Annotated in this window: 94 protein-coding genes, 1 tRNA gene, 1 rRNA gene, 1 pseudogene and 1 riboswitch; of the genes and pseudogenes, 84 read left to right on the top strand and 13 right to left on the bottom strand. The window is 32.1% G+C overall.

What is annotated here, in order from left to right:
- Nucleotides 1-168: 168 nt before the first annotated feature.
- Nucleotides 169-1,620, top strand: a complete 1,452-nt coding sequence (locus B9N53_RS05075) for a hypothetical protein (protein ID WP_242432405.1) — start codon at nucleotides 169-171, stop codon at nucleotides 1,618-1,620.
- Nucleotides 1,621-1,740: 120 nt separating this feature from the next.
- Here the strand turns inward: B9N53_RS05075 and B9N53_RS05070 are convergent, their stop codons facing one another.
- Nucleotides 1,741-2,274: a 5-formyltetrahydrofolate cyclo-ligase gene (locus B9N53_RS05070; protein ID WP_094203963.1), complete on the bottom strand. Its 534-nt coding sequence runs from the start codon at nucleotides 2,272-2,274 to the stop codon at nucleotides 1,741-1,743.
- 100 nt (nucleotides 2,275-2,374) lie between these two features.
- Here B9N53_RS05070 and ftsE point away from each other — a divergent pair, with 100 nt between their 5' ends.
- From ftsE to nrdG, 10 genes are all read left to right on the top strand, one after another.
- Complete coding sequence (gene ftsE, locus B9N53_RS05065) at nucleotides 2,375-3,058, top strand: cell division ATP-binding protein FtsE (RefSeq protein ID WP_002837266.1); 684 nt, start codon at nucleotides 2,375-2,377, stop codon at nucleotides 3,056-3,058.
- Nucleotides 3,045-3,938: a permease-like cell division protein FtsX gene (gene ftsX / locus B9N53_RS05060; RefSeq protein ID WP_094203962.1), complete on the top strand. Its 894-nt coding sequence runs from the start codon at nucleotides 3,045-3,047 to the stop codon at nucleotides 3,936-3,938. The genes ftsE and ftsX overlap by 14 nt, the downstream gene beginning before the upstream one ends.
- A 10-nt stretch (nucleotides 3,939-3,948) precedes the next feature.
- Nucleotides 3,949-5,172, top strand: coding sequence for a murein hydrolase activator EnvC family protein (locus B9N53_RS05055; protein ID WP_094203961.1), 1,224 nt, complete (start codon nucleotides 3,949-3,951; stop codon nucleotides 5,170-5,172).
- A gap of 155 nt (nucleotides 5,173-5,327) precedes the next feature.
- The gene (locus B9N53_RS05050) at nucleotides 5,328-6,782 is read left to right on the top strand and encodes a peptidase S41 (RefSeq protein WP_094203960.1); all 1,455 of its coding nucleotides are present in this window, start codon (nucleotides 5,328-5,330) and stop codon (nucleotides 6,780-6,782) included.
- Between the two features lie 22 nt (nucleotides 6,783-6,804).
- Nucleotides 6,805-8,265, top strand: coding sequence for a peptidase S41 (locus B9N53_RS05045; protein ID WP_094203959.1), 1,461 nt, complete (start codon nucleotides 6,805-6,807; stop codon nucleotides 8,263-8,265).
- A 33-nt stretch (nucleotides 8,266-8,298) separates the two neighbouring features.
- Complete coding sequence (locus tag B9N53_RS05040) at nucleotides 8,299-9,756, top strand: S41 family peptidase (protein ID WP_094203958.1); 1,458 nt, start codon at nucleotides 8,299-8,301, stop codon at nucleotides 9,754-9,756.
- Between the two features lie 163 nt (nucleotides 9,757-9,919).
- The gene (locus B9N53_RS05035) at nucleotides 9,920-11,095 is read left to right on the top strand and encodes a S41 family peptidase (protein WP_094203957.1); all 1,176 of its coding nucleotides are present in this window, start codon (nucleotides 9,920-9,922) and stop codon (nucleotides 11,093-11,095) included.
- Between the two features lie 8 nt (nucleotides 11,096-11,103).
- Complete coding sequence (locus tag B9N53_RS05030; RefSeq protein ID WP_094203956.1) at nucleotides 11,104-12,063, top strand: polysaccharide deacetylase family protein; 960 nt, start codon at nucleotides 11,104-11,106, stop codon at nucleotides 12,061-12,063.
- A 214-nt stretch (nucleotides 12,064-12,277) separates the two neighbouring features.
- Entirely contained in the window at nucleotides 12,278-14,401 is a 2,124-nt protein-coding gene (nrdD, locus tag B9N53_RS05025; protein ID WP_094203955.1) for an anaerobic ribonucleoside-triphosphate reductase, read from the top strand.
- Entirely contained in the window at nucleotides 14,401-14,901 is a 501-nt protein-coding gene (gene nrdG / locus B9N53_RS05020) for an anaerobic ribonucleoside-triphosphate reductase activating protein (RefSeq protein ID WP_094203954.1), read from the top strand. The genes nrdD and nrdG overlap by 1 nt, the downstream gene beginning before the upstream one ends.
- 48 nt (nucleotides 14,902-14,949) lie before the next feature.
- Here the strand turns inward: nrdG and B9N53_RS05015 are convergent, their stop codons facing one another.
- Together B9N53_RS05015 and B9N53_RS05010 are read right to left on the bottom strand one after the other, a co-directional pair.
- Nucleotides 14,950-16,635, bottom strand: coding sequence for a hypothetical protein (locus B9N53_RS05015; RefSeq protein ID WP_094203953.1), 1,686 nt, complete (start codon nucleotides 16,633-16,635; stop codon nucleotides 14,950-14,952).
- Nucleotides 16,635-17,543: an AAA family ATPase gene (locus B9N53_RS05010; protein ID WP_094203952.1), complete on the bottom strand. Its 909-nt coding sequence runs from the start codon at nucleotides 17,541-17,543 to the stop codon at nucleotides 16,635-16,637. The genes B9N53_RS05015 and B9N53_RS05010 overlap by 1 nt, the downstream gene beginning before the upstream one ends.
- An 80-nt stretch (nucleotides 17,544-17,623) precedes the next feature.
- Between B9N53_RS05010 and B9N53_RS05005 the strand changes: the two genes are divergently transcribed.
- The 16 genes from B9N53_RS05005 to metK all read left to right on the top strand — a co-directional run bounded on the left by B9N53_RS05005 (nucleotide 17,624) and on the right by metK (nucleotide 33,254).
- A complete protein-coding gene (locus B9N53_RS05005) occupies nucleotides 17,624-18,436 on the top strand; it encodes a J domain-containing protein (protein WP_094203951.1) in 813 nt (270 codons plus the stop codon).
- Nucleotides 18,437-18,713: 277 nt separating this feature from the next.
- Nucleotides 18,714-19,022, top strand: coding sequence for a hypothetical protein (locus B9N53_RS05000; RefSeq protein ID WP_094203950.1), 309 nt, complete (start codon nucleotides 18,714-18,716; stop codon nucleotides 19,020-19,022).
- 2 nt (nucleotides 19,023-19,024) lie between these two features.
- Entirely contained in the window at nucleotides 19,025-20,041 is a 1,017-nt protein-coding gene (locus B9N53_RS04995; protein WP_094203949.1) for a V-type ATPase subunit, read from the top strand.
- A gap of 12 nt (nucleotides 20,042-20,053) precedes the next feature.
- A complete protein-coding gene (locus tag B9N53_RS04990) occupies nucleotides 20,054-21,985 on the top strand; it encodes a V-type ATP synthase subunit I (RefSeq protein WP_094203948.1) in 1,932 nt (643 codons plus the stop codon).
- Between the two features lie 13 nt (nucleotides 21,986-21,998).
- The gene (locus B9N53_RS04985; protein WP_002835084.1) at nucleotides 21,999-22,418 is read left to right on the top strand and encodes an ATP synthase subunit C; all 420 of its coding nucleotides are present in this window, start codon (nucleotides 21,999-22,001) and stop codon (nucleotides 22,416-22,418) included.
- A gap of 2 nt (nucleotides 22,419-22,420) precedes the next feature.
- The gene (locus tag B9N53_RS04980; RefSeq protein WP_094203947.1) at nucleotides 22,421-22,729 is read left to right on the top strand and encodes a V-type ATP synthase subunit F; all 309 of its coding nucleotides are present in this window, start codon (nucleotides 22,421-22,423) and stop codon (nucleotides 22,727-22,729) included.
- 8 nt (nucleotides 22,730-22,737) lie between these two features.
- Nucleotides 22,738-23,346 (top strand): V-type ATP synthase subunit E, encoded by a 609-nt coding sequence (locus B9N53_RS04975; RefSeq protein ID WP_094203946.1) that lies wholly within the window; start codon nucleotides 22,738-22,740, stop codon nucleotides 23,344-23,346.
- Nucleotides 23,339-25,105: a V-type ATP synthase subunit A gene (locus B9N53_RS04970; protein ID WP_094203945.1), complete on the top strand. Its 1,767-nt coding sequence runs from the start codon at nucleotides 23,339-23,341 to the stop codon at nucleotides 25,103-25,105. Before B9N53_RS04975 ends, B9N53_RS04970 begins: the two co-directional genes overlap by 8 nt.
- Before the next feature lie 8 nt (nucleotides 25,106-25,113).
- A complete protein-coding gene (locus tag B9N53_RS04965) occupies nucleotides 25,114-26,490 on the top strand; it encodes a V-type ATP synthase subunit B (RefSeq protein WP_002839961.1) in 1,377 nt (458 codons plus the stop codon).
- Nucleotides 26,491-26,494: 4 nt separating this feature from the next.
- On the top strand, nucleotides 26,495-27,112 hold the full coding sequence (locus B9N53_RS04960) for a V-type ATP synthase subunit D (protein ID WP_094203944.1): 618 nt from the start codon (nucleotides 26,495-26,497) through the stop codon (nucleotides 27,110-27,112).
- A gap of 85 nt (nucleotides 27,113-27,197) precedes the next feature.
- Entirely contained in the window at nucleotides 27,198-27,551 is a 354-nt protein-coding gene (locus B9N53_RS04955; RefSeq protein WP_094203943.1) for a hypothetical protein, read from the top strand.
- A gap of 81 nt (nucleotides 27,552-27,632) precedes the next feature.
- Nucleotides 27,633-29,369: an oligoendopeptidase F gene (pepF, locus tag B9N53_RS04950; protein WP_094203942.1), complete on the top strand. Its 1,737-nt coding sequence runs from the start codon at nucleotides 27,633-27,635 to the stop codon at nucleotides 29,367-29,369.
- An 11-nt stretch (nucleotides 29,370-29,380) separates the two neighbouring features.
- Entirely contained in the window at nucleotides 29,381-29,752 is a 372-nt protein-coding gene (locus B9N53_RS04945; RefSeq protein ID WP_094203941.1) for a VOC family protein, read from the top strand.
- A 1-nt stretch (nucleotide 29,753) separates the two neighbouring features.
- Nucleotides 29,754-30,668 (top strand): ABC transporter ATP-binding protein, encoded by a 915-nt coding sequence (locus tag B9N53_RS04940; RefSeq protein ID WP_094203940.1) that lies wholly within the window; start codon nucleotides 29,754-29,756, stop codon nucleotides 30,666-30,668.
- Nucleotides 30,668-31,876, top strand: coding sequence for an ABC transporter permease (locus tag B9N53_RS04935; RefSeq protein WP_094203939.1), 1,209 nt, complete (start codon nucleotides 30,668-30,670; stop codon nucleotides 31,874-31,876). The genes B9N53_RS04940 and B9N53_RS04935 overlap by 1 nt, the downstream gene beginning before the upstream one ends.
- Before the next feature lie 57 nt (nucleotides 31,877-31,933).
- A riboswitch (SAM riboswitch) is annotated at nucleotides 31,934-32,029 on the top strand.
- Nucleotides 32,030-32,075: 46 nt separating this feature from the next.
- A complete protein-coding gene (gene metK, locus B9N53_RS04930) occupies nucleotides 32,076-33,254 on the top strand; it encodes a methionine adenosyltransferase (RefSeq protein ID WP_094203938.1) in 1,179 nt (392 codons plus the stop codon).
- A 111-nt stretch (nucleotides 33,255-33,365) separates the two neighbouring features.
- On the opposite strand, the gene B9N53_RS09170 is transcribed toward metK, so the two are convergent.
- Together B9N53_RS09170 and selB are read right to left on the bottom strand one after the other, a co-directional pair.
- Nucleotides 33,366-33,462: transfer RNA gene (locus tag B9N53_RS09170), tRNA-Sec, on the bottom strand.
- 117 nt (nucleotides 33,463-33,579) lie between these two features.
- Nucleotides 33,580-35,457 carry a selenocysteine-specific translation elongation factor gene (selB, locus tag B9N53_RS04925; RefSeq protein ID WP_094203937.1) on the bottom strand — a complete coding sequence of 626 codons (1,878 nt, stop codon included), beginning with the start codon at nucleotides 35,455-35,457 and terminating at the stop codon, nucleotides 33,580-33,582.
- A 367-nt stretch (nucleotides 35,458-35,824) separates the two neighbouring features.
- Between selB and B9N53_RS04920 the strand changes: the two genes are divergently transcribed.
- From B9N53_RS04920 to fdhF, 5 genes and pseudogenes are all read left to right on the top strand, one after another.
- Nucleotides 35,825-36,310: a complex I 24 kDa subunit family protein gene (locus B9N53_RS04920; protein WP_094203936.1), complete on the top strand. Its 486-nt coding sequence runs from the start codon at nucleotides 35,825-35,827 to the stop codon at nucleotides 36,308-36,310.
- Between the two features lie 17 nt (nucleotides 36,311-36,327).
- Nucleotides 36,328-38,208, top strand: a complete 1,881-nt coding sequence (locus B9N53_RS04915; RefSeq protein WP_094203935.1) for an NADH-quinone oxidoreductase subunit NuoF — start codon at nucleotides 36,328-36,330, stop codon at nucleotides 38,206-38,208.
- A gap of 5 nt (nucleotides 38,209-38,213) precedes the next feature.
- A complete protein-coding gene (locus B9N53_RS04910; RefSeq protein WP_094203934.1) occupies nucleotides 38,214-39,137 on the top strand; it encodes a 2Fe-2S iron-sulfur cluster-binding protein in 924 nt (307 codons plus the stop codon).
- 32 nt (nucleotides 39,138-39,169) lie between these two features.
- Entirely contained in the window at nucleotides 39,170-39,625 is a 456-nt protein-coding gene (locus B9N53_RS04905) for a ferritin-like domain-containing protein (RefSeq protein WP_094203933.1), read from the top strand.
- Between the two features lie 7 nt (nucleotides 39,626-39,632).
- A pseudogene (gene fdhF, locus B9N53_RS04900) lies at nucleotides 39,633-42,323 on the top strand (formate dehydrogenase subunit alpha); the annotation flags it as partial.
- 147 nt (nucleotides 42,324-42,470) lie between these two features.
- Here the strand turns inward: fdhF and B9N53_RS04895 are convergent.
- Nucleotides 42,471-43,547 carry a pyridoxal phosphate-dependent aminotransferase gene (locus B9N53_RS04895; RefSeq protein ID WP_094203931.1) on the bottom strand — a complete coding sequence of 359 codons (1,077 nt, stop codon included), beginning with the start codon at nucleotides 43,545-43,547 and terminating at the stop codon, nucleotides 42,471-42,473.
- Nucleotides 43,548-43,557: 10 nt separating this feature from the next.
- Nucleotides 43,558-44,664 (bottom strand): ribose-phosphate pyrophosphokinase, encoded by a 1,107-nt coding sequence (locus tag B9N53_RS04890; RefSeq protein WP_094203930.1) that lies wholly within the window; start codon nucleotides 44,662-44,664, stop codon nucleotides 43,558-43,560.
- A 116-nt stretch (nucleotides 44,665-44,780) separates the two neighbouring features.
- Here B9N53_RS04890 and tadA point away from each other — a divergent pair, with 116 nt between their 5' ends.
- The 6 genes from tadA to fni all read left to right on the top strand — a co-directional run bounded on the left by tadA (nucleotide 44,781) and on the right by fni (nucleotide 52,499).
- Nucleotides 44,781-45,248, top strand: a complete 468-nt coding sequence (gene tadA, locus B9N53_RS04885) for a tRNA adenosine(34) deaminase TadA (RefSeq protein ID WP_094203929.1) — start codon at nucleotides 44,781-44,783, stop codon at nucleotides 45,246-45,248.
- Nucleotides 45,226-45,747 (top strand): radical SAM protein, encoded by a 522-nt coding sequence (locus tag B9N53_RS09315; RefSeq protein WP_242432404.1) that lies wholly within the window; start codon nucleotides 45,226-45,228, stop codon nucleotides 45,745-45,747. Before tadA ends, B9N53_RS09315 begins: the two co-directional genes overlap by 23 nt.
- Nucleotides 45,719-46,108 carry a hypothetical protein gene (locus tag B9N53_RS09310; RefSeq protein WP_242432403.1) on the top strand — a complete coding sequence of 130 codons (390 nt, stop codon included), beginning with the start codon at nucleotides 45,719-45,721 and terminating at the stop codon, nucleotides 46,106-46,108. The genes B9N53_RS09315 and B9N53_RS09310 overlap by 29 nt, the downstream gene beginning before the upstream one ends.
- Nucleotides 46,109-46,179: 71 nt before the next feature.
- Nucleotides 46,180-50,385: an acyl-CoA dehydratase activase-related protein gene (locus B9N53_RS04875; protein WP_094203928.1), complete on the top strand. Its 4,206-nt coding sequence runs from the start codon at nucleotides 46,180-46,182 to the stop codon at nucleotides 50,383-50,385.
- Between the two features lie 123 nt (nucleotides 50,386-50,508).
- The gene (locus tag B9N53_RS04870; RefSeq protein WP_094203927.1) at nucleotides 50,509-51,462 is read left to right on the top strand and encodes an LCP family protein; all 954 of its coding nucleotides are present in this window, start codon (nucleotides 50,509-50,511) and stop codon (nucleotides 51,460-51,462) included.
- A 26-nt stretch (nucleotides 51,463-51,488) separates the two neighbouring features.
- Nucleotides 51,489-52,499, top strand: coding sequence for a type 2 isopentenyl-diphosphate Delta-isomerase (fni, locus tag B9N53_RS04865; RefSeq protein WP_094203926.1), 1,011 nt, complete (start codon nucleotides 51,489-51,491; stop codon nucleotides 52,497-52,499).
- A 136-nt stretch (nucleotides 52,500-52,635) separates the two neighbouring features.
- Here fni and B9N53_RS04860 read toward each other — a convergent pair whose 3' ends face one another.
- Both B9N53_RS04860 and B9N53_RS04855 read right to left on the bottom strand, forming a co-directional pair.
- Nucleotides 52,636-53,169: a biotin transporter BioY gene (locus B9N53_RS04860; RefSeq protein ID WP_094203925.1), complete on the bottom strand. Its 534-nt coding sequence runs from the start codon at nucleotides 53,167-53,169 to the stop codon at nucleotides 52,636-52,638.
- On the bottom strand, nucleotides 53,162-53,851 hold the full coding sequence (locus B9N53_RS04855; RefSeq protein ID WP_094203924.1) for a hydrolase: 690 nt from the start codon (nucleotides 53,849-53,851) through the stop codon (nucleotides 53,162-53,164). The genes B9N53_RS04860 and B9N53_RS04855 overlap by 8 nt, the downstream gene beginning before the upstream one ends.
- A 179-nt stretch (nucleotides 53,852-54,030) precedes the next feature.
- On the opposite strand from B9N53_RS04855, the gene rpsF reads away from it, so the two are divergent.
- From rpsF to trxA, 7 genes are all read left to right on the top strand, one after another.
- Nucleotides 54,031-54,318 carry a 30S ribosomal protein S6 gene (gene rpsF, locus B9N53_RS04850; protein ID WP_002835043.1) on the top strand — a complete coding sequence of 96 codons (288 nt, stop codon included), beginning with the start codon at nucleotides 54,031-54,033 and terminating at the stop codon, nucleotides 54,316-54,318.
- A 20-nt stretch (nucleotides 54,319-54,338) separates the two neighbouring features.
- Nucleotides 54,339-54,854 carry a single-stranded DNA-binding protein gene (locus B9N53_RS04845; protein ID WP_094203923.1) on the top strand — a complete coding sequence of 172 codons (516 nt, stop codon included), beginning with the start codon at nucleotides 54,339-54,341 and terminating at the stop codon, nucleotides 54,852-54,854.
- 20 nt (nucleotides 54,855-54,874) lie between these two features.
- Nucleotides 54,875-55,099, top strand: coding sequence for a 30S ribosomal protein S18 (rpsR, locus tag B9N53_RS04840; RefSeq protein WP_002835041.1), 225 nt, complete (start codon nucleotides 54,875-54,877; stop codon nucleotides 55,097-55,099).
- A 53-nt stretch (nucleotides 55,100-55,152) separates the two neighbouring features.
- Nucleotides 55,153-56,214, top strand: a complete 1,062-nt coding sequence (locus B9N53_RS04835; protein ID WP_094203922.1) for a branched-chain amino acid aminotransferase — start codon at nucleotides 55,153-55,155, stop codon at nucleotides 56,212-56,214.
- A gap of 86 nt (nucleotides 56,215-56,300) precedes the next feature.
- Nucleotides 56,301-58,136, top strand: a complete 1,836-nt coding sequence (locus tag B9N53_RS04830; protein ID WP_094203921.1) for a polysaccharide biosynthesis protein — start codon at nucleotides 56,301-56,303, stop codon at nucleotides 58,134-58,136.
- Nucleotides 58,137-58,148: 12 nt separating this feature from the next.
- Entirely contained in the window at nucleotides 58,149-59,510 is a 1,362-nt protein-coding gene (locus B9N53_RS04825) for a D-alanyl-D-alanine carboxypeptidase family protein (protein WP_094203920.1), read from the top strand.
- 9 nt (nucleotides 59,511-59,519) lie between these two features.
- Complete coding sequence (trxA, locus tag B9N53_RS04820; protein WP_094203919.1) at nucleotides 59,520-59,828, top strand: thioredoxin; 309 nt, start codon at nucleotides 59,520-59,522, stop codon at nucleotides 59,826-59,828.
- A 158-nt stretch (nucleotides 59,829-59,986) separates the two neighbouring features.
- Here the strand turns inward: trxA and tpx are convergent, their stop codons facing one another.
- Entirely contained in the window at nucleotides 59,987-60,493 is a 507-nt protein-coding gene (gene tpx / locus B9N53_RS04815; protein ID WP_002835034.1) for a thiol peroxidase, read from the bottom strand.
- An 85-nt stretch (nucleotides 60,494-60,578) separates the two neighbouring features.
- On the opposite strand from tpx, the gene B9N53_RS04810 reads away from it, so the two are divergent.
- From B9N53_RS04810 to B9N53_RS04710, 21 genes are all read left to right on the top strand, one after another.
- On the top strand, nucleotides 60,579-60,818 hold the full coding sequence (locus tag B9N53_RS04810) for a pro-sigmaK processing inhibitor BofA family protein (RefSeq protein WP_094203918.1): 240 nt from the start codon (nucleotides 60,579-60,581) through the stop codon (nucleotides 60,816-60,818).
- Between the two features lie 86 nt (nucleotides 60,819-60,904).
- Complete coding sequence (locus B9N53_RS04805) at nucleotides 60,905-61,543, top strand: 50S ribosomal protein L25 (RefSeq protein ID WP_094203917.1); 639 nt, start codon at nucleotides 60,905-60,907, stop codon at nucleotides 61,541-61,543.
- Nucleotides 61,544-61,594: 51 nt separating this feature from the next.
- A complete protein-coding gene (tmk, locus tag B9N53_RS04800; protein ID WP_094203916.1) occupies nucleotides 61,595-62,206 on the top strand; it encodes a dTMP kinase in 612 nt (203 codons plus the stop codon).
- The gene (locus B9N53_RS04795; protein ID WP_002837271.1) at nucleotides 62,203-62,529 is read left to right on the top strand and encodes a cyclic-di-AMP receptor; all 327 of its coding nucleotides are present in this window, start codon (nucleotides 62,203-62,205) and stop codon (nucleotides 62,527-62,529) included. The genes tmk and B9N53_RS04795 overlap by 4 nt, the downstream gene beginning before the upstream one ends.
- Before the next feature lie 8 nt (nucleotides 62,530-62,537).
- Nucleotides 62,538-62,810, top strand: coding sequence for a cyclic-di-AMP receptor (locus tag B9N53_RS04790; RefSeq protein ID WP_002835026.1), 273 nt, complete (start codon nucleotides 62,538-62,540; stop codon nucleotides 62,808-62,810).
- Nucleotides 62,810-63,628, top strand: a complete 819-nt coding sequence (locus tag B9N53_RS04785) for a DNA polymerase III subunit delta (RefSeq protein WP_094203915.1) — start codon at nucleotides 62,810-62,812, stop codon at nucleotides 63,626-63,628. Before B9N53_RS04790 ends, B9N53_RS04785 begins: the two co-directional genes overlap by 1 nt.
- On the top strand, nucleotides 63,621-64,463 hold the full coding sequence (locus B9N53_RS04780) for a PSP1 domain-containing protein (protein ID WP_002835023.1): 843 nt from the start codon (nucleotides 63,621-63,623) through the stop codon (nucleotides 64,461-64,463). Before B9N53_RS04785 ends, B9N53_RS04780 begins: the two co-directional genes overlap by 8 nt.
- 89 nt (nucleotides 64,464-64,552) lie before the next feature.
- Nucleotides 64,553-64,723 (top strand): DUF362 domain-containing protein, encoded by a 171-nt coding sequence (locus B9N53_RS04775; RefSeq protein WP_002835022.1) that lies wholly within the window; start codon nucleotides 64,553-64,555, stop codon nucleotides 64,721-64,723.
- 50 nt (nucleotides 64,724-64,773) lie between these two features.
- Nucleotides 64,774-65,487 (top strand): tRNA1(Val) (adenine(37)-N6)-methyltransferase, encoded by a 714-nt coding sequence (locus B9N53_RS04770; RefSeq protein ID WP_094203973.1) that lies wholly within the window; start codon nucleotides 64,774-64,776, stop codon nucleotides 65,485-65,487.
- Nucleotides 65,468-66,295 (top strand): 16S rRNA (cytidine(1402)-2'-O)-methyltransferase, encoded by an 828-nt coding sequence (rsmI, locus tag B9N53_RS04765; protein ID WP_094203914.1) that lies wholly within the window; start codon nucleotides 65,468-65,470, stop codon nucleotides 66,293-66,295. The genes B9N53_RS04770 and rsmI overlap by 20 nt, the downstream gene beginning before the upstream one ends.
- Nucleotides 66,292-67,245 carry a DNA double-strand break repair nuclease NurA gene (locus tag B9N53_RS04760; protein WP_094203913.1) on the top strand — a complete coding sequence of 318 codons (954 nt, stop codon included), beginning with the start codon at nucleotides 66,292-66,294 and terminating at the stop codon, nucleotides 67,243-67,245. Before rsmI ends, B9N53_RS04760 begins: the two co-directional genes overlap by 4 nt.
- Nucleotides 67,245-69,065 carry an ATP-binding protein gene (locus B9N53_RS04755; protein WP_094203912.1) on the top strand — a complete coding sequence of 607 codons (1,821 nt, stop codon included), beginning with the start codon at nucleotides 67,245-67,247 and terminating at the stop codon, nucleotides 69,063-69,065. Before B9N53_RS04760 ends, B9N53_RS04755 begins: the two co-directional genes overlap by 1 nt.
- A 1-nt stretch (nucleotide 69,066) precedes the next feature.
- Nucleotides 69,067-69,753, top strand: a complete 687-nt coding sequence (locus B9N53_RS04750; protein ID WP_094203911.1) for an acyl-[acyl-carrier-protein] thioesterase — start codon at nucleotides 69,067-69,069, stop codon at nucleotides 69,751-69,753.
- Between the two features lie 194 nt (nucleotides 69,754-69,947).
- Nucleotides 69,948-73,502 carry a DNA-directed RNA polymerase subunit beta gene (locus B9N53_RS04745; protein WP_094203910.1) on the top strand — a complete coding sequence of 1,185 codons (3,555 nt, stop codon included), beginning with the start codon at nucleotides 69,948-69,950 and terminating at the stop codon, nucleotides 73,500-73,502.
- A gap of 16 nt (nucleotides 73,503-73,518) precedes the next feature.
- Entirely contained in the window at nucleotides 73,519-77,127 is a 3,609-nt protein-coding gene (gene rpoC / locus B9N53_RS04740; RefSeq protein ID WP_094203909.1) for a DNA-directed RNA polymerase subunit beta', read from the top strand.
- A 60-nt stretch (nucleotides 77,128-77,187) separates the two neighbouring features.
- The gene (locus B9N53_RS04735; RefSeq protein ID WP_094203908.1) at nucleotides 77,188-78,021 is read left to right on the top strand and encodes an energy-coupling factor transporter ATPase; all 834 of its coding nucleotides are present in this window, start codon (nucleotides 77,188-77,190) and stop codon (nucleotides 78,019-78,021) included.
- A 9-nt stretch (nucleotides 78,022-78,030) separates the two neighbouring features.
- Nucleotides 78,031-78,882: an energy-coupling factor transporter ATPase gene (locus B9N53_RS04730; RefSeq protein ID WP_094203907.1), complete on the top strand. Its 852-nt coding sequence runs from the start codon at nucleotides 78,031-78,033 to the stop codon at nucleotides 78,880-78,882.
- The gene (locus B9N53_RS04725; RefSeq protein ID WP_094203906.1) at nucleotides 78,879-79,676 is read left to right on the top strand and encodes an energy-coupling factor transporter transmembrane component T family protein; all 798 of its coding nucleotides are present in this window, start codon (nucleotides 78,879-78,881) and stop codon (nucleotides 79,674-79,676) included. Before B9N53_RS04730 ends, B9N53_RS04725 begins: the two co-directional genes overlap by 4 nt.
- Nucleotides 79,673-80,407, top strand: a complete 735-nt coding sequence (truA, locus tag B9N53_RS04720) for a tRNA pseudouridine(38-40) synthase TruA (RefSeq protein ID WP_094203905.1) — start codon at nucleotides 79,673-79,675, stop codon at nucleotides 80,405-80,407. The genes B9N53_RS04725 and truA overlap by 4 nt, the downstream gene beginning before the upstream one ends.
- 12 nt (nucleotides 80,408-80,419) lie before the next feature.
- Nucleotides 80,420-82,000 (top strand): ABC transporter permease subunit, encoded by a 1,581-nt coding sequence (locus tag B9N53_RS04715; RefSeq protein WP_094203904.1) that lies wholly within the window; start codon nucleotides 80,420-80,422, stop codon nucleotides 81,998-82,000.
- Nucleotides 81,990-82,730 (top strand): amino acid ABC transporter ATP-binding protein, encoded by a 741-nt coding sequence (locus B9N53_RS04710; protein ID WP_094203903.1) that lies wholly within the window; start codon nucleotides 81,990-81,992, stop codon nucleotides 82,728-82,730. Before B9N53_RS04715 ends, B9N53_RS04710 begins: the two co-directional genes overlap by 11 nt.
- A gap of 40 nt (nucleotides 82,731-82,770) precedes the next feature.
- Here the strand turns inward: B9N53_RS04710 and B9N53_RS04705 are convergent, their stop codons facing one another.
- Nucleotides 82,771-85,902, bottom strand: a complete 3,132-nt coding sequence (locus tag B9N53_RS04705; RefSeq protein ID WP_094203902.1) for a lectin like domain-containing protein — start codon at nucleotides 85,900-85,902, stop codon at nucleotides 82,771-82,773.
- A gap of 382 nt (nucleotides 85,903-86,284) precedes the next feature.
- Between B9N53_RS04705 and B9N53_RS04700 the strand changes: the two genes are divergently transcribed.
- The 8 genes from B9N53_RS04700 (at nucleotide 86,285) to pglZ (ending at nucleotide 102,468) form a co-directional block, all read left to right on the top strand.
- Nucleotides 86,285-88,651 (top strand): lectin like domain-containing protein, encoded by a 2,367-nt coding sequence (locus B9N53_RS04700; RefSeq protein ID WP_094203901.1) that lies wholly within the window; start codon nucleotides 86,285-86,287, stop codon nucleotides 88,649-88,651.
- A 56-nt stretch (nucleotides 88,652-88,707) separates the two neighbouring features.
- Nucleotides 88,708-90,423, top strand: a complete 1,716-nt coding sequence (locus tag B9N53_RS04695) for a CAMP factor family pore-forming toxin (protein WP_094203900.1) — start codon at nucleotides 88,708-88,710, stop codon at nucleotides 90,421-90,423.
- A gap of 12 nt (nucleotides 90,424-90,435) precedes the next feature.
- On the top strand, nucleotides 90,436-91,413 hold the full coding sequence (locus tag B9N53_RS04690; RefSeq protein WP_035109068.1) for a CAMP factor family pore-forming toxin: 978 nt from the start codon (nucleotides 90,436-90,438) through the stop codon (nucleotides 91,411-91,413).
- A gap of 186 nt (nucleotides 91,414-91,599) precedes the next feature.
- Nucleotides 91,600-92,229 carry a DUF1819 family protein gene (locus B9N53_RS04685; RefSeq protein WP_094203899.1) on the top strand — a complete coding sequence of 210 codons (630 nt, stop codon included), beginning with the start codon at nucleotides 91,600-91,602 and terminating at the stop codon, nucleotides 92,227-92,229.
- 8 nt (nucleotides 92,230-92,237) lie between these two features.
- Nucleotides 92,238-92,801 carry a DUF1788 domain-containing protein gene (locus B9N53_RS04680; RefSeq protein ID WP_094203898.1) on the top strand — a complete coding sequence of 188 codons (564 nt, stop codon included), beginning with the start codon at nucleotides 92,238-92,240 and terminating at the stop codon, nucleotides 92,799-92,801.
- Between the two features lie 9 nt (nucleotides 92,802-92,810).
- Nucleotides 92,811-96,362 carry a BREX system P-loop protein BrxC gene (gene brxC, locus B9N53_RS04675; protein ID WP_094203897.1) on the top strand — a complete coding sequence of 1,184 codons (3,552 nt, stop codon included), beginning with the start codon at nucleotides 92,811-92,813 and terminating at the stop codon, nucleotides 96,360-96,362.
- Nucleotides 96,363-96,372: 10 nt separating this feature from the next.
- A complete protein-coding gene (pglX, locus tag B9N53_RS04670) occupies nucleotides 96,373-99,858 on the top strand; it encodes a BREX-1 system adenine-specific DNA-methyltransferase PglX (RefSeq protein WP_094203896.1) in 3,486 nt (1,161 codons plus the stop codon).
- 12 nt (nucleotides 99,859-99,870) lie between these two features.
- Nucleotides 99,871-102,468 (top strand): BREX-1 system phosphatase PglZ type A, encoded by a 2,598-nt coding sequence (gene pglZ, locus B9N53_RS04665; protein WP_094203895.1) that lies wholly within the window; start codon nucleotides 99,871-99,873, stop codon nucleotides 102,466-102,468.
- Between the two features lie 47 nt (nucleotides 102,469-102,515).
- Here pglZ and B9N53_RS04660 read toward each other — a convergent pair whose 3' ends face one another.
- Nucleotides 102,516-104,063, bottom strand: a complete 1,548-nt coding sequence (locus B9N53_RS04660) for a cell wall-binding repeat-containing protein (protein WP_094203894.1) — start codon at nucleotides 104,061-104,063, stop codon at nucleotides 102,516-102,518.
- Between the two features lie 408 nt (nucleotides 104,064-104,471).
- On the opposite strand from B9N53_RS04660, the gene ileS reads away from it, so the two are divergent.
- The 7 genes from ileS (at nucleotide 104,472) to B9N53_RS04625 (ending at nucleotide 112,951) form a co-directional block, all read left to right on the top strand.
- Nucleotides 104,472-107,579 carry an isoleucine--tRNA ligase gene (gene ileS / locus B9N53_RS04655; RefSeq protein ID WP_094203893.1) on the top strand — a complete coding sequence of 1,036 codons (3,108 nt, stop codon included), beginning with the start codon at nucleotides 104,472-104,474 and terminating at the stop codon, nucleotides 107,577-107,579.
- 129 nt (nucleotides 107,580-107,708) lie between these two features.
- Nucleotides 107,709-108,761: a lysylphosphatidylglycerol synthase transmembrane domain-containing protein gene (locus B9N53_RS04650; protein ID WP_094203892.1), complete on the top strand. Its 1,053-nt coding sequence runs from the start codon at nucleotides 107,709-107,711 to the stop codon at nucleotides 108,759-108,761.
- 273 nt (nucleotides 108,762-109,034) lie between these two features.
- Nucleotides 109,035-110,030 (top strand): RnfABCDGE type electron transport complex subunit D, encoded by a 996-nt coding sequence (locus tag B9N53_RS04645; protein ID WP_242432402.1) that lies wholly within the window; start codon nucleotides 109,035-109,037, stop codon nucleotides 110,028-110,030.
- Nucleotides 110,023-110,628: an FMN-binding protein gene (locus B9N53_RS04640; protein WP_002834996.1), complete on the top strand. Its 606-nt coding sequence runs from the start codon at nucleotides 110,023-110,025 to the stop codon at nucleotides 110,626-110,628. Before B9N53_RS04645 ends, B9N53_RS04640 begins: the two co-directional genes overlap by 8 nt.
- Nucleotides 110,628-111,242: an NADH:ubiquinone reductase (Na(+)-transporting) subunit D gene (nqrD, locus tag B9N53_RS04635; protein WP_002834995.1), complete on the top strand. Its 615-nt coding sequence runs from the start codon at nucleotides 110,628-110,630 to the stop codon at nucleotides 111,240-111,242. Before B9N53_RS04640 ends, nqrD begins: the two co-directional genes overlap by 1 nt.
- Complete coding sequence (locus tag B9N53_RS04630) at nucleotides 111,242-111,826, top strand: NADH:ubiquinone reductase (Na(+)-transporting) subunit E (RefSeq protein WP_002834994.1); 585 nt, start codon at nucleotides 111,242-111,244, stop codon at nucleotides 111,824-111,826. The genes nqrD and B9N53_RS04630 overlap by 1 nt, the downstream gene beginning before the upstream one ends.
- 9 nt (nucleotides 111,827-111,835) lie before the next feature.
- Nucleotides 111,836-112,951: an NADH:ubiquinone reductase (Na(+)-transporting) subunit F gene (locus B9N53_RS04625; RefSeq protein WP_094203890.1), complete on the top strand. Its 1,116-nt coding sequence runs from the start codon at nucleotides 111,836-111,838 to the stop codon at nucleotides 112,949-112,951.
- A 53-nt stretch (nucleotides 112,952-113,004) separates the two neighbouring features.
- Here B9N53_RS04625 and B9N53_RS04620 read toward each other — a convergent pair whose 3' ends face one another.
- On the bottom strand, nucleotides 113,005-113,508 hold the full coding sequence (locus tag B9N53_RS04620; protein ID WP_094203889.1) for a nitroreductase family protein: 504 nt from the start codon (nucleotides 113,506-113,508) through the stop codon (nucleotides 113,005-113,007).
- A gap of 44 nt (nucleotides 113,509-113,552) precedes the next feature.
- Between B9N53_RS04620 and B9N53_RS04615 the strand changes: the two genes are divergently transcribed.
- The 3 genes from B9N53_RS04615 to B9N53_RS04605 form a co-directional block, all read left to right on the top strand.
- Entirely contained in the window at nucleotides 113,553-114,347 is a 795-nt protein-coding gene (locus B9N53_RS04615) for a threonine/serine ThrE exporter family protein (protein WP_094203888.1), read from the top strand.
- Nucleotides 114,347-114,841: a threonine/serine exporter family protein gene (locus tag B9N53_RS04610; RefSeq protein ID WP_002834990.1), complete on the top strand. Its 495-nt coding sequence runs from the start codon at nucleotides 114,347-114,349 to the stop codon at nucleotides 114,839-114,841. Before B9N53_RS04615 ends, B9N53_RS04610 begins: the two co-directional genes overlap by 1 nt.
- Before the next feature lie 396 nt (nucleotides 114,842-115,237).
- Nucleotides 115,238-115,343, top strand: a 16S ribosomal RNA gene (locus tag B9N53_RS04605); the annotation flags it as partial.

Genomic DNA, 115,343 nt, shown 5'->3' with positions numbered 1-115,343 from the left:
TTCGAGGATAAAGTATATGAAAATTTTAATGGACGCTAGAAATCACTGAGTAGTAACAAATAGTAGTAGTCCTTGTACAACAGTTAATGGCATATCTTGTCCAGTAAAAAATATTATCCTTGTGGAAACATAATACTTAATTGCGTTTGACTGGAGAAAATATTTATTATGGAATTGAAGGAATCAAAAATAAATACAAATAAAAAAATGTATTTAAAGCTTGTAGTAAGTATAATTTTTATTATACTTACCTCAGGATTTAATTATGACAATAGTGTGCAAAAAGTTCCATCTTATATGCTAGATAAAATGTATTCAATAGATGGAAAATATGGTGAAACTGAGGATATCAATCTTAAAGATGAAATATCCCAAGAAGAATATGAAAATACCATAGAAGGAATCGAAAAATTTGTGTTGGAAAATCACGTATTATTTGATAGCATTTCGAGACAGGATTTTTCGAAAGAGTGTAAAAAAGCAATCCAAAACGAGAAAGCTCATACAATTATTGATACTCAGATGGAATGTAAAAGACTGATATCTAGTCTGAGACAAGGACATTTTGGAATAAGTAATGATTATTATACAGGAATTTTGCCAATAAGATTTATGAAATTCAAAGATGGATATTACATATACTATTCTGATAATAAAGATGTAGCAGCCGCTAAAATTTTAGATATTAATGGAGTACCTATAAAAAAAGTAATAGAAAAAGTTTCAAAGTATTTTTATGGGGAAAATAAAATCTTCACTGAAACAAACTCAATGCGAGGGATAATGTATTATGATTTTCTAAAAAAAGAAAACATAGTAAATGGTGAAAAAGTCCAATTTAAATTAGAAAAAAATGGTAAAACATATTATAAAGAAATTACACCAATAAAAACTGGAAAGTGGAAGTTAAAAAAAATAAAATCAGATTTTAACGAAATATATAAGGATATAGGATTTGAAAATATTCATGAAGTTAAAAAAATAAGTAATATTAGTATTAATCCATTAGATAAGATATACATCAGAGAAAAACTATTTTATCTTCAAAATAAAAATGATAGTTTGATAATACATTTTAACTCATGCACTGAAAATGATCAGTACAGTATAAATAAATTTGAAAAAGAGTTGAATCAGAATTTAAAAACTAATAAACCTTTGAAAATCATTATAGATGTTAGATTTAATACTGGAGGACAATCTTATGTTTATAGTCCGATATTAAAAGAAATTGCGTTATATAAATTACAAAACCCAGAAATAAAAATCAAATTGTTGATTGGAAATTTGACATATTCTGCAGGAGGAGAGGCTTGTATCAATACAATGAGAAATATTGATAATATAGAAATCATCGGCACCGAGTCAAGCAGTTCTATAAATAATACATTCGGAATAAATAATGTGTTTTATATAAGCAGTATTAAAAGTATTTGCAGTTATGGTGATACTTTAATCAGATCTGATTATACCATTCAAGATTTATACAATCACAATTACAGAAACTATGACTTCGATGAAAACATGCTTACACCAGACTTCCACGCTGAGCAATCTTTTGCAGATTACATGATAGGAAATGACCCTGCTATGAATTATGCACTGAGAGATGAAAAATAATTAAGATTTTTTTTTAGTGATCAAGTTGTCAATTTAACTAAATACTAACTATCAACAAAAAAGATAGTACAAAAGACCACAGAATTCGAAATGATTTGTGGTCTTTTAGCTTGTGGATATTTATTTTTGGATTATTAATTTATCAACAGGTCTGTCAAACTCTTCTGGATTTAAATCATCTACTAATTGAAAATCGTACACTATGGAAACTTTGTAGGAATCTTCGCCGATTTTGTCGATGAATCTGTCGTAGAATCCTCCACCGTAGCCAATTCTGTATTTGTTTTTGTCAAAGCATAGTCCAGGTACTAGCATGAAATCAAATTTAACATCTGATTCAACTGGATTTTTGGGTTCTAGGATTCCGTAAGCTCCAGGAGCCAAATCGTCCATGCTTTTGATTTCTACTGCAATCATGTGTCCTTTTGATTTTACATAGGGAACGTACACTTTTTTTCCTTGTTCCAACAAATCTTTTATAAGCTTATGAGTGTTAAACTCAGATCCAAAGCTTACATACACAAAAAAGTTTTCGGAGTTTTTGAATTCTTCTAAGTTTTTCAATTCTGTTAAAAGTTCATCGTCGATTTTTTGTTTGTCAGAGATGGAGTCTCTTTGTTTTAACATTTGTTTTCTAATTTCTTTTTTGTTCATTTTCATCACCTAAAAATATATATACCCTAAAAAGATTTAAATATCCAGTTGTTTAAAAATTTAAAAAGTCTGTGATATAATTAGGTTTACGAGGTGAAAAATGTTAGAATTCGTTCATGTCGATAAGACATATAAAAATAAAGTGTGCGCACTAAACGATTGCAATTTTAAAATTGAACAAGGTGAATTTGTTTTTTTGATTGGACCAAGTGGTGCGGGTAAATCAACTATTACTAAACTTATACTTAAAGAAATAAATCCAGATAGAGGTAAGATTTACCTTTACGGTGAAGACATAACCAGATTAAAAGCGAGGAAGGTTCCTAAATTAAGACAAAGTATAGGGATGGTGTTCCAAGATTTTAAATTATTGGAGAATAAGACTGTGTACCAAAACATAAAATACGTTATGCAAATTTTGGGGAAGAGTTCTTCAGAGATAAAATCTACGATTGATACTGTGCTTGATTTGGTAAATTTGAAGGACAAAAAGAATGCGTATCCACACGAATTATCAGGTGGGGAAATGCAAAGAGTGTGCATTGCACGTTCAATGGTTAATAAACCAAAACTACTTATTGCAGACGAACCTACGGGAAATTTGGACCCTGTTACTAGCATGGATATTGCAAATGCGTTGGTTAGAATTAACGAACGTGGTACGACTGTGATGATGATAACTCACGAGAAGGATATCGTGAACAAATTACAAAAAAGAGTAATTCAATTGGACAAGGGTATTATTGTTAGAGATGAAGAAGGTGGAATGTATGAGAAGAATTAGAGTTGTGATATCCACTTTGAAAGAAGGATTTGTAGGGATTTGGAAAAACAGATCGATGGGACTTGCATCTTTGACGACGATTTCTCTGGCACTTTTGATTTTGGGATCTGTAATTATATCTATGTTGACTATGAATCAAGCTGTAAAAGACATCGAAGGAAAAGTTAATCTTGTCAATGTTTACTTGGAAAATGGAATACAAGAGGACAAAACGAAAAAGATTGAACAGTTTATCAAACAAAAAGATGGCGTTAAGGATTTGAAGTATGTGTCTAACAAACAAGCTATGGAGAATTTCTCCAAATCTTTGGATGATAAAACTTTGATTGAAGGAATGGAATCAGCTTTTCCTGCATCATTTGAAGTTACACTGAAGGATGTAAATGACGCTGAAGGATACGTCAGAGAATTTCAAAAAATAGATGGTGTTGAAAAGGTAAGCTTCTACAAAGATTTGATAGCAAAAATCTCAAACGCATCTAGAATTGTAAAATACGCTGGATCAATTGTAGTGGCAATATTAGTGATGATTTCAATTATAAATATTTCAAACACAATCAGATTGACAGTGTATGCTAGAAGAAAAGAAATTGCTATTAAGAAAAATATTGGTGCATCTAATTTGGTAATTTCTGCACCGCTTGTTGTAGAGGGGATATTTTTCGGAATTATCGGTGCTGTGGTTGCGTTTTTGGCTTGTTATTACCTGTACAGATATGGATATTTGAGGTATAATAAGACTGTGTATGGATTGATATCAACTTATTTAGTTCCACCGGTAATGATTAGGTGGGATTTGTTGAAGATTTTTATCAGTCTAGGTATCGGAATTGGGGCATTCGGTTCCGTATTAAGTAGCAAAAAATATCTCAAAATATAAGGAAGGAATTATGAAGAAGAAAATTGTCGCATTAGCTTTGTGCATGATGCTTATGACTAATGCAGTGTATGCAGACAAATTAACCGAATTAAATAACGAAAAAAAAGCAAAAACTTCGGATTTAAACGAATCTAAATCCAACCTAAATAAATTAAAAGATGACAAAAACGCTGAGATGGAAAAGTTGAAAAACATCAACTTAAAACTAACTCAAACTCAATCAGAACTTGCTATTCAACAACAAGAATTGGCGAAAATCAACAAATCAATAGATGATACTAAAAAAGAAATCGAAAATTACAAATCTAGTATCAATCAAAAAACAAAAGAATTTCAAAAAAGATTAAAGGGAATGTACATATCAAAAGACGGTGCAAAAGTCGATGTGCTTTTCGGATCTGGAAATTTGAATGATTTATTGAACAATGTAAGTTTGATGAATTATATTGCTAGATTTGACAAAAATCTATTGAACGATTTGAAACACGAAAAAATTTCATTAGATTATAAAGAAGACGAACTAAAATCCAAAATGCAAACAATGGAAATTGTGAAAAAGAATTTGGAATTAAAAGTCGTAGCGTTAAACGATACATTAGCAGAACAACAAAAATTAATCGATGATATTTCTAAAAATGTAACCATGACTGAATCAGAAATATCTTCATTAATAAAAGAGCTTGAAAAAATCGACGGCAAAATCGATGAAGAAAAAAAGGCTATACTACAAGCAAAATTACTAGCAGCACAAAGGGCTCAAGCTGAAAAAAGAAGACGTGAAATGGCGCAAAGAAATAAAGCCATCAACACAAACATTTCAGCGCCAGTAATCAATAACGACGGAGCGTACTTACAATGGCCTGTACCATCATCTCACAGAATGACTTCTTTTTATGGATGGAGAAGCGATCCATTCGGAAGAGGATCGGGATTCCACACAGGACTTGATATTGCAGCACCAATGGGAACACAAATCGTATCTGCAGAAGATGGAGTTGTAGTTCACGTTGGATGGAGTGGTGGCTACGGAAATCTTGTAAAAGTTCAACACGATAATGGAGCATTGACTTATTATGGACACTTGAGTGGATTCAATTGTAGCGTAGGTCAAAGAGTAAAACGTGGACAACTAATTGCATATATGGGATCAACTGGATATTCAACAGGACCTCATCTTCATTTTGAAGTTAGATTCAATGGTCAACACACTGATCCATTAAACTATTTAAGATAATTATGAAACTAAGTTAGCAATAACTTAGTTTTTTTAATGCAATAAATCACCAGAAAATATTTGGAGAAATATATAACCAAATGTTTGACAATTAAGTGTTTTATTTGTAAGATGGAGTTATAGAAAACGATTGACAATATTTAAGAGGAAATAAAATGAAAAAAACTAAGAAAAGTCAAATAATATTTTTATTCTTACTAACGTGCATTCTTGCATTAAATATGCAATCACGAGGATTTGCAAAGAATGAATTGGATAATGAAATTCTTACATTTCCAATAGAAGATAATTTGAAATTAGAAAATTACAATCCCGATGATTTAAGAGTTAAACAATTGGGAAAAATTGAATTAAATAGAGTACTTACGAAATCTGAGTATGAGAAAGATATGAAGAATTTTATAAGTTATTATTTGGAATGGCAAGCTTATTTAGGAAATTCTACAAGAGAAGAATTAGAAAAACTTGCGGAAGAACTATTGAAAACTTCGGACAATAAAACGGTTTCTGATTTAAACTTGGATTTTGCAGAATTAATTGCAAACACTAATGATGGACATACCTCAGCTATGTATGGAATAGGGAAAAGCTGTATGCCAATTAAGATTAGAATTATTAATGGAGATTATTACATAATTAATACAACACCTGAATACGAAGATTTATTATACTCTAAGATAATAAAATTTGCCGATATTGATACCAAGGACATAACAGAAAGATTATACAAATACACTTCAGCAGAAAATAAATATTTTAAAAACACAATAATAAAAGATTTTTATTTATATTATGGAGATGCACTAGAAAAAGAAAATATAATTAAAAATGGAGAATTAAAATTACAGATAGAAACTGATGGCAAAAAGCTTAATAAAACAATCAAAATGATTGAGCTTCCAGATGTTAAAATAAATAAATATAGTTATGCAAATACAGATTTTTCTCAAATCTTATACGATATGACAGACATCACAAAAAATAAATTCACAAAAAATGACAAGATGAGATACATGCAAATGAAACCATTTTATTATTATATAAATGATAATAACTTAATAATCCAATACAACAATTGTTATAATACTGATAAAGATAACATCTTGGAAAATATGATAGAAAAAATGGATAAAGATGTTTCACAAAATAATGTAGAAAAAATAATTGTAGATGTCAGATACAACTCAGGTGGCTGGGCAGCACATGCAAGAGAACTTGAATTGGCGCTGAAAAGATATCAACTATTGAATCCAAAATTGGAAATAAAATTATTAACTGGATCAGAAAATTACTCTGCTGGATCCTTGTTCGTAGATGGAATCAAGAGAAATTTTGATAATCTTCAGATAATTGGGGAAAATACTGGAGGACCTTCTGGGTGGACGACAGAATCGTCAAGTATTATGTATTTAGGAAATAGTAAATTATTTGTCAAAAAATCTAGTGGAGTTAGAAGATACGATTATACATTAGAAGACGTAGTACACTGTTCCAATCTTAATAAAAGAGATGGATTGACGTGGTATCCTGATATGTTTATCGAAAATCAAATCCAAGATTACGCCATTGGAAATGACAGGGTTATGAATTACGCATTAAGAAATCAATAAAATTAAATATAGGAGGAGATTTATGAAAAAAATTAAAACAATAACTTTGGTATCTGTGTTGATAATAAGTCTGTTATGTACAAGTACAAACATCTTTGCAGATAGTGAGTTAGATGATGTTGAAGTATTAACAATAGACGTAAATTCTATGTTTCAAGATGAAAATGTAGACTACAGTAAGCTTAAGACGGCTGTTGTACAAAACATAGATTTTAATAAGTCTTTAACTGATAAGGAATATAATACAGATTTATCTAATTTTCTTCATTATTTTAATCAATCACAATCTTATCTTGGATATTCAACAGAAGATGAAATGAAAAATGAATTAAATAAAATTATACAAAACAAAACAGGGCGAACGGTTGCTGATTTGAAGTTTGATATGGATAAAATTATCGCTATTACCAATGATGGTCATGCTCTTGGCATGATTAATGTAGGTAGTGCTTATTTACCGATAAGAATGAAAATTATTGATGACGATATTTACATAATTAATACTACAGAAAATTACAAGAATTTACTGTATAGTAAAATTATTAGCATCAATGGAGAGTCTGCAAAAAGTTTGCTTGATAAGTTTTATAAATATGTTTCAGGAGAAAACGAATATTTTAAGAAAGCTAAACTTGAATCATATTACTTGAGTTATATTGATATATATAATAAAGAAAATATAAGTAAGAATAACAGGTTATCACTAGAACTTGAAAATGATGGCAAGATTCAAAATATCGATATAGAAGCTATAAAAATGGAACCTACTAAAATCTTCAAACAATATTTTGAAGGTAGTGAATCAAAGAGATTTGTTTATGATATTAATGATAAAATAGGTAAAAAATTCGTGCAAAATAATAAGGAAAGATTTACCGATGACGAAGCATTTTATTGTTACGAAAGAGAAGGAAGCCTCATTGTAAAATATAATCAGGCAGCTGATAAAAGTGATGAGATTAGTTTAAAAAATCTAGAAAAAAATATGGATAGTATTATCAAGAAAAATAATACGAACAAGATCATATTAGACCTTAGATACAATAATGGAGGAGAAACGACACATTTTAGAGAGCTATCTAGAAAACTACAAACATATCAAATATCAAATCCACAACTTGAATTCAGAGTTTTGACAGATTACAATTCTTATTCAGCAGCGACATTTTTAATTGATGATATTAAGAAGGCGTTAAATAATGTTACTATAGTGGGTAATTTTACAGGAGGACCATCTGGTTGGACAACATCCTCATCTGGTTCTATGTTGTATTTTGGAAATAGTCACCTATTTACTTCATCTGTATCAAATTATTTATTTAGATTTGACTATAACTTTAATGATATAATGCATTGTTCCAATCTTAATAAAAGAGATGGATCAACGTGGCATCCTGATATGTTTATCGAAAATCAAATCGAAGATTACGCTATTGGAAATGATAAGGTTATGAATTACGCATTAAGAAATAATGGATATTAGTTTATCTGATTATAACGAGAGGAGATATTGTGTATGAAAAGCAAATTAAAGTTAGTAGTACTTACTATTTTTCTAATAATGACAACTAGTTTTGATAAACAGGATGAAATAATAAGGATTAATGAACAAGATTTGATTGATTCACTGAACACTAATAATATTGAAGAATATGATTCTCATGTAATTTTTGGTGATATACCAATTAGTTCAGAAAAATATAAGAAGCAGGTTAGAGATATAAGAGATTTTATGATGGATAATCATGTTTTTTATGAAGCACAAAACATGGATGAAATTACAAATTCTTATAATAAATTGTTGAATGATTCAGACAATAAAACAGTGAAGGACTTAAACCTTGATTTAATGAAAGTATTTTCAAAGTATAGGCAAGGACACGTTTCATTAAATACAGTATATAATGGAGAACCATCAGTTGTTATCGACGAAATTAATGAGAAATATTACATAGTCGCAACAACTGATAAATACAAGAACTTACTTGGAGCAGAACTCATAAGCATAAATAATATTAAAATGAAAGATATTATAGACAGGTTTGAATCTTACGCTATTGGGGAAAATGAAAGTTTTAGAAATCTTACTAAGGAATCATTCTTAAATTATTATGAAATATTGAAAAAAGAAAATGTGTTAACAGAAGAACAAAATATTTACGAATTGAAAAAAGGAGATACAGTAATAAAATTAGATTTACCATTTGAAAAATCAAAAGAGTTTATAGTTAGTAAATTAAAAATTAACGGAAGAAAAACTGAACGAATAAAAGTTAAACAGAAAAATGGCAATAAGGAAAAGTATAATATCATCAAACCTCTAAAATTATCAGTAGACAAAAATAAGCTACACTATCTTGAAACAAAGGATGACAATTTAATTATTAGGTATAATTCGTGTACGGAAAATGAGAATTACAAGATTGAAAAATTTACCAAGGATGTTTGCGACCAATTAGATAAGAATAAATTTTCAAATATAATTATCGATTTACGATATAACCTTGGAGGAAGTTCATTTCATATCTACAATATATTTGGTAAAATGATGGCATATCAGGGAGCAAATCCTGATACAAAAATAAAAGTTCTGATAAGCGATCAAACATACTCAGCTGCAGGAGATTGCGCTTTGTTATTTGTGAAGAACTTTCATAATGTCGAAGTGATTGGAAAAAATAGTGGGTTTCCAATATCAACGTCTGCAGGAGATGTAAATGGGGCATATACAAAAGATACGTATATTGGAATAAGTTACTGCACAACTGTTTTTAGGCAACACTATGAAAATGTAGATTCATTTTTGTTTAATTACAAGAATTTTGATTTTGTAAAAAACACAATGAAACCTGATTTTTACGCATCGCAATCATTCGCGGATTACATGATAGGAAACGACCCTGCGATGAATTATGCGTTGCGAAGTGAGGGGAATACTTCGTTGGCTGAGAAAATAAAAGGCGTTTTAAAATAATTTAAGGTTACAATTTAAAATTTGAGTAAATTAATATCTTCTTTTATTCATTAAAAGAGGATATTTTTTAATTAAAAGCACAATAATCTTAGACAAATTGTAACTCAATTTTAATACAAAAAATCGTTAATCTGTTATACTATATATTAGTTAGAGGTGATTTATGAAGACATTTAAAAAAGTTTTTATTGGATTGGGGCTTTGCTTATTGGTGTATCTAAGTTTTTCTGTAGGAAATGCTACGGGAAAAAGAACTGCGATTGCCAATGAAAATGGTATTCCATTAGCGAAGATCAATAAAATAGAAAACTTGATTGACCAATATTATCTTTTTGATATAGACAAAAACAAGCAACAAGAAGGAGCTGTTGAAGGTTATGTAAAAGCTTTGGGAGATCCTTATTCTGAGTTTTTGACTAAGGAAGAGATGGATAGTTTGAACCAACAAACTGAGGGAGAATATGCAGGTGTTGGAATTGTGGTTACTCCTTCTGAAACTGGTGCTATAACTGTTGTTAGTGCAATCAAAGGCAGTCCAGCTTTTGAAAAAGGCATAAAGAAAGATGATATTATACTTAAAATTAACGGCAAGGATTACAATGCATCCCAAATGAATGATGCTGTAAAGGTTATGAAAGGTAAGCCTAATACAGATGTTAAGCTTACTATTGCCAGAATGGAGAACAAAACAAGCAAGATTTTTGATGTAAATATTACTCGTCGTATGATTAGTTTGACTACTGTTAATTCTCAAAAAATAGGAGACATTGGTTATATCAATATAACTCAATTTGATAGGAAAACTGATAAGGAATTTATCGAACAATACGAAAATTTGAAAAAGCAAAATGTGAAATCAATTGTTTTGGATTTGCGTAACAATCCTGGTGGGTTGTTGGATTCTACGGTTAAAATAGCAGATTATCTGCTCCCACAAGGAGTAATAGTTAAGACTGTAGATAAGAATAAAAAAGAAGATATTCAAAAAAGTGATGCTTCAGAACAAAATTTACCAATGGTTGTTCTTGTGAATGGTTCAAGTGCATCTGCATCTGAAATTTTGACAGGAGCTTTGAAGGATTACAAGAAAGCCACGATTGTCGGTGAGAAAACTTTCGGAAAAGGTATCGTTCAAACGATTATTCCGATTGATAAGGGCGAAGGATTGAAGCTTACTATTAGTGAGTATTTTTCACCAAATGGCAACAAAATCCACAAACAAGGTGTTAAACCAGATGTTGAAATCAAATTAGATGAAAAAGCTAAGGGTATCGGAGTTGAGTTTATGAAAGAAGATAATCAACTTCAAAAAGCTTTAGAGATTTTAAATAAGAAATAGGAGAAATTATGAGAGAAGAAAGAGAAGCGAGAAGAAAACGCAAGAGAAGAAAAAAAATAATCAACTCAATAGTTCTTTTGGTTTTTGTATTGGCTGTAGGAAGTTTTGTTGCAGTAAAAGTAGCCAACAGCGAACAAAGTCTTAATCCAAAAGTAGCTGAGAGTTCTTCTAAGAAATCGAACAAAAAAAACGCTGAGAAAAAAGAAGAACAAAAACCAGATCCTAATAAATTAATAAAGGGTTCAAATCATATTTTAAAAGCAGATTCGTATGCTTATGATGCTAAAACCATCAGTCAATTCATTAGACCAACAAAATCTGAAGGATATGTCAAAAACACAGACAACAAAAAAATCTGTTTCTTGACTTTTGATGACGGTCCAAATCACAGCATAACTCCACAAGTTTTGGATGTATTAAAGAAAGAAAATGTTCCTGCTACATTTTTTGTGGTTGGTAAGCATGTCACTCAAGATACAAAAGATATTTTGGAACGCCAATTAAATGAAGGTCATGCTATTGCTCTTCACTCTTTTGAACACGATTATTCAAAATTATATCCAGGTAGAGTTGCGAACGCTGATAGAATTAAAAAAGAAGCAGAAATGGCACAAAAAGCATTGCAAGATGTTCTTGGCCCTGATTTTAAAACGAGCGTGTGGAGATATCCAGGTGGACACATGAGTTGGCAACAATTAAAGCCTGGCGATGACGCATTGGATTCTTTGGGAATTCATTGGATAGATTGGAACAGTTTAGTTGGAGATGCAGAACCAAAAAGCAGAAGACCAACGACAGTGGAAGGCATGGTTGAATTTGCAAATACTTCATTAACTTATCAAGCTGAGCAAGATTTAGTTGTAGTTTTGTGTCACGATGCACCAGGAAAACAACTAACTGTTGATTCACTTTCAGCAATTATTAAAAATTTTAAAGATAAGGGATATGAATTTGGAATTTTAAAATAATTTTACAATTATAAATATTAGCTTAAATTTGCCACAATTAAATTATTATGCAGAGCACCTTTTTGATAAGGTGCTTTTTTAATGTTTTAAATCCTACTAACTATATATAGTATGAATAAAAATCAAAAACCCACATATTGATACTATCTGTAGTATTTGATATAATAAAGCATATTAGGAAATAGTAAAAAAGGAAAGAGAAGAGGGATTGCAAATGCTAACTGTAGAAAAAAGAGACGGACGACAAGTTGAATTTGACGCAAAAAAAATTGTCGTTGCGATAGAAAAAGCTATGAATAGTAGTACAGGAATTTACGAACCGAATTTGGCTGAAAAAATCGCCAACGAAATCGAAGGATACGCCAAGACGATTGGAAAAGTTTTGAGTATTACTGATATTGAAGACCAAGTTTATTATAAGTTAATTCAGTACAACAATCCCGCTACGGCAAGAGCGTACGAAAATTACAAAGCCGTACAAAAATATAAGAGAGAAACTAACACTACTGATGAAAGTATAATCGGTTTGTTGGAAGAAAGTAACAAGGACTTGTTAGAAGAGAACTCCAACAAAAACGCTGTGATAGCTTCTACTCAAAGAGATTTAATCGCTGGTGAAGTTAGCAAGGATATTGCTAGAAGAAAGCTTATTCCACAAGATTTGCTTCAAGCTCACGATGAAGGAGCAATTCACCTTCACGATATGGATTACATAATTCAACCTATGTTTAACTGTTGTCTTGTAAATATGAAAGATATGCTTGACAAGGGAACCGTTGTAAATGGCAAATTAATCGAATCACCAAAATCATTCCAAGTTGCTTGTAATGTAATGACTCAGATAATCGCTCAAATAGCAAGTAATCAATATGGTGGTCAAAGTATAGACATTAGATGTTTGTCGAAGTATTTGAGAAAATCTTATGAAAAGAATTTGAATTTGTGTATCGAAACTCTTGGAGACATCGACATGGCTGAAAAAATGGCAGATAAGATGACTCAAAAAGATTTGGAATCAGGAATTCAAACAATCCAATATCAAATCAATACATTGATGACTTCCAATGGACAAGCTCCATTTGTGACTTTGTTTATGTTTATTGAAGATCACGATGAATACAAGGAAGAAACTGCGAAGATAATCGAAGAGATTTTGAAGCAAAGAATTCAAGGAATTAAAAATGAAGCAGGAGTGTATGTTACACCAGCATTCCCTAAACTAATTTACGTTTTGGATGAAAACAACATTCACAAGGACAGCGAATTTTATCATTTGACTTCACTTGCAATTCGTTGCACTGCTAAGAGAATGTATCCAGATTACATTTCAGCTAAGAAAATGAGAGAAAACTACGAAGGAAATGTGTTCAGTCCGATGGGATGCAGAGCGTTCTTGTCTCCATGGAAGGATGAACGTGGAAACTATCAATTTGAAGGTAGATTTAATATCGGAGTTGTTACGATAAATTTACCACAAATCGGAATTTTGGCTGATGGAGATGAAGACAAATTCTTCGAAATATTAGACAAAAGACTAGAAATGTGCAAACGTGCAGGAGTGTTGCGTTACGATTTACTAAAAGATGTAACTAGTGATTCTTCTCCAATTCATTGGCAACACGGAGCTATTGCGAGACTTAAACCACATACACCAATCAAAGATTTGTTAATAGGTGGATATGCGACTGTGACTTTGGGTTATATCGGAATTTACGAAGCAACGTTGTTGACTATCGGTGAAAGCCACACAACTCCAAAAGGCAAAGAATTTGCAATGAAAATAATGGATATCATGAATGAAAAAATAAAACAATGGAAGAAGGAAACTAATCTAGGATTTGCATTGTACGGAACTCCAGCAGAAAGTTTAACTCACAGATTTAATAGCATTGACAGGGAAAGATTCGGAGTAATCGAAAACATCACAGACAAAGGTTACTACACAAACTCATTCCACGTCGATGTAAGAGAAGAAATATCAGCCTTTGAAAAGTTCTCTTTTGAATCGAAATTCCAAGACAAATCATCAGGTGGATGCATTTCTTATGTAGAAATTCCAAACATGAGCAAGAATTTGAAAGCTTTGGAAACTCTTGTAAAATACATTTACGATAATATTCAATATGCAGAATTCAACACAAAAAGCGACTATTGTCAAAACTGCGGTTTCGATGGGGAAATTACAATCAACGAAGATGGTGATTGGCAATGTCCGCAATGTGGAAACAAAGACCATGCTACGATGAATGTTGTCAGAAGAACTTGTGGATATCTTGGAGAAAACTTCTGGAACGAAGGAAGAACAAAAGAAATCAAAGATAGGGTATTACACATTTAATGAATTACGCACAAATCAGACAATACGATGTGGCAAACGGTCCTGGAATTAGGTGCACGTTTTTTGTAACAGGATGTAGCCTCAACTGCAAGAATTGTTTTAACGAAGAATACCAAGACCCAAATTTTGGAGACAAATGGACCGATACACAGACAAATCAAGTAATAGATTATTTAAACCAAGAAGAAATTGATGGACTTACAATTTTAGGTGGAGAACCATTTGAATCATGCGATGATTTGATAGAAATTGTGGGAAAAATCAGAGAAAACACGAACAAAAGTATCTGGATATTTTCAGGATACACTTATGAAACACTTTCTCAAAAACAAAACTGCATAAATTTATTGGACATGTGCGATGTACTTGTTGATGGAAGATTTGTTGAAGAATTAAAAGATTTGAGATTGAAGTTTCGCGGATCTTCAAATCAAAGATTGATTGATTTGAACAAAACCACAATAGACAACATCATATTAGTTGATGAAAATAAATTATAAATAAACCGTTAGAATCATCTGGTTCTAACGGTTTCGTTTTGAAATTAATTACATATTAGATATTATATTTTTGATGAATGAGCCTACTGTTTTGCTGAACATTTCAGGTGATTTAATGTAGCAGAAATCATTCGTGAAGATTTCCTTCTCAAAAGTCAAATCATCTTGTGCTCCAGTGAACACTCCTAGTAATTTTATTTTTTGCATTCTAGTCAAGAAGACTTCTTTTCCAGTGTCTTTGACTGCCAATACTCCGACGTAATCTTCCGCTTTGAATCTGGTTTTACCGACAAAATTGAGATTTACAATATTGTTGGGCTTACCATCTGTTAACATTATCAGAAGTTTGGACTCCATTTGTTCTGTCATAATATTTCTCATAAATTTGAGTGCTAATCCGTCTCTGTTGGAGCCTTCTGGATGATAATGAAAAATATTTTTGCAGTTTTGTTCATCGTAGTCTTTGAATTTTGTAATTATCAAATAATCGTACATATTTTGAAAACCAAGTACACGAACTTTAATCGACAAATCACTCAGTGCTTTGGCGATTACATAAGCTTGTGCCGCTATAATTTCCTTCTTCACACTTTGACTTGCAGACATATCCAATAACAAATCAACAGACATTGGACTGTTTTCGTTTTTGTATATTTTTTTAAAAATTTTGTTGTCGTTTAGTTTTGTGTGACGCCATGCTCTTTTAATATCGATAGTTCCGAACGTCGATCTTCTAACATCGTCATCTTCATTTTTGAAAAGAGCAAGTTTCAGCATTTCACTTAAAACATTGACTTGACGATTGTATATGAGGATATTTTTCTCAAAATGTTTAACATTCTCATTGTAAGATTCCACCAAAAGATTTGTTCTGTAATTTTCAATTCTAGTAGAATTGGCATTCACTATGTGGAAATTCACGTCAGAATGAATATCTGTGGATAGTTTGCTTTTCAAAGAATTCAAGATAGATTGATCCACGATGCTTTTTCCGTACAATCTTTCGATATTTTGATGAACATCCTTAGTTCGGGAAGTTTTTTGAGTGGAGGAGTCGCTGTCGACATCCTCATCTTCCAATAATTTGTACAAATCCTCAGTAAACTCCTGTGATCCTATGGAATATTTTTCAAGTTGAGATACATTTTCTTGTTTTGTTATAATTTTCTGACTTGTTTTCTCGATAACTGGTTTAACCTCTTTTTTTATCTTTTCAAAATTATCATTATCAGAAATTGTCTTGTATGAGTAGAAATATTTATTTACAATCTTAATCATCAAATCTATCAAAGATATGCTATCGTCGCACTTTGTTTTAGTCAACATCAAGATTTCTCGTATAGACTTGGTAGTTGTCCAAGGTTTATCAGTGTAGTGATATTTCTCTAATTCTTCAGAAATATTTTGCGGATTGGACTTATAATATTTGTCAGAATAGTATAATTTTTGTAATCTATCAAAATCTTCAAGTCCATTTCTTTCTTTCAACATTTTATCTTTTAGGTTGTTGTCTAAAATTAGCATCAAAATCGTGAATATATCAGTTTTGTTTGACACATTATCAATTATTTTCATAACGGAATTCATATCGTAAAATCTGTGAGCAAATCCAAAAAGCGCAGTCTGAAAAATCTCGGCATAGATATTATCTTTAGTAATAAAATATAAATTTGGGTTGATGTTGTAATCTTCACTCAACAACCAAAATAGATTTTTGGACCTTGAATCTTCCATTATTCAAATATCTCTTCCGGTTTCAAATCGTCCTTGAATATAGTGTCGATAATATCTTGCACGATTGTTTTTTCAAATTCATCGAATGTTTTATTCACAATTCCAAGTTTTAAGCTGGATTTAACGCTCAAACCTCTTTTCATAGCGTGGATTGAAGATAACAAACCACGCAAGTCGATACATCTTCCAGAAATTTCAGAATTCAAACTTTTTTCTTGTAAATCCATGAAAAATCTGACGAACATTTTTTGAGCAGTGTCTGTCAATGAAAATTCTTCTGATAGAATCTTGTTCAAAGTTTTTTCGTCTGTTTTTGGCATATCTATTACGAAAAATCTGGACAACAACGCCTCATTGATTTCACGCGTTCCAGCGTAACCGTAATTCATTGTAGCCAAGAATCTTGTTTTATCGTGGATGTCTACTTTTTCAAAACCAGGTATATCTATAATTCGACGATAATCCAAGACGGAGTGCATAATCGCTACAGAATCGTTCTTCGCCATATTAATCTCATCAAACACGCAAAAACCACCGTTTAGTGAAGATTCCAACACAGGACCTGCTCTGAAAATAACCTCATCGTTTTTCAAAGTATCCATCCCAATCAAACTTTCAGAATCCGTATTTACATGAAAAGAAATATTCCATTGTGGTCTTTGGAAAATATACGCCAAATTATCGCACAATATATTCTTGCCGGTAGCTTTGGGACCAACCAATAACAAATTGTTCGCTTCCAAAATGCTTGTTATAGCCATCTCCAAAACTTCTTTTCCATAATAATTAAATCGTGGTTTTGGAATTCTGGATTTGAATTTGTCATCTACTTCATTGTTCTTCAAAAATTTTTCTACATCTTTTATTAAATTTTTATTTATATTTTGTGATTCAAGTAAATTAATCATATTACCTCTTTCATAAATTATCTAATTTGTGACATTAGTATGATATAATAAATTAAAAGAAATTGGAAGTAGGTGAATAAATGAAGAAAGCATGGGGAGGTTTCGTAAAAGGATTTGCGAAATTTTTGGATGGATTTTTCGGATTTTTAATAGCATTTATAGAAACATTGGTTAATTTAACTGTGGGATTTAGGTATGTACTAGGATCCATATTATCCTTCGGTTGTATATTTATATTGTTCTTTCCTTATATATTTTTCAAATACAAATGGGTTACATTTACGGTTTTGTTCATAACGATATTTCCTATTTTAGGTAAAGGATTTGTAAATTATATAAAATATGTAAAATATTCTATGGTTGAATTCTTACTTGGATACGGGGATTATTATCTCAATAATTCACAAACAAAATACACTTCTTATTCTGATTACAAGAAAAAATACATCTTCAACAAACAAGAAGAAGAAAGAAAAGCGCGTGAAGAACGACAAAGACGTGAACAAGAAGAATGGACTAGAAGATTTGAGGAATGGTTCAATCAAAACGGATTTGGATTCGATGATTTCGGATATTACCAACAACAAGGTCAATACGGTGGATATAACCAAGGTTATGGTCAACAAGGATACGGATATCAAAACCAATACCAAAATCCAGTGGACGATTTCGTTAGAACTTATGAACAACATTGCGACACGTTGGGAGTTGGATACAACGCAGACAAGTATGAAATCAAATTGAATTACAGAAAACTTGCCAAGAAATATCACCCTGATATAAACAAAGCAGCTGATGCAACTGCGAAGTTCCAAGAAGTTAACAACGCATACGACTTTTTGTCCAATGAACAAAATATAGAAAGATACAATAGAATCAAAAACAAAAAATAGTTTACGGCTGGGAGAATATCTCCCAGTTTTTTATTGAAAAATTAGAAAACTTTAATCACAAAAATTAAAACTTTGTCTAAATTTCTAAAAATTTATTTTTCATTTAAAAGAATGTAAATTAAAAATATCAAAGTTACAGCAATCAAAAAATTATAATAAAAATGTTTTCATTTATACATATAGCAATTTTTATAAAAAATTCAACAATATATCTAAATTCTATTTCGATTTAAAAATTTATATGGGTTATAATAGGTAGATGTGAGGAAGTGAGTTTATGAAAGATATAATCAATAAAATAATTGAGATTGATAAAAAAGCACAGGATTTGGATAAATCTTTTCAAAATGATCTTGTGACTGAACAAAAAAAACAAAAAGAAGCTATCAGAGAGCTTGAAGACAAATATCAATCAGAATCTGTAACTAAACTTAATTCTGTCCATGACGATATTATTAATAGTCAAAACAATAATATCGAAAATCAAAAGAAGAGTATTGAAGAAAAGAAAAATCACTTGAAGGAAATCTTCGATAAGAATGAAGATAGATTAGTGGACAAATTCTTCAATATTATTACGGAGTAATTATGGGATCTGCAAGATTATATAGTGCGCTTAATACTAAAATTTCTAAGATTAGTTCAGAGCTTTTGTCTGATGAAGATTTTAAGAAATTATTAGAAGCTGATACTAATAAGGATCAATATGATTACCTTTTGAAATTAGGAAAGATTGAGGGTGAATACGCAAACGAGGGCGTGAGTCAGTTTGAAAACAGTCTTAATGATAAGATGATTAAAACTGAAGAAAAGTTGAAATACTATATGAACGGCAGGTACAAGGATTTTTATAATTCTTTGTTGGAATATTATGTCGTTGAAGATATTAAAACTTTGGCGCGTGTTATCGTTAGAAGGGAATACACCGATAGGTTGAATGATAATCTTATAGTTCTCAAGGATACAAAATTTTCTCGAATTTCTTCGTCGACTACGATTCAAGATTTTGTGGATATGTTAGATGAGCCATACAAATCTATTGTCGATAGGTACAAGGAAGAAAATCGTCACAGAATTTTGTTTTTTATTGAAATGAACTTGGATAGAAATTATTATTCAAATATTATCAAGATGAGTCAAGGTTTATCGAAAGAAGATTCTAAGATTGTCCAAGATTATTATGGTGAAAAAATCGACTTATTGAATTTGGAATGGATTTATCGTGCTAACAAATATTATGAAATCAATAGCGAGATTATTTTCAACTTTACGATTTTGGGCGGAAAATTGTTCCAATTGGACGATTTGAAGAGGATTTCGTATATGGATTTTGATGATTTGATGAAGTTTATTTCCGAAAGCAAGTATTCTTTCTTGGTTAATACCGAAAATGATATTGATTTGTATATGGATAGGAGAGTTTACAGATATCTTTATTTCAAGGCTATGGATTTGCTACATACGAATAAGTACAATATTTCGAAACTTATTGCGATTGGCGAATTACTTGAATTTGAAAAGTTTGATATTGAAAAAAGTGTGGAATCTAAGAGGTTTAGTTTGGATTTTGAAAAGTCCAAGTCTTATCTGATTAGAAGAGTTTAAGGAAGTGGTAAATTGAGAGCAGAAAAAATGTACATGATGAATGTAGTTGGAAATCTGAAGTATCTTGAATCCACTATAAAAGATTTGTTGGATATTGGCAGTGTTGAACTTACTGATAGTTTGAGCCAAATCGAAAACAATACTTTTATCGTTAATATTAATAGCGAAAATATCGAAAAAACTATGGAGTTTAATAATGTTACTGGTTTTGAAAACAGGGATGTTAAGGATTTGAACTCTATTGCTGATAATTTAAAGGATATTTTCAAGATTGATTTGAGAGATGAGAGATTAAAAAGAGAGTACAACGAAGATGAAATCAAAGACTTCTACGGTTCTATTAAATCTAAGGTGGACAAGATCTATGACCTTGAAAACCAAATTGATGAAAATAAAAAAGAGTTAGAAGATTTGTATTTGATTGATAATTTGGATGTATCTATTGAAAGCTTGTGTGATATGAAGTATTTCGATTATCGCTTTGGCTATTTGTCTAAGGAAAATAGACTAAAGTTGAAGAAAAACTACGATAATATCATGGCAAGTGTACTTCATTTGGCAAGTAAGAACAAAAAGGAAGTTTATGTAGCTATTTATCCAAAAGATGTGTCCATTGAAACAGACAGAATTTTGAGATCGTTGAACTGGACTGATATCAATATTAATAAAAATAGAAAAGAAGTTCCAAAAGAAATAATTTCCAAAATTGAATTGGAAAATGAAAACTTGGGAGCTCAAATCTCAGAATTAAATCAAAGTTTGAATGAAATTTACAGAGATAACAAGAGCAAAATCATTGATATGGTGATTTCTGCTAATTTGTTGATTCAATTGGAAGATGTGAAGAGTTTACTTGGAAGAAGTGAAAACTACTTTTATTTGGCAGGATGGGTTCCTGAATCAGCTAAAAGTGTTGTTCAAGAAAAATTATCTGCATACGATGATATGTTCATTAATTTCTTGGATGCAGATGACAGTGGACTAACTCCTCCCACCAAGCTCAAAAACAACAAATTTTTTAAGCCGTTTGAGCTTTTAGTTAATATGTATGGCACTCCAAATTACAAGGAAATCGACCCTACTGTATTTTTTGGGTTGACTTATATGTTGTTGTTCGGTGCTATGTTTGGTGATTTGGGACAAGGCGCTGTGATGTTTGTAGCAGGTGTCTTATTAGCGAAATTCAAAGACAAGATGATGGGCGGACTTCTTGAAAGAATTGGTGCAAGTTCCATGGTGTTTGGAATTCTTTACGGTTCTTTCTTTGGACTAGAAGGAATTATTCCGGCATTGTTTTTGAAACCATTTGAAAATATCAACAAAGTTTTGATTATAGCTATTGGACTTGGTGTCGTACTTTTACTGATAGCTTACATTTTGGGATTATGTAACAATTACATTTTCAAAGATGTGCAAGAAGGGCTTTTCGGACAAGAAGGTTTGGCAGGATTTTTGCTATTCTTGTTATTCTTATTATTAGCTGCAACAGTTGCATTAGAATTGCACATTGTTTCTGTTAGAGTGATTGCGGCGTGTATGTTGATTGTGATTTTTGTCATGGTTTTCAAAGTTCCATTGACACAGCTTTTGTACAAGAGAAGACCTCTTCACAATGGTTTGGATGTTACAGGTTATTATGTTGAAAGTTCATTTTCGATTATTGAAACTTTGATTTCAATGTTTTCTTCAACTGTATCATTCATAAGAGTAGGGGCATTTGCTATAAACCACGTTGGTTTATTCTTGGCATTTACATCTATTGGTAAAATGATCGGAACCAATGCAGGTAACATAGCTATGATAATCGTAGGAAATATCGTGATTTTGGGTCTTGAAGGTTTGATTGTGTTCATTCAATCATTGAGACTTGAATATTATGAATTGTTTAGTAAATATTTTAAGGGTGATGGAATTTTGTTCCAACCAACTATAAAGAGAATTTAAAGGAGATAAATTTATGTATTTTATTTTAATTTCAACAGCAATAATAGTTTTATTGACTATAGGTTCAGGTGTTTATTTGTTATACAACAACACTGATTCATCAAAAACAAAATTAAAGAAAGCATTAAGAACTAATCTTTTTGCAATTATTCCATGTCTTGTAATGGCATTTGTATTCTTAATGCCTAACTCTGCATTTGCAGAATCTGCTGCTGGTGCATCTAATGGTCTTGGACTTTTGGCAGCTGCTTTGTCAACAGGTCTTGCAACAATTGGTACTGGTTATGCAGTAGGTGTTGTAGGTTCATCAGCATTGGGAGCTGTTAGTGAAGATCCATCATTATTAGGTAAATCATTAATTTATGTAGGATTAGCAGAAGGTATTGCAATTTACGGATTGGTTATTTCAATTCTTATTTTGCAACAATTATAATTATGAAATCCGTAATTATAAGTGCGGATAATGTTACAAATCTTGGTATGCGCCTTGCTGGAATCACAGGTTTAGTAGCGAAGAATGAAGCAGAAATGAAGAGAGCTTTCAAGGCTGCAACTATTGATGATACTTTGGGTGTTGTCATTATCACTGAGGAAGTATTCAATACTATAAAAGATGAAGTGACAAAACACAAAGACAAGGGGAAGAAACCATTGGTTGTAACAATACCCGGAAGAAATGGACTTGAAGACAAAGATTTCTTGATGAAATACATTAAGGGGTCTATAGGAATTAAGGTAGATTAGAGGTAGAAATGATTTTATTAGAAAAGAAATTAGATATTTTTAACAAAATAATCTATGCGAATAAGAAAAAAGATTATGAAAAGAAACTTCTTGAAGTAAAAAACTCTAATCAAAATGAGCTAAAAGAATACGAACAAAAATTAATTGATGAATACAATTTGAATTTGAAAAAAAGAACCAGAAAAGCTGAACAAAAATCTATCGAAAAATTGAGAACTGCTGAACAAGAAAGCAGAAGAGAGCTTTTGGTTTTAAAAGAAAATGTATTGCAAAAATTGTTTGATAATGTTACTAAAAAAATATTGGATTTTGTGAAGACCGATGAGTACAAGGAAAAATTAATCAAGAATATTGAAGAAAACTTGGCTGATTTGGATTACAAGGTAGTGTTGTTGGTTTTACAAAACGATTATGATTATGTAACTAAGAATTTCAGTTCAGAAAAAGTCGAAGAAATCAAATCCATTCCGAACAATTACTTGGGAGGATTTATGATTCAAGATGTAGAAGAAACAGTGAATTTTGATTACACTTATTTGTCAAAAATGCAAGATTGCAAACATGAAATGGGTGAAGATATTCATAATCTAATGACAGGCGGTGATATCAATGAATAATGGTAAGATTTTTTCTATTAATGGTCCTGTAATAAAAGGAAGAAATATGACCGATTTTACAGCCAAGGAAATGGTGTTAATCGGTGAAAAGAAATTAATCGGAGAAGTTATCAGTCTTGAAGATGATATCGCGGTTATCCAAGTTTATGAAGAAACTGAAGGATTGAAAAAAGACGATGAGATTTATCATACTAACAAACCACTTTCATTAAAATTGGGACCTGGTTTGTTGAAGAATATGTTTGATGGTATTGAAAGACCATTAAAAGAAATCAGAGATAAATTTTCAACTTTTATCCCAGAAGGTATTGGACTTATTTCAATTGATGAAGAAAAATTATGGGATGTCACTATAAAAGTTAAAAATGGAGACACAGTTACTCAAGGACAAATCATAGCAGAAGTTCCAGAAACAGAAGCTATCGTTCACAAAATTATGATTCCAGTTGGAGTTAATGGTACTGTTAAAAACGTGCTTGAAAATGGCAAGTACAATATTGAGACTACTATTATGCAAGTGGAAGATGATTTTGGGAATGTAACAGATATAAAATTGTACCAAGACTGGCCAATCAGAATTCCAAGACCTTCCAAAGAAAGATTGGATGTCGATCGTTTATTGGAAACTGGTCAAAGAATTTTAGATGTGTTCTTTCCTCTTGCAAAAGGTGGTACTGTAGCAATTCCTGGTGGATTTGGTACCGGAAAAACAATGACACAACACCAATTGGCAAAATACGCCGACGCAGATATCATTATTTACATTGGTTGTGGTGAACGTGGTAACGAAATGACAGAAGTATTGGAAGATTTTCCGAAACTTATCGACCCAAACAACGGAAAGCCACTTATGGAAAGAACTGTATTGATAGCCAATACATCCAACATGCCAGTAGCAGCCAGAGAAGCAAGTATCTACACTGGAATTACAATGGCAGAATATTTTAGAGATATGGGATATGATGTCGCAATAATGGCAGACTCCACTTCTCGTTGGGCAGAAGCTCTTCGTGAAATTTCAGGAAGACTTGAAGAAATGCCTGCAGAAGAAGGATATCCTGCATATCTTCCATCAAGAATTGCACAATTCTACGAAAGAGCAGGAATTGTGAAAACTTTGAATGACAACGAAGGATCAGTTACAATTATCGGAGCGGTTTCACCAGCTGGTGGAGATTTCAGTGAACCAGTTACAGAAAACACTAAGAGATTTGTAAATGTGTTCTTGGGTTTGGATAAGGATTTGGCATATTCAAGACATTATCCAGCAATTAACTGGATGAGCAGTTATTCTTCTTATGTAGAAAAATTAAGAGATTATTACGAATCCAAACTTGGCGAAGATGTTGTAGATTTGAGAAATCAAATGCTTAAATTGTTATACGAAGAAGACAAATTAAAAGAAATAGTAATGCTTGTAGGTGAAGATGTTCTTCCAGACGATCAAAGATTGATTTTGGATATTTCAAATGTAATGAAGCTAGGATTTTTGCAACAAAATGCTTTCAGTAAAGTGGACACTTATGTTCCTCTTAAAAAGCAAGTTGAAATGCTTAAAACTATTAAATTATTATACGAAGAAGGATACAAAGCAATCAAAGAACAAATTCCTATTTCTCAAGTTAAAAATGCAGATTTGTATTCAAAAGTTATCGCCATGAAAAACACAATTTCTAACGAAGATTTAAGTGGAATCAAAGATTTAAATGATGAAATCAAAGAATTTTATAGCGATTTGATTAGCAAATACGAAAAGTAGGTGATTTTATGATAAAAGAATACATTAAACTAAAAAAAGTTGAAAGTTCAATTATAGAAGTTGAAAATGTAAATGAAGCATCTTTTGGTGAAGTTGTCGAAGTAAAATCATCTGCATCAGATAAATCAATGGTCGGTAAAGTTGTAAATATAAACGACGATACTGTTACTATTCAAGTATTTGGTGACAGTACAGGAATGAGTACACAAAATACTAAAGTTAGATTTACACAAAGACCATTCGAAATAGCTTTGTCAGAAGATATTTTGGGAAGAAAATTCAACGGAATTGGTCAACCAATAGATGATGGAGGAGATATTTACGCAGCAAAACGCTACAACGTAAATGGACGTGCCATCAACCCAGTTTCCAGAGTTTATCCAAGGGATTTTATACAAACAGGAATTAGTTCAATAGATTGTTTGATGACTTTGATCAGGGGACAAAAACTTCCAGTATTTTCTGGATCTGGAATGAGCCACAATAGATTGGCTGCACAAATCGTTCGTCAAGCCAAAATCAAAGGTGCAAATGAAGATAACTTTGCAATTGTATTCGGAGCTATTGGTGTAAAACACGACGAAGCAAGATTTTTCGAAGATACTTTCAGACAATCCGGTGTATTGAATAATGTGTGTATGTTTGTAAATTACGCTGACGATTCAATAATGGAAAGAATTATAACTCCAAGAGCAGCTTTGACTGCAGCAGAATACTTGGCTTTCGAAAAAAATTATCACGTTTTGGTTATCATAACTGATTTGACAAGTTATGCAGAAGCTCTTCGTGAAGTTTCATCAAAAAGAGAAGAAGTTCCTTCCAGAAAGGGCTATCCAGGATATTTGTATTCTGATTTGGCGTCATTGTATGAAAGAGCTGGTATGATTAAAGATGCAGAAGGTTCTGTGACTTTGATTCCGATTTTGACAATGCCAAACGACGACATCACGCATCCTATTCCAGACTTAACAGGATATATCACCGAAGGACAAATAGTTTTGGAAAGAAGTTTGATGCAAAAAGACATTTATCCACCAATCAATGTTCTTCCATCATTATCCAGACTTATGAAAGATGGTATCGGTGAAGGATATACAAGAGAAGATCATCCGGATGTAAGTAGCCAATTATTTTCAAGTTATTCTCACGTTCAAGAAGTCAGAGATTTGGCACAAATTATCGGTGCTGATGATTTGAGTGAAGCAGATCAAAAATATTTGAAATTTGGAGACGAATTTGAAAATAGATTTGTAAAACAAGATTATTATGAAAACAGAGAAATCGAAGAAACATTGGATCTTGCGTGGGATTTATTGAAGATATTACCAGAAAACGAATTGGACAGATTATCACCAGAAATGATAAAACAACACATGAACAGGTGATTATATGGCAGTTTATAAGATGACTCCTACAAAGGGGAATTTAATAAAAGCTAAAAAGACTTTGGATTTTTCCAAAAAAGGTTACAATCTTTTGGATAAAAAAAGAACTGTTCTCATCAAAGAAATGATGGGGCTAATGAAAAAAGCACAAACGCTTCAAGATTCCATCGAAAAAGAGTTCGAAGAAGCTTACGCTCTTTTAACAGAAGCATCCATAACAGTTGGAACTGATAGACTTGAAGAAATTTCCCATTCGATTAGTCACGAAAAAGAATTCGATATAATTTACAAATCAGTAATGGGAGTTGAAGTTCCAAACATTGTATATCCAAAATCAAAAGCCGAAGCACAATATGGTTTCTTCAGAACAAATGCTTCATTCGATAGGGCTGTTCTCGCATTCAACAAAATTAGAGAAACTATCTACGAATTAGCTGAAATGGAAAATGCAGTGTACAAATTGGGTAAGGAAATCAAAAAAACTCAAAAACGTGCCAATGCGTTGGATAAAATACAAATTCCAAAATACGAACAATCCATCAAAGATACTGAAGATATCTTAGCTGAAAAAGAAAGAGAAGAATTCTTCAGATTGAAGATGGTCAAAAAGAAAAAGAAATAAATTTCGGTTGGGCAGATGGTTTGCCTGACCGATTTTTTTGTTATAGTATAGATATAACAAATCAATTTAAAGGAGAGATGAGAACTTGATAAAATTTTTAGCACAATGTATTTGGTGGCAAGATATTAGAAAACCTGAGAAAATTTCTGAAAATATTATAAGAATATTGTATATGGCATTGGAATTATTTATCAGCTGGTTGTTGATAATGTATTTGACAAATTTCAGCTTAAATAAAGTTGTTTATGTAATCTTATCTGCTTATGTAGTGTTATCTTTGTTGACATTCGGTGCTATTAAATCGTATGAGTTGGAAATATCTGAAGACAAACCTCTTTTATCTTGGGGATTTTGGATTTTGGGATGGCCACTATCTATAGTCGGGTTATTCTTTTTAGCTTTTAATAAAGAAAATATTTTGAAAAAAACTGAAAAATAATTTTAGGGAATTATAAAACGAATTCCTTTTTTGTTTGTGATTGATGTGTGTTTGGGGTATTATATAAAGAGAGGTGATTTTATGTGTAATTGGGATTTGTCCAAGATGTATAAGGACAAAAATGCAATCGAAAAAGATATTAAATTAGTTAACGAAAATATTAATAAAATTGATGAATTGAAGAAAAATGAAAAGGATAATTTCGTAGAAATATTGGATTTACTTTTCGAAACTGATAGAGTTATGGACAATTTGTACACTTACGCTTCAATGAAAAAAGATGAAAACAGCAAGGTTTCTGAAAGTGTCAAATTGGAATTGGAATTGTCATCATTATACAACAAGCTACAATCCAGATTTTCTTTTGTTGAGCCATTTGTTTTATCATTAAATTCTGATGAACAAGACAAACTTATCGAAGAAAATCCAAGTTATGAAATTTTCTTCAAGAAGATTTTGAGATTTAAGGAACACACTTTATCTGCAGAAGAAGAAAACATTATTTCTCTTATGAGTGAAGCTATGTCAAGTCCTCACAATGATTTCTACAGTTTGCAAAATACAGATATGGAATTTCCTTATGTAGAATCAATCGATGAAAAACTTACAAATGCTAATTTTGTTCCACTATTATCTAAGCTTCCACGTGAACAAAGAAAAGAAGTTTTCGAAAAATATTATGATGAATTAGCGAAGTACAACAATACTTTTGGATCCACTTTGTATGCAAATATCAAAAACTTGGTTATATTATCTAAAATCAAAAAATACGACAGTGCAAGACAAATGGAATTGTTCAACGATGATGTTGAAGAAGTTGTATACGATAATTTAATCGACATTGTGCACGAATATTTGCCATATTTGTACAAATACTACGATGCTAGAAAAAAATTGCTAGGATTAGATGAAAACCACATGTACGATGTTTATGTTCCATCTACAAAAGGTTTTGACCGTGAAATTCCATTTGAAGAAGCGAAAAAAATGGTTATAGAAGCTGTAAAACCAATGGGAGAAGAATATCAATCTATCATGAAGAAGGCTTTTGAAGAAAATTGGATTGATGTATATCCAAAAGATGGCAAGAAACCAGGCGCTTACAGTTGGGGATCTTACGATTCTTATCCATACATTTTATTAAACTACACAAATGATGTGGATTCTGTGTTCACTTTGATTCACGAATTGGGTCATTCAATTCACTCATATTATTCAAGAGCTAATAATGAGTTCAAATATGCAGGTTATACTATATTTGTTGCAGAAGTTGCAAGTACTTGTAACGAAATGTTGTTGTTGGATTATATGATTAAAAACGCTAAAAATGATGATGAAAAATTATACTTGTTAGATCATCATATCAACTCATTCAAATCAACAATTTTCAGACAAACTATGTTTGCAGAATTTGAAAGAGAAACTCACAAATTAGTTGAAGAGGAAAAGGCATTAACTGGAGAAGATTTCAATGAAATCTACCTTAACTTAAACAAAAAATACTTCGGAGATAGCGTTGTATCAGATGATTTGATTAAGTACGAATGGTCAAGAATTCCACATTTCTACACTAATTTCTATGTGTACAAGTATGCTACAGGTCTTAGTTCATCATCAATCTTGTCACAAAAGATTTTATCGGGAAATGAACAAGATTTGGAAAACTACAAGAATTTCTTAAAAGATGGTAATAAAAACTATCCTCTAGTACAACTTAAAAACGCTGGAGCAAACATCAAAGATAAAGAAGTTTTGAGAACTGCATTTGAAGTTTTTAAAGAAAAAGTATTAGAATTTGAAGAAATTGTCAATAAATAAAGGAGAAATTCATGAAATATAAATCATTACACACATGTATCAGAGTAACTAATTTGGAAAAATCAATCGAGTTTTATGAAAAAGCTTTAGGTATGGAAGTTACTAGCAAGAAAGATTTTCCGGAAGATGAATTCACACTTGTGTATATGACAAGTGATCACGATTACGAAATCGAATTGACTTACAACTATGGAAAAACAGATTATACTCATGGAGATTTCTACGGCCACATGGCTTTTGAAGTTGAAGATTTGAAAAAATCACATGAATATCACAAATCTTTAGGTTATGAAGTTGATGAACTAGGTGGACTTGAAGGTGTTGCAAAGTTTTATTTCATGAAAGATCCTGATGGATTTAACATCGAAATAATCGGTAAATAGTATGAATCTTGAGTTAAAACATGTGAACAAATCCTTTGGAGATAACAAAGTTTTAACCGATATTTCATTTAAAATTGAAAGCGGACGTGCTTTTGGGTTTTTGGGAAGAAATGGGGCCGGAAAAACTACAACTATGAGAATCATTACAGATGTTTTGAGTGCTGATAGTGGGCAAGTTTTGTTTAACGGCTCTCCCATTAACCACAATGAAGTTAATATCGGATATCTTCCAGAAGAAAGAGGGTTGTATTCTAACGAAAAAGTGTTCACGCAGTTGTATTATTTCGCCAGACTCAAAGGCACCGATAGGAGAAGTGCGCTTCAAAATGTCAGATATTGGCTTGACAGATTTGACCTTGCAAAATACAAGAATAGAAAATTGTCTACTTTATCAAAAGGTTTGAGACAAAAAGTTCAAATCATTTCCGCTCTTTTAAATGATCCAGATATTTTGGTTCTTGATGAGCCTTTTTCTGGACTTGACCCAATCAATGCTCACGAACTTAAATTAGCAGTGGGGGAATTCATACAAAACCAAAAAATTGTTATATTTTCAAGCCATTTGATGAGTTATGTAGAAGAATTCTGCAGGGATGTTTGCGTCATTGAAGAGGGAAGAATTATTTTGAATGGCGATTTGAATGAAATCAAAACTTCTATGGCTGAGAAGAAGATGCTACTTAATGCAAACAACATGGGAATTTGGGAATTGAAAGAATTGTTGGAAGCAGAAAACTTGATTTATCCAGATGCAGTTGTCAGAGAGTTCAAACTTTTGGTTAGACTTACTGAGAATGTAACGAAAGAGGATATATTGGAATTTATGATGCTTAATCAAATCGACATCAATTGTTTCAGCCAATATGAACCAAGTCTTCAAGATGTTTTCGTGTCAAAGGTTGGTGTTAGAGAATAATGAAAAAATTCAGTAGAGTATTTAATTTTGAATTTAACTCCATAATCAGACACAATTCGTATTTGATTGCTACATTGGTGATTACGGTATTGGTGTTTGCTTTGTCTTTCATGCCAAGATTTATGCCATCTATTTTCAACAACGCCAATGCAGGTGCAAACAAAAACGCAACCGTTGATATTAATGCGCTCACATTCAAAAACACTTGCATTTATTCGTCAAATAAGGATATTGACGTTGAATATTTAAAGACTATCATGGGACTTGAAAGTAAAGATGTGCTTACTTCTGAGGCTGATGTAAAAAAAGCTGTAGAAAATGGTGAATACAATATAGGATTTGTAGTAGAAAATCCGACTAAGTTCAATTCTTATATCAAAAACAAAGAATTTATGGACGATCATTCCGAAAGATTCACGAGAGCTTTGGAAAAATATAATTACGATAAAAGCTTGATAAATAATGGGGTAGATCCTGGAATAATTGAAAAAAATTCTAAGGCAAAGATAGATTTTACGGAAAAAGTTTTGAATAAAGACAGGTCACATTCATTTGTATTTTCCATAGTTTTTGTCATTCTTTTTGATTTGATGATACTGTTTTACGGAAGCGTTATGAGTAACAATATTTCAAGGGAAAAAAAGGATAAGACAATTGAGGTGCTTTTATCATCTGCAAAACCAAGTGTGTTTGTGTTTGGCAAACTATTAAGTTCAGCAGTTTTGGGAATAATCCAATACTTTATATTTATTATTGCGGGAATAGTCGGAATATTTTTCAATAAAAACTATTATCCAGAAGGCATATGGACGTTTTTCACAAATACTTTGAGTCTAAAATTCTTGTTGACTATACTTTTGTTTGTAGTATTTGGATTTGTTTTGTATTTGATATTGTTCCAAATTCTTGGACTTGCTGTAAAAAGAGCGGAAGAAGTTAACTTCCTAATAGTTCCAATATTTTTGGTATTGGTAGGATTGTTCTTCGTGATAATCAATTCGTTAGGAAAAGACAGCGATATTTTGATTAAAATATTATCGTTTGTGCCTTTTTCATCTGCAACTTTGATGCCAGTTAGATTTTTATTGAATGATGTGAAGCTATTGGAAATAGGAATATCATTTGGATTGATGCTTGTAGTGATAGTTTTATTGTTAATAAAAGCAATAAAAATGTATCGCAAAAGCGCAATGGAAAATATCGATTAAAACACTTGACAGAATATGCAAATAGTGTTAGTGTTATATTGTAACAATTAGATAATTATCTTATTAAGAGCAGTGGAGGGAATGGGCCCTATGAAACTCAGCAACCTATTAAATTAGGTGCTAAATCCCACAGGAAATCCTGAAAGATAAGTTTACACATCCTTACCTTTTCAGGTGAGGATTTTTTTATGGAGGTATTATGAAAAACATATTTTTAACATCTGAATCAGTTACTGAAGGTCACCCAGACAAAGTTTGTGACCAAATTTCTGATGCAATATTAGATGCAATAATTAAAGAAGACAAGGATGCAAGGGTTGCTTGTGAAACTTGTTCAACAACAGGACTTGTTATGGTAATGGGAGAAATTACTACAACAAGTTACGTGGACATCAGATCGATCGTCAGAAAAACTTTGGCTGAAATCGGCTATGATAATGCAGATTATGGTATTGATGCAAGAACTTGCGCAATCATTACTTCATTGGAAGAACAATCTTCAGACATCGCACAAGGTGTTGATGAATCGGAAGAATACAAGGGTAATAAATCTGATGAATACGATAGATACGGTGCAGGAGACCAAGGAATGGTATTCGGTTATGCAACTAATGAAACAGAATCAGGATTGCCATTACCATTGGAATTATCACACAAGTTAGCAAGAAGACTAGCAACTGTAAGAAAAGAAAAAATCTTAAATTATTTGAGACCAGATGGCAAGACACAAGTAACTGTTGAATACGAAAACGACGCTCCAAAAAGAATTGAAGCTATCGTTGTTTCAACACAACACGATCCAGATGTTGATTACGAACAATTAAAAGAAGACATCAAAAGAGAAGTTATCTTGAAAATCGTAGATGAATCTATGATTGACGAAAACACAAAATTCTTTATCAACCCAACAGGAAAATTCGTAATCGGTGGACCAATGGGAGATGCTGGACTTACAGGAAGAAAAATAATAGTAGATACTTATGGTGGATTCTGTAATCACGGTGGTGGAGCATTCAGTGGCAAAGACCCTACAAAAACTGATAGATCAGCAGCATATTTTGCAAGATATATCGCAAAAAATGTCGTAGCAGCTGGACTTTGCGACAAATGTGAAGTAGGTTTCTCTTATGCAATCGGAGTTGCAAAACCAATCAGTATGTTCATCAATACATTTGGAACAAATAAAATCGAAGAAGAAAAAATTATTCAAGCAATAAATGAAAACTTTGATGCAAGACCAAAAGCAATCATCGACAAATTGGATTTACAAAGACCTATTTACAGAGATGTTGCAAGCTACGGACATTTCGGACGTAATGATTTGGATTTATCATGGGAAAAATGTGATAAAGCAGAAGCCTTGAAGAAATATCTATAAAACAAAAAATCAGTGAATGTTAAAATATTTCAACACTCACTGATTTTTTTTAGTACTTTTTTAGTACTCCAAAAAAAATAGATAGCTAAATTTAGCTATCTAGAATATGTATGGCGGGAAATGGTAGGAATCGAACCTACCCGGGCAGCTCCTAACTACCTGAGACGGTTTTGAAGACCGCAGGGCACACCAGCACCCATCAATTCCCAAATACCTTAATATTATACCAAAAACAAAGTTAATTTACAAATTATTTTACAATCAATTCACAAAACTTTAATAAATATAATAGATTAGGGCAATGCATAAGCAAAGCCCAATTCTATTATTTAAAATCTTTTACTTTAACCCTGTCATTTTCAATTCTCTTAGTATAGCCTTTAATGTCCAATGTTTCTAGAAGAGTGATGGCACTTTTTCTTGACATATTGAGCATATCTTTGAGTTCTTTTACATTCAAAGTTTTGTTGTTATTGAAATGATCATCGACAGTTTTGATAAATTTGTCGTAACATTTTTTAGAAATCAAAAAGTTATCTCTTAAAATTACGACGTCCTTTTGCAATAAAATGCCTAAAATAGTCTTGTCTTTTTGGTTGTGAACAACATTGTCTATTTTCAATAATTTGTCGAATTGGTTTTGACAAATATCTTGAAGCATTTTCTTTCTGATTTTTTCATCTTCATCACTTAACTGAACTTTGTGACATTTAGATGATATTATACCACTTTCTTCCATCAAAACTTCTTGGTCGATTAAATCTTTAATCATGTAATTGAAGAATGGTCTATCGTCATCAAGTTGCAATTTTTTGAGAAGCTCTTCTTTGTTAACTCCAGGTAACAAAGGATTTGTTTTGTGGAATGATATCACAAACATTTTTAATTTACCTAATAATTTTAAATAAGCTTCTTTTTCTAATACTTTATCATTTCTAATTACAACTGTATCTTCTTGTTTTAGTTCATCCAACTCTTTTAAAACTTTGTCCTTAGATTCAGAAGAATAGAATACCAAGTCATCTATTTTAGTAGGGAAAGTTTCATCTTGTAAATAATTTAGAATGATATCTTTGATTTTGCCTTCTTCTTTGATTTTAAGATTTTCAATGATTTCTTCATCAAATAACTTATGTTTTCTTACAGAACCATCTATTATAATACCGCCACCGATTGTAACTTGTGGTGAGAATTGTCTTAAAATAAATGGATCAGATGTTTTTGCATAAATTTTTTCTTCAAGTCTTATTTGAACCAAAGCTTGAGTTCCCGGTTGGATTACTTGTTTATCAAGAGGAACAACCCTTCCGAAAATCTCTTTTGTTCCGTGGAATAATCTAACTCTGTCCCAGTGGTTAAGAGGAGAGGCACTTTCAAGTAGCGTAAGTCTAACATCGATCATATTGAAAGCCTTCAATGAGTTTTTCTTAGCTATTACGTAACCTCTGTCTATTTCATCTAAATTAAGATTTATATTCAAAGCAACCCTTTGTGATGGGTGAGCGACGTTTACGTTTTTATTGTGAACTTGAATATTTTTAATGTTGATATCTTTTTCTATTGGATAAATAAAAGATTCTCCCTTGTGAATATCACCGTCCAATAAAGTTCCTGTTACAACTGTTCCAATTCCTTTTACATTGAATTTTCTGTCGATATTCATTCTGTAATCTCTTTCGGCGTGTTTTTGCTTTAAGTTCTTAGATTCAGAATCTATCATTTGAATTAAATTATCTATTCCTCTTCTCGAAATAGAATCTACTTCGCAAATAGGACAATTTTCAAGGAAAGTTCCTTTTACTAATTCTTTAACTTGCTCGATTGTTTTTTCAGTTTCTTCATCAGTTGCCAAGTCTCTTTTGGTTAAAACGACGATGCCTTCGGTTTTATTTAAAAATCTAAGTATATCCAAATGTTCAACAGTTTGTGGCATTACACCTTCCTTACTGTCTATACATAGAAGAATCATATCCATTCCAAAAGTACCAGTCATCATATTTTTTACAAATTTTTCGTGACCTGGCACGTCAATTATTCCAGCTCGTTGACCACTTGGAAGATCAAAATAGCTAAAACCTAAATCGATAGAAATTCCTCTCTTTTTTTCTTCCGGTAGTCTATCAGTGCTATTTCCGGTTAAAGCTTTTATTAATGTAGTTTTTCCATGATCAATATGGCCAGATGTACCTATAATAAAATCCATATAACCTCCAATTAATTTACTAATGTATATTATACCATATTTCGTTATTTTTTATAAAACATAAGGAAATTATTTTCATAAATTTTTGTTAAAACAGTTTAATTTAACTAAATGAAGTAAAATAAACACAAACATATCAATTACTTTATCAATATAACAAAGTTAATTATCCGTATAATACATTATAAGGAATATATATTCAATAAAAGTGAGGGAATATGATACTATTTAAAATGATAATGAATATTAATGTGATTTTTCAACATAATACTAATTTACTTTAGGCAATATAAGTGGTATAATTAAAAATATAAAAGAAAAAATAATTTTGATAACACAAGGAAAACAATTTTATAGGAGGATTTTAATGAGTTTTACATTTGACTTAAAAGAACATGCTTCTCAAGTCGAAGAATTTCGAGAATTTGTAAGAAGTAAAAAGGATATTAAAGGTCCTTTGATGCCCGTTCTACAACGTGCACAAGATGAATTTGGTTATTTGCCTAAGGAAATTATTACAATGATTTCTAAAATATTAGACATTCCTTTGTCAGAAATTTACGGTGTTATAACTTTTTATGCACAATTTTCTTTGATTCCAAAAGGAAAATATGATATTCAAGTTTGCGAAGGAACTGCTTGTTATGTAAAAGGAGCTCAAAGAGTTTCTGAAAAACTACAAGAGATTTTGAAGATTCCTGCAGGTAGTACTACCGAAGATCAAAAATTTTCCATCACACCATGTAGATGTGTTGGTTTGTGCGCATTAGCTCCAGTTATTGTTATTAATGGAGATGTGTATGGTAAGGTAGATGTTAATAAGCTAGAATCTATAGTTAGTAAATATAATTAATTATTAGGGGATTTGTTATGAATATTGAAAAACTTAATGAGATAAGAGATGAGTTTGCAAAGAATATCAAAATGCGTGAACTCGTAAAGGATAAAATTTATGTTGAACATACTAATCCAAAAGAAAAACAAATAGTTGTGTGTGGTGGAGCTGGTTGTGAAGCTACAGGCGCTAAATCTTTGATTGATGAGTTTAACAAATATATAGAAGAAGAAAAAATTGAAAACGTAGTGGTTGTTCCAGTAGGATGTATCGGACTTTGCGAAACTGGTCCTAACGTTGTTGTATATCCTGAAGGAATTTTCTACACAAGAGTTAAATTATCAGATGTTAAGAGCATTGTCGACAAATCAATAGTAAATGATGAAGTTGATGAAGATGTCGTTTACGAAAATGCAAAACAAGATGATAAAATTTTGAAATACAATTCAGTTGATTTCTACGATAAACAATTTAAGATAGCTTTAAGAAATGTAGAAAAAATTCAATTAGAATCTTTGAACGAATATATTGGTGCAGATGGTTATCAAGCTTTACATAAAGCCATTTTTGATTTAGACCAAAAAGAAATAATTGAAGAAATGAAGAAATCAGGATTGAGAGGTCGTGGAGGAGCAGGTTTCCCTACAGGAAGAAAATGGGAATCAGCTTATAAAGTAGAAAATAATCAAAAATATGTTATCTGTAACGCAGACGAAGGAGACCCTGGTGCTTTCATGGACAGAGCAATCCTTGAAGGAGATCCTCATTCAGTATTAGAAGGTATGGCTATTTGTGGTAGAGCTATAGGTGCTAATCAAGGTTTTATATACGTAAGAGCAGAATATCCAATTGCAGTTAAGAGATTGAGAATTGCAATTCAACAAGCAAAAGAAATGAATCTTTTAGGAAACAACATTTTTGGTTCTGATTTCTCATTTGATATCGAATTGAGATTGGGTTCTGGAGCTTTCGTATGTGGTGAAGGTACTGCATTGATGGAATCTATCGAAGGTAGACGTGGAATGCCTCGTACTAAAATATTCAGAACTGCTGAAAGAGGATTGTGGGATAAGCCAACTATTATCAACAACGTTGAAACATTTGCTAATGTTCCAGCAATTATGTACAAAGGCGCAGATTGGTTTACAAGTTATGGTACAGAAGGTTCTCCAGGAACTAAAGTATTCGCTTTAGGTGGTAAAGTTGTAAACACTGGTTTGGTAGAAGTTCCAATGGGATCTACTTTAAGAGAAATCATTTTTGACATCGGCGGTGGAATTAAAGACGGCAAGAAGTTCAAAGCTGTTCAAACAGGTGGACCATCTGGTGGATGTATTCCGGAAGAATTCTTGGATACTCCGGTTGATTTTGAATCATTGGCAAAAATCGGTTCAATTATGGGATCAGGCGGAATGATTGTCATGGATGAAGACGACTGTATGGTTGATATAGCTAGATTCTTCCTTGAATTCACTGTAGATGAATCTTGCGGTAAGTGTGTTCCATGTCGTGAAGGTACTAAGAGAATGCTAGAAATCTTAGAAAAAATCACTTCAGGAAAAGGTGAAGATGGAGATATTGAAGCATTAGAAGATTTGTGTGACACTATTACTTCTGCATCACTTTGTGGTCTTGGACAAACAGCTCCAAATCCAGTTATCTCAACATTAAAATACTTCAGAAATGAATATGAAGCTCACATTTACGATAAGAAATGTCCTGCTCATGCATGTAAGGCACTTTTATCATACGAAATAACAGACAAGTGTATAGGTTGTACAAAATGTGCTAAAAATTGCCCTGTAAGTTGTATAGAAGGAGAAGTTAAGAAACAACACGTTATCGACAAATCTCAATGTATCAAATGTGGTAATTGCGAAACTGTATGTCCTGTTCACGCAGTAGTTAGGAGATAGATAGTATGATTACTGTAACTATTGATGGAAAAGTAATTCAAACTGATAAGCCTAAATTTATAATCGATCTAGCAAGAGAAAATGGAATTGATATTCCAAACTTATGTTACGATAAAAATTTGGATGTAGTGAGCGCTTGTAGGCTTTGTTTGGTTGAAGTTGAAGGAAGCAAGAAATTAATGACAGCTTGTTCAACTTTGGCAAAAGATAACATGGTCGTTCACACAAAAACTGATAGATTAATTAAACACAGACAAAGAATTCTTCAAATGTTGTTGGATTCTCATCCAAATGATTGCTTGACTTGTCAAAAATCCGGTGAATGTCAATTACAAAAATATTCTTATGAATACGGAGTAAAATTCAGAGAACATGACGGAGCAAGAAGAGAAAAATTAGTTGATGATTCTTCTCCATACATCATTAGAGATGATAGCAAGTGTATACTTTGCGGCAAGTGCGTAAGAACTTGTAATGTTATGGATGATAGAAAAATTCTTAATTTCTCAAATAGAGGTTACGAAACAAGAATTAACTTAGATATTAACGATACATTTGAATCTTCTTATTGTATATCTTGCAATAGATGCGTAGTAGCTTGTCCAGTAGGTGCATTGATGGATAAGAGAGCTATGAATTTAGGTAGAAAATGGGAGTTAGAAACTAAGAAAGTTCAATGCAAAGTTTGCGAATACGGATGTGAATTCGAAGTTTTGAGAAAAAATGGAAAGAATCTTGCATTGAGAGCATTAAGTCCAGAAAATGGCAGACCACTTTGTTTAAAGGGTAGATTAACTACAGAATTATTAAATGTGGATAATCCAAAACAACCTTACAAAAAGATTGATGGAGAATTTGTAGAAGCTAGTTGGAATAATGTGTTAGGTTTGGACAAGATTTTAGAAAAAATCGAAAAAATAGATAATTAAAATATAAATATAGAGAATGAATAGGTGAAATAATGAATAGAGAACAATTAATATCAATTATTGATGATGCTGTAAATAGAGAAGACGATTCATATACATTTTACAAAGATGCAGCTGAAAAAGCCGAAGATCCACAAACTAAAAGTCTTTTCGAAAGACTTAGCAAAGAAGAATTGAAACACAAAGATTACTTACAAAAATTCTTAGAAACTAAGGCTGAAACTATCAAAATTGATGATAGCGAAGATTATAATTTATCACAAGACATTGATAGACCAAGAATGACTACAGAAATGGACTTTAGAGATGCTATCAAATTAGCTATCAAAAGAGAAGAAGAGGCTATGCAATTGTATGCTGATATTGCAAATTCTTGCTTAGATAAAGCTGAACAAGATATTTTTGCTGGATTATCTAAAATGGAAAAATTGCATAAAACTGAACTAGAAGAAATATTTTTGAATGTAGGATTTAACGAAGTTTGGTAGGTGTAATATGTTAAATATAAATATTGATGGTATTGATGTTCAAGTTGAAGAAAATACCACTGTATTAGAAGCTGCGCATAAAGTTGGGATTGATATTCCGACATTGTGCCACGATAAATACCTGAGCGAATTTGGTGGTTGTAGAATGTGCTTAGTTGAGATAGAAGGATCCAGAAAACTTCAAACATCATGTTCTACTATGGTCAAAGACGGAATGGTTGTTAAGACAGAAACTGATCGTTTAGTAAAAACTAGACAAAATATACTTAAACTTTTGATGATGAATCACCCTAAAGATTGCTTAACTTGTTCGAAAGTTGGTAATTGTAGATTACAAGATTTGTGCTATAGATATGGTGTTAAAAATCCAGAAGTTTTAGGCAAATACGGCAATTACGACATAGAAGTTCAAAATCACGAAGTCGATGATACGAATCCATTGATTTTTAGAGATCAAAACAAATGTATTTTGTGTGGAAAATGCGTCAGAGTTTGTGAAGAAGTTCAATGTACACATACAGTAGATTTTAAAAATAGAGGATTTGATTCTTATATTTCTACAGCTTTTGATTTTCCTTTATCTAAGGAAAACTGTCGTATGTGTGGACAATGCATAAGCGTGTGTCCAACAGGTGCATTAATCAATAAACAATTAAAAGATACAAGACCTTGGGAAGTTGAAAAAGTTAAGACAACTTGTCCTTTCTGTGGAACAGGATGTCAATTCAACTTAATAGTAAAAAATGGAAAAGTTCAAGGTGTTGAACCATGTGATGGTTATGTAAATCAAAACGCACTTTGTATCAAAGGTCGTTTCCATACAGATATGATTCACTCAGATGAAAGATTGACTACTCCATTGATTAGAAAAAATGGAGAATTGGTTGAATGTAGCTGGGATGAAGCTATAGGTTATGTTGGAAATAAGTTAAGAGATATCAAGATGGAATTTGGTCCAGATTCAATAGCTGGTCTAAGTTCTGCTAGATGTACTAACGAAGATAACTTTGTATTCCAAAAAATGATGAGAGCAGCGATCGGAACAAACAACGTCGATCACTGCGCGAGAACCTGACACGCTCCAACAGTTGCAGGTCTTGCAGCTACATTAGGAAGTGGAGCTATGACAAACTCTATAGAAGAAATTCTGGGTGCAGAATTGTTGTTTGTTATAGGTTCTAATGCTACAGAAGCTCATCCTATTATTGGTAATAAGATGAAACAAGCTGTTAAAAAAGGAACTAAACTTATCGTTGTAGATCCAAGAAAAACTGGCTTGGCAGAAGAAGCGGATATTTGGTTGAGATTAAATCCAGGTACGGATGTATTCTTATTAAATGCTATGATGAAAGTTATCATAGAAGAAGGATTAGAAGCCAAAGATTATATTGAATCACGTGTTGAAAACTTTGAAGGCTTGAAGAAAACAGTTATGAAATACGATTTGGAAGAAGCTGAAAAAGTTACAGGTGTGGACAAAGAATTAATCAGACAAGCAGCTTTGTTGTATGCAAAGACTGAAAAGGCTGGTATATTCTACACACTTGGTATCACAGAACACACACATGGAACAGAAAATGTAATGAGCTTGGCAAATCTAGGAATGTTAACTGGACACGTTGGAATTGAATCTGGAGGAATCAACCCTATTAGAGGTCAAAACAACGTACAAGGAGCTTGTGATTTGGGTGCTTTGCCTAACACATATCCTGCTTATGCAAAAGTTACAGATCCAAAAGCTCGTGAATTTTTCGAAAGCGTATGGAAGACTCCATTGAGTCCAAATCTTGGATACCAAATTCCTGAAATGTTTAATCAAGCAGTTAAGGGAAATCTTAAAGCAATGTATATAATGGGAGAAGATCCTGTTTTATCAGATCCAGATGCAAATCACGTTAAGAGAGCTTTGAACAATTTAGATTTGTTAGTAGTTCAAGATATATTTATGTCTGACACAGCAAAACTTGCGGATGTTGTATTCCCAGCAACTTGCTATGCAGAAAAAGATGGAACATTTACAAATACTGAAAGAAGAGTTCAAAGAGTTAGAAAAGCTGTTGCTCCTCCGGGACAAGCTAGAAATGACTGGTCAATTTTGTGTGATGTAAGTAAAATCATAAACCCAAATGTATTCTTTGGTTATGAAACAAGTGAAGATGTATTTGAAGAAATGAGAGTAACTATGCCAAGTTACAGAGGAATGACTTATGAAAGAATCGACAATGTTGGTTTACAATGGCCATGTCCTACAACATCTCATCCTGGTACAAAATACTTGCACAAAGGAATATTTGCAAGAGGTCAAGGTCAAATGATGGAAATAGAATACAGACCATCAGAAGAATTGCCAGATGATGATTATCCAATGATTTTAAGTACAGGAAGAATGTTGTATCATTACAATATAACTACGAGATACTCAAAAGATTTGGATGGAGTAAGTCCTTACGAACTTGCAGAAATCAATCCAGTGGATGCAGAAAGATTAGGAGTGAAAGATTTGGATACTATCAGAGTTACATCCAGAAGAGGAAGTATCGTAACTCGTGTTGTAGTAACTGACAGAGTATTACCTAACATGATATTCATGACATTCCACTACAGAGAATCTCCAGTAAACGAAGTGACATCAAATCACTACGATCCAATCACGGGAACTGGTGAGTATAAAGTGTGTGCAATTCATGTTGAAAAAGTTGATTTGCATCCAGATCATGAGGATACAATTCAAAGATTTGTTAACATGGCAACTTTATTATCAGACGAACACAAAAAAGATAAAAAAGTAATATAAACAAACAAAAAAGATCTCAGATTTTAAAATCTGGGATCTTTTAAATTGCGATTATTTTAAAATATCTTCAATTAATTTTAACAATTTGTCGTTTGATTGTTCATCCAAAATACAAAATCTAAAAAAGTATTCATTCAAATTATTAAATGATGCACAGTCTCTTATGATAAGAGCATGAGGAATTAATTTTTCTCTTAATTCATGTGCAGTTATTTTTTTGTCCAAAATTTCGCATAAAACGAAATTCGATTTTGAAGGATAAACTTTCAAGCAATCAATTTTTTCTAAAGTAGATATCATTTTTTCTTTTTCACGATTGATAAATTCGAACACTTTTGTGTGGTAGTCGATATCTGTGAACATCTCGCCTCCAAGAATGTCGGCAAATATATTTATGTTCCACAAATTGGTGTGTTTATTTATATCATCGTAAAGTTTTTTATTTCCAGTTATTCCGTAACCCAATCTTATTCCAGCAGCTGCGAAAAACTTCGATGTAGAACGTATAACAAGTAGGTTATCACATGTTTCAGTTAAATTAACTGCAGAATACATGTCTACATCTGAAAACTCAACATACGTTTCATCTATCATAAAATAGCAATTGCTTGATTTGATAAGCTCTTCAAGTTTTCCGTTTTCGATAGCATATCCTGTTGGATTATTAGGATTGGTTAATATTACAAGACTTACGTCGTTTTCTTTTATCATTCTCGATAATTTCTCACAATCTATCGCAAAATCATTTGATTTGTCCAAATCGTAAGAAATTATATTGGAGTTAATTTTGTTGAGTTCTCTTTCATACTCCGAATAACTAGGGTTGAATATTATTGCATTTTTTGGATTGATTAGAGATATAAATGATGAAATCAAATTAGTGCTACCAGATGTAAGCAAGATTTTGTCTCTTGATACATTGGTGTATTTTTCAATAGATGATAGTAATTGATCGTAATTTGGGTCAGGGTACACTCCGACTTTATTAAGATTTTTTTCAAGCTTAGTCATCGCTTTGGGACTTGGACCCAAAGGATTGACGTTTGAACTGAAATCCTTGATTTCATCTATATTAAATCCGTATTCTTTTTGAATTTCAAAAAGATTTGCTCCATGAGATGATTTCATTATTTTCTCCTTATAAAATATTAATACCTCTTGTTTTATCTAACAAAATTGAGATGGATTCTTCTCTGTTGATGTGGTGAATAAATTCGCTCATCAATTCGCTCATATCTACAGCGTGGAACCATTCTTTGTTTTTGATTGATTCTGGTACGTATGTTAAATTTGTAGAATAAACTCCGTCGATGTAGCCTTCTTTATTCATTTGGTCGAATTTGTCAGGACCTTCAGTAAACAAAGCGAAACTTACTGCACAGAATATTCTGTTTGCGTTTTGTTTTTTCAATTGTTTTGCAATATCGATAACAGATCCGCCTGAAGCAATCATATCGTCTACGATTAATATGTCTTTGCCTTCTACTTCGCGTCCGATGTATTTGTGCTCAATAATAGGATTCTTACCGTCGACTACTTTAGTGTAATCACGTCTTTTGTAGAATAATCCTATGTCTTGTTTTAAAATATTTGAGTAGTAAATTGCTCTATCCATTGCGCCAGTATCCGGTGAAATAATAATCATGTTTTTCTTGTCTAATTCATCAGTTGTTATATTTTCTTTTTCTAAGAAGTGAGTAACTATTTCTGCTGTAGGATAGATGTTTTCAAATGTCATCAATGGGATTGCGTTTTGTACGTTTGGATCGTGCACATCAAATGTGTAAATTCCATCTACTCCCATGTCTTCTAATTCTTGAAGTGCCATTGCACAATCAAGTGATTCTCTGGATTTACGTCTGTGTTGACGTGATGAATATAAAAGAGGCATCATTACATTGATACGTGAAGCTTTTCCATTAATTGCGGAGATAACTCTTTTGATATCTTGGAAGTGTTCATCTGGACCAATTATAGTTTGTTCGCCAAACATATTGTACTTTAATCCATAGTTTCCAACGTCTGATATGATTAAAATATCACGACCTCTAACTGATTCATCGATTGTAACTTTTCCTTCACCGTTACTAAATCTGGATTCTGTTATCTTTAACAAATAACTTTCTGTTGCACCGTTTTTTTTCATTAAAAGTTCGTCAACTTCTTTTGCCAAACCTTCAATGTTTTTCATTGCTATGATTCCAAGTTCTCCGTATGGAAACTCTTCAAATTTTGATTCTGACATAAGTCCTCCTTAAATACTACATTATATATAAAGAATATCACAAACAATTTACGTATTCAAATTTAAATAACACAAACTATTTGATATAATCGGATAGGAAAGGTGTTTTATAATTTATGGAAAATAATGATGAAAAATTCATGATGAAAGCTATAGAACAAGCTAAGATTGCTTATGATATGGATGAGGTTCCTGTAGGCTGTGTTATTGTAAAAGATGGCGAAATAATTGCTCAGGCTTATAACAGTGTGGAAAAAGACAATAATGCGACAATGCATGCAGAACTAAAAGCTATCAATCAAGCTACAGAAGTTATCGGTAATTTTAGGCTTGACGATTGCACTATGTATGTGACATTGGAGCCTTGCGTGATGTGCACAGGCGCTTTGGTGTATTCAAGAATACCAAAAGTTGTGTTCGGAGCTTTTGACAAAAAAAGAGGAGCTTGTGGGTCTTTGATTTCATTAAATGATTACGAAGGACTCAATCATAAAATAGAAGTAAAAAGTATTATGGAAAAAGAGTGTGTCGAATTGATGCAGAGTTTTTTCAGGAGGATTCGTGAAAAAAATAGAAATAAATAGATTAAGTGATTATTTGAAAAAAACATACGGTACGAAAGTTTACAAATTACCGTTAGATGGTGGATTCAGTTGTCCTAATAGAAAAAATTCTAACGGTTGTATTTTCTGTTCTGAAAGTGGTTCTGGTGAATTTACTTTTAATGAGTATTCAATCAAAGATCAGGTCGAATTGCAAATTAAAAGATTATCTGAAAAGAAAAAAGCTGACAAATTTATTGCGTATTTTCAATCGTTTACCAATACTTATAAGCCTGTAAATGAACTTAGGAAAATTTACTCAGATGCTATAGATAACGAAAATATACTTGTGCTTGATATCGCAACAAGAGGAGACTGTTTGGATGATGAGAAGATAAAATTATTGAGCGAAATCAACAAAAAGGTTGATATTTGGGTTGAAATGGGACTTCAATCTACAAAAAAGTCTACAATAGAATTAATCAATCGAGCTTACAGCAATGAAGTTTATTTTGATATGGCAAAAAAAACTAATGGATAATGGAATAAAAGTAATATCACATGTAATTGCTGGACTTCCTCATGAAAGTGAAGATGATTTCTTGGAAAGTGTGTACCAAACACAAAAACACGATATTTGGGGAATCAAAATTCATTCGTTATATATACAAACAGATTCAAGATTGTACGATTATTATCTACAAAACAAATTCAAAATTTTGATGATGAATGAGTACACTGATTGGGTCGTAGATAGTTTCAAAATTTTAAACGAGGATACAGTTGTGCATAGAATGACTGGAGATGCTTACAAGCCGAAACTTTATCTGCCTAAATGGTCTTGTGATAAACTGAAAGTAATTTCTGAGATAAATAGTAAAATTAAAACATACAATACATAAAAAAATTTATTGAAGTTTTTGTGCTTTTGAAATATACTTACTTAGTATAGGAATATGGAGGGATTAACACAATGAAAATCCACATGGGATTAGATGTAGGTTCAACAACTGTCAAACTTGTCATTATAAATGAAAACTACGAAATTTTATTTCAAGAATACACTAGACATCGTTCTGACATAGAAGAAACTACCAAAAATGTTCTTAAACAAGCATACGATTCACATCCAGAGTTCAAAAACAGCGATTGTACAATCATGGTCACTGGAAGTGGCGGAATGTATGTTGAAGATAATTTGAGTATCGAATTTATACAAGAAGTTGTGGCTGGGACTACAGCTATAAAAAAATATATCCCTAATGCCGATGTATGCATTGAGCTTGGGGGAGAAGACAGTAAGATAACTTATTTAAAAGGAAACGTAGAACAAAGAATGAACTCCATCTGCGCAGGTGGAACTGGAGCATTCATCGACCAAATGGCAGCTTTGTTAAAGACAGATGCTTCTGGTCTTAACGAATTAGCAAAAGATTACAAAAAAATATTTTCGATTGCAAGTAGATGCGGAGTGTACGCAAAAACTGATATTCAAGCCTTGATCAACCAAGGTGCAACAAAAGAAGACATGGCAGTGAGTGTATTCCAATCTGTTGTCAATCAAACAATATCAAATCTTGCTTGTGGAAGACCTATTGAAGGGAACATCGTATTTTTGGGTGGACCACTTTATTTCTTATCAGAATTAAGAAATAGATTCATCACGACATTAGATGACGGTGTGAATACATTCTACAGCCCTGAAAATGCGCAAGTATTTGTAGCATTGGGAGCGGCTATTGCATCAATGGATGAAGAAGTTGTGAAGTATGAAGATTTGTTAAACAGATCTTATGACAAAAAGCAAGAAATTGATGATGAATTAATACTCGAGCCACTATTTAAAAATGAGAATGAAAAAGAAGAATTTTACGAAAATCACAAAAAATCTAACGTAAAATTCAAAAATCTTGACGAAGTACAAGGAAACTTGTATTTGGGAATTGATGCGGGTTCAACTACTAGTAAAATTGTAGTAATTGATGAAGATTGCAACATTGTTTACGATTTTTATGCAAATAACCAAGGTAATCCACTTGATTTAGTCAAGGAACAATTATCTGTAATTTATTCTAAACTAAATGATAATCAAAAAATTGCAAGTAGTGGTATAACAGGTTATGGTGAAGATTTTATAAAACAAGCTTTGTCGGTAGATTTTGGCGAAGTAGAGACAATAGCGCATTTGACTGCTGCTAGATACTTTGATCCAGATGTTGATTTTGTTTTGGATATTGGCGGTCAAGACATGAAAGCTATGCATGTAAATGATGGAATAATTGATTCTATTCAATTAAACGAAGCATGTTCTTCTGGATGTGGATCATTTATTGAAACATTTGCTCATAGTTTGAATTTATCTGTACAAGAATTTCAACAAAAAGCACTTGAATCAGAAAATCCTGTAGATTTAGGTTCAAGATGTACAGTTTTTATGAATTCAAAAGTAAAACAAGCACAAAAAGAAGGCGCCAGTGTAAGCGATATTGCAGCAGGTTTGTGTTATTCAGTAATCAAAAACGCAATCCAAAAAGTTATTAAACTTAGAGATCCATCAAAATTAGGAGAACACATTGTAGTTCAAGGTGGTACATTCTACGGTGATGCGATTTTAAGAGCTTTCGAAAAAATCACAGGTAAGGTTCCTACAAGACCAAATATTTCAGGGCTTATGGGAGCTATGGGAATGGCGTTGATTGCAAAAGAAAAATCAACAGGGTATTCTACGATTTTATCTGAAGACGAACTTGAAAAATTTGAATACACTCAAGAACAAGCAGAATGTAAATACTGTTCTAACCATTGCAAATTAACTATAAACAAATTTGCAAATGGCAAAAAGTTTGTAACTGGAAATAGATGCGAAAGAGGAGCTGGAATTAGTCTAGATAAAAAGGACAAGCTTCCAAATATGTACGACTATAAAAACAAAAGATTATTTGGATATAAGAGCATTTCAGAAGATAAAGCAAGAGCAACTGTAGGACTTCCTAGAGTTTTGAATATGTATGAAAATTATCCTTTCTGGCATACATTCTTCACGAATTTAGGATACAGAGTTGTATTGTCCTCAAAATCATCAAGAGAAATTTATGAAAAAGGAATTTCTTCGATTACAAGTGAAACATGTTGTTATCCTGCAAAATTAGTTCACGGTCACATTGAAGATTTATTAGAAAAAAATGTCGATATGATATTCTATCCTTCGGTATTTTTTGAAAAACAAGAATACGATAAGGCGAATAATCACATTAACTGTCCAGTAGTTACTGGATATCCGGAAGTTATAAAAAATAATGTAGATGGATTGAAAAACACGAAGTATTTTAACCCATTTATATCATTCCAAGATAAAAATAAATTAAAGACAAGACTTATCGACGAATTAAAAGAGCTAGGACTTTCTGATAAGGACATTTCTAACAGCGTTGATAGAGCATGGGATGAACTTGAAAAATACAGAAAAGATGTAAAGGTTGAAGGAAAGAAAGCTTTGTCCAAAATTCGTGAAATGGGCAAAAAAGCAATTGTGTTAGCTGGTAGACCATATCATATCGATTCAGAAATCAATCACGGAATCCCTGAGCTTATCACTTCATTAGGTCTAGGAGTTTTGTCAGAAGATTCTATAATTGATTACGATGACGATGTAGATAGCGATTTGAGAGTATTGGATCAATGGGTTTATCACTCAAGACTTTACAGAGCAGCAGAAATTGTTGGAAACAGCGAAGATTTGGAAATGGTTCAACTAAATTCATTTGGTTGCGGAATTGATGCTGTAACTACAGACCAAGTTAATGAAATTTTGTCTGCAAAAGGAAAAATATATACTGTTTTAAAAATTGACGAAATAAGCAATTTGGGAGCTGTTAAAATTAGAATAAGATCATTGATACAAGCGCTTGAAAAGAAAAACTTCGTTCCAAATGTGAAAAAATCATATCACGTCGAAAAAGTTGAATTCACTAAAAAAATGAAAGAAGAATACACGATTCTAGCACCACAAATGGCGCCAGATCACTTTGAGATAATGGAATCATTATTTAAAGATAATGGCTACAAGGTGGAATTTTTGAAAGATGTTAATTCAAAAGTAATCGATGAAGGATTAAAATATGTAAACAACGACGCTTGTTATCCATCTATAACTGTTGTTGGACAAATGATGGAAGCTATAAATTCTGGTAGATATGACACTGACAAACTAGCTTTATTAATGAGTCAAACTGGTGGAGCGTGCAGAGCAAGTAACTATGTTGGATTCATAAGAAAAGCGTTAAAAGAAGCAGGATACGAAAATATTCCTGTAATTGCTATTTCTTGGCAAAATATCGAAACAAACGAAGGATTTAATCTTTCACCATTAGTATTACAAAAAATGATTGTTGCAGTATTATATGGGGACTTGATAATGAGATTATCAAACTTCACAAGAGCCTATGAAAAGGAAAAAGAAACTGATACTTTAAAACAAAAATGGATTGAAGAATGTCAAAAGCGAGTTTTGAAATCAAGTTCAAAACTATTTAGACAAACTGTCGATGAAATTATTGAAGATTTCTCAAAAATAGAATTATTGGATATACAAAAACCAAAAGTTGGTATTGTCGGAGAAATTCTCGTAAAATATCTTCCTCAAGCTAATAATAATTTGCAAGATTTATTGGAAAAAGAAGGCTGTGAAGTTGTAATGCCTGATTTGACTGATTTTGTACTTTATTGTTTGAGAAATGAATACCATAAAGGAAACTTCTTATCCAAATCCAAATTCACAGGATTTATGTGTAACATGGGAGTAAATTTGATTGAACATTATAGAAAATACATCAGAAATCAATTAATCAAATCGAAGTTTACTCATCTACTTAAGATACAAGAATTAGAAGATTATGCACAAGAAGTTGTATCGCTTGGAAATCAATACGGTGAAGGTTGGTTGTTGACTGCGGAAATGATAGAATTAATTCATATCAATGCTAACAACATTGTATGTATTCAACCATTTGGTTGTCTTCCTAACCATATCACAGGAAAAGGCGTTATTAAGAGAATTAGACAATTGTATCCACAAGCAAACATAATTCCAATTGACTACGATCCTGGTGCAAGTGAAGTAAATCAAATTAACAGAATCAAGCTTATGCTTTCACAAGCAAAAGAGAAAATTAATAATTAAAACTTACAAAAAATCAAAATTAGTGTAAATTTTCATTGTTTTTGATATAATTAAATAAGTGTTATGACAAAGCACCGGTAAATCCGAGTGCTTTGTTCATTAAGAAAGTAATTGGAGGAAAGAATGAAAAAAAGAGCTGTTATTGTCTTTTTTATTTCGCTAGCACTATTTTTGGGAGTGTATTTCGGTGCTGGTAAATTTTTGGGAAGCTTAAAAACAACTGGCTCTGATATTAAAGGCGATGAATTAGGAAAAAACAATGTAATTGAACAAAACATACCGGATGAATTTTTGTTTGTACTTTTAGGAATTGACAAGGAAGTAAGCACAACAGATCATCAAAGATCTGATACTATAATGGTTTGTAAAGTTAACTTTAATTCTGGTAATGTGGACATACTGTCTGTGCCAAGAGATACTCAAATTAGATTGAATGGAAACATTCACAAAGTAAATGCGGCACACGCTTATGAAGGTGCGAAGGGATCTTTAAAAGCGTTGAGAGATTTATTGGGAATAGATTTGGATTATTACGTTGAGGTTGATTTTGATAGTGTTGAACACATAGTAGATGCTATGGGTGGAGTTGAAGTTGATTCACCAGCTGAAATAGTTGTCGAATCAAGACATATCCGTATTCCAAAAGGGAAATCAAAACTTAACGGAGATGAAGCGTTACAATATGTAAGGGCACGTCATCCATTAGGTGGATCTGATGAAGCTAGAATTGAAAATCAACATTATTTTATAAAAACATTGATGGATCAATTATTAAGTCCTGCAAATATTACAAAAATGCCAAAGATGATTGAAATATTCAAAAGAGATGTTAAGACAAATATCCCACTAGGGGATATGACTGCTTATCTTACAAAACTTCCTAACTTTTCATCTAGCAAAATACATAGCTATATACTGCCAGGAGAATACAAAGATGATGGAATTAGTTGGTATATGGCGGATGAAGAACAATTACCAGAAATTGTAGACAGATTATTTGCTGAATACAAACTGGATGATCAAACCACTAATGATAATGACAGAAAAGAAGATGAGGAAGAATCTCAAAATAATTAGCGGTTTTGTTTTTGGGAGGTATTTTTGTGGAAAGAAAGCAAGAACACATTGAAAATTATTTAAAATCAGAATACAGGGGCAATAACTTATTTGATTGTGTTTATTTGGAGCACACATCACTACCTGAAATAGATTTGAATGATGTCGATTTGTCGATGGAATTTAACGGCAAGAAAATTGACTATCCTTTCATGATAAACGCCATGACTGGTGGCGGAGATTCCTGCTGTGACATCAATGAGGATTTGGCGAGATTATGTAAGACATTCAATATTCCAATGGCTGTTGGTAGTCAAAAAATAGCTCTTGTTGAACCAGAAGCGATTGAAAGTTTCGAACTTGTACGAGAAAATTTGACAAAAAATGAAAACATCGTAATAGGAAATCTTTCTGCAAGAGAAAGCTTGGAATCAGTTAAAAAAGCAATTGAAATGATAGATGCTGATATGTTTGGCCTTCACTTAAATCCAATTCAAGAATTGATCATGGAAGAAGGAGACAGAGAATTTTCTGGAATTAAAGATAACATCAAAAATATCGTAGATAATGTAGATGTTCCGATAATCGTAAAAGAAGTAGGTTACGGAATGAGTAAGAAAACAATCTATGATTTATACGATTTGGGAGTTAGATACATTGATATTGCAGGATTTGGCGGAACGAATTTTTCTGAAATAGAAGATAATAGAAGGTTTGATATGGAATTTTCTGAATTTTATTGTTGGGGAATTCCTACGGCGAAAATCTTATTGGAGATGCAAGACAAGCCTGATGATTTGTTTTTAATCGCAAGTGGTGGCATAAAAACAGCAATTGATATTGTAAAAGCACTAGTCCTTGGGGCAGATATGACAGCAATGAGTGGCGAAGTGTTATCTTATTTAATGCATGGTGGTTATGAATTTGCTAAGGAATTTTTGGATAGCTTGATTTATAAATTAAAAATGCTTATGGTAATGCTTGGGGCAAGAAATATCAGTGAATTGAAAAATGTAGACTACAAAATATTTGGAAAATTAAAAGAAATTACAGAATAAAAAAAAGTCATACAAATTTGATTTTTTCATCAAACTTGTATGACTTTTTTAAATGTATTTTTCTACTTTTTTAAATGTATTTTTCTACTTTTTTAAATGTATTTTTCTACTTTTTTAAATGTATTTTTCTACTTTTTTAAATGTATTTTTCTACTCTTTTTGTAACAAAACTAAACACTAATGCTTTTAAAATATCTCCAGGTAAGAAGACTATCATACCAGTGAATAACAATTTCCATAGGTCGAATTGTTTATTAGATAATTTGAAAAATATTCCCATGTATATCACACCAAAAGCGTAAATTATAAGTGATGACACCATGAACATGATAAAAAGTTTGAGTCTTGAAAGGTTACGGTCTTTGAATTTTACATAAAAAGTTTGTGCCAAAAATCCAATTACATAACCAAAGCTTGGTGAAAATATTGCCTGCATTCCACCTTTTCCTCCAGCAAAAACTGGAAGACCAATAAGACCTAATATAATGTACAATAAAACTGACATATTTGCGTATTTTTTACTCAAATAATATCCCGATGCTATCGCAAACAAACTTTGTAAAGATATAGGAACTGGGAATAATGGGATTATAATATAAGATCCAATTATTATTAGTGCACTGAATAAAGCAATTTTGATGAGTTCTTTTGTATCGATACTTTTACTCATCTTGCTTTTCTCTCATATCTTGTCTGTAATTTGCCATTACTTTGTGGAAAATTTCTCCCGATGTTGGCGGAGTATAACTTAAAGCATTTGCTCCAGCATTTATCGTATCGATAACATTTTGTTCATTGTCACCGCCTGTTGCAATTATTGGGAATTCATAACCAACTTTTTTTCTGATTTCTTCAACTAAAAATGCAGTTTTCTTTCCACCGGATACATTTAAAATATCTGCACCAGAGTTTATTTTACCTTCGATATCATCGTATGCCGATACGATTGTAGCGACGATAGGAATGTCTAGAACTTTTTTCATCTGAGCGATAGTTTCGTTTTTCATTGGTGCATTTACGATTACTCCGTATGCTCCCAACATTTCTACTTGTAATGCCATATTTACACTTCTAATTCCAGATGTAATTCCACCGCCGACTCCAGCAAAAACTGGAAGACTTGAAGACATTATAATAGCATTTGTGATTGCCAATGTTGGTGTGAAAGGATACACTGCCATTATTGCGTGACCATTCGTATTATTTATTATTGCAATGTCTGTTGTGAAGACAAGAGTTTTTATTCTTTTTCCTAAAACTGTTATGCCAGATGCTTTGTACATTGCTTCTGGAATATGTACCATTCTGTGTCTCAAATTAGATTTTACTTCTGGTATAAATTTCTTTTCCATAAGATGCCTCCTTAAAATGAATTTCATATTTATATTATAATAGATAAAACCATTCTGGCAAATCAAAAAAACTAAAAAATATTTTGGAAATTTGTTGTAAATGTTAAAAGATTATGGTAATATATATAGGTAAATCCTTGCTCCGGATAGGGGCCAAATAGACCACAAGGAGGTGTCATATGAATAAATATGAATTAGTGCTAATCTTTAAGCCAGAATTATCAGAAGAAGACAGAAACACTGTATTCTCAAGAATTCAACAAGTAATTGACGAAAATGGTAAACTTGAAGAAGTTCACGATTGGGGAAAAAGAAAATTAGCTTATGAAATTAACTACATCAAAGAAGGTTATTATTATATTGTAAACTTCGATTTAGATCCACAATTTGTTAAGGAAATCGAAAGAAGATGTAGATTATTCGACCAAATCATTAGATACATGGTTGTTAGAGTTGACGAACAATAATCGTAAGAGGAGGAAATGTTTTGAATAATGTTAGTTTGATGGGTAGATTGACAAGAGACCCTGAAGTTAGATATTCAGCCAATACTCAATTAGCTAACGCTAGATTTAGTGTTGCTGTAGATAGAAGATTATCTAAAGAAAAAAGAATGGAAGCTGAAAACAACAATCAACCAACTGCGGATTTTATCAATTGCGTTGCTTTTGGAAGAACTGCAGAAGTTATTGGACAATATTTCCACAAAGGAAATAGAATTGCGATTACAGGTCACATTCAAACGGGATCTTATGAAAACCAACAAGGACAAAGAATTTATACAACTGATGTGATTGTCGATCAATTTGATTTTGTTGAATCGGGTAATTCACAACCAAATTCAGGTAACTATCAAGGTTACAGCAACAATAACCAATCATTCAACAATAATTCTTTCCAAAACAACAATTTCCAAAATTCAAACGATATTCATAAGAGTAATGACGATTTCGGAATGGGAGACAATGCAGTTCCGACTGATATTGACGAACTTCCATTCTAATAGTAGGAGGTTTTAAAGATATGCAAAGAAGATTTAGACCTAGAAAAAAGATAGATCCATTCCAAAAGGATAAAACAAAAGTTATTGATTACAAAGATGTAAATATGCTTAAAAATTATATCAGCGAAAGAGGTAAAATTTTACCAAGAAGAGTAACTGGATTAAACGCAAAACATCAAAGACAAATAACTGATGCTATCAAAAAAGCTAGACAAGTTGCACTATTACCATACAGTGCTGAATAAGACAAAATTAAGCTACCTTGATGGTAGCTTTTTTTACATATAAGGAGATATAAATGAGTTTAAAAATCGAAAAAACAACAACACCAAAACAAAAATACTCAAATAGTGAAGAATTGGGATTTGGTAAATTATTTACAGATCACATGTTAATAATAGATTATGACAAAGAAAATGGTTGGCACGATGAAAGAATCGTCCCTTACCAAGATATTTGTCTTGATCCTTCTTCTATGGTCTTTCATTACGGACAAACTGTTTTTGAAGGAATGAAAGCTTATAAAAACAATGGAAAAGTATATTTGTTTAGACCATTAGAAAATTTAAAAAGATTAAATAAAAGTAATGACAGATTGTGCATTCCACAAATCGATGAAAAAAAAGTATTAGAATATTTGTACAAATTTGTCGATTTGGAAAGAGATTGGATACCTGAAGACGAAGGTTGCTCATTGTATATCAGGCCTTTTATAATAGCAACTGATGCACAATTGGGAGTAAAAGTTAGTAATGAATACAAACTTATCATAATAGCTTCTCCAAGTGGATCTTATTACAAAAATGGTTTGAGTCCTGTTAGCATTTATGTTGAAAAAGATTATGTAAGAGCTGTAAGAGGCGGAATGGGAATGGCGAAAACTGGTGGAAATTATGCTGCTAGTATGAAAAGTCAAGATATTGCTCACGACAGAGGTTATTCACAAGTTTTATGGTTAGACGGTGTAGAAAGAAAATACATCGAAGAAGTTGGTGCGATGAATATATTCTTTGTACTAAAGGATAAAGTTATAACTCCGATGATTAACGGAAGTATTTTGGAAGGAATAACTAGAAAATCTGTTATTGAATTACTTGGACACGAAGGAATGGAAGTTTCCGAAGAAAGAATTTCCATTGACGATATCGTGGATTATTACAAAAATGGAGAGCTTCTGGAAATATTCGGTACAGGAACTGCAGCTGTTATAAGCCCAGTTGGAAAGTTATTGTATGATGAATATGAAATGGTTGTTAACGACGGTCAAATCGGAAAAATTAGCCTTCATGTTTATGAAACGTTGACTGATTTACAATTTGGAAAGATTAAAGATGATTTTAATTGGAGAGTTGAGATTTAAACGTTAAAAGTGATTTTTGTGAATATTTTTATCTTGTATTTATGGTATAATGAATACGATAAGTAATATTTGTAAAAGGAGTTAAAATGAATAAATACAGAAATATAGTATTGGGAATTTTGGATGCTGTAATCATTAATATATCGTATGTTGTAGGCTTGCTTTTAAGATTTGACGGACAAGTACCGTCAAGATACATGAGTTACTATCTTAAATACGCAGCTGTAGTTACAATAATACAAATTTTGATACTTTTTATTTTCAAAATGTACAAGGTAATGTGGAGATATGCAACTTTTGAAGATTACCTAAAAGCTGGTGTGTACACTGCTATTGCAAGTGTTGGCTCTTCGTTGTTTTTAATTTTAGTAAAATCAACTCTTCCAAGATCAAGTTTTTTGATTGCTCTTGTTTTTGAAGTTGTATTAATTTTAATAGTTCGTATGATTGCAAGAACTCAAACAGATAAAAAATCAGCTGTCGAACAAACTATCGAAGGGCAAGTTAATTCAATGATAATTGGAGCTGGTGCTGCTGGAGTTTTGGTTGTACGTGAAATGCTAAATCACCCTGAAATGAAATCAAAACCTGTGTGTATAATCGACGATGATAATACGAAAATAAACAAAAGTATTTCGTCGGTTCCTGTTGTTGGTGACACAAGTGATATTGTCAAAAAGGCACATGAGTACAACGTTGAAGAAATTATACTTGCAATACCAACAATAGATTCAGATCGTAAGAAACAAATTCTTAATGAATGCGAAAAGCTTAATGCAAAAGTGAAAATAATGCCTGGCTATTATGAATTTATAGATTCCAAGGTTGATTTGAAAGATTTAAGAGATGTTCAAATCGAAGATTTACTTGGACGTGACCAAGTAGTATTGGATAAAGAAATCCTTAATGAGTTTTTGAACGATAAAGTCGTAATGGTAACCGGTGCTGGTGGATCAATTGGTAGTGAACTTTGTAGACAAATATTAAAGTATAAACCAAGAAAATTGGTGATGATTGATATCTATGAAAACACTACTTATGATATACAAAATGAAATATTGAGAAATGATCCTAACGCACCAATCGATGTTATTATCGAATCGATAAGAAACTTCGATAGAATGAATGCGATATTTGGAATTCACAAACCAGATGTTGTATTCCACGCAGCAGCTCACAAACACGTTCCTTTGATGGAACATTCACCACAAGCAGCAGTTCTTAACAACGTATTTGGTACAAAGAATATAATCGATTGTTGCGATATTCATAACGTCAAGAAATTCGTATTAATTTCTACAGATAAGGCGGTCAATCCGACATCTGTAATGGGTTGCACCAAGAGAATTTGTGAGCTATTAGTACAATCTAAAAATCAAAATTCTAAAACAGAGTATGTGGCAGTTAGATTTGGAAACGTGCTTGGATCAAATGGTTCAGTAATTCCTCTATTCAAAAAACAAATTCAAGAAGGAGGACCAGTTACTGTTACTCACAAAGATATTATCAGATATTTCATGACAATCCCTGAAGCTTGTCAACTTGTTATGCAAGCAGGAGCAATGGCAGAAGGTGGAGAAATATTTGTATTAGATATGGGAGATCCTGTAAAAATCGTAGATTTGGCTAAAAAATTGATAAAATTATCAGGCTTGGAATTGGACAAAGACATCAAGATAGAATTTACGGGACTTAGACCTGGAGAAAAACTTTACGAAGAAACTTTGATTGAAGCTAATAATATAAGTAAGACAAAATATGATATGATATTTGTAGAAGAACCGGTGGTTCACGATATAGAAAAATTATCTAACGACTTAGTAGATTTGAAGAAAACTACAGAACAAAACTCAAAGTTAGTAATTGTTGAACAATTGCAAAAAATCGTACCAAATTATACTCCGGATGTAGAACATCAATAAAAGAGGTGGAATATGGCTGACAATAAAAGAAAATCAAGTTACAGTGATATTAATAAAAAATACGATTTTTCAAGCGGAAGAGTTTCAGAAAGCGAAATGAGACGCAGAAAGAAAAACGCCGAAAAAAATCGTAGAGAAATGAGAAAACAAAGAAATAGTTACAATCATGAACAAGATATGGGCAAAACAATAGTTTTGACTCCAGAAATGGTTGAAATGGAAAGAAAGAGAATAGCTAGACAAAAAAGAATAGCTAGAAAGAAAAAACTGAGAAGAAGAAGAATTATTTCCGCAATCGTGGCAATAGTTTTGATACTTTTAATAATTTTTGCTGTTAAAAAGGTTACAAATAAAAATAACGCAAAACCAAAACAACAAACAACAATCACTAACCAAACACCAGTAAAACCACAACCAGTTGTTCAATCATTAGTTAAGTTCTCAAAGACAAATAAAATGACTAATTTGTATGAAAAGAGCGAAAAAATATCCACTGTTCTTGAACAAATTCCTAACAATGCTTATGTAAAGTATTATTCAGATCAAGGAGATTTTTCATACGTTGTGTATAACGGCAAAAAAGGATACATTTTAAAATCTGATTTGTCAGATATAGAAAACAAAAATCAATTCAAAGTAATAAAAGGCGTTTTGATTGTAAACAGTGACTACACATTGCCATCAGATTACGATCCAGGAATTGATGAAGATGCTCGTAAATCATTTACTTTAATGGTTAATGATGCAAACAAAGACGGTGTAATATTAAGAAGCGTGAGTGATTATAGATCATTCGAACAACAATCTAAGTTAGAAGATGTAGAAGATGTAAAATTCGTAAAAGCTGGTACTTCTGAACATCAAACAGGTCTAGCATATGATTTGATAGGAGAAGATTACACACTTAAATACAAATTAGATTTCTCAAAATCAAAAGAATACAAGTGGTTGATGGACAATGCTTATAAATACGGTTTCGTATTGAGATATCCTGAAGGAAAGAAAGATACTACAGGATTAAGCTTTGCTCCATGGCACTTCAGATATGTTGGAATTGATTTAGCGAAAATCCTTCACGACCAAAATTTGACATTGGAAGAATACCTTAAAGTTGCTGATGAAAATGTAACAAACACAGACAACAACAAAGAAGATAGCGACAAACAAAACAACGAAGAAAAAGAACCATCAAACTCTGAAGAAAACTCTGAGAGAAAATCGGATAGTGAAAACTCAAATAATAACAGAGATAATTCTGATAACGAAAACTCAGAAAATTCTGACAAAAAGAGAAACAATCAAAATTCTGAAGATGATGGACAAGATAATAATAAAAACGACAGAAATAACGACAACAATGATAACAATAATTAGAGGTGAAATATGATTTATTTAAACAATGAAAACTTTGATGAAGAAGTAATCCAAGCAAAAGGCAAAATTTTAGTAGATTTCTATGCAGATTGGTGTGGACCATGCCAAGGACTTGCTCCAATAATTGAAGAAATTGATGAAGAAAACAAAGACGAAAACATCAAAATCTGTAAATTAAATGTAGATGGAGCACAAGAAATCTCTAGAAAATACAAAGTAATGAGTATTCCTACAATTTTGGTATTTGAAGATGGAGAAATCATAAAATCTACAGTTGGTTTAGTGGAAAAAGAATATATTTTGGATATGCTTAAATAATTCAAAAATCAAATAACTTGTAATAAGTCTAATCTCAAATGGGGTTAGACTTATTTTTATGAAGAAAATAAGCCCCACTTATGTGAGGCTTTGTTTAAAATGTAATCATATTGTATACATTTCGAAAATTTTCGGTTATTTTTGTGTGATATAATTTATTAAAGTGATTTTAAGGCTTCTATAGCTTTATCGTAATCAGGGTGATTTGTATTTTCTTGTACGTATTCAACGTATTTAACTTCGTTGTTTTCGTCTAGGATTACAATACCTCTGTTAAGAAGACGGAATTCTTCCATTACGAAACCATATTTCAAACCAAAATCCAAATCTTTGTGATCGCTTAGGACTATAAGGTTGTCGATTCCTTCAGCTGCACAGAATCTTGATTGTGCAAATGGTAAATCACAGCTAATTGTAAATATAATTGTGTTGTCAAATTCACTAGCTTTTTTGTTGAATTCTTTTGTTTGGAATTCACATACGCCAGTATCGATTGATGGTACTACAGAAATTAATTTTTTCTTTCCATCGTAATCAGATAATTTTACTGGTTTTAATTCTGCATTTAAGCAAGTGAAATCTTGAGCTTTATCACCTACGTTTACTTTAGTTCCTAATAATGTTACAGGGTTGTTTGCAAATGTTGTTTCTTGTCTTTTGTCCATGTTATAGACCTCCTTATAATTTCATTTTCATTCAAATGGTTTATACCCAAAAAATTATTTAAATAAACAAGAGGAGTTGATTTTAATGAGCGCAGCTACAATTATTATTGTTTTAATTAGCGTTGCAATTTTGGCGTTATTTTTTAAAATTTCTTTTAAATTGGGAATGCATGCACTTTCTGGTTTTGTGGGAATTTTTATTTTAAATATTTTCTTAAGCTTTTTCAATCTTCATATTCCGTATAATTTGGTTGATATGTTAATCGCTGGTATTTTAGGTATTCCAGGATTGGTAATTCTATTTTTATATTATTTTGTCATTTAATCTAACTAAAATATTAAATTTGTTGCGAAGAAATCACTTATTTGGTATAATTAATAGAGATTTTAGATTACTTAGGAGGAAAATAAATGACTAACTATAAATTAGATATGCAAAAAAGAGACGAAGTTGGCTCAAATGCAGTTAGAAAATTAAGAGTAAAAGAAATGGTTCCAGGAGTTATTTACGGAAAAGACTTAGAACCAATTAATGTATGTGTTGATGAAAAAGAATTAAGAAAAGTTCACTTAATGGCGGGAACTTCAAGCTTAATCGATGTTAAAGTTGATGGAGAAGATCACACTGTAATTATCAGAGAAGTTCAAAAACACCCATTCAAAAATCAATATGTTCACGTTGATTTCAAAGCGATTAAAATGGGAGAAGTTGCAAACTTCACTATTCCTGTTGTATTAGAAGGAAGAGATGAAATCAGAGTTCAACCATCAGTATTGATGCAATTACTAGACGAAATCGAAATCGAATGTTTACCAAAGAACTTACCAAACGAAGCTGTTGTATCAGTTGTAGATATGCAAATTGGTGATACTTTCGAAGTAAAAGACTTGGATGTATTCAAAAATGCTGATATAAAAGTTCTTAACGAAGAAACAGAAGCAGTATGTTCATTATCTGAACCAAAAGAAGAAGTAATTGAAGATGATGATGCTGAAGTATCTGCAGATGTTCCAACAGTTGGCGAAACTGAAGAAGAAGACGCAGAATAATAAAATAGAAAAAATAAAGCGAGTTAACTCGCTTTTTTTATAGGATAAAATATGTTTATTACTTTTGAAGGTCCAGATGGCAGTGGGAAATCAACCATAATTCAAAAAGTTTACGATTATTTAATCGAAAATAATTACGATGTAATTAAAACTAGAGAACCTGGGGGAAGTCCCATTGCTGAAAAGATCAGAAATTTGATACTTGATACTGAAAACACCAAAATGGGTTACAGGACAGAAGCTTTGTTATATGCAGCTTCTAGGGCGCAACATGTTGAAGAAACAATTCTTCCCGCGTTAAACGAAAATAAAATTGTTTTGTGTGATAGATTTCTCATATCTTCTCTTGCATATCAAGGTGTAGGAAGAGATTTGGGAATTGAAAATGTTAGAAAGATTAACGAATTTGCTATAAATGGAGTGTTTCCTGATTTCGTTTTGTTTTTCGATGTTGATCCTATTACTACTTTGAAGAGAAAATCTTCTTTGGATACAGCAGATAGACTTGAAAAAGAGGGTAATAATTTCCATGAAAGGGTATATAATGGATATAAAGAGATTCTAAATTCTGAAAAGAATGTAGAAATTATTGATGCAACTCAATCTGTAGAAGACGTATTTAGTCAATGTATAAAAGTTTTAAAAAGGAGAAATGTTTTATGAAACTAGTTGTTGCAATTGTTCAAGATCAAGATGTATATAATTTAAATGCAGACCTTACTGAAGCTGGTTTTAGAATTACAAAGTTGGCTTCAACTGGCGGATTTTTGAAGACAGGAAATAGTACTTTATTAATAGGTACTGAAGATGAAAATGTAGATAAATGTTTGGAAATCATTGAAAATGATTGCAAATCAAGAGAAACTACAACTTCAATGCTTTCTGTTAGTATGCCAGGAACTAACTACATATCATATCCTGTAGAGGTTATGGTAGGTGGAGCTACTGTATTTTTACTAGAAGTAGATAAGTATTTGAGATTTTAGGTGATTTTATGAAACTTATAGTTGTAATTATGGAAGATGACTTGAGTCATATTCTTTCAAAAGAATTGTTGGAGAATAAAATATCTTCTACAAAATTATCATCAACAGGTGGATTTTTGAAAAAAGGAAACACTACGATGTTGATTGGTACTGATGTAGAAAAAGAACAATCTATTTTAGATTTGATTAAAAAAGTATGTGACGAAAATGATATTGAATCTGATAATGAATCAAAGGCTAATATTTTCGTTATGGATTTAGAGGATTTTAAAAAGTTTTAATGTTACCGAAAAACAAAACTTTGATAAATCAAGTCAATAATAATAAAGTTTCTAACCAATATTTACTATATGGTGAGAATTTAAATGAAATAAATTATGATGCTGAGGCTTTGATATACAATTTGCTTGTTAGTAACTCAAATTTGAAGTTGAAGTTTGATAGGGATAAGTTATCCGATTTGTTGGTAATAGAACCTGAGAAAAATTCTATAACCATAGACAAAATTAGAGATATTGCAAAATTTGTATCCACAAAGCCTTTTGAATCTAATAACAAGGTCGTGTTGATAAAACAGGCTGATTTGATGAGAACAGAGGCTTCAAATGCTCTTTTAAAAAATTTGGAAGAGCCAAAGCCTTTTGTGTATTTTATATTACTTACAGACAATAAGAATAAACTTCTAAAAACTATTATTTCCAGATGCCAAGTAATTAATTATCTAAGTGAAAGAGAAAATGAAGAATTTGATTACTCTCAAATTTTGGATATCTTGGATAAATCTATGGGACAAAATCTTATGACGATGCTGGATTCGAAAGAATATTTGTCCAATTTTCAAAAAGAAACTGATGTGTTATTTGATTTTTTGATGGAGTTTTATTCGTCGTTTTTGAAATTTGTGAAGACTAGGGACGGGTCTTTTTTGAACAAAGATTTCGTGAAATTGTACAGGAAATATCCAAAGGCTAATGAGAGAATCATAGTAGATACTTTGGACAAGATTGAGTCTGTAAGGGGATATTTTAAAGTTAATGCGAATTTTGAGCTTTCTATGGAAGAGCTTTTATTGTATATAATGGAGGAAAACTATGCTTGATGTAACTGGTGTTAGTTTTAGACAAGCTGGTAAAGTGTATTACTTCGATTCCAATAATCTTAAATACAAACTAGGTGATCACGTAATTGTGGAGACTGCTCGTGGTATTGAGTATGGAGTTGTTGTAAAAGAAAATTTTGAAATAAACGAAAAAGAATTATCGTCTGATTTGAAACCTATCATAAGATTGGCTGATAGTGCAGATGATTATATTTATATGGAAAATAAGAAGAAAGCTAAGGAATCCATCGAAGTCTGCAAAGAAAAAGTAAAAGAATTCGGTTTGGATATGAAATTAGTGGACTGTGAATATACATTTGATAACAATAAGGTTATTTTTTATTTTACTTCAGATGAAAGAGTTGATTTTAGAGAATTAGTAAAAGAATTAGCCAGAATTTTTAGAATCAGAATAGAATTGAGACAAATTGGAGTGAGAGATCAAGCAAAGATTGCAGGAGGAATTGGCCCTTGTGGTCAAAGATGTTGTTGTAACAGATATATGAGAAATTTCAATCCAGTTAGTATCAAAATGGCAAAAGACCAATCGCTATCGCTTAATCCTTCAAAAATCAGTGGGCTTTGTGGAAGACTTATGTGTTGCTTGAATTATGAGCAAGAAGGTTATGAGTGCAAATTAAAGAAAATGCCACACGTTGGTCAAAAAGTTACTACTGAGATGGGAGAAGGAGTTGTGACTGAAACTAATACTCTTTTGGAATCTGTGAAAGTAAAAGTGATGACAGAGGATGAAACAGAAGAATTAATCCAAGTAAATGTAGACGAATTAATTGATTTTAATAAGTGCGGTGGATGTAATCATAAATGTCATTAAACCACTTGCATTTATTCTAATAGTGTGTAATAATGATTGTAGAGCATAAATACATAATACGCTCTAAAATTACAAGGGGGTAAAGCAATATGGCTTATAAAATTTCTGACGATTGTATCGCTTGCGGACAATGTAAACCTGAATGTCCAGTAGATTGTATTTCTGAAGGGGACATTTATACAATTGATCAAGACGCATGTATCGATTGTGGTTCTTGTGCTGACGTATGTCCAGTAGATGCTCCACATCAAGACTGCTAATTTTAGGGGAGAATTAGACTACTCATTTTTGAGTGGTCTATTTTTTTAATATGAAAAGAGAACATTTTATACCAAAAACCGATTTAAAAATAATTGCTGATGATGAAAAATTTTCTTTTACGATTGACTCCATCCTCCTTACAGATTTTGCGAAAATGAAAAAGAACACCAATCTTATAGATATTGGTTGCGGGACAGGGATATTGATGTTGAGATGTATGGCTTTGTACAATTTATCAAAATGCATTGGAATTGAAATTCAAAAAGATGTTGCAGATATGCTGGAAGAAACTATTGAGATTAATAATTTACATAACGCCTATGTTATTAATGACGATTTCAAAAATGTCGACATCAAAAACGATTCAATAGACAACATAATAGTTAACCCACCTTATCAAAAAAATGGTCACGGTATTTCTAATAAGAATACTAATTTTCACACATCGAGATACGATAATGAGATGAAATTGGAAGATTTATTTGAATTTGCAAAGTTGAAACTCAAATCTAATAGATCTTTATTTATGATAAATAGATGCGAGAGATTGGTCGATTTATTAAGTATTAGTAGAAAACATAATATGGAAGCAAAGAGAATTAGGTTTGTGCAATCGAGAATTGACGATAAGCCCAATCTCGTGATGATACAATTTGTGAAAAATCAGAAACCATTCTTAACTTTTGAGAAAAATCTGATTATTTATAATGATGAAGACTACACGGAAGAAGTGATGAATATATATGGAATTACAGAAGTCTAAAATTTACGTTGTGCCAACTCCAATTGGAAACTTGGCAGATATGACTTTGAGGTCGTTGGACGTTTTGAAAAATGTGGATGTAATTTATTGTGAAGATACCAGAAATACATCGAAATTACTGAATTATTACGACATTAAAACACCTCTTGTGAGTTATCACAAGCACAACGAACAAAGCAGATCAGAAGAAATTATTGACAAAATTTTGTTGGAAAATATAAATTGCGCAGTAGTAAGTGATGCGGGAATGCCTTCTATTAGTGATCCAGGACAAATTTTACTAGAAAAGGCGATTGATCGAGATATCGATATTGAAGTATTACCGGGGGCAAGTGCTGCAATAACTGCTTTGGTTAGAAGTGGATTCGATAGTTTGCAATTTGCATTCTTGGGATTCGTGCCAAGAAAAAATGCTGAGAAAAATAAGTTTTACGACCAAATCAAAAATGCAACGATGACTACAATAATATACGAATCGGTTCACAGAGTTGAAGCGACAGTTGAAGAACTCAGCGAGTTTTTGGGAGATAGAAAAATTTGTGTTTTAAGAGAGCTTACCAAAATTCACGAGTCCGTTATGAAAGGGACATGTGCTGAAGTTATCGAAATGTTAAAAAATGAAACTGTAAAAGGTGAATTTGTAATTGTAATCGACAAGCTCATCGAAGAAAATGAAGATATAGATGTAAAAGAAAAACTCACAGAACTTATCAACGATGGAATGTCAAAAAAACAAGCAGTGAAAATCGTCAGCGATGTTTACGGTTTGAAGAAAAATGATGTTTACAAAGAGAGCTTAGAATTATGATTTCAAAAGATTTAATAGATGAAGTCTCTCATTTAAATGAGAGACTTAAAAATCGAAAAAATGTCTCTAAATTAAGTAGGAAAGATGTAAGGGATTTAATTAATAATAAAATTGGCAAAATCAAATTTTATGAAAGATTTAGTGTTGACAAGCTAAAAGAAATTAAGCAAGATGGATGTATTTGCGTTGTAGATGGCTCAGTTAATAGAATCGGTGCAAATTATCCGAACTATGTGGAGTTTTTTCAGTCGATGGCTCTTCTAAGCTCTGATCAAGAACCGTTGGTTAAGGCGGATATTTTGTGTCCGTTGGTGGATGAATTTTCAGAACGCGATCAATTCCAAATCTCAAAGGAAAAATTGTGTGCTACAGAACTTGCTGTAGCGATCGAAGCTGTAAAAAATCATGATATAAAAATACTTATGATGGATGGAACTTTAATGAGATATTGCCTTGAAGCGGAAGATTTATACAATGATTTGGTCGAACTTTGTGATGAGAAAGGTGTTATTTTAGTTGGAGTTGTCGAAGAAATCAACACGAAAATTATCATGAACACATTTAACGAAAATGGAGTTAATGTGGGTATGCTTTTCGATAGAGAAGCTTTGTTCAATGTATTAGATATGAATGAAGGTTTTGTAGTAAATGAGCATAAATCTAGAAAAAAAGAGTACGATATAGAACAAGCTTTTATAAGAACATCTAAGGATCCTTGCGTAATAGCTATCGACATTCCATCGCAAAACATGGATGATTTTGATGAAATAATTTCTTTCGTGCTTACACTGTCCGATGAAAATACAAGAGGAGTGCCGTTTTTGTTGGATTTGGTCGACAAGAAAACAAGGATTGACAACAAACAAGCTGAAATTTTGGCGAAGAAATACTTGGATACTGAAATGTATCAATCGATATTTAGATCTCAAAGGAGTAAAAGAGTTATATAATGAATGATTTAGATTTTAGAGTAGTCGGCATGACCGACCAAATCGAATGTTACGTGGCTAGTAAATACGATAGACTTAGAATCAATGAGTATATGATTGTGGAAGATATCAAACAAGGGGATATTTTGTGTCAAGTCACGGAAACTCACAGTGTTAATGAATTTATGGAGTCAAACACCGCCGATTCTTATATAACCAAAGAACAAATTCTAAAACTTCAAGCAGTAGGATACAATATTTCTGAAGGAATCAAATACATTTACAAATTAAGAGTGATGGACGATCCGGCATTTGCGATTGAAGCGGGATCTACAGTCAGAAAACCGAAATTTGATGAGATTAAACATTTATTTTACTCTGGTACAATTGACAAATCGCTCGAAATAGGAATTATAAAAAACACAGAAGAAATTTATAAAACATGTCCTGAAGAATACAAAAATTTGCTTAAAATCATGGATTCTAATCAAAAAGTCCACGATCAAGAAGAATTGGTGTATTTATTTAACTACTACAACATGATTGAATATCCGCATATTGGTATTTTTGGTGGATCAGGATCTGGTAAATCATACGGGTTAAGAGTAGTAATTGAAGAATTGATGAAGAAATCTGTTCCAACAATTGTGTTTGATCCACACAACCAAATGGTGTTTAAAGACAGGACACTTGAAAATTATGGCATTGATTTTTCTGACAAATTTGAAGTTTTAAAAGTTGGTGAAGATTTGGGAATTAATTTTCCTGACTTGAGCAGATATGAGCTTATCAGTTTGATAGAAACACAAGGAGAACTCACAGAATCCATGAAATCTGCTTATGAAGCTATTCTTGACAAAGACTCCATCACCCAATCCAGTGCGAATGCGTTTTTGGATTACTTGACAACAATATCCAAAGCATTATCAGATAAGGAGGATGACGCGACAGGATACTATGAAAGATTTTCACAACTTGTGAATGTCGATTCACTTCAAGCTGTTATCAGGAGATTTAATAGATTACTGAACACAGATATATTCTTGAACACTTCGCAAAAACTTTTCGAAGCACTAAAAGACGGCAAAACAGTTATAATTCAAGGTACGCAAAAGATGCTAAATTTGTACGCATCGTACGCAGTGAATTCTTGTTATAGAAAAAGAAGAAGATACGTAGATGCAATGACAAGTGAATATTTTCCGATTATTTGTATGGTTTTTGATGAAGCTCACAACTTCTGTGGTAGTGACCAGATATCTGTAACACGAAGAATTATCAAGGAAATCGCACAAGAAGGTAGAAAATACGGAGTTTTTCTCATACTAGCTTCCCAAAGAATGGCAGCTATCGAACAGACTACAATTGCACAGTTGTCCACAAAATTTATTTTCAGAATATCAACCGAAAAGGACCTTGAAGCCATCAGAAAAGAAACTGATTTGTCATCTGAAGAAATACGAAGACTTCCATATCTATCAAATGGTGATGTATTCATTTCCCAAGCTCAAATCGGAAAAACGTTGTTTGCAAGGATAAGACTAGCATACACTACACAACCGAAATTCAAAAATCCTTTTGATGAAATGTATCGAATGCTGGAAATAAATGTTCAAAAGAAAAATGAATCGGATATGGAATTATTTAAAATGTTAAAAGAAGACAATGTATTTCCAATAACTCTTGATTTATTTAGGATTTGTAAGATAATCGAAGAAAGACACAATATAAAACTGAGTGTCAGTGATTTGGAAAACAAATTAAATAAGCTTAGCAATGATGGATATATTACCAAGAAAAAATCTATCATGGGAGAAAGCTATTATTTAAGAGAGGAGTAATATGAAAGTTAGTTTAAATACGAAAGTTATGAACGTGTTTTGTGGGATAAATTCAAAAATCAGATTGAACAAGTTATTCGATTATATGCTTGAATGTTCTATTAAACAAGAAGAAATACTCAAAGAACAACTAAAAGATTTGAATGGAAGTTGGATTATATATCAATGGGATGTTGATATACATAACATGCCTGAAAGATTTGACGATTTGACAATTCAAACTTACCATACTTATACTAGAAAATTCTACGCTTTTCGTAACTACGATGTTTTTAGAAATGGTGAATTAATTGTAAGAGCTAAAACAAAATGGCTGCTTGTTAATCCTGAAAAGAAGCTTCCTATGAGAATAAGTGATGAACTTGGAGTGATTTACGGAAGAGAAGATGGTTATGACATTGTAGAAAAGGATTTGGAACTAATAGACGGCGATTATAAAAAGTGTGGCGAATACACTGTAAGAAAAACGGATATAGACTACAATTATCACGCAAACAACGCTAGATATATCGAATGGATTGAAAATTATCTGGACGATGATACAATCAAGAAAGTGGAAGTTGTATATAAAAAAGAACTTAAATTAGATGAAAGTGTAGAGATTTATAAATTAGAAAAAGATTGCCTCATTTATTTCAAATTAATTTCTAATGGAGTATTGAAAACAATAATAAAAATTACGAAATAAATTTAACTCACAAAATGATTTTTTGTTTTGTGAGTTTTTTTAATTTTAAATATGAAAAATAGCCGAAATTTAATAAAAAATAATTGACAAAATAAAACTGTTGTTATATAATTCTAAGATACAGTATAAAAATGGATAATTATGCTATAAAGTAGATTATTTAGGAGTTTAAGATAGTATAAGGGGTGAAGTATATGCATACTGAAAAGTATGGAGTAACGGACAGAGTTAGCTTTTCTAGGAACAAAAATGTTTTGGGACTTCCAAATCTTATTGGCATTCAAACTGACAGTTTTGATTGGTTTGTAAAAAAAGGTATCAAGGAAGTTTTTGAAGATATTAGTCCTATAAAAGATTATGCGGGAAGTCTTGTTTTGGAATTTGTGGATTATTATTTTGAGGAAAATCCAAAATATACAATCCAAGAGGCAAAAGACAGAGATACTAACTATTCTTGCCCGTTAAAAGTGAAAGTAAGATTAATTAACACCGACACAGAAGAAGTAAAAGAACAAGAAGTTTTTATGGGTGATTTCCCTTTGATGACAGACAGTGGTACATTTATCATCAATGGTGCTGAAAGGGTAATTGTAAGCCAACTTGTAAGAAGTCCTGGTGTTTACTTCGCCGAAGAAATTGACAAATCAGGTAACAGTAACTTTGCATCTACAGTTATTCCAAACAGAGGTGCTTGGTTAGAAATGGATACTGATGCAAGTGGTGTAGTGAATATTAGAATCGACAGAACTAGAAAATTACCTGTTACTACATTACTTAGAGCTTTATTATTTGACACTGATGATGAAATAATTGAAGCTATGGGAGATTCTGAAATTTTAAGAAAAACTCTCGAAAAAGAAATTTCAAAAGATAGAGAAAGTGCTTTAATTGAAATTTATAAGAAATTAAAACCGGGAGATCCTGCATCTTTAGAAAGTGCAGAACCTTTGATTAATAATATGTTCTTCGACAGTAGAAGATACGACTTAGCAAAGGTAGGACGTTACAAATTCAATAAAAAATTATCTTTGAGAGATAGAATTACTAATCAAAAAGCAAAAGAAGATATTGTGGATACATCAACTGGAGAAATTTTAGCTACTGCAGGAGATTTGATTACTGAAGAAATGGCAATCGAAATCGAAAACGCAGGTATAAATGTTGTTGATGTTATCGGACACGAAGGTCAAAGCGTTCGTGTTATTGGTAACCACTTTGTCGATTTGGATAGTTTTGGCTTGGATATGGATTTATCTGATTTGAATTTGTCAGAAAAAGTTTATTATCCTATTATGGAAAAAATCTTGGAAGAAAATGATGACGAAAAATCAATTAGAAGAGCGATTGAAGAAAATGTTCATCAATTATCTCCAATTCATATAATCCATTCAGACATTTTGGCATCAATTAACTATGAATTCAATTTATTCTTTGGAATTGGTTCAACTGATGATATCGATCACTTAGGTAACAGACGTGTAAGAACTATTGGTGAATTGTTGCAAAATCAATTCAGAATTGGTTTATCAAGAATGGAAAGAGTTGTAAGAGAAAGAATGAGCACACAAGATCCAGACTTGGCAACTCCACAATCATTAATCAACGTTCGTCCTGTTACAGCTGCAATCAAAGAATTTTTTGGTTCAAGTCAGTTGTCACAATTCATGGAACAAACAAACCCATTGGCAGAACTTACTCACAAGAGAAGATTATCAGCTTTGGGACCAGGTGGTTTATCTAGAGATAGAGCAGGGGTTGAAGTGCGTGACGTTCACGACTCTCACTACGGCAGAATCTGTCCGATAGAAACACCAGAAGGACCAAATATCGGTCTTATAACTTCTATGACAACTTATTCTACAACTAATGAGTATGGATTCTTAGAAACTCCATACAGACGCGTAGACAAAGAAACTGGAGAAGTTACAGAAGATATTGTTTATTTGACAGCTGATGAAGAAGATAAATATATAATTGCTCAAGCGAACGAACCATTGGATGAAAACTCTAGATTTGTAAATGAAAGAGTTTCTGGTCGTGGTATCAACGGCGAAAATGATATTTATCCAAGAGAACTTATCGACTACATGGACGTTAGTCCGCAACAAATCGTATCTGTAGGTACAGCGATGATTCCTTTCTTGGAAAACGACGATGCTACTCGTGCGTTGATGGGTTCAAACATGCAAAGACAAGCAGTTCCATTGTTGGCAACTCAAGCGCCAATTATTGGTACTGGAATTGAACACAAAGCTGCTAAGGATTCTGGTGTTGTAGTTAAAGCTAAACACAAAGGTACAGTTACAAAAGTTTCTTCTGATATGATAGAAATCACTCGTGATGAAAATAGAAAAGTTGACAAGTACACTATTCGTAAATTTAAAAAAGCAAACCAAGGTACAACTTTCAACCAAAGACCTATTGTAAACAAAGGTGACAAGGTTGATGTTGATGATATAATCGCAGACGGTCCAAGTACTAGAATGGGAGAAATGGCTTTAGGAAAGAACATTCTTATCGCATTCATGACTTGGGAAGGATACAACTACGAAGATGCGATGTTATTAAACGAAAAATTAGTTGTAGATGATGTATTGACATCTGTTCATATAGAAGAACACGAATCAGAAGCTCGTGAAACAAAATTAGGTGCTGAAGAAATAACTAAAGATATTCCTAATATCGGGGAAGATATGAGAAAGAATCTAGACGATGAAGGAATTATTAGAATTGGTGCTGAAGTAAAATCTGGAGATATTTTAGTAGGAAAAGTTACTCCAAAAGGAGAAACAGAATTATCTGCTGAAGAAAGACTGTTAAGAGCAATATTTGGCGAAAAAGCTAGGGAAGTAAGAGACACTTCATTGAGAGTTCCTCATGGTGAATCAGGTGTTGTTGTTGATGTTAAAACTTATTCAAGAGCAAACGGCGACGAATTATCACCAGGTGTTAACAAGGTAGTTAGAGTTTATGTAGCTACTAAGAGAAAAATCATGGTTGGTGACAAAATGTGTGGTCGTCACGGTAACAAGGGTGTCGTTTCAAGAATTATGCCAGAAGAAGACATGCCATATTTACCAGATGGTACACCAGTACAAGTAGTTCTTAACCCATTAGGGGTACCAAGCCGTATGAACATCGGACAAGTACTTGAAGTTCACTTGGGACTTGCAGCTAGTAAATTAGGTTGGAAAGTTGCTACACCAGTATTCGATGGTGCAAGTGATATTGAAATAGAAGATGCTTTGGAAGAAGCAGGATATCCAAAAACAGGAAAGATTTGGTTAAGAGATGGTAGAAGTGGAGAATATTTTGAAAACCCAGTAACTGTAGGATACATGTATATGTTGAAATTACACCACATGGTTGCAGAAAAAATCCACGCCAGATCAACAGGACCATACTCTCTTGTAACTCAACAACCATTGGGTGGTAAAGCTCAATTTGGTGGTCAAAGATTTGGAGAAATGGAAGTTTGGGCATTGGAAGCATACGGTGCAGCTCATACTCTTCAAGAAATTTTAACTGTTAAATCAGATGATGTTGTTGGTCGTGTTAAAACGTATGAAGCTATTATTAAAGGGGAAAATATTCCTGAACCAGGAATTCCTGAATCATTCAAAGTTTTAATTAAGGAACTTCAATCATTATCTTTGGATGTTAAATTACTTGATGAAAATAATGAAGAAGTCGAATTAATAGAAGAAGACGATGATTCTAGCGAATTCGGCAGCGATGATAGACTATAAGAAAGGAGAGGGCTCCTTGGTACAAAAAAATACTTTTGAAGCTATGAAAATCGGTTTGGCTTCACCAGACAAAATCAGACAATGGTCTTGGGGAGAAGTTAAAAAACCAGAAACTATAAATTATAGAACATTAAAACCTGAAAAAGAAGGTTTATTCTGTGAAAAAATATTTGGACCTACAAAAGATTACGAATGTAACTGTGGTAAATACAAAAGAATAAGATACAAGGGAATTGTATGCGAAAAATGTGGTGTAGAAGTTACAAAATCAAAAGTTAGACGTGAAAGAATGGGTCACATTGAACTTGCAACTCCTGTAAGTCATATATGGTATTTCAAAGGAATTCCATCACGTATGGGATTGTTATTGGATATGAGTCCTAGAGCACTTGAAAAAGTTCTTTATTTTGCATCATTTGTAGTTATAGATCCAGGTAAAACTGATTTATACGAAAAACAATTATTAACTGAACAAGAATACGAAGAATACTGTGATAAGTACGAAGAAGATGTTGATTTCAGAGCCAAAATGGGAGCTGAAGCAATCAAAGAACTTCTTCAAAAAATAGACTTACAAGAAGAATACAAAAATTTAACTGAAACTTTTGAAGGAGCAACTGGACAAAAGAAAGTTAGAATTTTAAGAAGACTTGAAGTTGTAGAAGCATTCATCGAATCAAAGAATGATCCTTCATGGATGATTATGGATGTAATTCCAGTTATTCCACCAGATATCAGACCAATGGTACAACTTGAAGGTGGAAGATTTGCTACAAGTGATTTGAATGATTTATACAGAAGAGTTATCAACAGAAATAATCGTCTAAAAAGATTATTGGATATTGGATCTCCTGAAATCATCGTAAGAAATGAAAAAAGAATGCTTCAAGAAGCAGTAGATGCTCTTATCGACAATGGTAGACGTGGTAAACCTGTAACAGGACCTGGAAACAGACCATTAAAGAGCTTGTCAGATATGCTTAAAGGTAAATCTGGTCGTTTCAGACAAAACTTGTTAGGGAAGAGAGTTGACTATTCTGGTCGTTCAGTAATAGTTATCGGACCAAACTTGAAATTCTATCAATGTGGTCTTCCTAAGAAAATGGCTCTTGAATTGTTCAAACCATTTGTAATTAGAGAATTAGTTAAGAGAGAAATTTCACACAACGTCAAAAACGCTAAGAAATTAGTTGAAAGAGAAAACGACAAAGTGTGGGATGTTTTGGAAGATATTATAGTAGATCATCCTGTATTATTAAACCGTGCACCGACATTGCACAGACTTGGTATTCAAGCATTTGAACCAATATTAGTTGAAGGAAAAGCTATCAAACTTCACCCATTGGTATGTACTGCATACAATGCGGACTTTGACGGTGACCAAATGGCAGTCCATTTGCCACTATCTCCAGAAGCACAAGCAGAAGCTAGACTTTTGATGTTAAGTACGAATAACATTCTTGCACCAAAAGATGGTAAGCCAATCACAACTCCTTCACAAGATATGGTATTGGGTTCATTCTATATGACTACAAGAAAAGAAGGTCAAAAAGGTGAAGGCTTAATCTTCAAAGATATAGATGAAATGATGTTAGCTTATGCAATGCATTATGTAACATTGCAAACAATAGTAAAAGTTAAACGTGACAGTGTGAATAACGATGGTACAAGTAAAATCGTAGAAAGCACTGTTGGTAGATTTATCTTCAACGAAGGAATCCCTCAAGATTTGGGTATGGTGAACAGAGAAGAAGATCCATATTCACTTGAAGTTGATTTGCAAGTTGACAAGAAAATGCTATCCAAAATCATCGATTTAACTTTCAGAAAATATGGAAATATTAGAACTGCTGAATTGTTAGACTACATTAAATCTATGGGATACAAGTATTCTACAATTGGTGCGTTGACAATATCTATGGGAGATATTACAATTCCTGATTCAAAGAAAGTTATCATTGAACAAGCTGAACAAAGAATTGATATGGTTCAAGACATCTATCTTCAAGGGGATATTACAAACGAAGAAAGATACAAGAAAGTCATCGGAATTTGGGAACAATGTATTAAAGATGTAACTAAAGCATTGATGACAAACCTTCCTGCTGATAACAACTTGAATATAATGGCAGTTTCTGGAGCCCGTGGTAGTGAAAACCAAATCAGACAATTAGGTGGTATGCGTGGTCTTATGTCCGATACTGCTGGTAATACAATCGAAATTCCTATCACATCAAACTTCCGTGAAGGTCTTTCAGTACAAGAGTTCTTTATTTCAACACACGGTTCAAGAAAAGGTCTATCAGATACAGCGCTTAGAACTGCAGACTCTGGATATTTGACAAGAAGACTTGTAGATGTATCACAAGATGTAATCATAACTGAAGATGATTGTGGTACTGATGAATATATAGTTGCAAAAGAAATCAAAGACGGTAACAGACAAGTTGAAGATTTGAAATCAAGAATTATCGGTAGATATGCATTCGAAGATATCCTTGATTTGGATACTGGAGAAATAATCGTTCATAAAAATGATATGATCAATGAAGCTATTGCTGAAAGAATAGAATCAAAAGGTATCAAAGAAGTTAAAGTAAGAAGTGTTCTTGGATGTAAGATGAAACACGGTGTTTGTGCTAAATGTTACGGTAGAAACTTAGCTACTGGTAAGCCTGTAAACATTGGTGAAGCAGTTGGTATTATCGCTGCACAATCTATCGGTGAACCGGGTACACAATTGACAATGAGAACTTTCCACTCAGGTGGTATCGCCGGAGTAGGAATCACATCAGGTCTTCCTAGAGTTGAAGAATTATTTGAAGCTCGTAAACCAAAAGGACTTGCTTATATTACTGAAATAGAAGGTACTGTAAAGATTCAAGAAAACAAAAAGAGAAATGATGTTATCGTAACTGCTGAAGATGGCGAAGAAAAAGTTTATCAAATTCCTTACGGCGCTCACATTAGAGTTAACGACGGAGATCATGTTGAAAAGGGAGAACCATTAACAGAAGGTTCAATCAATCCACAAGATATTCTTAGAGTTAATGGAGCTGAAGGTGTTCGTGATTATATAATTAGAGAAGTTCAAAAAGTTTACAGACTACAAGGTGTAGACATTGACGATAAGCACATAGAAATTATAATCAGACAAATGATGAGTAAAATTAAAGTTGATGAAAGCGGGGATTCAGGATTCTTATCAGGCAGCGTAGTAGATGCTAGAGATTTCAAGATGACAAATGAACAACTTGTCAAAGAAGGAAAAACTCCTGCAACAGGAACTCATTCATTAATGGGTATCACAAAAGCATCACTTGCAACTGAAAGTTTCTTATCTGCAGCATCATTCCAAGAAACTACAAGAGTATTAACAGAAACATCTATTAAAGGAAAAGTTGATCACTTAATAGGCTTAAAAGAAAATGTAATAATTGGTAAACTAATACCTGCCGGTACAGGAATAGCAAAATATGACAGAATTGAAGTAGATTATGACGGTAAAGCTGAAGAAGATATAATTGAAGCTGAAAAAGCACAAGAATTAAATGATTCTGAAGAAGCGGAAGAATCTACAGTAAAATCTGGAAACTACGAATCATTACAAGATGAAGATAAATAATATTTAAGAATTAAGGGATGTAAATTTGCATCCCTTTTTTTATAAAATTGAGGAGTTTTGATGAAAAAAGATACAAACATCATAGAAATAAAAAACTTAAGTTTTCAATATGAAGGTTCATCAAAAAAAGTATTAAAAAACTTAAACATAGATATTAAAGAGGGAGAATTCGTCTGCGTATTAGGTCACAACGGATCTGGAAAATCTACACTAGCAAAACTCATCAACGCTCAATACATTCCAACAGAAGGTGATATTTTAGTTGGAAACATGAACACAAAAGATGACGATAGCTTGTGGGATATTCGTGAAATGTGTGGGATGGTATTCCAAAATCCTGACAACCAATTGGTAGCGACAATCGTCGAAGAGGACGTTGCTTTTGGTCCTGAAAATTTGGGAGTACCAAGAGAAGAACTTCGCAGGAGAGTGGATGAATGCCTTGAACTTGTGGGAATGAGTGAGTACAAAAGACACTCACCAGCGCTATTATCTGGAGGTCAAAAACAAAGAATTGCGATTGCTGGAATACTAGCAATGAATCCAAAGTGTTTGTTAATGGATGAGCCAACGGCAATGCTTGATCCTCAAGGAAGAAAAGACATATTAGACACTGTGTTGAAATTAAGAGAAATGGGCAAAACTATAATCCACATTACTCATTACATGGAAGAATGTGTAAATGCAGATAGAATTATCGTGATTAATGAGGGAGATGTAGTGCTTGAAGGAACTCCAAGGGAAGTTTTCTCAAATGTGGAACAAATGAAAGAAATAGGACTTGATGTTCCAGAGCCTACTGAAATCAGCTACTTTTTAAATAAATCAAATATAAATGTTAGAGCTGATGTCCTTACTGTAGACGAACTCGTTGAAGCTTTGGGAGAATGTTAGGTGATAGATATGAAGATAGAATGCAAAAATTTAGAACATATTTATAACAAATCAAATCCGTTTGAAAAAGTTGCTCTCAAAGATATCAATTTAGAGATAAATCTTGGAGAATTTATTGGAATTATAGGACACACTGGAAGCGGTAAATCAACATTGGCACAACATCTGAATGGATTATTAGAACCGACAGGTGGAGATGTATTAGTCGACGGAATATCAACAAAGACAAAAGTAAAAACAGATATAAGAAAAAATGTTGGATTAGTATTCCAATATCCAGAATATCAATTGTTTGAAGAAACTTGCTACAAAGACATTGAATTTGGTCCGAAAAATTTGGGGCTTACAGATGAAGAAATTAAAGAACGTGTAGAGTGGGCTTGCGATGCTGTTGGATTAGATGTTGAACACATGAAAGAAAAATCACCATTTGAATTATCTGGTGGACAAAAAAGAAGAGTAGCAATTGCTGGTGTTTTGGCGATGAAACCAAAATTTTTAGTACTAGATGAACCAACTGCAGGGCTCGATCCATTGGGACGCGATATGATTTTAAATCAAATAAAACAACTTTTTGAGAGAGAAGACATGACAGTTATTTTGGTAAGTCATAGCATGGAAGATATCGCAAAACTTTGTAACAGAGTAATTGTTATAGATAAAAGTCAAATCTTTATGGACGATAAGCCGGAAGTTGTGTTTAGCAAAGAAAAAGAGCTAAAGGAGATTGGACTTAGCATTCCACAATCTACACAAGTTGTGAGAAGATTGAAAGAAAAAGGATTAGATGTAAAAACGGATTGCTTGAATGTTGAACAAGCTTATGAAAGCATCAAAAAAGCTATGGAGGCAAAATCATGATAAAAGATATAACAATTGGTCAATATTTTGCAACTGATAGTATTATTCATAAGCTTGATCCAAGAGTCAAAGTAACATTTGTATTTTTATATATTATTGCGATATTTCTTATAAGTAAACTTTGGGTATATGCACCTGTATTGGTGTTCTTAATAGCTATAATCAAAATTTCCAAAATAAAACCGAAATTCGTGTTCAAAGGAGTTAAACCACTTCTTCCAATTATTTTGTTGACATTCATACTAAATGTATTAATGACACCAGGTGAGGTTGTGTGGAAATGGAAAATATTTACTGTCACAAAAGCTGGATTGAATTTGGGATTTTTTATGGCATTTAGGTTGATATTTTTGGTTTTAGGTACAAGTTTATTGACATTGACAACATCACCAATTGAATTGACTGATGCTATGGAAAAAATGCTACATCCATTTGCTAAAATTGGATTTCCTGCTCATCAATTTGCAATGATGATGACCATAGCTCTTAGATTTATTCCGACATTATTTGAAGAAACAGACAAAATAATGAAAGCTCAAATGGCTAGAGGAGCAGATTTTGAATCTGGAAATATAATCAAAAGAGCCAAAAATCTCGTTCCACTTCTAGTTCCATTGTTTATAAATGCTTTGAAAATTGCAGGAGAACTTGCAGTTGCAATGGAAGCCAGATGTTATCGCGGTGGAGAAGGAAGGACAAGGCTGAACGAATTATCGTATCAAAAACGAGATTTCATAGCTTATGGAGTTATTATATTATTATTCATTTTAATTATAGTGAGTAGAATAATATGAAAAATATCAAATTAACAGTTCAATATGATGGTTCAAAATTTTACGGATGGCAGAAGCTGAATGATTTGCCATCCGTACAATTAGAAATAGAAAAAGCAGTGACAAAAATGGTTAATCAACCAGTGAAAATCAATGGAGCTGGAAGAACTGACAAAGGAGTTCATGCAAAAGGTCAAGTGTGTAACTTCATTGTTGACACAGATATTTCAGCGAATCAATTTCTAATGGGAGTCAACCACTTCACGAGTGATTCAATTGTCATAGTGAAATCTGAAGAAGTGGATTTGGATTTTCATGCGAGATTTAGTGCAAAATCAAAGACATATAAATACATTTTATGTAACAAATACTATATGGAGCCTTGGTTTAATGATTATAAAGGTCATAGAAAATACTACTTAGATTTTGATTTGTTACTAAAATGCAGAGATATGCTAATTGGAAAACATGATTTCACATCATTCGTTAATAATTTGGAAGAAGATACCAATCCAATTAGAACTATTGATGAAATTTCAATCGAAAAAATTGACGACGATATTGTATTCACATTTAAGGCGGAAAGTTTTCTTAGAAATATGGTTAGAATTTTGGTTGGGAGCATGGTTGATGTAGCCAGAGGAAGAAAAAGCATAGAATGGCTTAAAAATGCTTTGGAAAATAAAGACAGACAATCTGCAGGTATCACGATTGAACCTTGTGGATTGTATTTAATGGATATCGAATATTAAAAGGGGGAGTAAATGAAAAACTTTACCAGAAAACTCATCGGAGTAGTTATGATACTAATGATGATGTTTGTTTTCATTGACACCGAATCTTTTGCAGAAAAAGATACATTTGTAATTGGAATGGAGGCAAACTATGCGCCATTTAACTGGTCTCAATCGACAGATGCAAATGGTGCTTATCCTATCGAAAATAGCAAAGGGGAATATGCAAACGGATACGATTTACAAATAGCTAAGAAAATTGCCGATAGTTTGGGCAAGAAATTAGTTGTAGTAAAAATGGAATGGGATGGACTTGCACCAGCAGTTATGAGCGGGAAAGTTGATGCGATAATTGCAGGAATGAGCCCAACGAAAGAAAGAAAAGAACAAATTGATTTCTCAGATACTTATTACAGTTCTGATTTGGTAATCGTAACAAAAAAAGATAGTAAATACATCAACGCAAAATCATTAAATGATTTAAAGGGTTTTAAAATTACTGGTCAATTGAACACGTTCCATTATTCAGTAATAGATCAAATTAAGGATTGTGATAAACTACCTGCAATGGAAAGTTTTCCATCAATGCTGTCTGCAGTTTTGGCAGAGAAGATAGATGGATATGTTTCAGAAAAGCCACAAGCTTTGAGTGCAGAAGCATCTAATGCTGAACTTTCATACATTGAATTTGAAAAAGGTTCAGGATTTGAAACATCAGCAGAAGATACTTCAATTGCAATCGGGGTGAAGAAAAATTCTGATTTGACCGAAAAAATCAATGAAGCTTTGAAAAAAATCAGTCCAGAAGAAAGAGATAAGTTGATGCAAGAAATGGTAAGATTGAACGTGGAAAAAGATCAACCACAAGGATTCTTATCAAAAGTAAAAAGCATATTCAATGAATACGGATCGCTTTTCTTAAAAGGTGCATTGATGACGTTGTTCATCGCCAGTGTGTCTACAATTGTAGGATTTTTAATTGGTATATTGGTGGCAGTTATTAGAAACATGAAACTAGATAAAGATAAAAATAAGTTCACTTATTATCTTCACAAAGTCATTAATTTCATTCTAGCTTGTTATGTTGAAATATTCAGAGGAACACCAATGATGGTACAATCAATGTTGATTTATTTTGGAGCAAAATTATATCTTGGAATTGATATGGCACCAATTAGTGCAGCTTTGTTCATTGTAAGTGTCAACACTGGAGCTTATTTGTCAGAAGTTGTACGTGGTGGAATTAATTCTGTCGATGTCGGACAAATGGAAGCTTGTAAGGCTTTGGGAATGACACACGGACAATCAATGATTAATGTAATCTTGCCACAAGCAATCAAAAACATTTTGCCTTCTATAGGAAATGAGTTTGTAATCAACATCAAAGATACATCAGTATTGAACGTAATCAGTGTTACAGAATTATTCTTCGTATCCAAATCAATTGCGGGTTCAACTTATAATATATTTGAAACGTACGCAGTTACTTGCGTTATCTATTTCGTGTTGACATTCTCTTTGACAAGACTTTTATTATTCATTGAAAAGAAATCTAATAACAGAGAATACGTAATGGAAGCTACAACTGGAGGAATGTTCAATGGAAAATAAAATAATAGAGTTACAACATTTGAAAAAAAGCTACAATGGAGTAGAAGTTCTAAAAGATATCAACTTCACGATATCGAAAGGGGAAGTTCTATCTATTATAGGATCGTCTGGTTCTGGTAAATCTACTATGTTAAGATGCATCAATCTTCTAGAAAAACCAACTGGTGGGGATATTTTGTATTATGGAGAATCCATACTTTCTTCCAAATTTAATCAAAACAAATTCAGATCCAAAGTAGGCATGGTATTTCAACAATTTTATTTGTTTGAAAATATGAGTGTGATGGATAATTGCACTGTCGCACAAATCAAAGTTTTGAAAAGAGACAAGGAATCGGCTGTTAAAGAAGCTAAAAAATATTTGGAACTTGTAGGAATGATTGACCATGCACATAAGAAACCAAGCATGCTATCAGGTGGACAAAAACAAAGAGTTGCCATTGCTAGAGCATTGTGCATGAATCCGGAAGTTTTATTGTTCGACGAACCAACATCTGCGCTGGATCCTGAGATGGTTAACGATGTATTGCAAGTAATGTCAAAACTTGCAGAAACGGGGATGACGATGGTAGTTGTGACACATGAGATGCAATTCGCTAGAGATGTGTCCACAAGAGTTTGTTTTATGAATGAAGGCTACATCATTGAAGATACAGATCCAAAAACAATGTTCACAAATCCAAAACACGAAAGAGTTAAAGAATTCTTGAAGAATTATTTGAATAACTAAAATAGACGCCCTTTATCACATACGATAAAGGGCGTTAATTTTATCTGATATTTCTGATATAATTGTGAATTACATAGTTGTTGTTATATTTGCTGTACAAATTATACGGACTGTAGATTGAATTGATTTGAAGTTTATCTGAACTACCAAATGAAACCTTCAAATCAAACGAAGTGTTTGGATTTGATTCACACCAAGCTTTTACAGTGAAATCTGTTGGTGATGTTGCAGTTTGTTGTTTTATAAACATTGTTGCGACACCATTTGAATCAGTTGTTTTTGTAATTGTTTGATCGAATCCTTTTTGATTTCTAATTCTAATATTTAATTTTAAATTAGCAATTTTCTTGGCGTTTTCATCTGTAGCAAATATTTTAATGTTCGCTGTATCATTAAGATTGTATGACTTTTTGTCTGTTTCGAACTTCAAATTTACAGTTTGTTTTGTTTCAGGTTTGTTTTCTGATTCTTTAACAATAAGTGTTGTGTTTGCTGAAGAATTTTTGTAGCCGGTTTTTGAAACTGTGGCTTCAATATAATATCTTCCTGATTTTTCTGGTCTGAATGTGTAGTAACAATTACCGTAGCTATCAGTCTTAAATCTTTTTTCTTGTTTATTGTCATTCTCATCAGTGATGCTTAATACTACATCAGCACCTGAAATTCTTCTTGTATTAGTCTTGCAAGTCACAGTTATCATAGAATTTTGATTCAATTTGATTTCTGTACTGTCCAAATCAACTTTAGTATCAAAAGTTGCTCTGTTATCTTTTACTTCAAAACTTACATTATCTTCGTTAGTATTTCCTTTTGAATCAGTCGCTTTGATATTTACATTATAAGTTCCAGCTTCATCTAATTCGTCAGCTTTTAAATATAGTATAGATTGTCCGCGATAGTTTGTAGTCAATTCTTTTTCTATTAATTTCTTAGATGGTTTGTTAATCGTGAATTTGACTTTTGCATCTTTAATGTTTCGTTTGTTTGAATCAGTAACTACAGCGGAAATATTATTAGTATTACCAATAGAAATTGAATTTCTGTAAACATTGGATTTAATATTTACAGCCATCTTGCTTTCTGGACTGTCACCTTCTACATAAATTACAGCAAAGTTTGAAACGTTTGAACCGTCTTTTGATTTGGCAAATATTTTAACTTTACCTGGATTATTACATACAACCATAGCGTTATCTACAGATGCGATGTTTTCATCTGAACTTTCCCAAGTTATATCGTGATTTTTGGAATTTGCAGGTAATATTCTAGTATCGATTCTGAATTTGTCGCCGACTTTTGCTTTTTTATAGGAAGGATACATAATAATACTTTGGACTTTAACATCCTTGTCAACACTGTCGTCAATATTTGGCTTTTCATTTTCTAGTACGTTAACCCTGATGTATTGCAAAATTCTAGGATTGTCTGCAGACTTAACAGTTACATAACATTGTCCAGGATTTAAAGCTCTTATTAATCCAGAATTATCTACAGCACACACATTTGTATTAGAAGATGACCACATCAATTCTTTGTTTGTCGCATTTTCTGGATAAACTTTTGCGTTGATTTGTGTGTCTTCTCCCTCTCTTAAAGTAATATTGTCTTCGGATACTGTGATTTTATTTACTCTAATTTCTTGATCTGGTTCGGGAACATCTGGTTGAGGTGTAGGTTCCACTGGATCAGGGTCTGGTGTTGGATCGACATTGGTTCCTGAATAAGGTTTGGTGAAAGCTTTTAAGCATACATTTGCGTTTGCTCTATTTCTTGCCAGATCAGACCAATTATATCCATCGTTAGAAATAAATGATTGATTATATCCAGCTCTTGCCCTTGAAGAATATCCGTAAATCATAGATTCAATTGGAATAGGGTAGCTGTAACCAGGAGTTGTAAGTTTTACAATTGGTGCAAAATAAGCTCCAGCATTTATTCTTTGTGGATTAAATTTTACAGTAGTGTATCCTGCGTTTTCCACAGTTCCACGTGCAACTAAAACTTTATCGTTGAATCCACTGTTTCCACCAATATTTGTGTTAACATAAATTTCGTATTGGGCTCCATTTGAAGGAACGAAGAAACCAACTTCATCGATTTGACTAGTTCTACTTACGGGACCAAAAATATTTGAAAACCAGCCAGTTTGATTGTAACCAATGCTATCAGTCATTCCCAAATCGTCGTAATACCAGATAGATTTATTTCTATCTTTTTCTTTTAAAACAAAAATGCAGTTTCCTTTGGCAATGTGAGCATCATAATACGATACGTGATAATATCCACCTTGATTTCCCCAACGATCACCCCAACTATTTTTTACAAGCCAAGCACCATCTCCAGGGGGAGTTATTCCGAAATTGTATCTTGAGTAATCATCGTCCCATCCAATAATAGTTACAGCATGATTTTGCCAACCATAACCAGGATTGTAATGACTCATAGAATAAAAGTTGGTAAAGCTTGGATCTCCGTTTACAGTCGTGTAAGAAGCACCGTATCTCATTATAGCTCTTTTTAATCTGTCACGATCTTGATTATTGTTAACATCTGGAATGTACAAAGCTTCCTTCAATTCCTTAGCTGGAATTAAATTATAAGGAGAACTAAAATCGTAAGCAGAATAAGGATCGTCTTTTTCCCAAATAGGACCAGACCATCTTGATAAGTAAGCTGCAGCAACTGCTCTTGTACCACCTTGATCAGGACCCCAGTCAAAACCATGAGTATTTCTCAAATGTTTTTCAGAAAAATCTGTGAACTGACCATTAGTGAGCATATTCGATTCTGCAGAACCATACGTAGCAAACGCCCAACAAGATCCGTTTGGCCCTTGAGCTTTTACGGGAGTAACTCTGTTGTGTTGACGTAAATCGTAGTTTGCTGGAATTCCATAAGCTTTTTGACTTGGGATGTCTTCTTTTTGATTAAACAAATCGTAGTTTGTGTTAACCAAGAAAGGATCTTCGTTTGAACCGTAGTTTTTCGTAGTCTTAGAACTACTTTTTTGCCTGTTAAATGCGGGATTACGAGGCGCTTCAGAAAAATCGATTTCTTTTACAGTTAAATCATCGTTTAATTTGAATTTGTTTTGACTGTCTGCAAAACTTGTAGAAAACAGTGATTGCAACGTAAAAACCGCAATAAAAAGCAATAAATTTTTTCTTTTCATATTCAACTCCTTGCAATAATTTTAAATATTAATTCAGGATTAAAATAGTATACATAACACTATTAAGAATTAACAACTATATTATACTACTTTTGGAAGAATAAATATATATCTTGAACAAATTCAATAAAATGTCATATTTTGTGATTATCTATACATTTCTACTGTAGTACGTTAAAATCAATGTTAATTAATGTAAATTTTTAAATAATTAATGTAAAATTTCATTAAAAACATAGATTTTTTGAAATTATGTGATATAATAAATGCAACAAATACCAAAAACTAAATTAATAGATGTACTATTACTAAATAATTTTGATAACTAAAGCATATTTATTAAGGCTATTAATTTAGTAGCATATTTCAATAGGAGGGCGTTATGAAAATCAAAAAAATTTTGAGTCTACTACTAGGAACAGTTCTTGTATCATCTATGATGTTTACTGGTCCAACGTTTGCAGACGAAAACAAAAATTCCAAACTAGAATTAAGTCCTGTTGAAAATAGTTTTAAAGAAAATTCCAAGGATGACGAATTGATAATATCTCCATTGAAGACATCTTACGATTCAGTTCGTTCAGCTTCCAGAGCGGCATTGCCAGCAAAATATGATTTGAGAAAAACTAACAGAGTTTCCTCAGTCAAAAATCAAGGACAAAATGGTTCTTGCTGGACATTTGCTACATATGGTTCCATGGAGTCTTATTTAAAATTATTTGGAAAAGAATTTGATTTTAGTGAAAAACACATGAGAAACATGCACGGATTCGATTGGGGTCCAAATGATGGAGGTAACAGAGATATTGCAACATCATATCTTGCGAGAGGAACTGGTCCGATTTTAGAAAAAGACGATCCTTACGATGCTTACATCAATGTTTCACCTACAAATGTCAAAAGAGCTTTTGATCTTGATAAAGTCATTTATCTTCCAGATGTTCACAATGCAAATGAAACTAATGTTATCAAACAAGCTATTATGGAATACGGTGGAGTGTACACAACTTTAAGTTCTCAAAAATATTACGAAAAGAAAGAGACTAAAAGTTATTACAATCCAGGAAGTGGAAAAGCAGATCACGCAGGAACAATTGTAGGATGGGATGATAATTTTTCAAAAAATTTATTCCAAGCAAAGGCTCCTGGCGATGGAGCATGGATTGTAAAAAATAGTTGGGGAACAAGCTTTATGGATGGCGGTTACTATTACGTATCGTATTACGATGGTTTCTGTGGTAAGTCCAATGCAGTCTTCATTCCTCAAAGAAAAGATCCTAATGCTGTAATTTCACAATACGACGATTTCGGAGCAACAAGAAGTGTTGGATACAATATGCAAGGCTACATTGCGAATGTATTTACTTCTGATGAAGATCAAACAATTTATCAAGCTGGTTTGTTCACAGTTGCGATGAATACACAATACAAATTGTACATTGTAAGAGATTTGCAATCTACAGATGATTTGGCAGCCAAAAGAGAAGAAATCGGCAGCGGTGTGATTGAATATCCTGGATATTATACATTGGATACCAACCAAATCAAAGTTAAAAAGGGCGAAAAATTTGCGATAGTAGCATACATGGATTCATCAGCTGCTAATTACAAATATCCAATGCCTATTGAAATGCCGATTGCAGATTATGCTTCAAAAGCAAAAGCTCAAGAAGGTCAATCTTATGTTTCATCACAAGGCGACAAATGGACTGATTTGACTAAAGAAGTTAAAAACGCAAATGCTTGTATAAAAGCTATCGGAACTACTGGAGAAGTTCTTCCAAGAGATACAGTTCCAGAAGTTGATCCAGATGAAGTAATAGAAGAACCAACTTCAATCACTGTGAAAGAAGGTAGCCAAGGATTCATAAGCGTTAAAAAGAAAGGAAAACTTCACGCGACAGTTCAACCAGAAAAATTTAACAACGATCCAGTTGTTTTTGAATCATTGGATAAAAATGTTGCAGTTGTAAAGAACGACGGAACAGTATATCCAGTAAATGTTGGAAATGCAAATATTTTGATAAAAACAGTCGATGGAAAAATTACACAAAGATTTAATCTATTGGTAGCTCCAGAAGGAATTAGAGTTCCTGATAGAAAAATGATTGAGGTAATTGGGGATAATGATTATGATCCAAAAACAGATCCGGATAATACAGAAATCCCAGTTATACCACCTAAACCACCGATCGATAATCAAGAATTAGATCCTAAAGTCATTAGAAGTTTGGGAGTATCAGTTCCATCAGTCACTATCAAACAAGGCGATAAGTTTAATTTGGATTCAAAAATTTTAACTTATCCACAAACTGCTATAAGAAATTTTGATTTTAGTATAAGTAACCATGACATAATTGACATTGATTCAAAATCAGTGATTACTGCTAAAAAAATCGGAAGAACAAAGGTAGATATTAAAACAAAAGAAGGATTACAAACAAGCATTACCATAATTGTAATACCAAAAGAAAAAGGCGAAATTACTGTAGAAAAATTTGCACCATCTAAAAGACACGCTGGAATATTCACTGTATTTATAGATGCAAAAGAAGGAGACAGAGGATATTCTGGTCCAGCAAAGCTAACAGTAAAAAGTGGAGATAGAAAATTAACTAGAACAATATATTTCAATTCAGGTCATGCACAATCTAAATTCCACGGAGGTCAATTTGGAGTGTGGAGAAAAGATTTCGAAGCGACTATAACTATAAGAAATCACGAAGAGACCATAAAATTTGGGTTTTAATCAATAGCGGGTAGTGCCGATTGTTAAATAAAATATTTAGTTCATAGGAGGGAAATATGAAACATTTAAAGAAATCATTAGCAATGATTTTAGTGTTCGCTATGACTTTTATAGCTGTTGCACCTTTGAGTGAAGTTTTCGCAGATTCTTTGGAAGTACAACAAGAAGAACCTAAACTTGAAATTTCAGAATTAAAAGAAGGTTTGACACAAGCTGTAAAATCAGTTGAAGACATAGAACCAGCTGATGAAAAGTACAAGGAAGTTATGGATCAGTTTTATGAAGCACATGATTTCTTAGACAAAGAAATTAAAGTAGCTGAAATGAAACAACGCCAAGCAGTAGGAAGTGCAGAAGCTGTAGGAGCATTAGAAAACACAATCTATGATTTATCTACAATTCCAGTAAGAGTACAATTGATGATTAGAATTGGTAGAGCAATCAGATTTGCATCTACTGAATTATCTAACAAAGTTGTAGCAGCTCACACTAAAATAACAGAATATATAATAACTGGATTATTATATGCTGTTAATCCTTTTGCTAGTGAAGCTCAAATTATGGATTACATCCAAAAATTTGACCAATTGGAACAAGAATTGTTAGCTTATCCTGATTTGGGACCAAACGACATAGCTACTATTTACAAAAAAGCTGCAGTTTGGAGAGAAATCAGAGAAGCTAAAAAAGTACGTGCTTCAAGAACAAAATTTGGTAATTCATTTATCGTAAAAGAATTAAGTGAAGAAATTTCAAAAACAGTAGGTTTGCAATTTAGAATCACAGTAAAATGTGGTGAATTAGACGACCAAGTTAAGAAACTTCACGAAGCAATGGAAAAAATTACTGGACCAAAAATCAAGGCTGAAAAAATCGAATTTAAAGAAGGCAACATGGGAGCCATCTCAATCAACAAAACAACAACTATCAGCCCAATAGTAAGACCTAACGAAGTTAAAGACAAAGAAGTATTTATCTACTCATCTAATGCATTCATGGCAAGAGTCGTTGGAAAAACAATCATTCCACTAAGAACAGGAACTGTTATGATTACAGTAGTTTCAAAAGATGGTTGTGCAAAATCAAACTTTGAACTTCATATCGTAGAACCTGGTCACAGCGTAGAAGGAATTCCATTCTTACAAGCCACTGGAGAAAACTCAGAATATCTTAACACTAATACAAATGGTGGCGGGGTAGTTGGAGGTAACTCTTCAGTTGGAAAAGATATTTATGAAGTTAAAAATATTGGTTTCTCAGTAAAATCTACTACATTAAAAATTGGAGATACATTTGATTTAGCATCAAAGACATTTGTATTCCCTGAAAATGCATTAGAAAAACAAGTTTCTTACAAATCAGACAACGAAGATATTGCAACAGTTAATGAAAAAGGAACAATCGAAGCAGTTGCAGAAGGATCAACTACAATAACTGCAACTACAAAAAACGGAGTAACTAATAAATTCAAACTAAACGTAATCAAAAAAGTTGACAAAGACGAATATCAAATAACAGAAATCAACCCTTCAGAAAGAAAAGCTGGAATATTCTCAATCGAATTCAAAGCAACTAAAAACGGTAAAAAGTACAACGGACCAGCAAAAGTAACAGTGACAAACACTAAAAAAGCAATCGCAAGAGACGTTTACTTCAACAACGGAGTTGCATCAGTTAAATACAACGGATTTGAATTTGGAACATGGGTTAAAGATTTCAACGTTAAAATCGAATTAAAAGACCAAGTAAAAACATTTGAACTTAATTATTAGGAGATGAAAAATATGTTAAAAAAAGCATTATCAGTAGTATTACTATCTAGTATGTTATTGGGAACAGTAGCGCCAGCAGTATCTTATGCACAAGAAGATAAACTTGAAATCGTTCAAGGCGCAGAAGAAACTGAAAAATTAGGAATTGATGAAGCAGAAGTTTACAAAAGACAAATCAAATCAATTCAAAACGAAGTTAACTCAATCCAAGTTAAAAGAGAAGACGAAAAAGAAATGGTTGACAAATTCAACGAAACTTCTCTTGAAATTAGCGAAAAAATAGACCAAACAGCAGTAGGAATGGGAGTAGCAGATATTTATGACTTATCATCTATTCCACAAAGATTATTGTTATTAGGAAGAATGGGAAGAGCAATCAGATTTGCTACAACTCAATTAAGATACAAAGTAGATGCAGCACATGCAGAAATCGCTGAATACATCTTCGGAGGATTTGTAATAGCAGCATCTCCATTCCACACAGTAGAAGACATGAAAGTTTATATGGCACAATTCGAAGCATTATCACAAAAATTACTTAGCTACCCAGATGCTGGATTGAATGATACTGCAAACATCTATGTAAGATCTGATTTGGATCACAAATTAGCAAAAGCTAGATCATTAAAATATCATGAATTGAAAAATATGTCTGATGCAGTAATCAAAAAATTAAACGCTGAAATCAGTGAAATTACTGCTCTAAGATTAAGACCACAAGCAACTGTAGCTGAAATTTACCAATTAGGCGACAGACTAGACCAAGCAGTATTCGAAGCATTAAACAGCGAAGATTACAGAGCAACAAAAACTGAAATCGAAACATTAAAAGAAGCTATGAACAAAGCTATCCAAGCTAGAAGACATGGCGACAAGAGAGTTGAAGTTGGTAAAGCAATTGACCGTGCAAAAGAAGAATTGGCAAAAATCAGACCATCAAGTGTTATCGCAGCTCAATTAGTACAACAATTCCAATCTTACTATGAATAAAATTTATTAAGATTAGAAAAATTAACAAAATATTTATTAATAGGTGCATTCTAATTAGAAAGCACCTATTTTTATATTTAAAAGTTTCATAATACGTGTATTAAATGATATAATTACATAGTGCATACATAATTTCTTTTAGAATGTAAAAAAATTTTAATATATTTAAAAAAATGGAGGATATTAATGGTTTCAAAAAATTCAAAAAACTTAAAATCCAAAAGTCCATATTCAGGAAGTCTGACGAGAGAACAGTTTTTATTCAATGAAATGAGAATTACTGCAAAGTTAAAGCTAGAACTTAATGATGATGAAGAAATCATTAATAAAATATATTCCGAAAACTTATTGCAATATAAAACAGAAAAATCTCTAAAAAACATAGCAAATGTTTGCTTAAAAAGATTAAATTCTCTAAATAATAAAAAAATTGTAAAAATAATAGCACAAGCACCTTCTGAAGCGTCAAAACAAGCCTGCTTATATGCGATGATGAAGCAACAAAGAATTGTATGGGATTTTTTCATTAATATTATTGGCCAAAAATTTTCAACTCATGATTATAATTTTTCCAATTTAGATATAAATGTATTTATTTTACAGTTACAAGAGCAAGATGAATTGGTAGCATCTTGGAGTGATTCCACAATTAATAAAATAAAGCAAGTTTTAAAAAAAGTCATGCTAGAAAATAAATACATTGACGACAGAAATTCCACTAAGCTTAACAAAGTCTTACTTGATAATTCACTAAAACAAGAAATTGTAAATAATAATGATAACATAGCATTAAAGGCTTTTAATAATTTTGAATAGGTATTGATATGACAGATTTAAATGAAAGATTAGACAATTTAAAAAAAATTATACAAGAACCAGATTTTCTTGAAGGAAAAGGGCTTAGTAATGAAGTAAACATCAATATATTTTGTTATGATCCAAAAGAAGAGATGAAAATCAGGTATTTTGTTGAGAAACTCAAACAAGATAACTCCCTTAAAAATTGTAATATTCTGGCGTTCGATTTGTTCGAGTTATTTATTGAAGTATCGAATGATAGAAAATTGATTCATAAATATGTAGAGAAAGAAAAAAAATCTGGTAAAGAAGCACTTTTAAATAGTATAAAAAAGGTTGTCAGTTATGACAAAATTATTGATAAAATGGATTTAAGTAATAATAAACATATGAATAATGAAGTTGTAATAATTTATGGAGTAGGAAGAGTCCATCCATTTTTAAAATTGCACATGATATTAAATGAAATTCAGAAAGTAACAGATTTACCAATTATAGCTCTTTATCCAGGTAAGTATGATGGATTGACTGTATCATTGTTTGGTGAATTCGAATCAAGCTCATACTATAGGGCATTCAATAGAAAATAGGAGAGAAAAATGAAAATCAAAAATATGTTTAAGGACGACATCAACCGTAATATAAATGGTGTAGTAAAAGTTGATCAAGATGTTGATGAAATAATAGTACAAGAATTAGAAGAGTACGTTATAACAAAAGAACTAAAAAAGCACTTTAAAACTTTCTTTGAAATATATTCAGATTCATTTAACAATCCTACTAATGATATAGGAGTGTGGATATCAGGATTCTTTGGAAGTGGTAAATCACATTTTTTAAAAATATTATCCTACTTATTAGAAAATCGTGAAGTTTGTGGAAAATACACAATTGATAGATTTGAATCAAAATTTTCTGAAGATCCAGGAACCTTTGAGTTAATAAAAAAATCAACAAATAATCAAACAGACACAATATTGTTCAACATTGACTCGGAATCCGACGTGAGAAAAGATGATACAGCGGTTTTAAGAGTTTTCGCCAAAGTATTCTATAAATACTTAGGATATTACGGAGAAAACTTAAAAATAGCGAAATTAGAGCAATTTTTGGATAAACAAAATTTGTTCGAAAAATTTAGAGAAGTATTTAAAGAAAATAGTGGCATGGAATGGTACGCTGACAGGGAAGCATATTCTTTTTATGATGAAGAAATTATAACAACGATGGTAGAAGTCATGGGTATCGAAGAATCTTCAGCTAGAAGCTGGTATAATTCTGCCGATGAAGATATAGAAATGAGTATTTCTAAACTAGTTAGAGAGATTAACGAATACGTAGAATCCAAGCCAAGCGATTTCAGATTGTTATTTATGATAGATGAGGTTGGACAGTATACGGGATCAAACACAAGTTTACTTCTTAACTTACAAACATTACTTGAGAAAATAGGAACAGAGTGCAAGGGAAAAGTTTGGGTAATGTGCACGGGACAAGAATCTATCGATGAAATAATAAAAGCGCGCGAAAATGAGTTTTCCAGAATTCAAGCCAGATTCAAAACAAGACTTTCATTAACATCATCATCAGCAGATGAAGTGATCCAAAAAAGAATATTAACAAAAAACGAAGAAGCAAAGCCTGTTTTAAAAGATGTATTCAATAAAAATGAAAGCATCATGAGAAATCTGTTTAGTTTTAATGGGGCTATATTAGACATTAAAGGATACTCAAATGAAGACGAGTTTATCAATATATTTCCATTTGTACCATATCAATTCATTATAATGCAAAAAGTATTCTCGGAAATTAGAAAACATGGTAATACTGGAAAGCACTTATCTGGCGGAGAACGCTCAATGTTATCAGGATTTCAAGAATCGGCAATACAAGTTGAAGACAAAGATGAGTACTCAATAGTTCCATTCTATATGTTTTATGATACAACGCACACATTTTTAGATGGATCAATCCGAAGAGTAATAGAAAGATGCCAAAATGCTGCCGACGATGAAGAAAATCACGGAATAAAAGCAGAAGATGTTAAAGTACTAAAATTATTATATTTATTGCGATATGTAGATGACATTCCATGCAATATAGATAACATTGCAATATTAATGGCTGATAACATAAACGTAGACAAAATCACAGTAAGAGACTCAATCAAACAAAGTCTTAACAGATTACTAAGTCAAAACTATATTGCTAGAAGTGGAGATGTTTATAATTTCTTAACAGATGAAGAACAAGACGTCGCCAAAGAAATCAAACATACATCTGTTGACACATCATCCATAGTTCAAAGAATAGGTGAAATAATTTTTGAAGATATATTTACAAATAGAAAAAGAAGATATGGACTCAATGATTTTGCATTTGACAGAATGGTAGATGATATAGTAATGGGCATGGCTAATTCAGATATGAAATTAAAAGCCTACACAATTGCAAAAGATACAATTGGCAATCAAACATCCGACATACTTATCGAATCAAAAGGTAACGCAATTGTTGTATTGGCAAATTATCCGTATTTCGAAAATCTAGAACAAGCCATGAAAATCAAAAAATACATCATGCAAAAAAACATCAGCTCACTGCCATCATCATTGCAACAAATTATAACAGCTCAGCAAGAAATCGGAAACAAATACGAAAAACAAGCACGAGAAGATATTGAAAAAGCCATCCAAGATGGAAACTTTTTTGCTGACGGTGAAAAGCTTGTACTAAGTTCAAAAACGCCAGTAGATAAAATCAATGAAATGCTGGATCAACTAATTAGCCACGTTTACAGTGATATTGATTTAATTACATCCTATTCAACTACAGACGAAGATATCAACATGATTTTAAATGGATCACAAAACATGATTGAAGGAACAATTCCAAACCAACAAGCCTTGAATAAGGTAGAAGAGTATCTTGAAATGCAACAAAGAAAAAAGCTACCAACATCAATGGCAGACATTCAATCAAGATATCAAAAAAAACCATATGGATGGCGCGAAATTGACATAGCATCAGTAATAGCAAGACTTTTATACGATCAAAAAATAACTATAAAATACTCAGGAGTAACAATTCAACGAAACAATCCGAAACTTATCGATATGCTTAGGAAAAAAAGCGAGATTGGTAAAGTTGAAGTCCAAAAAAGAAACGAAATCTCTCCAATAAAAATAAGAAAAATAAAATCATTCATGAGAGAATACTTTGATGTAATGGATATACCAAAAGATGAAGACGATCTAATACAATTCATCAAAGACAAGTTCCAATCAAAAAACGATCATTACCAAAAATTATTGCAAAAATATAACTCTGAATACAAATATCCAGATAAAAATAAAATAGTAAGATCAATAAAATTAATAGAGACAATATTAAATCAATCAAAAGATAATGAAGAATTTATAGACTCAATAAACTCTAATGAGAATGAACTGTTGGACAACTTAGAAGATGTAAAAAATGTTGAAGAATTCTTCGACAATCAAGTTGAATTGTTTAATAAAGCCTACAAGTTTGAATTAAGCATGAGAGATGATCTTGATCCAATATCACGTGATGAAAAAGCGTATGAATACCTAAATAAAATCAGAAAAATTGTAACCATTCCATCTGATAAAAACTTCAACTATTCTCTGATTCCACAATTAAATGAACTACTAGATTATGTAAAACAATCGCACGATAAAATGTTGGAATCAAAAAGAGAAGAACTTTATAATGATGTAAGACAATGTCTAGGAGAAATACACTCAAGAGCAGAAAAAAACACCTCAGCAAAGAGCGTTTCAAATAAAGCCGATGATTATTTCTCATTTCAGAGAAATCAAATACCAGACAAAAATAGTATTACAACCCTGGAAGGAATGAAATCTCAGCTTTTTACTAAAAGAGATGAATACTTGTCATCAATTGACCAAATGATTTTATCATCACAAGTAAATGATAAAAAGAAACCATTCACAAGTGCAACTACACAACCACCACAACCTAAGAAAATCAAAAACTTAAGCAGACAATCATTGTTTCCAACAAAACAAATTAATTCTGTAGAAGAAATCAAAGACTATTTGGACAGAGTAAAATACTCCATGGTTGAACAACTCAAAGATTGTGATGGATTTAAGATAAATTAAGGAGATATCAATGGACAAGAATGCAATCAGAAAGTTTGCTACATTCGCAAGAAGTGAACTAATACAAAAAGTATCACAGAAAGCATTGGAATTTGGAATATCTGAAGAAAACACATCATTTACTGACAAGAAAGTATTCACAGATGAACCATTGACAAATACTGAGAAGACACAGCTTCAAGCACTCATCAAAAAAATTGAAGAACAAGGCTACAATCAAGTAATTGAAGAAGTAGCATACACTTGGTTTAATAGATTCATAGCTTTAAGATTCATGGAAGTTAATGGATATCTTCCAAGTCATATCAGAGTATTCACAGATGAATGTGACAATCTTAATCCTGAAATATTACAAGAAGCCATCAATCTTCAATTTGAAAATATGGATTTTGAAAAAGTATACGAATTAAAAGAAAAAAGTAGTGATGAAGAGCTATTCAAGTATTTACTAATATTGCAATGTAATGACCTTAACCAATACTTGCCAGAAATGTTCCAGAAAATAAATGATTACACCGAACTATTGTTGCCAGATAATCTTCTAAGAAAAGACAGCATCATCGATAAAATGATTACAGAAATACCGAATGAAGATTGGACCGAACAAGTTGAGATAATTGGATGGTTATATCAGTATTATAATGAAGAGCTTAAAGATAAAGTTTTCTCTGATTTAAAGAAAAATAAAAAAATTACTAAAGAAAAAATACCAGCAGCAACTCAGTTGTTTACTCCGGACTGGATTGTAAGATACATGGTAGATAACTCTTTGGGAAGGTTATGGCTTGAAGGTCATCCAAGTTCAGAATTAAAAAGCAAATTGGAGTATTTTATTGAAGAGTCTGACCAAGAAGATGATGTCAAAAATCAGTTAAATAAAATTAGAGCAGAATATTCAAAACTCATACCACAAGAAATAAAATGCATAGATCCATGCATGGGATCGGGTCATGTTTTATCATATTTATTTGATGTATTAGTTATGATTTACGAGTCTTACGGAATTCAAAAAAGAGAAGCCGTGGCTAGTATTATTCAAAATAACCTTTATGGATTAGACATAGACGACCGTGCAGGCCAGCTATCATATTTTTCAATTATGATGAAAGCTTGTCAGTACGATAAGAGATTCTTAAGTAGGGGAATTAATCATAATATTTACTCTATAAAAGAAAGTAAAAATCTCAGTCCACTTTTGATTAAAATTTTTACGGATGGAGATAATGAACTAGAAAACAATCTTAATAAGCTTATAGATCAACTGAAAGATGCAAAGCAATACGGATCCTTGATTACAGTAAATTCAGTAAATTTTGAGTTATTGAAAAACAGATTAAATGAATTGGAGAATAACAGGGATATACTTCTTTCAGAACAAACTATTAACGAATTTGAAGGTTTAATTAATATTGGTGAAATTTTATCGGGAAAGTATGATATCGTAGTTACTAACCCGCCATATATGGGAACTTCAAATGCAAATGGAAAGCTTTCAGAATTTTTAAAGAAAAACTATGGAGTATCAAAAAATGATCTTTTTGCCGCTTTTATAGAAAGATGTATAATGTTTTCGAAAAACAAATGTTATTATTCCATGATTACTCAGCATTCGTGGATGTTTTTGACATCTTATGAAAAATTGAGAAATAAATTACTAGAAAGCAGCACAATCATTTGTATGGCTCATCTTGGTACAAGAGCTTTTGAAGAAATTGGTGGAGAAGTAGTGCAAACAACAATATTTGTCAATAGGAAATCAAAAACGCCGAGCTACAAATCATCTTTTATAAAATTAACTAATTATAATACTTCACTTGAGAAAAAACAAAAAGTACTTGAAGCAATTAAATCCGATAGCTGCGATTATTTTTATGAAACAGATCAAAGTAATTTTGAAAAAATTCCTGGTTCGCCAATTGCATATTGGGCAAGTGATAATGTCATTAAAGCATTTGACAATGGTAAACCAATTGGAAATGTCCTAGATGTTAAACAAGGATTAGCTACAGCTGATAACAATAGATTTTTGAGATTATGGCAAGAAGTTGACATAAATAAATGCAAGTTTAACGCTAAAAGTTCTGATGAATTATTACAAAGTCAAAAAAAATGGATCCCTTATAATAAAGGTGGACAGAGAAGGCAGTGGTACGGAAACTACGATTATCTTGTTAATTGGGAAAAAGATGGTTTTGAAATCAGAAACTTTGTAGATAAAAATGGAAAACTAAGATCAAGACCACAAAATAGAGATTCATATTTTAAAGAAGCAATTACTTGGGGACTTATAACATCTGGTGGTTTTTCGATAAGATACAGGTCTTATGGGGGCATTCATGATGTTTCTGGTATGTCAGCATTTTTTAACGGGTCATTAGATTTATATTATGGATTGGGTTTAATGAGTACGAAATTATCTGATTTTATTTTTAAAATGTTAAATCCAACAATTAACTTACAAGTAGGAGATTTCAAAAATTTTCCAGTTATAATTCATAAGACAAAGATTAACATTGTTGATGAATTAGTAAAAGAAAACATTGGAATTTCAAAATCAGATTGGGATTCATTCGAAACTTCATGGGATTTTGGAAAGCATCCTTTTATAAATGGAGAAAAAACTATTGAGCAATCTTTTAATACTTGGAATCAAATCACTCAAAAAAGGTTTAAAGAATTAAAATCAAATGAAGAAGAGTTAAACCGAATTTTCATTGATATTTATGGATTGTCAGATGAAATGGATGAGTTTGTAGATGATAAGGATATTACTTTGTATCGAGCTGATGTGAAAAATGACGTAAAATCTTTTATTTCTTATGCAGTTGGTTGTATGATGGGAAGATACTCATTGGATAAGGATGGATTGGTGTATGCTGGTGGAGAGTTCAATTCTTCCAATTATGTTTCATTTACGGCTGACAGAGATGGTATCATTCCTATTTCTGATGATGAATATTTCGACGATGATATTGTTCACAGATTTATTGAGTTTGTTAAAGTTATATATGGAGAAGATAACTTGGAGGACAATCTGAAGTTTATCGCAAATGCATTGGGTGGCAAATCTCATAGTAGAGCTGTAATCAGAAATTATTTTATTAAAGATTTTTATAAGGATCATGTCAAATTATACAAGAAAAGACCGATTTATTGGTTGTTTGATTCTGGGAAGAAAAACGGATTCAAATGTTTGATTTATATGCATAGATATAAAAAAGATACTATTGCGAGAATCAGAACCGATTATATTCACGAACAACAAAGTAGGTATCGTACTGCATTGGCGGATTTGGAAAATAGGTTGAATGATTCTGAAGGAGCTGAAAAGATTAAATTGGAGAAAGAGAGAGATTCTATTCAAGAAAAATCGAGAGAGATTCTGTCTTATGAAGAAAAAATCCACAGCTTAGCTGATGAAATGATTGAGATTGACTTGGATGACGGTGTGAAGAATAATTACGATATCTTTAAGAATGTTTTGGCAAAAATTTAAGGATGTGATTAGGTGGATATAGATAATATATTGATGGAGCTTGATAAAAAATTCAAGCTTCCTTTGCCACAATTTTATAATAGAAGAATTATTTTTTGGGTTGATGAATCGAAGGATTTCTTGGATTATATTGATGATGTAAGTTTTGATAATGCAAGAGTTATTAAGTTAGATTGTAATAATAATTTTGCTGTAAAATATTTGTTGAATTTCGAGGATTTGGAGAGTAACTTCTTAGTATATCAGCCTTTTGTTTATGAAAACAATGAGGAGGATTGGTTTTATGATATGAAGCTATACAGCGAGATTTTCAGAGCTGATTTAATCAGTTTGTGGATTAATGAATTAAATGTTGTTGATAGTGAAAAGCTAAGAGGTGATATCAAAAATTATTCCAAATTTTTCAATGCAAAAACAAGACGTGTCAAATTCAATTCTCTTGCAAAAAAAATTGATAATAAGAAGGATTTGTACTTGGCAATAATGGCTACAATAAGTTCAAGTGATAGCTTGAATCCTAGTATGATTATTAGAAATGTTTTATCAAATGGATTGGACAATGATACTAACAAGATGTATGTGGATTTGTGTAATTATGGAGCTGTGGATATTTTCTGGAAGATGGTGTCACAAGCTACTGGTTATGAAAAAGAGAATTCTAGTTTAAAGGAGTTAATGGATGTAATAGTTCTGACAGCTTTGACGAAGTCCATCAGAAAAGATTTGTTGAATGATTATGATGATTTTATTAACAGTGCATATTGTTCTTTTTGTTATGATTTTTTGTGGGAATGGTTAAACAGCAGTTCAAGAGATGTGCTGAAACCTTATTTGGATGATATTAACGATGAGTTTGACGTTGATTCCAATTTATTCAGGCTTGGTGTGAATGATTTGATCGATACAGAAATTTTTGATTTTATTGATAAGATTATTCTGAAAAAAATCACAAGAGATGTTAAAGATTATATTATTGATATCGATAATAACAGAGAAATAATCGAACGAAGAAGAATTGGCGTGTGGTTTGATGATTATAAGTATTATTACGAAGCGTTGAGCTACTTGTGTGATATGCAAGAATTTTACAATAAAAATAGTGCATCTAATTGGGGAAGATCTGCAAAAGAAATTTGGGATGGCTATACTGAAGAGTATTATTTGATGGATACGTATTATCGAGGCTTCCACAAAAATTACAATTTTATTATAAAGGATTTTAATTCCTGGTTGAAAGATGATTTTTCAGTCGTTAAGGATTATGTAGAGGGTTTGTATAATAATTGGTTTTTGGAGAAACTTGGTGATAGATGGTTCGACTACTGTAAGGATGATTTGAAAGATCTGGGATATGTTTCTGAGATTAAGAAGCAAGTGGATTTTTATAGTGACAATATAAAAAACAAAAAAAACAAATGTTATGTAATTATTTCTGATGCGATGAGGTATGAGGTTGCTAAGAGCTTGTCTGAAAAGCTTGAACGAGAACATCAGTGCAAGATTTCTATGGATTCAATGCAGGCAATTTTTCCGACTATTACTAAATTTGGAATGGCTGCTCTTCTTCCTCATGAAGATATGAGTGTTAATATTACAGGCAGTGCAAATAATGAAAAATTATCTGTGATGTGCGATGGTATGCGAACGGATAGTAATTACAGAGAGAATTGTCTAAACAAAGCTAATCCAAACTCTGCGATTCTAAAATACAATGATATTATTCACATGAAAAGAGAGCAAAGGCAATCGATAGTAAAGGGAAAGGAAATAATTTATATTTATCACGATACTATTGATTCTTCTAGTCATAATGACGAAAATAGTGTGTTTAATGCTTGTGATGATGCAATTGATGAAATAATTGATATTGTTAGAATGATTACTAATGAGTTTGGTGGAATCAATGTTTTTATAACAAGTGATCATGGATTTTTGTATACTTTTAGTTCGATTGAGGATACAAATAAAGTGGATAATATTTCTAATAATGAAAGCGTAATTGAATATGCACGAAGATATGCTATAACTGAGAGAGACTGTGAATTAGAATATTTAATGAATGTTAAATTCTTTGATGAAAAATACACAGCTTTTACTCCTAGAAATAAAACGAGAATTAGAATGTCGGGGGCTGGTGAGAAATTCGTACATGGTGGAGTTAGCTTACAAGAAATGATTGTTCCTCTGATAAAGTACAAGCATGTAAGAAAACAATCTGTTGAATACAGAAGAAATCAAGAAAAGTACGATGTTAAACCGGTGAGTGTTGATTTACTCACTTCCAGTCACAAGATAAGCAATATGAATTTTTCATTGAGCTTTTATCAGAAAGAATCAGTTGATTATAATAGAAAAGCAGCTGTATATAGTGTCTATTTTACAGATTCAACAGGTGCAGAAATTAGCGATGTTAAAAAAATTATCGCTGATAAAGAAAGTTCAGATAACTCTGATAGGGTATTTAAGCTTGACTTTAATTTAAAGCCAAGGAAATATTACAGAACAGAAAGTTATTATTTGGTTATAGCCGAAAGTATAGATGATGTAAAGAAAGAAGAGTTTACGATAGATATAGCTGAAGATTTTGGTGAATTAAACTTTTTTGATTAATATCAAAAAGCCACCGTACGGTGGCTTTTGTTGTATCTATTATAAAATCATCTAACAACGACGGCGTATTTTTTGATGTTGTATCTGCTATCAAAAAGTGAGCGGGATATCCAATAACCGTTTGATTTATCTTCTGCTGGATCTACTATGTGCATTCTGTTTTTGTCGTAGCCATCTACTACCATTACGTGTGCGTTGTAAAGTGCATTTTTGCCCCAAAAATAATCTTTGAATGTTGGATTTCTGAATTTATACGTAGCAAAGAATATTACAGGGTTTCCTTTTGCAACTTCTTCTCTGATGTATTCTGAAGATTTGCCAGAAATATTTTCTGCGTTTGCGTATTTGTTAGCCCATTTTGTTAATGGCTCTGGGAATATTGATTGATAAATTCTTTCGTCAATATTAAAAGGAGAACCCGCAAATCCATGATTTGGATTGTTATCTCTTGCAAGTGGCATTTCTTTTATAAATTGATGAATATTTGTGTCAGTTTTGATATTTTTGTAGTGTAAACATTGCAGAAGTGATGCTGCTTCACAGCCCATCGGCAAACCGGCTTTGTTTTGGTTTATTTGAGATACATTTAATAATACGTACTCTTTTTTCGGTGGAGTTTTTCCGATTATTTCGTCAAATTTAGGATGAAGTCCGCCACCAACTAGCGTTATTTTATTCGGATTTAATTTGTCGAAGAAATTTTTCTCTGTTTTAGTTAAGTTGTTTTTTGTTGATGCAAAAATGATGGGGGATTTTTGATTTGCTGCAAATGGTGCCACTGTAACGCAGTCTATAAGTTCAGAAAATATTTGTTCACCGTTTTTGGCTAAGAAAACGGATTTTGAATTATTGAAGAATGTGTCAGCTATTTTCACGCTCGTATCATTTCTATTTTTTCCATAAATGATTTTTGAATTTGGAAAATTCTTGGATAATTTTGCTGTAGCTCCACCTATTAAATACGTGTTGTTGAATGTATAGTTTGAATATTTTTCTTCAAATGATTTTGTGTCATTTCCAACAAATAAGATTGGACTATTCATACTACATGCAGCTGCACTTACACTTGCTGAATCTACGATTGATTTGGTAGCGTGAACTACAAATGCGTTGTCGAACTGTTTTGTTTGATTGAGATTAGAAAGTTCTGTTGCGATTGCAAATGATGTCTCTATTCTGTCTTTTCCATAAATCCTTCTTACTTTATAACTTTGGTTCATTAGATTTGTTTCTTGTGATAGGGAAATACTTTGAGTGCCACCTACAAGTATAATATTTGTTGTTTTCAGTCTTTGAATTTCTTTTAATGTAGATTGGTTAATTTCATCATGATCTGTTAAAAGTATAGGGCTATTTATTTTATGCGCCAATACACCAACTGACAACGAATCTGCGATTTTTTCAGAATTTACGATTATAGCTGTGTCAGATGTTTTTGGATAAGATTTTTTTGATATTTGTATTGCTGTTTCGTATTGGTTTTTTCCTTCGATTGAAACTTTTTCGATTTGCTTTATCGCTGATGTTGGTTGTGATATTGAAACCGATAATACAAAAGCTAATGCAATGGTTTTAGAATATTTAAAGTATTTCATTTTGTCCTCCTAATATTAAAATTTTAAGTGTTTATGTAAATTTCATTAATTGTTTATTTCATTATATCATTTGCAAAATAATTTAGCTGAATTGGTACGTGAAATTTTGTATAATTTTTATAAATATTTGACAAATTATTAAAAATATATTATTATAATTCTATTAAAAGCTGTGATCAGAACGGAATATTTTGATTAATTTTACAGAGAATCCTGTTTGGTGAGAGGGATAAATTAAAAAATATTTGAATCATCTGAAAGAAGCTCACAGATCTAACAGGTCTGTGCGTATTACTTGACGTTACAAGAAATGAGAGGTTTACACAATTAGGGTGGTACCGCGGTTTATTCGTCCCTTGGAATTAATTTCCAGGGGATTTTTTAATTATTTTATAAGGAGATATTTTTATGAAAAAGTTTAAGGAACTTTCTAAGAAACCTGTTAAGGAACGTGAACAGGCTACTAGTAAGTATTGGAAAGAGATTGATCTTTTGAATGAAACTTACAACAGTAGAGATGAAGAAAATAGATATGTGTTCTATGATGGTCCTCCAACTGCAAATGGAAAACCAGGAATTCATCACGTTATAAGTAGAACTTTGAAGGATATGACTTGCAGATACAAAACTATGCAAGGATATAAAGTTTACAAAAAAGCTGGCTGGGATACTCATGGTCTTCCAGTTGAGATTGAAGTTGAAAAGAAACTTGGTCTTCACGATAAAAAAGAAATCGAAAATTACGGCGTAGAAAAGTTCAACGAAGAATGTAAGAAATCTGTATTTTCTTACAGAGAAAAATGGCAAGAGATGTCTGATAGAATGGCATACAATGTGGATATGGATGATCCATATATTACTTTGGACAATAATTACATTGAATCAGTGTGGGCGTTGCTTGACAAAATGTACAAGGACGGATTGATTTACGAAGGAGCGAAAATCCTTCCATATTGTCCAAGATGTGGTACTGGTCTTGCATCACACGAAGTTGCACAAGGTTATGAAAATATCAAAACTACAACAGCGTATGTTAAATTCAAAAGAAAAGATGCAGATGAATATTTCTTAGCGTGGACTACAACTCCTTGGACATTGCCATCAAATGTTTGTTTGACAGTTAATCCAGATATCGATTATATTTTGGCAGAAAAAGACGGAGAAAAGATTTATCTTGCAAAGAACAAAGCACACGATTTGTTGGGTCACGAAGGCGAAGACTACACTTTAATCAAAGAATTAAAAGGTAAAGATATGGAGTATATGGAATACGAACAACTTTTGCCTATTTATGATGTTAACAAAAAAGCATTTTATGTGACTTGTGCAGATTATGTAACTGTTGAAGATGGTACAGGAATTGTTCACACTGCACCAGCTTTTGGGGAAGATGACTATCAAACAGGAAGAAGATACGATTTGCCATTAATCAATCCTGTTGATGAAGAAGGAAAATTCGTTGGCGGCCCTTGGGCTGGTCAACACGTTATGGATACAGATCCAGAAGTGTTGCAAAGATTAAAAGAAGAAAACAAGTTATTCAGAAAACAAAAAATCGAACACAATTATCCTCACTGCTGGAGATGTCACACACCTCTTATTTATTATTCAAAACCATCATGGTACATTGAAGTTAGTAAACTAAAAGATAAATTAGTTGAAAACAATAACGGTGTAAATTGGTATCCAGATCACGTTGGTGAAGGAAGATTTGGAAATTGGCTTGAAAATATTAAAGACTGGGCAATTTCTAGAAATAGATACTGGGGAACTCCACTAAATATTTGGAAATGTGATAAATGTAATCACACACTTTCTGTTGGTTCAAGAAAAGAATTAAAAGAATTGGCGATTGAAGATATCGATGAAAATATAGAACTTCACAGACCATACGTTGATGATGTTCACATTAGATGTCCAGAATGTGGCGAAATAATGACTAGAGAAAAAGATGTTATTGACGTTTGGTTTGACTCTGGAGCTATGCCATTTGCGCAACAACACTGGCCATTTGAGCACACTGATGACTTTGATAAAGTGTTCCCAGCAGATTTCATCAACGAAGGAATTGACCAAACACGTGGATGGTTCTATTCTTTGTTAGCTATTTCTACAATGATTACAGGAAAAGCACCTTACAAAAATGTTTTGGTAAATGATTTAATCTTGGATAAAGATGGAAAGAAGATGAGTAAGTCCAGAGGAAACACAATTGATCCTATAGAATTATTCGATAAATACGGGGCGGACGTTGTTAGATTCTACTCACTTTATGTATCTCCACCATGGATTCCAACAAAATTCGATGTAAGTGGATTACAAGAAGTAGAAAGCAAATTCTTCAGATCATTCAGAAACACTTACAACTTCTTCCAAATGTATGCAACAACTGATGAAACAGATCCTACAGAATATTTTGTAGAATATAAAGACAGAGCTGTGATTGACAAATGGATTTTGTCTAAGTTTACAAATCTACAAAAATTCTACTTTGAAAATATGGATCAATTTGAATATACAAAAGTTGCCAGAGAAATTTCTAACTTTGTAATCGAAGATTTATCAAACTGGTACATCAGACGTAACAGAAGAAGATTCTGGAAAACAGAAATGGATGATGACAAAAAAGCTGTATACAACACAACTTATGAAATATTAGTTGGACTTACTAAATTAATCGCTCCATTTACTCCATTTATCGCAGAGGAAATGTATCACGATTTAACTGGCGAAAAATCAGTTCACTTAGCTTATTTTGATAAGGTAAATGAAGATTTAATCGACAATAAGTTAGAAGAAAAGATGGAAATGGTAAGAACTTTTGTAACACTTGCAAGAGCTTCTCGTGAAGAAGTGAATATTAAAGTTCGTCAACCATTGAAGAAAATAGTCCTAGATGAAAGATTTAAGGATAAGATTGAAGAGTTCAAGGATTTAATCAAAGAAGAAATCAACTTAAAAGATATCGAATACAAGAAAGATTTGTCCGAATTTATGAATTACGAACTAAAACCTAACTTCAAAGTTGCTGGTAGTATTCTTGGTAAACACATCAAATCTTTTGGAAATTATTTGAAAGATATCAACGCTAAGGATTTCGTATCAAAACTAGATAAATCAGATTTGAATATTAAATTAGACGATGAAGACATCGACATTAAGAGAGATTACGTTGATGTAAGAATCAACTCCAAAGAAGGCTTCGATGTGACAATGCAAGGAGATTATTTTGTAATCTTGGACACAGAAATCACTGATGAATTATTGATGGAAGGATATGCGCGTGAGCTTGTAAGTAAAGTTCAACAAATGAGAAAATCAAATGACTTTGATGTATTAGATAATATCATCATCAAAATCAAGCCAACAGATGATATTAAAAAAGCAATTGAACAATATGAAGACTTCATAAAAGATGAAACATTAACTGTTGACATTATTATTGATGAAAATGTGGACGGGGAAGACATTGATTTGAATGGAGAAAATGTTAAAATTGAAGTTATAAGAAAATAACTAATTAGCCTACTGATTAATTTCGGTAGGCTATTTTACGTTCAAAAGTATACAAAAAGTCAACAATGAAAAAAACTAATTGCAAACTGTACTATACTAATGGTATACTTTTATCAGATGAGGTGCAACATGAAGAACAAAAACACGATTTTAAGAGCAATTTTAGTATTTGCATTTAGTGCAGGAGTAATTTTTTTCATAAAAAATAAAATTGGAGCAGATGATGCTTTTGATGTAATAAAAAAGATAGGACCAGTTTACATAGTGGCATGTGTTATGACCATGTTTATGTTTTTTCTATTGGAAGCTATATCGTACAAATATCTTCTAAGGATACAAGGCTATGATGTATCTTTTAAAAGGTGCTTTGGATATACATTTACGGATTATTTTTTCAGTATGATATCTCCAGGAGGTAGCCTTGGTCAACCATTGCAATATCATACAATGAGAACGGATAACATTGATTCATTGACTACAATTAATTCACTACTTTCTTTTAATTGGATTTATCATTTGTCCATGGTAATTATTTTCTTTGTAGCAATGATTTTTGGATTAGTAGGAAAAATTGCGTCGATTTCTGAGTTTAAGTACTTGGTTATATATGGAATAGCGTGTCAATTGGTCTTGGTAATAGGAATAGGATTTTTGATGTTTGATAGCGAATTGGCGTCTAGAGTAATTAGATTTTTCAACACAATATTTTCCAAATTTAAAATTCTTAAACGCTTCAGCAAGTCAGAAGAAGATATTACAAAAACCATAGAAGAACACAAGAATTTCGGGAAGTTTTTAATTAACAATAAAAAAGTTTTTGCAAAATTATTGTGCATATCAATTCCAATGCTTTTGTTTTCGTTTGCAATTCCTGCGATTTTGTACAAATCATTTGGATTGAATTCATATAATTTTATGACTCTTGTTCTAATCCAGGCGGTGGTTACAATTTCGTTTGAGAGTGTTCATATTCCTGGAGGTGTAGGAGTTATCGAAGGAAGCATGATGCTTGTGTATTCTTCATTTATGCCAAAATCATTGGCGTTTAGTATAATGGCTATTAATAGATTTGTGACATTTTACTTAGCAGTGCCTTTTGCAGGACTATACTTTTTATTAGTGAAGACTAATCGTAAAAATTATCAGAAAAACAACAGTCTTATAAAATTTAATCAACAATAACAGATCGATCTATTAATTTAGGTCGATTTTTTATTGAAGAAAATTATCTGAGATAATTATTTTTATGGTTAAATGGGTATATTATATATGGTCAATATCTTTGGCATAAGATATTCTACTTATTAGAAATAACAAATTTTATCATTGATTTTGGTGCTCTTTATGATATGATAAATAAAAGAAATATTTTTTCGAGTACATAATGAAAAGCTTTTAGTAGTGAAAATAAATCCGTATTTTATGGGTTTTATATATAAAAAATTTTTATAAGGGGTGAAAGGTTTGAAAGAGTTTTATAATAAGTATTTTATGAAACAAAAAATGATGCATCCTGTTATGTTTGCACTTTTGCCGATTGCTTTGGTGGCGATATATTTTTATGGCCTAAGAGTGTTAGCATTATTTTTGCTAAACATAATAGTTGCATGCCTTGTCGAATATTTGGCTAATGCTAAGATATTCAAAAGAAACAAAATATCTGAAGCAGCTATTGTCACATCCTGTTTGTATACAATGACATTACCACCATCAATTCCTTTTTGGATTTCGGCAGTTGGTATAGCGTTTGGTATATTTTTCGGGAAGATGGTTTTTGGAGGATTTGCAAAAAATGTTTTCAATCCAGCCTTAGTGGCTCGTGTATTTATTTATGTTAATTTTCCTCAACAAATGACTATTTATTGGAACAAAGCTGTAGGTGGTTTTCCTGGAGGATTTGGAACTTACTTAACACAATCATTGGATTCTATGACACAACCAACTCCAATGACAGCCTTCAAAGTTAACTCAGCATTTGAAACAATCCCGACTATGCTTTTGGGACAAATTCCTGGCGTTATCGGCGAAACTTGCAAAGTTTTGATTATTATTGGAGCAATTTATTTGATTTATAAAAAAGTTGCAAGCTGGCAAATTATGGCGGGAAGTGTGCTTGGTTTTTGCGTATTAAGTTTAATTTTTAACGCAATGGGTGTAACTTCTGTTCCTAATCCTATTTATGGAATGTTAATGGGAGGATTTTTATTCGGTACTGTATTCATGGCAACAGATCCTGTATCTGCAGCTAAGACTCCAATTGGTAAATGGATTTATGGTTTCATAATAGGAATTGTAACTGTAATTATCAGAGGATTTGCACTATTTGCAGGTGGTGTTATGTTTGCGGTTCTTATTGGCAATACTTTTGCACCAATAATTGATTATTGTGTAAATAAAGTTCAATCTAATAAAAAAGCAAAATCAAATAAGGAGGTCAAGGTTAATGGCTAAGAAAAAATCAGTCGTATATCCAGTAATTTTTATGTTGGGATTGACACTAGTTTTGACATTAGCGTTGGCTTTGTTAAATCAAGTTACAACTCCTACAGTAAAATTTAATCAAGATATCGAATTAAAACATAAGATTTTGAATGTATTTAATATCTTACCTGAAGATACTTCTGCATCAAACATTGACAAGACTTTCAAAGACAATGTCGTAGAAGAAGACTACAAAGACAGCAAACTTTACATTTTAAAACAAGATGGTGAAGAAAAAGCTTACGCAGTTCCTATTAACGGACCTGGTCTTTGGGGTTCAATCAGTGGATATGTAGGAATAACTAAAGATATGAAAAAACTTGTTGGAATAGAATTCATTAAACAAGACGAAACTCCTGGTTTGGGTGGACGTATCACAGAAGATGAATACAAAAACCAATACAGAGATTTGGATATTTCAAAACCTGTTGACGGCAAAATTGTAATCAATAAACCAGCAAATGGTGGAAATATTGATGCTATAAGTGGTGCAACTCAAACATCTACATTTGTTGTGAATATGATTAATGAAGATGTGAATGAGTTTATTAAGAATGGAGGTAAATAATGGCTAATTCAAATAAATATACTAAATTATTGAAAAATGGATTGCTTGATGACAACCCTGTTCTTATTCAAGTTATAGGAATTTGTTCCACATTAGCAGTAACAAACTTATGTATGAACTCCTTAGTTATGGGACTTGCATTAGCTTTTGTTACAGGATGTTCATCGTTTTTGATTAGTTTACTTAGAAAAGTAACTCCAAAACACATTCGTATGATGGTTCAAGTATTTATTATTGCATTCTTCGTAATAATAGTTGATATTTTCTTGAAGGCTTACATGCCAGAAATGAGTAAAACATTAGGACCTTACGTTGGTTTGATTATTACCAACTGTATAATAATGGGACGTGCAGAAGCATTTGCTATCAGCAACGATCCTGTAAGTAGTTTTGTAGATGGTGTGGCATCAGGCTTAGGTTATACTGTAGTTCTTGTGCTCATAGCTTTAATCAGAGAATTATTGGGATTCGGTAGTGTATTCGGAATCAGAATAATGCCTGAAAGTTTTGTGCCATGGACAATGATGGTTATGCCACCAGCAGCGTTCTTCATTTTACCTATAGTTATGTGGATCGCTAATGCTCATCTTAAAAAGGAAGGAGATGCTAAGTAATGACGATTAGTCCTTTAGTTATATTTTTTGCATCAATCTTTACTTCAAATATGATTTTCTCAAACTTTTTGGGAATGTGTTCATTTATAGCAGTAAGTAAAGAAATTGAAACTGCAACAGGATTGGGAATAGCTGTAACATTTGTATTGACGATCACAACTATAATCAACTTTTTCTTATATAAATTAGTTGTAAGATTTAATATAGAATATTTGAGGTATATAATTTTTATTATATCGATAGCAGCATTTGTTCAATTATTGGAAATGATTTTGGAAAAATACGTTCCAAATTTGTATTACGCTCTTGGAATATTCTTGCCACTTATCACAGTAAACTGTGCAATTTTAGGGGTAAGTTTGTTCATGGTAATCAGAAACTACAACTTCTTGCAAACAGTAGGATTTGCAATAGGAAGTGGACTTGGTTGGATGTTAGCAATTGTATCAATGGCTGGAATTAGATCCAAAATCAAGGATTCATCTGTACCAAAAGGTCTCCAAGGATCTCCTTTAACTTTAATTATAACTGGAATCATGGCGATGGCATTCATCGGATTCTCTGGTATAGTTCAAATATCATAAGGAGGAATCATGGGACAAATAATTATTACAACAATTGTAGTATCTGTGTTGTGTGCGTTATTTGCATTGTTGCTTTCATTTGCAGATAAGTACATTGCAGATTATGGTGAAGTAAAACTAACTATTAATAACGATAAAGAATTTACTGTAGATGGTGGAGATAGTTTATTATCTACACTTAGAAACCAAAAAGTATTCATTCCATCAGCTTGTGGTGGTAAGGGATCATGTGGTTATTGTAAAGTAAAAGTTTTGGATGGAGCAGGTCCAGTACTTGCTACAGAAAAACCAATGTTAACAGAAGATGAACTTAACGATAGTGTTAGATTATCTTGTCAAGTAAAAGTCAAAAAAGATATTTCGATTCAAATTCCAGAAGAGTTATTTAACGTAAAAGAATACGAAACAACTCTTGTTGAAAAATTACCTTTGACTGATAGAATTACTAAGTTTAGATTTGAACTTCCAGAAGGAGAAACTATCAAATTTAAACCTGGTCAATATGTACAATTAAAAGCAGAAGAATATCCAAAAGGCGATGGATATGAAGGATCAGATGAAGAAGTATTCAGAGCTTATTCTATTGCTTCTAGTATCAGAGATGAAAAACATATCGAATTGTTAATTGGTTATACCAAGGGTATATGTACAACTTATTGTCACAAAGTTCTTAAAGAAGGTGACAAGGTTACTATTAATGGTCCTTATGGTGATTTCTACTATCACGATGAAGATACGGAAATCATATTGGGAGCAGCGGGAACTGGTTTTGCACCAATAAGATCTATCCTTAACCACATGAGAGATCATGATATTAAGAGAAAAGCAAGATTTTACTTTGGGGCCAAAACTCCAGATGATTTATTCTTGTTAGATGAATTGAAACAATTTGAAGAAGATTTGTACGATTTCAAATTTATTCCAGTATTGTCAAGAACAACTCCTGAAATGAATTGGGAAGGAGAAACTGGACATGCTGATGATGCAATCAAGAAATATTGCAAAGAAACTGGAAAGAACAGCTCAGCTTACTTGTGCGGATCTCCAAGAATGATAGAATCTTTGACAAAAGCATTGAACGAAGTTGGAGTAACTGACGACAGAATTTATTACGATAACTTCTAAAATAAAAGATCGATTGAAAACTGATTATAAGTCAGATTCAATCGATCTATTTTTTAGATAAATTTAGTTATAAATTTGTTTGGTTTGATTTTTGGAATTTCATCGCTGTGACCCAAAGCAAGAGCACAAGTAATTTCGTAATCGTCATCGATGTCTATAGATTGTAGAAATTTTCTGATAGGTTCACTATCATAGGAATCATAAAACTGATTAATCCATACATTCGCTACATTTAATTCACAAGCTTTTAACATCATATTTTGCATAATGCATCCACAGTCGAACTTTCTATTTCTATTATCGTGAGGACTCAAAAGCAAAATCATATTTTTGCAATTATAAAAACCGTTGTAGTTTTCATTATTTAAGTGTTTTCTGATAGATTTTAATAAATTTTCCATTGTACGATCATCAGAGATAGCAACTATTATGTTGTCTTGTTTGTTCATTCCAGTAGGAGCAAAGGTTCCAGCTTCTACGATTTGTTTGATATCTTCTATTGATACCTTTTTAGATGTAAAATTTCTTCTCGATCTTCTGTTTTTGATAATATCCATAATTGCCTCCTATATGTTATAATTTTAATATTGGAGGAGATATTTTGCAATTCGTTAAAACAAAAGAAGATTGCCAAGATTTAATGGATGTAGTCGCTGATACTGCAAGAATTTTGCTTGAGAGTGGCGCGGAAACATATCGTGTAGAAGATACAGCTTTTAGAATGAGTAAAAGTATTCAAAAAGTTAATAAAATTAATGTATTTGTATCTTATACTTGTATCATTATATGTTTGAGTTTTGATTTTGGAGATCTTGTGACTATGAGAAGAACAATTCCAAAGGCTACAAATTTGTGGAAGATTCACCAAATTAATGATTTTTCCAGAAATTTTGTAAAAGATGTGTATACTTTGGATGAGTCAATAGAAATAATAAATAAAATAGATAACAGAACTGTCGATAAAAAACTTTACATCCTAGGCGCATCTGCTGCTTCTGGATTATTTGCGCATTTATTAGTGGGTGGTATTATTGAACCTATCGTAGCTTTCTTTATATCTATATTAGAAATGTTAGTATTCAGATTTTTTCAAAGAAAAGAAAATCCACAATTTGTTAATACATATATTACAGTTGCGTTTATGACATTTCTAACATTAGTTACATTGAAAATTTTTGGAATCTTTAGTGTGGCTTTAGATATGAACAGTATTATCGTAGGTTGTATCATGCCATTTGTTCCTGGAGTGTCCATTACAAACTCTGTTAGAGACGTACTAAGTGGAGATTTATTATCTGGGATAAGTTCTATGATTAATGCTGTGATCACAGCGTTGAGTATAGCTCTAGGCGTTGGTAGTATACTATATTTTGCGGTTATGATGGAGGCAATCTAATGTTATATATAATTATAGAATCAATCATTTCATCATTTGCCACATTAGGATTTTCACTATTTTACGATTCACCAAAAAGATCTTATAAAATAGTTATGGTATCTGGATTTGTAGCGTGGTTCGTTTACAAATATTTAACAATAATTTTAAATAACAAATTTATCGCGGCTTTGTTTGCATCAATAGCTGTAGGAATAATAGGAGAGATAGCTTCAAGGAAAGTTCACATGCCAGTTACGGTTTTTGTAATACCGGGGATAATATCTTTGGTTCCAGGGGCAGATATGTATTACACAATGTATTACACAATTCAGCAAAATTCTAAACTAGCTTTTTCACATGCGAGAAATGCAATGTTATTTGCCGCCAGTATAGCTCTTGGAATACTTGTAGCATCCCTATCATCTAAGTCGATAAAGCATAATACAATAGAGCATTTACAAACAAATTCGATTTTTAAAATAAAAAACAAAAAAACACTTGACAAAAAATAAAAACCTTGATATTATATAAAAGCACTTTGAGTTAAGTGCTTTTTAAATTACTCAAAAGAAAGTAATGCATGTAAAACAGAAATAAAAAAAGTTTTACAAAACACTTGACAAAATGAAATGATGATAGTAAACTATAATAGTTCACTAAAGTAACATTTCATGAAAACACATTTTGAATGAAAAACATTTCAAAAAAAGTATTGACAAAGAAAAGTTTGTATGATATACTAACAAAGTCGTTACGAAAGTGCGAAGTAAGTTGTCATTAAGACAACAAACTATAGAACCTTAATAAATTAAATAAAGTAAATACTTTGAGAGAAGTACAAACCAAACAATAATTCGGTGAGAATAAAAAAGCAAAAGTCAGCTGAAAAGCTAGCTTCAAACAAACATTAAATTGAGAGTTTGATCCTGGCTCAGGACGAACGCTGGCGGCGTGCTTAACACATGCAAGTCGAACGGGATTTAGTAGACAGAAGCCTCGGTGGAAGATTACTAA

Source organism: Finegoldia magna (assembly GCF_002243175.1).
GTDB classification, from domain to species: domain Bacteria; phylum Bacillota; class Clostridia; order Tissierellales; family Peptoniphilaceae; genus Finegoldia; species Finegoldia magna_J.
The sequence above is the reverse complement of the archived record's forward strand: the minus strand, read 5'-3'. Positions and strand labels throughout refer to the sequence as shown.

Coding starts and splice junctions, on each gene's coding strand:
- B9N53_RS05075 (WP_242432405.1), top strand. CDS start 169: ATGGAATTGAAGGAATCAAAAATAAATACAAATAAAAAAATGTATTTA.
- B9N53_RS05070 (WP_094203963.1), bottom strand. CDS start 2,274: ATGAACAAAAAAGAAATTAGAAAACAAATGTTAAAACAAAGAGACTCC.
- ftsE (WP_002837266.1), top strand. CDS start 2,375: ATGTTAGAATTCGTTCATGTCGATAAGACATATAAAAATAAAGTGTGC.
- ftsX (WP_094203962.1), top strand. CDS start 3,045: ATGAGAAGAATTAGAGTTGTGATATCCACTTTGAAAGAAGGATTTGTA.
- B9N53_RS05055 (WP_094203961.1), top strand. CDS start 3,949: ATGAAGAAGAAAATTGTCGCATTAGCTTTGTGCATGATGCTTATGACT.
- B9N53_RS05050 (WP_094203960.1), top strand. CDS start 5,328: ATGAAAAAAACTAAGAAAAGTCAAATAATATTTTTATTCTTACTAACG.
- B9N53_RS05045 (WP_094203959.1), top strand. CDS start 6,805: ATGAAAAAAATTAAAACAATAACTTTGGTATCTGTGTTGATAATAAGT.
- B9N53_RS05040 (WP_094203958.1), top strand. CDS start 8,299: ATGAAAAGCAAATTAAAGTTAGTAGTACTTACTATTTTTCTAATAATG.
- B9N53_RS05035 (WP_094203957.1), top strand. CDS start 9,920: ATGAAGACATTTAAAAAAGTTTTTATTGGATTGGGGCTTTGCTTATTG.
- B9N53_RS05030 (WP_094203956.1), top strand. CDS start 11,104: ATGAGAGAAGAAAGAGAAGCGAGAAGAAAACGCAAGAGAAGAAAAAAA.
- nrdD (WP_094203955.1), top strand. CDS start 12,278: ATGCTAACTGTAGAAAAAAGAGACGGACGACAAGTTGAATTTGACGCA.
- nrdG (WP_094203954.1), top strand. CDS start 14,401: ATGAATTACGCACAAATCAGACAATACGATGTGGCAAACGGTCCTGGA.
- B9N53_RS05015 (WP_094203953.1), bottom strand. CDS start 16,635: ATGGAAGATTCAAGGTCCAAAAATCTATTTTGGTTGTTGAGTGAAGAT.
- B9N53_RS05010 (WP_094203952.1), bottom strand. CDS start 17,543: ATGATTAATTTACTTGAATCACAAAATATAAATAAAAATTTAATAAAA.
- B9N53_RS05005 (WP_094203951.1), top strand. CDS start 17,624: ATGAAGAAAGCATGGGGAGGTTTCGTAAAAGGATTTGCGAAATTTTTG.
- B9N53_RS05000 (WP_094203950.1), top strand. CDS start 18,714: ATGAAAGATATAATCAATAAAATAATTGAGATTGATAAAAAAGCACAG.
- B9N53_RS04995 (WP_094203949.1), top strand. CDS start 19,025: ATGGGATCTGCAAGATTATATAGTGCGCTTAATACTAAAATTTCTAAG.
- B9N53_RS04985 (WP_002835084.1), top strand. CDS start 21,999: ATGTATTTTATTTTAATTTCAACAGCAATAATAGTTTTATTGACTATA.
- B9N53_RS04980 (WP_094203947.1), top strand. CDS start 22,421: ATGAAATCCGTAATTATAAGTGCGGATAATGTTACAAATCTTGGTATG.
- B9N53_RS04975 (WP_094203946.1), top strand. CDS start 22,738: ATGATTTTATTAGAAAAGAAATTAGATATTTTTAACAAAATAATCTAT.
- B9N53_RS04970 (WP_094203945.1), top strand. CDS start 23,339: ATGAATAATGGTAAGATTTTTTCTATTAATGGTCCTGTAATAAAAGGA.
- B9N53_RS04965 (WP_002839961.1), top strand. CDS start 25,114: ATGATAAAAGAATACATTAAACTAAAAAAAGTTGAAAGTTCAATTATA.
- B9N53_RS04960 (WP_094203944.1), top strand. CDS start 26,495: ATGGCAGTTTATAAGATGACTCCTACAAAGGGGAATTTAATAAAAGCT.
- pepF (WP_094203942.1), top strand. CDS start 27,633: ATGTGTAATTGGGATTTGTCCAAGATGTATAAGGACAAAAATGCAATC.
- B9N53_RS04945 (WP_094203941.1), top strand. CDS start 29,381: ATGAAATATAAATCATTACACACATGTATCAGAGTAACTAATTTGGAA.
- B9N53_RS04940 (WP_094203940.1), top strand. CDS start 29,754: ATGAATCTTGAGTTAAAACATGTGAACAAATCCTTTGGAGATAACAAA.
- B9N53_RS04935 (WP_094203939.1), top strand. CDS start 30,668: ATGAAAAAATTCAGTAGAGTATTTAATTTTGAATTTAACTCCATAATC.
- metK (WP_094203938.1), top strand. CDS start 32,076: ATGAAAAACATATTTTTAACATCTGAATCAGTTACTGAAGGTCACCCA.
- selB (WP_094203937.1), bottom strand. CDS start 35,457: ATGGATTTTATTATAGGTACATCTGGCCATATTGATCATGGAAAAACT.
- B9N53_RS04920 (WP_094203936.1), top strand. CDS start 35,825: ATGAGTTTTACATTTGACTTAAAAGAACATGCTTCTCAAGTCGAAGAA.
- B9N53_RS04915 (WP_094203935.1), top strand. CDS start 36,328: ATGAATATTGAAAAACTTAATGAGATAAGAGATGAGTTTGCAAAGAAT.
- B9N53_RS04910 (WP_094203934.1), top strand. CDS start 38,214: ATGATTACTGTAACTATTGATGGAAAAGTAATTCAAACTGATAAGCCT.
- B9N53_RS04905 (WP_094203933.1), top strand. CDS start 39,170: ATGAATAGAGAACAATTAATATCAATTATTGATGATGCTGTAAATAGA.
- B9N53_RS04895 (WP_094203931.1), bottom strand. CDS start 43,547: ATGAAATCATCTCATGGAGCAAATCTTTTTGAAATTCAAAAAGAATAC.
- B9N53_RS04890 (WP_094203930.1), bottom strand. CDS start 44,664: ATGTCAGAATCAAAATTTGAAGAGTTTCCATACGGAGAACTTGGAATC.
- tadA (WP_094203929.1), top strand. CDS start 44,781: ATGGAAAATAATGATGAAAAATTCATGATGAAAGCTATAGAACAAGCT.
- B9N53_RS04875 (WP_094203928.1), top strand. CDS start 46,180: ATGAAAATCCACATGGGATTAGATGTAGGTTCAACAACTGTCAAACTT.
- B9N53_RS04870 (WP_094203927.1), top strand. CDS start 50,509: ATGAAAAAAAGAGCTGTTATTGTCTTTTTTATTTCGCTAGCACTATTT.
- B9N53_RS04860 (WP_094203925.1), bottom strand. CDS start 53,169: ATGAGTAAAAGTATCGATACAAAAGAACTCATCAAAATTGCTTTATTC.
- B9N53_RS04855 (WP_094203924.1), bottom strand. CDS start 53,851: ATGGAAAAGAAATTTATACCAGAAGTAAAATCTAATTTGAGACACAGA.
- rpsF (WP_002835043.1), top strand. CDS start 54,031: ATGAATAAATATGAATTAGTGCTAATCTTTAAGCCAGAATTATCAGAA.
- rpsR (WP_002835041.1), top strand. CDS start 54,875: ATGCAAAGAAGATTTAGACCTAGAAAAAAGATAGATCCATTCCAAAAG.
- B9N53_RS04835 (WP_094203922.1), top strand. CDS start 55,153: ATGAGTTTAAAAATCGAAAAAACAACAACACCAAAACAAAAATACTCA.
- B9N53_RS04830 (WP_094203921.1), top strand. CDS start 56,301: ATGAATAAATACAGAAATATAGTATTGGGAATTTTGGATGCTGTAATC.
- B9N53_RS04825 (WP_094203920.1), top strand. CDS start 58,149: ATGGCTGACAATAAAAGAAAATCAAGTTACAGTGATATTAATAAAAAA.
- trxA (WP_094203919.1), top strand. CDS start 59,520: ATGATTTATTTAAACAATGAAAACTTTGATGAAGAAGTAATCCAAGCA.
- tpx (WP_002835034.1), bottom strand. CDS start 60,493: ATGGACAAAAGACAAGAAACAACATTTGCAAACAACCCTGTAACATTA.
- B9N53_RS04810 (WP_094203918.1), top strand. CDS start 60,579: ATGAGCGCAGCTACAATTATTATTGTTTTAATTAGCGTTGCAATTTTG.
- B9N53_RS04805 (WP_094203917.1), top strand. CDS start 60,905: ATGACTAACTATAAATTAGATATGCAAAAAAGAGACGAAGTTGGCTCA.
- tmk (WP_094203916.1), top strand. CDS start 61,595: ATGTTTATTACTTTTGAAGGTCCAGATGGCAGTGGGAAATCAACCATA.
- B9N53_RS04795 (WP_002837271.1), top strand. CDS start 62,203: ATGAAACTAGTTGTTGCAATTGTTCAAGATCAAGATGTATATAATTTA.
- B9N53_RS04790 (WP_002835026.1), top strand. CDS start 62,538: ATGAAACTTATAGTTGTAATTATGGAAGATGACTTGAGTCATATTCTT.
- B9N53_RS04785 (WP_094203915.1), top strand. CDS start 62,810: ATGTTACCGAAAAACAAAACTTTGATAAATCAAGTCAATAATAATAAA.
- B9N53_RS04780 (WP_002835023.1), top strand. CDS start 63,621: ATGCTTGATGTAACTGGTGTTAGTTTTAGACAAGCTGGTAAAGTGTAT.
- B9N53_RS04775 (WP_002835022.1), top strand. CDS start 64,553: ATGGCTTATAAAATTTCTGACGATTGTATCGCTTGCGGACAATGTAAA.
- B9N53_RS04770 (WP_094203973.1), top strand. CDS start 64,774: ATGAAAAGAGAACATTTTATACCAAAAACCGATTTAAAAATAATTGCT.
- rsmI (WP_094203914.1), top strand. CDS start 65,468: ATGGAATTACAGAAGTCTAAAATTTACGTTGTGCCAACTCCAATTGGA.
- B9N53_RS04760 (WP_094203913.1), top strand. CDS start 66,292: ATGATTTCAAAAGATTTAATAGATGAAGTCTCTCATTTAAATGAGAGA.
- B9N53_RS04755 (WP_094203912.1), top strand. CDS start 67,245: ATGAATGATTTAGATTTTAGAGTAGTCGGCATGACCGACCAAATCGAA.
- B9N53_RS04750 (WP_094203911.1), top strand. CDS start 69,067: ATGAAAGTTAGTTTAAATACGAAAGTTATGAACGTGTTTTGTGGGATA.
- B9N53_RS04745 (WP_094203910.1), top strand. CDS start 69,948: ATGCATACTGAAAAGTATGGAGTAACGGACAGAGTTAGCTTTTCTAGG.
- B9N53_RS04735 (WP_094203908.1), top strand. CDS start 77,188: ATGAAAAAAGATACAAACATCATAGAAATAAAAAACTTAAGTTTTCAA.
- B9N53_RS04730 (WP_094203907.1), top strand. CDS start 78,031: ATGAAGATAGAATGCAAAAATTTAGAACATATTTATAACAAATCAAAT.
- B9N53_RS04725 (WP_094203906.1), top strand. CDS start 78,879: ATGATAAAAGATATAACAATTGGTCAATATTTTGCAACTGATAGTATT.
- truA (WP_094203905.1), top strand. CDS start 79,673: ATGAAAAATATCAAATTAACAGTTCAATATGATGGTTCAAAATTTTAC.
- B9N53_RS04715 (WP_094203904.1), top strand. CDS start 80,420: ATGAAAAACTTTACCAGAAAACTCATCGGAGTAGTTATGATACTAATG.
- B9N53_RS04710 (WP_094203903.1), top strand. CDS start 81,990: ATGGAAAATAAAATAATAGAGTTACAACATTTGAAAAAAAGCTACAAT.
- B9N53_RS04705 (WP_094203902.1), bottom strand. CDS start 85,902: ATGAAAAGAAAAAATTTATTGCTTTTTATTGCGGTTTTTACGTTGCAA.
- B9N53_RS04700 (WP_094203901.1), top strand. CDS start 86,285: ATGAAAATCAAAAAAATTTTGAGTCTACTACTAGGAACAGTTCTTGTA.
- B9N53_RS04695 (WP_094203900.1), top strand. CDS start 88,708: ATGAAACATTTAAAGAAATCATTAGCAATGATTTTAGTGTTCGCTATG.
- B9N53_RS04690 (WP_035109068.1), top strand. CDS start 90,436: ATGTTAAAAAAAGCATTATCAGTAGTATTACTATCTAGTATGTTATTG.
- B9N53_RS04685 (WP_094203899.1), top strand. CDS start 91,600: ATGGTTTCAAAAAATTCAAAAAACTTAAAATCCAAAAGTCCATATTCA.
- B9N53_RS04680 (WP_094203898.1), top strand. CDS start 92,238: ATGACAGATTTAAATGAAAGATTAGACAATTTAAAAAAAATTATACAA.
- brxC (WP_094203897.1), top strand. CDS start 92,811: ATGAAAATCAAAAATATGTTTAAGGACGACATCAACCGTAATATAAAT.
- pglX (WP_094203896.1), top strand. CDS start 96,373: ATGGACAAGAATGCAATCAGAAAGTTTGCTACATTCGCAAGAAGTGAA.
- B9N53_RS04660 (WP_094203894.1), bottom strand. CDS start 104,063: ATGAAATACTTTAAATATTCTAAAACCATTGCATTAGCTTTTGTATTA.
- ileS (WP_094203893.1), top strand. CDS start 104,472: ATGAAAAAGTTTAAGGAACTTTCTAAGAAACCTGTTAAGGAACGTGAA.
- B9N53_RS04650 (WP_094203892.1), top strand. CDS start 107,709: ATGAAGAACAAAAACACGATTTTAAGAGCAATTTTAGTATTTGCATTT.
- B9N53_RS04640 (WP_002834996.1), top strand. CDS start 110,023: ATGGCTAAGAAAAAATCAGTCGTATATCCAGTAATTTTTATGTTGGGA.
- nqrD (WP_002834995.1), top strand. CDS start 110,628: ATGGCTAATTCAAATAAATATACTAAATTATTGAAAAATGGATTGCTT.
- B9N53_RS04630 (WP_002834994.1), top strand. CDS start 111,242: ATGACGATTAGTCCTTTAGTTATATTTTTTGCATCAATCTTTACTTCA.
- B9N53_RS04625 (WP_094203890.1), top strand. CDS start 111,836: ATGGGACAAATAATTATTACAACAATTGTAGTATCTGTGTTGTGTGCG.
- B9N53_RS04620 (WP_094203889.1), bottom strand. CDS start 113,508: ATGGATATTATCAAAAACAGAAGATCGAGAAGAAATTTTACATCTAAA.
- B9N53_RS04610 (WP_002834990.1), top strand. CDS start 114,347: ATGTTATATATAATTATAGAATCAATCATTTCATCATTTGCCACATTA.